This is a genomic window from Alcaligenes sp. GW821-FHT11D07, from assembly GCF_058808495.1.
In genome coordinates, this window is record NZ_JBXART010000002.1 from 1 (window position 1) to 115,343 (window position 115,343).

General features: G+C 57.4%; 104 protein-coding genes (1 of these 104 running past the window's edge). 47 read left to right on the forward strand and 57 right to left on the reverse strand.

Going from position 1 to position 115,343, the window contains the following annotated elements:
• Positions 1–1,064: 1,064 nt before the first annotated feature.
• Entirely contained in the window at positions 1,065–1,835 is a 771-nt protein-coding gene (locus AC1RSM_RS08605; RefSeq protein ID WP_492931526.1) for a Crp/Fnr family transcriptional regulator, read from the forward strand.
• Here the strand turns inward: AC1RSM_RS08605 and AC1RSM_RS08610 are convergent.
• Both AC1RSM_RS08610 and AC1RSM_RS08615 read right to left on the reverse strand, forming a co-directional pair.
• Positions 1,774–3,141 carry a hypothetical protein gene (locus AC1RSM_RS08610; RefSeq protein WP_492931528.1) on the reverse strand — a complete coding sequence of 456 codons (1,368 nt, stop codon included), beginning with the start codon at positions 3,139–3,141 and terminating at the stop codon, positions 1,774–1,776. The genes AC1RSM_RS08605 and AC1RSM_RS08610 overlap by 62 nt on opposite strands.
• Positions 3,142–3,145: 4 nt before the next feature.
• On the reverse strand, positions 3,146–3,367 hold the full coding sequence (locus tag AC1RSM_RS08615; protein WP_492931530.1) for a DUF2249 domain-containing protein: 222 nt from the start codon (positions 3,365–3,367) through the stop codon (positions 3,146–3,148).
• Positions 3,368–3,616: 249 nt separating this feature from the next.
• On the opposite strand from AC1RSM_RS08615, the gene ubiU reads away from it, so the two are divergent.
• The 3 genes from ubiU to ubiT are packed head-to-tail and all read left to right on the forward strand — an operon-like array spanning position 3,617 to position 6,055.
• Entirely contained in the window at positions 3,617–4,612 is a 996-nt protein-coding gene (ubiU, locus tag AC1RSM_RS08620; protein WP_492932964.1) for a ubiquinone anaerobic biosynthesis protein UbiU, read from the forward strand.
• Between the two features lie 18 nt (positions 4,613–4,630).
• Positions 4,631–5,533, forward strand: coding sequence for a ubiquinone anaerobic biosynthesis protein UbiV (ubiV, locus tag AC1RSM_RS08625; protein ID WP_492931532.1), 903 nt, complete (start codon positions 4,631–4,633; stop codon positions 5,531–5,533).
• 15 nt (positions 5,534–5,548) lie between these two features.
• Positions 5,549–6,055 (forward strand): ubiquinone anaerobic biosynthesis accessory factor UbiT, encoded by a 507-nt coding sequence (gene ubiT, locus AC1RSM_RS08630; protein ID WP_492931533.1) that lies wholly within the window; start codon positions 5,549–5,551, stop codon positions 6,053–6,055.
• A 10-nt stretch (positions 6,056–6,065) separates the two neighbouring features.
• Here ubiT and AC1RSM_RS08635 read toward each other — a convergent pair whose 3' ends face one another.
• From AC1RSM_RS08635 to AC1RSM_RS08675, 9 genes are all read right to left on the reverse strand, one after another.
• Complete coding sequence (locus AC1RSM_RS08635; RefSeq protein ID WP_492931535.1) at positions 6,066–6,818, reverse strand: anaerobic ribonucleoside-triphosphate reductase activating protein; 753 nt, start codon at positions 6,816–6,818, stop codon at positions 6,066–6,068.
• Between the two features lie 5 nt (positions 6,819–6,823).
• The gene (gene nrdD / locus AC1RSM_RS08640; protein WP_492931537.1) at positions 6,824–7,006 is read right to left on the reverse strand and encodes an anaerobic ribonucleoside-triphosphate reductase; all 183 of its coding nucleotides are present in this window, start codon (positions 7,004–7,006) and stop codon (positions 6,824–6,826) included.
• 149 nt (positions 7,007–7,155) lie between these two features.
• Positions 7,156–8,979, reverse strand: coding sequence for a ribonucleoside triphosphate reductase (locus tag AC1RSM_RS08645; RefSeq protein WP_492931539.1), 1,824 nt, complete (start codon positions 8,977–8,979; stop codon positions 7,156–7,158).
• A 294-nt stretch (positions 8,980–9,273) separates the two neighbouring features.
• Positions 9,274–9,729, reverse strand: a complete 456-nt coding sequence (locus tag AC1RSM_RS08650) for an HIT family protein (protein ID WP_492931541.1) — start codon at positions 9,727–9,729, stop codon at positions 9,274–9,276.
• Positions 9,726–10,526 (reverse strand): indole-3-glycerol phosphate synthase TrpC, encoded by an 801-nt coding sequence (gene trpC / locus AC1RSM_RS08655; RefSeq protein ID WP_492931543.1) that lies wholly within the window; start codon positions 10,524–10,526, stop codon positions 9,726–9,728. The genes AC1RSM_RS08650 and trpC overlap by 4 nt, the downstream gene beginning before the upstream one ends.
• The gene (trpD, locus tag AC1RSM_RS08660) at positions 10,523–11,557 is read right to left on the reverse strand and encodes an anthranilate phosphoribosyltransferase (protein WP_492931545.1); all 1,035 of its coding nucleotides are present in this window, start codon (positions 11,555–11,557) and stop codon (positions 10,523–10,525) included. The genes trpC and trpD overlap by 4 nt, the downstream gene beginning before the upstream one ends.
• 3 nt (positions 11,558–11,560) lie before the next feature.
• On the reverse strand, positions 11,561–12,124 hold the full coding sequence (locus tag AC1RSM_RS08665) for an anthranilate synthase component II (RefSeq protein WP_492931547.1): 564 nt from the start codon (positions 12,122–12,124) through the stop codon (positions 11,561–11,563).
• 38 nt (positions 12,125–12,162) lie between these two features.
• On the reverse strand, positions 12,163–13,683 hold the full coding sequence (trpE, locus tag AC1RSM_RS08670; RefSeq protein WP_492931549.1) for an anthranilate synthase component I: 1,521 nt from the start codon (positions 13,681–13,683) through the stop codon (positions 12,163–12,165).
• A 215-nt stretch (positions 13,684–13,898) separates the two neighbouring features.
• Positions 13,899–14,579: a phosphoglycolate phosphatase gene (locus AC1RSM_RS08675; protein WP_492931551.1), complete on the reverse strand. Its 681-nt coding sequence runs from the start codon at positions 14,577–14,579 to the stop codon at positions 13,899–13,901.
• 210 nt (positions 14,580–14,789) lie between these two features.
• Here AC1RSM_RS08675 and AC1RSM_RS08680 point away from each other — a divergent pair, with 210 nt between their 5' ends.
• The gene (locus AC1RSM_RS08680; protein ID WP_492931553.1) at positions 14,790–16,592 is read left to right on the forward strand and encodes a GGDEF domain-containing protein; all 1,803 of its coding nucleotides are present in this window, start codon (positions 14,790–14,792) and stop codon (positions 16,590–16,592) included.
• 56 nt (positions 16,593–16,648) lie between these two features.
• Here AC1RSM_RS08680 and rpe read toward each other — a convergent pair whose 3' ends face one another.
• The gene (gene rpe / locus AC1RSM_RS08685; protein WP_492931555.1) at positions 16,649–17,344 is read right to left on the reverse strand and encodes a ribulose-phosphate 3-epimerase; all 696 of its coding nucleotides are present in this window, start codon (positions 17,342–17,344) and stop codon (positions 16,649–16,651) included.
• 117 nt (positions 17,345–17,461) lie between these two features.
• Here rpe and apaG point away from each other — a divergent pair, with 117 nt between their 5' ends.
• The 7 genes from apaG (at position 17,462) to AC1RSM_RS08720 (ending at position 26,429) form a co-directional block, all read left to right on the forward strand.
• Positions 17,462–17,836: a Co2+/Mg2+ efflux protein ApaG gene (gene apaG, locus AC1RSM_RS08690; protein ID WP_492931557.1), complete on the forward strand. Its 375-nt coding sequence runs from the start codon at positions 17,462–17,464 to the stop codon at positions 17,834–17,836.
• Positions 17,837–17,851: 15 nt separating this feature from the next.
• Positions 17,852–19,147, forward strand: a complete 1,296-nt coding sequence (gene mltA / locus AC1RSM_RS08695; protein ID WP_492931559.1) for a murein transglycosylase A — start codon at positions 17,852–17,854, stop codon at positions 19,145–19,147.
• Complete coding sequence (locus AC1RSM_RS08700) at positions 19,144–20,337, forward strand: FAD-dependent monooxygenase (RefSeq protein ID WP_492931561.1); 1,194 nt, start codon at positions 19,144–19,146, stop codon at positions 20,335–20,337. Before mltA ends, AC1RSM_RS08700 begins: the two co-directional genes overlap by 4 nt.
• Before the next feature lie 39 nt (positions 20,338–20,376).
• Positions 20,377–21,105: a DsbC family protein gene (locus tag AC1RSM_RS08705; RefSeq protein ID WP_492931563.1), complete on the forward strand. Its 729-nt coding sequence runs from the start codon at positions 20,377–20,379 to the stop codon at positions 21,103–21,105.
• A 312-nt stretch (positions 21,106–21,417) separates the two neighbouring features.
• On the forward strand, positions 21,418–23,034 hold the full coding sequence (locus AC1RSM_RS08710; protein WP_492931565.1) for an EAL domain-containing protein: 1,617 nt from the start codon (positions 21,418–21,420) through the stop codon (positions 23,032–23,034).
• Positions 23,035–23,200: 166 nt separating this feature from the next.
• Complete coding sequence (locus tag AC1RSM_RS08715) at positions 23,201–24,745, forward strand: methyl-accepting chemotaxis protein (RefSeq protein WP_492931567.1); 1,545 nt, start codon at positions 23,201–23,203, stop codon at positions 24,743–24,745.
• Positions 24,746–24,854: 109 nt separating this feature from the next.
• Positions 24,855–26,429: an alpha/beta hydrolase gene (locus AC1RSM_RS08720; protein ID WP_492931569.1), complete on the forward strand. Its 1,575-nt coding sequence runs from the start codon at positions 24,855–24,857 to the stop codon at positions 26,427–26,429.
• 351 nt (positions 26,430–26,780) lie between these two features.
• Here AC1RSM_RS08720 and AC1RSM_RS08725 read toward each other — a convergent pair whose 3' ends face one another.
• The 25 genes from AC1RSM_RS08725 to AC1RSM_RS08845 all read right to left on the reverse strand — a co-directional run bounded on the left by AC1RSM_RS08725 (position 26,781) and on the right by AC1RSM_RS08845 (position 53,518).
• Positions 26,781–27,569: a 2,3-dihydro-2,3-dihydroxybenzoate dehydrogenase gene (locus AC1RSM_RS08725; RefSeq protein ID WP_492931571.1), complete on the reverse strand. Its 789-nt coding sequence runs from the start codon at positions 27,567–27,569 to the stop codon at positions 26,781–26,783.
• A gap of 13 nt (positions 27,570–27,582) precedes the next feature.
• The gene (locus AC1RSM_RS08730; protein ID WP_492931573.1) at positions 27,583–28,221 is read right to left on the reverse strand and encodes an isochorismatase family protein; all 639 of its coding nucleotides are present in this window, start codon (positions 28,219–28,221) and stop codon (positions 27,583–27,585) included.
• A gap of 13 nt (positions 28,222–28,234) precedes the next feature.
• Positions 28,235–29,440 (reverse strand): isochorismate synthase, encoded by a 1,206-nt coding sequence (locus AC1RSM_RS08735; protein ID WP_492931575.1) that lies wholly within the window; start codon positions 29,438–29,440, stop codon positions 28,235–28,237.
• 67 nt (positions 29,441–29,507) lie between these two features.
• Positions 29,508–30,905: a YncE family protein gene (locus AC1RSM_RS08740; RefSeq protein WP_492931577.1), complete on the reverse strand. Its 1,398-nt coding sequence runs from the start codon at positions 30,903–30,905 to the stop codon at positions 29,508–29,510.
• 97 nt (positions 30,906–31,002) lie between these two features.
• Entirely contained in the window at positions 31,003–32,253 is a 1,251-nt protein-coding gene (gene entS / locus AC1RSM_RS08745; RefSeq protein WP_492931579.1) for an enterobactin transporter EntS, read from the reverse strand.
• Positions 32,254–32,256: 3 nt separating this feature from the next.
• Entirely contained in the window at positions 32,257–36,180 is a 3,924-nt protein-coding gene (locus AC1RSM_RS08750; RefSeq protein WP_492931581.1) for an amino acid adenylation domain-containing protein, read from the reverse strand.
• 22 nt (positions 36,181–36,202) lie between these two features.
• On the reverse strand, positions 36,203–36,448 hold the full coding sequence (locus AC1RSM_RS08755; protein WP_042488626.1) for a phosphopantetheine-binding protein: 246 nt from the start codon (positions 36,446–36,448) through the stop codon (positions 36,203–36,205).
• A gap of 2 nt (positions 36,449–36,450) precedes the next feature.
• Positions 36,451–38,091, reverse strand: a complete 1,641-nt coding sequence (locus AC1RSM_RS08760) for a (2,3-dihydroxybenzoyl)adenylate synthase (RefSeq protein ID WP_492931583.1) — start codon at positions 38,089–38,091, stop codon at positions 36,451–36,453.
• 41 nt (positions 38,092–38,132) lie between these two features.
• Positions 38,133–38,819: a 4'-phosphopantetheinyl transferase family protein gene (locus AC1RSM_RS08765; RefSeq protein WP_492931585.1), complete on the reverse strand. Its 687-nt coding sequence runs from the start codon at positions 38,817–38,819 to the stop codon at positions 38,133–38,135.
• Between the two features lies 1 nt (position 38,820).
• Positions 38,821–39,537, reverse strand: coding sequence for an ABC transporter ATP-binding protein (locus tag AC1RSM_RS08770; protein WP_492931587.1), 717 nt, complete (start codon positions 39,535–39,537; stop codon positions 38,821–38,823).
• The gene (locus tag AC1RSM_RS08775) at positions 39,534–40,292 is read right to left on the reverse strand and encodes an ABC transporter ATP-binding protein (RefSeq protein ID WP_492931589.1); all 759 of its coding nucleotides are present in this window, start codon (positions 40,290–40,292) and stop codon (positions 39,534–39,536) included. Before AC1RSM_RS08775 ends, AC1RSM_RS08770 begins: the two co-directional genes overlap by 4 nt.
• Entirely contained in the window at positions 40,289–41,227 is a 939-nt protein-coding gene (locus AC1RSM_RS08780; RefSeq protein WP_492931591.1) for a branched-chain amino acid ABC transporter permease, read from the reverse strand. The genes AC1RSM_RS08775 and AC1RSM_RS08780 overlap by 4 nt, the downstream gene beginning before the upstream one ends.
• On the reverse strand, positions 41,228–42,109 hold the full coding sequence (locus AC1RSM_RS08785) for a branched-chain amino acid ABC transporter permease (protein WP_492931593.1): 882 nt from the start codon (positions 42,107–42,109) through the stop codon (positions 41,228–41,230). It abuts the gene before it with no gap.
• Positions 42,106–43,308 (reverse strand): ABC transporter substrate-binding protein, encoded by a 1,203-nt coding sequence (locus tag AC1RSM_RS08790; RefSeq protein WP_492931595.1) that lies wholly within the window; start codon positions 43,306–43,308, stop codon positions 42,106–42,108. The genes AC1RSM_RS08785 and AC1RSM_RS08790 overlap by 4 nt, the downstream gene beginning before the upstream one ends.
• A gap of 239 nt (positions 43,309–43,547) precedes the next feature.
• On the reverse strand, positions 43,548–44,009 hold the full coding sequence (locus AC1RSM_RS08795) for a MarR family winged helix-turn-helix transcriptional regulator (RefSeq protein ID WP_492931597.1): 462 nt from the start codon (positions 44,007–44,009) through the stop codon (positions 43,548–43,550).
• A gap of 135 nt (positions 44,010–44,144) precedes the next feature.
• A complete protein-coding gene (locus AC1RSM_RS08800; protein ID WP_492931599.1) occupies positions 44,145–44,957 on the reverse strand; it encodes an ABC transporter permease in 813 nt (270 codons plus the stop codon).
• 4 nt (positions 44,958–44,961) lie between these two features.
• The gene (locus AC1RSM_RS08805) at positions 44,962–45,747 is read right to left on the reverse strand and encodes an ABC transporter permease (RefSeq protein ID WP_492931601.1); all 786 of its coding nucleotides are present in this window, start codon (positions 45,745–45,747) and stop codon (positions 44,962–44,964) included.
• Positions 45,744–46,508 (reverse strand): ABC transporter ATP-binding protein, encoded by a 765-nt coding sequence (locus AC1RSM_RS08810; RefSeq protein ID WP_492931603.1) that lies wholly within the window; start codon positions 46,506–46,508, stop codon positions 45,744–45,746. The genes AC1RSM_RS08805 and AC1RSM_RS08810 overlap by 4 nt, the downstream gene beginning before the upstream one ends.
• Positions 46,505–47,479, reverse strand: coding sequence for an ABC transporter substrate-binding protein (locus tag AC1RSM_RS08815; protein WP_492931605.1), 975 nt, complete (start codon positions 47,477–47,479; stop codon positions 46,505–46,507). The genes AC1RSM_RS08810 and AC1RSM_RS08815 overlap by 4 nt, the downstream gene beginning before the upstream one ends.
• Positions 47,476–48,492 (reverse strand): 3-hydroxybutyryl-CoA dehydrogenase, encoded by a 1,017-nt coding sequence (locus AC1RSM_RS08820; protein ID WP_492931607.1) that lies wholly within the window; start codon positions 48,490–48,492, stop codon positions 47,476–47,478. The genes AC1RSM_RS08815 and AC1RSM_RS08820 overlap by 4 nt, the downstream gene beginning before the upstream one ends.
• A complete protein-coding gene (locus AC1RSM_RS08825; protein WP_492931609.1) occupies positions 48,492–49,574 on the reverse strand; it encodes an NAD/NADP octopine/nopaline dehydrogenase family protein in 1,083 nt (360 codons plus the stop codon). The genes AC1RSM_RS08820 and AC1RSM_RS08825 overlap by 1 nt, the downstream gene beginning before the upstream one ends.
• A 163-nt stretch (positions 49,575–49,737) precedes the next feature.
• On the reverse strand, positions 49,738–50,517 hold the full coding sequence (locus AC1RSM_RS08830) for an alpha/beta hydrolase (RefSeq protein ID WP_492931611.1): 780 nt from the start codon (positions 50,515–50,517) through the stop codon (positions 49,738–49,740).
• Positions 50,518–50,523: 6 nt separating this feature from the next.
• On the reverse strand, positions 50,524–51,663 hold the full coding sequence (locus AC1RSM_RS08835; RefSeq protein ID WP_492931613.1) for an ABC transporter substrate-binding protein: 1,140 nt from the start codon (positions 51,661–51,663) through the stop codon (positions 50,524–50,526).
• Positions 51,664–51,676: 13 nt separating this feature from the next.
• On the reverse strand, positions 51,677–52,462 hold the full coding sequence (locus AC1RSM_RS08840; protein ID WP_492931615.1) for an ABC transporter ATP-binding protein: 786 nt from the start codon (positions 52,460–52,462) through the stop codon (positions 51,677–51,679).
• A 3-nt stretch (positions 52,463–52,465) separates the two neighbouring features.
• Positions 52,466–53,518, reverse strand: coding sequence for a FecCD family ABC transporter permease (locus tag AC1RSM_RS08845; protein WP_492931617.1), 1,053 nt, complete (start codon positions 53,516–53,518; stop codon positions 52,466–52,468).
• An 83-nt stretch (positions 53,519–53,601) separates the two neighbouring features.
• Here AC1RSM_RS08845 and AC1RSM_RS08850 point away from each other — a divergent pair, with 83 nt between their 5' ends.
• The 3 genes from AC1RSM_RS08850 (at position 53,602) to AC1RSM_RS08860 (ending at position 59,172) form a co-directional block, all read left to right on the forward strand.
• Positions 53,602–54,351: an alpha/beta hydrolase gene (locus AC1RSM_RS08850; protein ID WP_492931619.1), complete on the forward strand. Its 750-nt coding sequence runs from the start codon at positions 53,602–53,604 to the stop codon at positions 54,349–54,351.
• A 255-nt stretch (positions 54,352–54,606) separates the two neighbouring features.
• Positions 54,607–57,804 carry a helicase-related protein gene (locus tag AC1RSM_RS08855; RefSeq protein WP_492931621.1) on the forward strand — a complete coding sequence of 1,066 codons (3,198 nt, stop codon included), beginning with the start codon at positions 54,607–54,609 and terminating at the stop codon, positions 57,802–57,804.
• A gap of 186 nt (positions 57,805–57,990) precedes the next feature.
• Complete coding sequence (locus AC1RSM_RS08860; RefSeq protein WP_492931623.1) at positions 57,991–59,172, forward strand: multidrug effflux MFS transporter; 1,182 nt, start codon at positions 57,991–57,993, stop codon at positions 59,170–59,172.
• Between the two features lie 10 nt (positions 59,173–59,182).
• Here the strand turns inward: AC1RSM_RS08860 and AC1RSM_RS08865 are convergent, their stop codons facing one another.
• Complete coding sequence (locus tag AC1RSM_RS08865) at positions 59,183–59,770, reverse strand: DMT family transporter (protein ID WP_492931625.1); 588 nt, start codon at positions 59,768–59,770, stop codon at positions 59,183–59,185.
• Positions 59,771–59,859: 89 nt separating this feature from the next.
• Here AC1RSM_RS08865 and AC1RSM_RS08870 point away from each other — a divergent pair, with 89 nt between their 5' ends.
• Together AC1RSM_RS08870 and AC1RSM_RS08875 are read left to right on the forward strand one after the other, a co-directional pair.
• Entirely contained in the window at positions 59,860–60,762 is a 903-nt protein-coding gene (locus AC1RSM_RS08870; RefSeq protein WP_492931627.1) for a LysR family transcriptional regulator, read from the forward strand.
• A 163-nt stretch (positions 60,763–60,925) separates the two neighbouring features.
• On the forward strand, positions 60,926–61,900 hold the full coding sequence (locus tag AC1RSM_RS08875; RefSeq protein ID WP_492931629.1) for a FecR family protein: 975 nt from the start codon (positions 60,926–60,928) through the stop codon (positions 61,898–61,900).
• 49 nt (positions 61,901–61,949) lie between these two features.
• Here the strand turns inward: AC1RSM_RS08875 and AC1RSM_RS08880 are convergent, their stop codons facing one another.
• From AC1RSM_RS08880 to AC1RSM_RS08890, 3 genes are all read right to left on the reverse strand, one after another.
• Entirely contained in the window at positions 61,950–63,509 is a 1,560-nt protein-coding gene (locus tag AC1RSM_RS08880) for a TerC family protein (protein ID WP_492931631.1), read from the reverse strand.
• 70 nt (positions 63,510–63,579) lie between these two features.
• Entirely contained in the window at positions 63,580–63,927 is a 348-nt protein-coding gene (locus AC1RSM_RS08885) for a hypothetical protein (RefSeq protein WP_492931633.1), read from the reverse strand.
• Positions 63,928–64,072: 145 nt separating this feature from the next.
• Positions 64,073–64,936 (reverse strand): pirin family protein, encoded by an 864-nt coding sequence (locus AC1RSM_RS08890; RefSeq protein ID WP_492931635.1) that lies wholly within the window; start codon positions 64,934–64,936, stop codon positions 64,073–64,075.
• Between the two features lie 192 nt (positions 64,937–65,128).
• On the opposite strand from AC1RSM_RS08890, the gene AC1RSM_RS08895 reads away from it, so the two are divergent.
• The 4 genes from AC1RSM_RS08895 to AC1RSM_RS08910 are packed head-to-tail and all read left to right on the forward strand — an operon-like array spanning position 65,129 to position 69,641.
• On the forward strand, positions 65,129–65,872 hold the full coding sequence (locus AC1RSM_RS08895) for a sterol desaturase family protein (RefSeq protein ID WP_492931637.1): 744 nt from the start codon (positions 65,129–65,131) through the stop codon (positions 65,870–65,872).
• Complete coding sequence (locus AC1RSM_RS08900) at positions 65,869–66,783, forward strand: fatty acid desaturase (protein WP_492931639.1); 915 nt, start codon at positions 65,869–65,871, stop codon at positions 66,781–66,783. The genes AC1RSM_RS08895 and AC1RSM_RS08900 overlap by 4 nt, the downstream gene beginning before the upstream one ends.
• A gap of 14 nt (positions 66,784–66,797) precedes the next feature.
• Complete coding sequence (locus AC1RSM_RS08905) at positions 66,798–68,708, forward strand: iron-containing redox enzyme family protein (protein WP_492931641.1); 1,911 nt, start codon at positions 66,798–66,800, stop codon at positions 68,706–68,708.
• A gap of 3 nt (positions 68,709–68,711) precedes the next feature.
• On the forward strand, positions 68,712–69,641 hold the full coding sequence (locus AC1RSM_RS08910; protein ID WP_492931643.1) for a DUF6999 family protein: 930 nt from the start codon (positions 68,712–68,714) through the stop codon (positions 69,639–69,641).
• A gap of 62 nt (positions 69,642–69,703) precedes the next feature.
• Here AC1RSM_RS08910 and AC1RSM_RS08915 read toward each other — a convergent pair whose 3' ends face one another.
• The gene (locus AC1RSM_RS08915) at positions 69,704–69,997 is read right to left on the reverse strand and encodes a DUF1330 domain-containing protein (protein WP_492931645.1); all 294 of its coding nucleotides are present in this window, start codon (positions 69,995–69,997) and stop codon (positions 69,704–69,706) included.
• Between the two features lie 21 nt (positions 69,998–70,018).
• Positions 70,019–70,861, reverse strand: a complete 843-nt coding sequence (locus tag AC1RSM_RS08920) for a branched-chain amino acid aminotransferase (RefSeq protein ID WP_492931647.1) — start codon at positions 70,859–70,861, stop codon at positions 70,019–70,021.
• A gap of 108 nt (positions 70,862–70,969) precedes the next feature.
• On the opposite strand from AC1RSM_RS08920, the gene AC1RSM_RS08925 reads away from it, so the two are divergent.
• The gene (locus AC1RSM_RS08925) at positions 70,970–71,890 is read left to right on the forward strand and encodes a LysR family transcriptional regulator (protein WP_492931649.1); all 921 of its coding nucleotides are present in this window, start codon (positions 70,970–70,972) and stop codon (positions 71,888–71,890) included.
• On the opposite strand, the gene AC1RSM_RS08930 is transcribed toward AC1RSM_RS08925, so the two are convergent.
• A complete protein-coding gene (locus AC1RSM_RS08930) occupies positions 71,887–72,987 on the reverse strand; it encodes a DUF418 domain-containing protein (RefSeq protein WP_492931651.1) in 1,101 nt (366 codons plus the stop codon). The two genes, AC1RSM_RS08925 and AC1RSM_RS08930, sit on opposite strands and share 4 nt — an antisense overlap.
• Before the next feature lie 79 nt (positions 72,988–73,066).
• Here AC1RSM_RS08930 and AC1RSM_RS08935 point away from each other — a divergent pair, with 79 nt between their 5' ends.
• From AC1RSM_RS08935 to AC1RSM_RS08960, 6 genes are all read left to right on the forward strand, one after another.
• Positions 73,067–73,636, forward strand: a complete 570-nt coding sequence (locus tag AC1RSM_RS08935) for a TetR/AcrR family transcriptional regulator (RefSeq protein ID WP_492931653.1) — start codon at positions 73,067–73,069, stop codon at positions 73,634–73,636.
• Between the two features lie 34 nt (positions 73,637–73,670).
• Positions 73,671–75,455, forward strand: coding sequence for an ABC transporter ATP-binding protein (locus AC1RSM_RS08940; protein ID WP_492931655.1), 1,785 nt, complete (start codon positions 73,671–73,673; stop codon positions 75,453–75,455).
• Positions 75,456–75,505: 50 nt separating this feature from the next.
• Positions 75,506–76,138, forward strand: coding sequence for a GrpB family protein (locus AC1RSM_RS08945; protein ID WP_492931657.1), 633 nt, complete (start codon positions 75,506–75,508; stop codon positions 76,136–76,138).
• A gap of 66 nt (positions 76,139–76,204) precedes the next feature.
• Positions 76,205–76,639, forward strand: a complete 435-nt coding sequence (locus AC1RSM_RS08950) for an acetyltransferase (protein WP_492931659.1) — start codon at positions 76,205–76,207, stop codon at positions 76,637–76,639.
• A gap of 79 nt (positions 76,640–76,718) precedes the next feature.
• A complete protein-coding gene (locus tag AC1RSM_RS08955; RefSeq protein ID WP_492931661.1) occupies positions 76,719–77,489 on the forward strand; it encodes an APH(3')-II family aminoglycoside O-phosphotransferase in 771 nt (256 codons plus the stop codon).
• Between the two features lie 125 nt (positions 77,490–77,614).
• Positions 77,615–78,364, forward strand: a complete 750-nt coding sequence (locus AC1RSM_RS08960) for a GNAT family N-acetyltransferase (RefSeq protein ID WP_492931663.1) — start codon at positions 77,615–77,617, stop codon at positions 78,362–78,364.
• A 54-nt stretch (positions 78,365–78,418) separates the two neighbouring features.
• Here the strand turns inward: AC1RSM_RS08960 and AC1RSM_RS08965 are convergent, their stop codons facing one another.
• The 9 genes from AC1RSM_RS08965 to AC1RSM_RS09005 form a co-directional block, all read right to left on the reverse strand.
• The gene (locus tag AC1RSM_RS08965) at positions 78,419–79,189 is read right to left on the reverse strand and encodes a 2-keto-4-pentenoate hydratase (RefSeq protein WP_492931665.1); all 771 of its coding nucleotides are present in this window, start codon (positions 79,187–79,189) and stop codon (positions 78,419–78,421) included.
• Positions 79,190–79,195: 6 nt separating this feature from the next.
• Positions 79,196–79,861, reverse strand: a complete 666-nt coding sequence (locus AC1RSM_RS08970) for an aspartate/glutamate racemase family protein (RefSeq protein WP_492931667.1) — start codon at positions 79,859–79,861, stop codon at positions 79,196–79,198.
• Positions 79,862–79,868: 7 nt separating this feature from the next.
• Complete coding sequence (locus AC1RSM_RS08975) at positions 79,869–80,507, reverse strand: flavin reductase family protein (protein ID WP_492931669.1); 639 nt, start codon at positions 80,505–80,507, stop codon at positions 79,869–79,871.
• 1 nt (position 80,508) lies between these two features.
• Complete coding sequence (gene ertE, locus AC1RSM_RS08980; RefSeq protein WP_492931671.1) at positions 80,509–81,771, reverse strand: N-carbamyl-l-glutamate amidohydrolase ErtE; 1,263 nt, start codon at positions 81,769–81,771, stop codon at positions 80,509–80,511.
• Entirely contained in the window at positions 81,768–83,135 is a 1,368-nt protein-coding gene (gene ertD / locus AC1RSM_RS08985) for a hydantoin-5-propionate amidohydrolase (RefSeq protein ID WP_492931673.1), read from the reverse strand. Before ertD ends, ertE begins: the two co-directional genes overlap by 4 nt.
• Positions 83,136–83,253: 118 nt before the next feature.
• Entirely contained in the window at positions 83,254–84,762 is a 1,509-nt protein-coding gene (locus tag AC1RSM_RS08990; RefSeq protein ID WP_492931675.1) for an amidohydrolase family protein, read from the reverse strand.
• A 2-nt stretch (positions 84,763–84,764) separates the two neighbouring features.
• Positions 84,765–85,583, reverse strand: coding sequence for an ABC transporter permease (locus AC1RSM_RS08995; RefSeq protein WP_492931677.1), 819 nt, complete (start codon positions 85,581–85,583; stop codon positions 84,765–84,767).
• Entirely contained in the window at positions 85,583–86,344 is a 762-nt protein-coding gene (locus AC1RSM_RS09000; RefSeq protein WP_492931679.1) for an ABC transporter ATP-binding protein, read from the reverse strand. The genes AC1RSM_RS08995 and AC1RSM_RS09000 overlap by 1 nt, the downstream gene beginning before the upstream one ends.
• 66 nt (positions 86,345–86,410) lie before the next feature.
• A complete protein-coding gene (locus tag AC1RSM_RS09005) occupies positions 86,411–87,424 on the reverse strand; it encodes an ABC transporter substrate-binding protein (RefSeq protein ID WP_492931681.1) in 1,014 nt (337 codons plus the stop codon).
• Between the two features lie 150 nt (positions 87,425–87,574).
• On the opposite strand from AC1RSM_RS09005, the gene AC1RSM_RS09010 reads away from it, so the two are divergent.
• The 19 genes from AC1RSM_RS09010 to AC1RSM_RS09100 all read left to right on the forward strand — a co-directional run bounded on the left by AC1RSM_RS09010 (position 87,575) and on the right by AC1RSM_RS09100 (position 107,040).
• Entirely contained in the window at positions 87,575–88,483 is a 909-nt protein-coding gene (locus AC1RSM_RS09010; protein WP_492931683.1) for a LysR family transcriptional regulator, read from the forward strand.
• A gap of 175 nt (positions 88,484–88,658) precedes the next feature.
• Positions 88,659–89,597 (forward strand): substrate-binding periplasmic protein, encoded by a 939-nt coding sequence (locus AC1RSM_RS09015; protein WP_492931685.1) that lies wholly within the window; start codon positions 88,659–88,661, stop codon positions 89,595–89,597.
• Between the two features lie 88 nt (positions 89,598–89,685).
• Positions 89,686–90,417 (forward strand): amino acid ABC transporter ATP-binding protein, encoded by a 732-nt coding sequence (locus AC1RSM_RS09020; RefSeq protein ID WP_492931687.1) that lies wholly within the window; start codon positions 89,686–89,688, stop codon positions 90,415–90,417.
• Between the two features lie 7 nt (positions 90,418–90,424).
• Entirely contained in the window at positions 90,425–91,096 is a 672-nt protein-coding gene (locus tag AC1RSM_RS09025; RefSeq protein ID WP_492931689.1) for an amino acid ABC transporter permease, read from the forward strand.
• Positions 91,097–91,108: 12 nt separating this feature from the next.
• On the forward strand, positions 91,109–91,777 hold the full coding sequence (locus tag AC1RSM_RS09030) for an amino acid ABC transporter permease (protein ID WP_492931691.1): 669 nt from the start codon (positions 91,109–91,111) through the stop codon (positions 91,775–91,777).
• Between the two features lie 15 nt (positions 91,778–91,792).
• On the forward strand, positions 91,793–92,698 hold the full coding sequence (locus AC1RSM_RS09035; RefSeq protein ID WP_492931693.1) for a dihydrodipicolinate synthase family protein: 906 nt from the start codon (positions 91,793–91,795) through the stop codon (positions 92,696–92,698).
• 156 nt (positions 92,699–92,854) lie between these two features.
• Positions 92,855–93,412: a methylated-DNA--[protein]-cysteine S-methyltransferase gene (locus tag AC1RSM_RS09040; RefSeq protein WP_492931695.1), complete on the forward strand. Its 558-nt coding sequence runs from the start codon at positions 92,855–92,857 to the stop codon at positions 93,410–93,412.
• A gap of 125 nt (positions 93,413–93,537) precedes the next feature.
• The gene (locus AC1RSM_RS09045) at positions 93,538–95,028 is read left to right on the forward strand and encodes an aldehyde dehydrogenase family protein (protein WP_492931697.1); all 1,491 of its coding nucleotides are present in this window, start codon (positions 93,538–93,540) and stop codon (positions 95,026–95,028) included.
• A 63-nt stretch (positions 95,029–95,091) separates the two neighbouring features.
• Positions 95,092–95,964: a transporter gene (locus tag AC1RSM_RS09050; RefSeq protein ID WP_492931699.1), complete on the forward strand. Its 873-nt coding sequence runs from the start codon at positions 95,092–95,094 to the stop codon at positions 95,962–95,964.
• A 31-nt stretch (positions 95,965–95,995) separates the two neighbouring features.
• Positions 95,996–97,168 (forward strand): amine dehydrogenase large subunit, encoded by a 1,173-nt coding sequence (locus tag AC1RSM_RS09055; protein ID WP_492931701.1) that lies wholly within the window; start codon positions 95,996–95,998, stop codon positions 97,166–97,168.
• Between the two features lies 1 nt (position 97,169).
• On the forward strand, positions 97,170–97,712 hold the full coding sequence (locus AC1RSM_RS09060; RefSeq protein ID WP_492931703.1) for a MauE/DoxX family redox-associated membrane protein: 543 nt from the start codon (positions 97,170–97,172) through the stop codon (positions 97,710–97,712).
• Between the two features lie 9 nt (positions 97,713–97,721).
• Positions 97,722–98,363, forward strand: coding sequence for a methylamine dehydrogenase accessory protein MauD (gene mauD, locus AC1RSM_RS09065; protein ID WP_492931705.1), 642 nt, complete (start codon positions 97,722–97,724; stop codon positions 98,361–98,363).
• The gene (locus AC1RSM_RS09070) at positions 98,347–98,892 is read left to right on the forward strand and encodes a methylamine dehydrogenase light chain (RefSeq protein WP_492931707.1); all 546 of its coding nucleotides are present in this window, start codon (positions 98,347–98,349) and stop codon (positions 98,890–98,892) included. Before mauD ends, AC1RSM_RS09070 begins: the two co-directional genes overlap by 17 nt.
• A gap of 87 nt (positions 98,893–98,979) precedes the next feature.
• The gene (locus AC1RSM_RS09075; RefSeq protein ID WP_492931709.1) at positions 98,980–99,480 is read left to right on the forward strand and encodes a cytochrome C; all 501 of its coding nucleotides are present in this window, start codon (positions 98,980–98,982) and stop codon (positions 99,478–99,480) included.
• A gap of 116 nt (positions 99,481–99,596) precedes the next feature.
• Entirely contained in the window at positions 99,597–100,547 is a 951-nt protein-coding gene (locus AC1RSM_RS09080) for an AraC-like ligand-binding domain-containing protein (RefSeq protein ID WP_492931711.1), read from the forward strand.
• Between the two features lie 113 nt (positions 100,548–100,660).
• A complete protein-coding gene (locus tag AC1RSM_RS09085) occupies positions 100,661–101,464 on the forward strand; it encodes a hypothetical protein (protein ID WP_492931713.1) in 804 nt (267 codons plus the stop codon).
• Positions 101,465–101,495: 31 nt separating this feature from the next.
• Complete coding sequence (gene hemE / locus AC1RSM_RS09090) at positions 101,496–102,572, forward strand: uroporphyrinogen decarboxylase (RefSeq protein ID WP_492931715.1); 1,077 nt, start codon at positions 101,496–101,498, stop codon at positions 102,570–102,572.
• A gap of 285 nt (positions 102,573–102,857) precedes the next feature.
• The gene (locus AC1RSM_RS09095) at positions 102,858–104,951 is read left to right on the forward strand and encodes a primosomal protein N' (protein ID WP_492931717.1); all 2,094 of its coding nucleotides are present in this window, start codon (positions 102,858–102,860) and stop codon (positions 104,949–104,951) included.
• Between the two features lie 13 nt (positions 104,952–104,964).
• Positions 104,965–107,040, forward strand: a complete 2,076-nt coding sequence (locus AC1RSM_RS09100; protein ID WP_492931719.1) for a UvrD-helicase domain-containing protein — start codon at positions 104,965–104,967, stop codon at positions 107,038–107,040.
• Between the two features lie 298 nt (positions 107,041–107,338).
• Here the strand turns inward: AC1RSM_RS09100 and AC1RSM_RS09105 are convergent, their stop codons facing one another.
• The 4 genes from AC1RSM_RS09105 to AC1RSM_RS09120 form a co-directional block, all read right to left on the reverse strand.
• Positions 107,339–107,575, reverse strand: a complete 237-nt coding sequence (locus tag AC1RSM_RS09105; protein WP_492931721.1) for a hypothetical protein — start codon at positions 107,573–107,575, stop codon at positions 107,339–107,341.
• 833 nt (positions 107,576–108,408) lie between these two features.
• Positions 108,409–109,881 carry a glutamate synthase subunit beta gene (locus AC1RSM_RS09110; protein WP_492931723.1) on the reverse strand — a complete coding sequence of 491 codons (1,473 nt, stop codon included), beginning with the start codon at positions 109,879–109,881 and terminating at the stop codon, positions 108,409–108,411.
• 32 nt (positions 109,882–109,913) lie between these two features.
• Positions 109,914–114,647, reverse strand: a complete 4,734-nt coding sequence (locus tag AC1RSM_RS09115; RefSeq protein ID WP_492931725.1) for a glutamate synthase-related protein — start codon at positions 114,645–114,647, stop codon at positions 109,914–109,916.
• A gap of 220 nt (positions 114,648–114,867) precedes the next feature.
• On the reverse strand, positions 114,868–115,343 hold the 3' portion of the coding sequence (locus AC1RSM_RS09120) for an enoyl-CoA hydratase/isomerase family protein (RefSeq protein ID WP_492931727.1). 268 nt of this gene lie beyond the right edge of the window; only the last 476 of its 744 coding nucleotides appear in the window; the start codon falls outside the window, past its right edge; it ends in the stop codon at positions 114,868–114,870.

Below are 115,343 nucleotides of genomic sequence, written 5' to 3' on the forward strand. Positions count from 1 at the left end.
TTGCGCCGATGATAGTGGACGGACGTCTGTGAAAGTAGGTCATCGTCAAGCTCTTATTCCTCAAAACCCCCGCAAGCACTGCTTGTGGGGGTTTTGTTTTGGGCGCTCGAAATAGACATCGGCGACCAACGGTGGCATACCTGCCACGGTCATACAGTTAAAGCTCGAATCAAGGCGTGGCAAGAGCTCGCCGGCTTGTACGGCTAACGCTGCCCATCATTGTCTCTCCGCACCCTAGAGCTCCATTTACACTGCTTTGCTAGCTTACCCGCCTGTGCGCCTGGCGCTGCACATGAGATCGTTTTTCCCCGTCATAGTGCACCATCCGCACCTCCCAGCTAGCTCCTGTGCGCTTGGCGCTGCGCATGAGACCGTTTTTTTTCGCGTTATAGAGCACCATCTTGACCTCCCAGCTAGTGAGCCGCTGGCTCACCGGCTTGCGCGCCTAACGCTGCTCATGACCGCCTCTCCGCGTAATAGCGCACACCAGCACATCACAGCTTGCATCGTGTTTTATTCCCCCAAGCAGCTTTCGATCTAGCCTGCTTCCTGCTTTCACACAGCTTTAGTTAGCCCCCGGCAATAAATACGGAAAAAAGTGCTGACTGATCCCGTTTATTTTATTGCCGGCAGATTCTCTGAGTATTCACTGTCAATCATCTGGAAGCGGAGCAAGGCAAAGCAAGACAAAGTTAGGCAAAGTAAAGTTAGTCCGGGTTGGAAACAGGAATAGACTTCCATGCCTCAGTAAAAGCAGGAAGAAACTCATAAAAAACCTCCCGAAAAACCTATCGAAGAGCTAGCTCCGCTGTACGAAACCACCCATCATTTTCCTACTCTCAAAAATTTATCCCTTCACCTAAGGTGGTCAAATTTGACTGCTTCTTGCTTGGATCTGCTGTTAAATCATGCTGAACTAGGACTTCCGACTAAGTCCTTGTCTTGATTGTTCACTGCCTCAAGATCTGTTTGACTTGCGTCAATCAGGCGCCGAGCTAGTGTGAGCCGGAAGGTAGGGAGTGTGTCAGTCTAGCTAGGGTTTCATTTGGTTCTAGGGAATAAAGATGGTCGCTCAAGATACTGCTCATCAGGCAAGCAATGAGGGTTCAGCGGATACAAGGTTAGCCGTAGCTGAGGGGCCTGGACGTTGGAAACGCATACAGGCGCAGCTGGCGCATCTGCCAATATTCAAGGAGTTGCCACCGGAGCAGCTGGAGCCCATTGCCAAAGGGACGCAGGAGGTCCACGCCTTGCGGGGGACGACTCTGTTTCGGAGTGGCGACCCGTGCCTAGGCTTTCACATGCTGGTCTACGGCCGGGTGAAACTGGTTTTTGTATCCTCATCTGGGGCAGAGCGTGTGGTGCGTCTGGTTGGTCCAGGCGAAGGCTTCGGTGAAGCGCTCATGTTTATGGGGCGCAACTATATTGTGACGGCCCAGACTTTGGTGGATTCACTGCTCCTGCATATTGGTCGGGATACTTTGATGGAGCAATTAGGCAAGGGGAGTGACGTAGCGCGTCTGATGCTGGCGGGTTTGAGCGAGCGGCTCTACAGACTGATGGGCGAGCTGGAAGCCTACACCCTGCAAAATGGGGTACAGCGATTGGTGAGCTATTTGCTACACGAGTGGCCCGGAGAAGAAGGGGCGACGTTCAGAATAGATGTCGGCAAGTCGGTAATTGCTTCGCGCTTGAATCTGACCCCGGAGCATCTGTCTCGCACCTTGCGCGACTTAATTGACCGGGGCCTGATTCGAGTCCAGCGCCGCAATTTTACGATCCTGGACAGTGCTGCTTTGCGACAATACGGTGCTTTGCCTGATATGCGCGCATAGCACGCAGGCTTTGGTGGTAGCGGTGCCATGCCGTCCATAGCGCCCAGGACAGGGTGATAAAGGACAAAAGCAGCATAGGGGCAGCTACCTGGGCAAATACCTCAATACCCAGACCGGCGCCCGTCCAAATGATGGTGCTCAGGCTATGCAAAGCCCAATGAGCACGCGCAATAGAGGCAGGAATGTAGTGAGCTGTTTTAGGGATCAGCCGCAGAAGCGCACGGGTGTGTTCGGGATTGTCGGCATCTACACTGACCTGCTCTTGTGCTTCGCGCCACAGCAGGAATGGCACGATGGTATAGAGCATTCCGCAAACTACAGATCCCAAGGCACCCATGATAAGCAGGACACCCAAGGCCAGATCCCCATTGGTGCCCGCGGGAGAGTTCGCCCAAAAGTTCAGCGCGACACCGACCAGCAGGCTGCTTAATGAGCTGTACCAGAATAAGGTGCTGGCACCAGCTGTCGGACGTTTGCGTTTCCAGATTCGTGTCCAACTGACTATGGCCCACAAGGCGTAGGCCAAGAAAATCAGATAGGTGACTAGGTCACGGACGGGTAGCCAAGGACCGGGCAGTGGCGCCAAAGCCCATTGAGCAATTAGAAAAGCCGCGACGACCCACGGTAGCCAGCGCACTAAAGGGGCGGGATACAGCTCGGTAACTTGAAAAATGGGTACTAGCTGGAAAGACATGGCCATCAGCAGTAAGCCTGCCCAAGCGGCCAAACCCATCATCATGTGCAGGCTCAGCAGATTGGGTATGGTTTGTCCGCTTGCGAGAGCGATTAGCATGGCTAGCCCCGTCGAGACGGTAAACAGCAGGCCTAGCAAGGCCAGACGAATCGGAGCCACTATCTCTTTGGCTCCGCGAAATACCTGTCGGCGGGAACGCCAGAGGGCTGCTGTTGCGCTCAGTAAGTAGGCACCTAGAGAGACTCCCAGAAAAGGGGCAGCCCATTGATAGGCCCAACTTTGCCAGCTTATAAATCCAGTGATCAGCAAGAGTGTGCCGGCACTGAACAATCCCCAAAATAGGAGTGCTCGTGTCCGGGATACCTGAATGGGGACATTACAGGCGACCGCCAGAATATGAGCCAGTGCGCCCAGCATGGCGCTGCCTATGATGCCTAAAGTCCAGGCATGGGTCAGAGCGAGAGTGCTTGGATGCCAGCGGGAGTTAAATAGCTCCGGTCCGCTGTAGATGGCCAGGATGGCAGCCAAGAGTCCAAAGAAAGGCACGTTTGCGAACAAGGGCAGGGTCAGGGACAAGGAAGGCGACTGATCCAGCGATAAAGCGCGTTGCATAGACTTAATTCCTGCGGATGGTGAGCTTGAAGCCGTTCTCTTGCATGGTGCCGTGATAGATAAAGCCGCTGCGCCGCAAGATTTCATACAAAGGAAAGGGCTCCCTGTCCAGCAGCATCAGCAAGCTTTGCTCCGGACCCAGCTCAGCCAATATTTCCAGGCAGTGTTCCAAAGGCTCGGGCGCGGGCAAGCCGCGCGCGTCCAGGGTGATCTCAGTGTGTGTCATCAAGGGCTCCGGCATGAAGGGCTTGGCAGGCATTGTGGACCATTGTGCGGGCCTGTGGCACAAGCAAAGTGGGACTTGTTTGCCGCCGGTCAGGAGGTGGGAAGAATTTGATATGCGTTAAGGCCCCTTAATTTCAGAGCAGGCATAGTGGTGGTCTTATCGAGCCAGGATCAGCCCTGGCCAGATTTCTGATCGGGGAGTGTCATGAATACAGCGTCCACGGCGTTTGCCGCGCCTGAGAACCCGCAGATGGAATTGGTCTGTCCGGCGGGTAGCTTGCCTGCTTTGAAGGCGGCCATTGATAACGGTGCAGATAGCGTTTATCTGGGTTTTCGGGATGCCACCAATGCCCGGAACTTTGCCGGGCTTAATTTTGATGCCCGTGCCATCGCCCAAGGAATTGATTACGCACACGAGCGTGGCCGCAAGGTGCTGCTGGCGCTTAATACCTATCCTCAGCCCAGTGCCTGGCAGCAATGGCGCGACGCGGTAGATCGGGCGGCACAGGCCAAGGTCGATGCCGTCATTATGGCGGACCCTGGCTTGATGGCTTATGCCAGCCAGCACCATCCGGATTTGCGTCTGCATTTGTCGGTGCAAGGCTCCGCCACGAATCCAGAAGCCATCAAGTACTACCACGAGCATTTTGGAATCCAGCGTGTGGTGCTGCCCCGTGTGTTGTCGATGACGCAAGTTGAACAGGTCTGCGAACAAGTCCCGGTGCAAGTGGAAGTATTTGGCTTTGGCAGCTTATGCGTGATGGTTGAAGGACGCTGCGCTCTGTCTTCCTATGCAACGGGTGAATCACCTAATACTCACGGCGTTTGCTCACCTGCGGCCCATGTGCGCTGGGAACAAACCGATCAGGGTCTGGATTCGCGCCTGAACGGGGTGTTGATTGACCGCTATCAGGACGGAGAGAACGCTGCTTACCCCACCTTGTGCAAAGGGCGTTTTGATGTGGCGGGTGAAAACTACTATGCACTGGAAGAGCCAACCAGTCTGAACACCTTGTCGCTCTTGCCGCAGCTACTGGCCGCCGGGGTCAGCGCCATCAAGATTGAAGGCCGTCAACGCAGCCCCGCTTATGTAGCGCAGGTGACTCAAGTCTGGCGTCAGGCCATCGATCTGGCTCAGTCTACGCAAGCCCGCTACTCAGTGCATCCGGCCTGGATGGGGGCTTTGAATAAATTGGCCGAAGGGCAGCAACATACGCTGGGTGCCTATTCTCGGCCCTGGAAGTAAAGCATGGGAGATTCGAACATGAAACTATCTTTAGGCCCCTTGCAGTACTACTGGTCGCGCGTTGCTACTTTGCAGTTTTATGAATCCTGCTGCGCTTGGCCTGTGGATGTGGTCTACCTGGGCGAAACAGTGTGTTCCAGACGGCATGAATTACGGCTGGAAGACTGGCTGGATATTGCCCAGATGCTGGCCGAGGCTGGCAAAGTACCTGTGCTGTCCAGTCAGGTGTTGCTGGAGTCGGGACGGGATGTGAATACGCTGCGCAAAGTCACTGAACAGCACGACTATCTGGTCGAAGCCAACGATATGGGGGCAGTACGTTTGATGCAGGGCCGGGACTTTGTCGCCGGCCCTTTTTTGAATATTTATAACGGGCCAGTGCTGGACCTGATTGCTTCTCAAGGCGCAGTACGCTGGGTGATGCCTTTGGAGATGGGCCGAACGGGTTTGATGCAGTTGCAGCAGGACAGACCAGCAGGTTTGGAAACAGAGGTTTTTGCATTTGGGCGTTTGCCTTTGGCTTTCTCGGCCCGTTGCTTTGCCGCGCGTAATCGTAACTTGCCTAAAGATAACTGCCAGTATGTGTGTATGGACTACCCCGATGGTTTGCTGCTAGAGACTCGTGAAGGACAAGGATTTTTAACGATCAATGGCATACAGACGCAATCAGCTTGGGTCTACACCTTGTTGGAGCAAGTGCAGGATTTGCGTGAGCTTGGGGTGGACATGCTGCGTTTAAGCCCTCAGTCACAGAATATGGAAGGGGTCGTCAGCCTGTTTCATGATGTGGCCCAGGGGCGTATTCAGGCAAGAGATGCGCAAGAGGATTTGGTGGGCTTATTGCCCGCCAAGGCTTGCAATGGATTTTGGCATGGGCGCCCCGGCCTGGAGTGGGTAGCGCCAGTTTCTGAGCGTTTTTAAGGGATGGATGTAGCTGTGAATGAAACAACAATGCAAGGCTCTTTCCCCCGCTTGCCCACCGCCGTGGCGGGCGTATTGAGTCGCTTGCCGCCCTGGCCCGGATCTCGTCTGTTTTGCACAGGTTTGAATGTGTTGATGCGTCCGCATCTGCCCGCGGATATTGCTGAACGCCTGGAAGGTCGAGCTTTACGCATACAGGTAGCCGACGCAGGTTTGGCCTTTGATTACACCTGGCGTCAGGGGGCTTTTTATCCGCTGAGCGCAAACACAGAAAATCCGGACTTGATCCTTAAAGCCGATGTCTGGGCTTTCTATCAGCTGTTGCAGCGCAAGGAGGACCCGGACACCTTGTTCTTTAACCGGCGTTTGTCTATTGAAGGGGATACGGAGCTGGGTTTAATGGTGAAGAACACACTGGACTCGCTTGATCCTGATCTTTTGCATCCGCGCGCGGTGATCAAGCAGGGGCAGGCAGCTTTACAAAATGTGCTGCGCCGCCCGCTTCGTTCTTCTGCATCCTGAGGGCACTGCTTCAGGAGCGACGTACCTCGAAATGTGGGAATAGCTCTTGAAGATTCTGCAGGACATCTTCACCTGGGTAGGCTTGCAAAGCCTGCCCATTTTTTTTGAGTAGATCATCGTCGCAGCCTTGGCTACGGAAAATTTGCACGGCGTAGCGCTGCACCCCCAATTGATGGAGATGCTGCCCCAAGGCTTGAACGGAGGAGGGGCTGTGCAACTGCGGGTGTATCGTGCTGCGGCATTCAAACAGGACGCCTTCATTCAGCAGCAATTGCAAGCTGCGCAAGGCTGGGGCTCCGCTATTGGGGCGTTGAGTGATGGCATCGTAGTGCTCGAATTCAGCCTTGATGTCCAGACCTATCCAATCGACCCAAGGCAGAATCTCCAATAGTCTGGCCGGATGAGTGCCGGCCGTATGCAAACCTATCTTGAAACCCAAGCTGCGCACGGCTCGTATCGCTGCTCCCAGTTCAGGGTCCAGTGTCGGTTCACCACCGCTAAATACCACGGCATCCAGCAGGCCTACGCGCCTATTCAAAAAATCCAGCAGGCTGTCCCAAGCAATGGCGCTGTCTGGCGTGCGCTCTTGCAGATGCGGGTTATGGCAGTAGCCACAGCGCCAAGGGCAACCTTGGACAAAAATGACGGCGGCCAATTGTCCGGGGTAGTCTGTTGCCGAAAAGGGCGTACAGCCCCCCACCTTGAGGGCAAGGCTGCGTGATGGCCGGACGGCTGGATAAAGATGGCGCGTGGCGTGACTCATGATGTTTACGTGTTTTGTGCAGAGGTATCTAGGGAGGCACCTGCTTCAGTAAAGTAACGTCGCTCATGAAATTCGCCTTGCTTGCCTATATTGAATGACGACAGGGGGCGGTGATAGCCCATGACGCGGGTCCAGATTTCGCAGGGCTGGCGTTCGGAATCGTGCAGAGTGATGGGGGTCTGGTTCATGAAAACTCCTTAGATAAAAGCTTGTTTCTACAGGGTGCAAAAAGGGTGGGACGCCAAGGGGCGGGGTTCAAATGACGGCTATGCGCTGATAGGCTGCAGTGCTGCTAGAAGCGGTGGGTGTTGGTGTGCCAGCGTGAAAACCGCAGGGTTTAGTGGATGGGGGCTTGCGCTGGGTCGGAAGCCGATGCCTGTCGTTGGGAGCTGGCGTGGGCGTGATTTTGCAGCGTATCCTGTGATTCTTTTTGTGCTTGGGCCGCCTTCTTGCGTGCCAGTAGTTCACTATCACAATGCGGACAAAACTCATGTTTGCCGGACAAATAGCCATGCTGGGGGCAGATGGAAAACGTAGGTGTGACAGTGATGTAGGGCAAGGAGAAGCGATTCAAGGCCCGTTGAACCAAGTTGCGGCAGGCATCGGTGCTGGATAAGGCTTCCGTCATGTACAGATGCAGCACGGTACCGCCGGTGTATTTGCCTTGCAGCTCGTCCTGGCGTTCCAGGGCTTCAAAGGGATCTTCCGTAAAACCGACGGGCAGTTGCGAGGAGTTGGTGTAATAAGGCATCTGATCGGTGCCCGCCTGCAAAATGTCAGGCCAGCGCGCGCGATCCTCTTTGGCAAAGCGATAGGTGGTGCCTTCGGCCGGCGTTGCTTCCAAGTTGTACAGGTGGCCAGTGTTTTCTTGAAATTCCACCATGCGTTCACGGATATGATCGAGTAGACGCAGGGCAAAGTGGTGCCCCCACGGTGTACATAGATTGTGTTTGTCATTGGTGAAGTTGCGGATCATCTCGTTGATACCGTTTACCCCCAGCGTGGAAAAGTGATTACGCAAGGTGCCCAGGTAGCGGCGTGTGTAGGGAAACAAGCCCTGATCCATCAGTTGCTGAATGACGGTGCGCTTGATTTCAAGGCTTTCGCGGCCCATTTCTAGCAATTCATCCAGTCGAGTGAACAAGCCTGCCTCATCACCTTGGTACAGGTAGCCCAAGCGAGCACAGTTCAAGGTGACAACGCCCAATGAGCCGGTTTGCTCGGCGGAGCCAAACAGACCATTGCCCCGCTTTAACAATTCTCGCAGATCCAGCTGCAGGCGGCAGCACATGGAGCGGATCATATTGGGTTCCAGTTCAGAATTAATGAAGTTCTGGAAATAGGGCAGGCCGTACTTGGCTGTCATGGCAAACAGCCGCTCGGCATTGGGGCTGTGCCAGTCAAAGTCGCGGGTGATGTTGTAGGTGGGGATGGGGAAGGTGAAGGCGCGTCCGCGAGCGTCCCCTTCGCTCATGACCTCGATATAGGCCTGGTTGATCATGTCCATTTCGGTCTGCAGATCACCGTAGCAAAAGGGCATTTCCTCGCCACCGATTAGCGGAACTTGCTGGCGCAGATCATCGGGGCAGACCCAATCAAAGGTCAGGTTGGTAAAGGGCGTTTGTGTGCCCCAACGCGACGGCACATTCAGGTTGTAGATGAGCTCCTGCATGGATTGACGCACTTGCTTGTAGCTCAGCGCGTCTTTGCGCACGAAGGGCGCCATATAGGTGTCAAAGGAGCTGAAGGCTTGGGCTCCGGCCCATTCGTTTTGCAGGGTGCCCAGGAAATTGACGACTTGCCCAACTGCACTGCTCAGATGCCGGGGCGGTCCGGATTCTATTTTTCCGGGGACGCCGTTCAGGCCTTCGTTTAAAAAGGTCCGTAAAGACCAACCTGCGCAATAACCAGAGAGCATGTCCAGATCGTGGATGTGCAGATCCGCTTGACGGTGTGCTTGGCCGATTGCTTCAGGGTAGATATGGCTGAGCCAATAGTTGGCAATCATTTTTCCAGAGCTATTCAGGATCAACCCACCGAGCGAATAGCCCTGGTTGGCGTTGGCCTGAACGCGCCAGTCCTGGCGGTCTAAATACTCGGTGATAGACCGGATAATGTCGAGCTGCGCAGCGGGGCGCTGTGTGGTTTCCTGGGTAGCCATATTCTGCTTAAAAACCTATATATAGTGATTTTTAGGATTCATGACACTATATATGGTGGTTTTTGGCTGGGCTAGACGATTGTGGACCAGGCTTGATCTAGGTTAATTTCTAGAACAGACGAGCTCGCGGTGGGCGATGTTCACTTGCTGTCTGATGCCGCTAAGGGGGGGCGAGGTGTGGCAATGCCTGTCATACCCTTCTTTTGATCCAGCAATTAGGGGGTGCAATGCGGGCGAAGAAAACAAAACTGCCGGCATTGCGCCGGCAGTTCTTGGGTATTCAGTCAGCCTGGTTTAACTAAAGCGCGCTTGGAGTGCGACTTTCAAGTTGTGTTGATACTCAGCAACCTGCTCCAGCAGATGTTCTTCGTGGGACGACCAGCTTTGCTTTTGCTCAGCATTGCGTTCGGGTGCGGGTGACCAGGCAGAGTCCGGGAAATAGGGATCATCACGCCAGCGGGGGATGATGTGCCAGTGCAGGTGGGGGACTTGGTTACCAAACTGGGCCAGATTAATTTTGGCTGTCCCCAGCAGTGTGCGCTGGGTTTGTTCGACCACGTACACCGCTGCCATAATTGCTTGCCGCTGTTCCTCGGGCAGGTCCGTCATCTCAGCGACATGCTCTTGCCAGATCACGCGGGTATAGCCGGGAAATGGGCTGTCCGTGACGGCAAGTACCAGAATGCCAGCGCCCGACCAGAGCAGTTGGTCGGGCTTTAACGCACATAAGGGGCATGTGCCTAGGCTCATGCGGGTTGGCCAAAGAAGAGGTTTTGCAGGGCAACGCCAGGATCGGGCTCACGCATGAAAGCTTCGCCGACCAGGAAGGCTTGAACCTGATTCTCACGCATCAAAGCGACATCTTCCAGAGTGTGAATGCCACTTTCGGTGACCACACGTTTTTCGCTGGGGATGAAAGGCAGCAGATCCAAGGTGTTCTGGGTGCTGGTTTCAAAGGTGCGCAGGTTGCGGTTATTGATGCCCAGCAGGCTGGTCTTCATTTGCAAGGCAATATCCAGCTCGGCACGGTCATGCACTTCAACCAGTACATCCATGCCCAGCTCATGGGCCATGGTTTCGTATTCCATTAATTGGTCTTTATCCAGAGCCGCCACGATCAGAAGAATGCAGTCCGCACCCATGGCCCGGGCGTGGATGATCTGGTAAGGATCAATGATGAAGTCCTTGCGCAGCACGGGCAGGGCGCAAACAGCGCGTGCCTGACGCAGGTGGTCGTAAGAACCCTGAAAATACTGGATATCGGTCAGGACTGACAGGCAAGCCGCACCGTGGGCAGCGTAGCTGGAGGCAATTTCTGTAGGGTTGAAGTCGGCACGGATCACGCCCTTGGACGGAGATGCCTTTTTGACTTCCGCAATAATGGCAGGCTTGCCTTGCGCAATTTTGTCTTCGATGGCGCTGGCAAAGCCGCGCAGGTCGTTCCGGTTCTTCGCTTCGCGCAGCAAATCAGATTCGCTACGCAGTTGGCGGGCGGTGACGACTTCAGCTCTTTTGGTGTCGAGGATTTTGGCCAGAATGTCGTTCATGGGTTTAACTTCCTTGTATAAGCGCGGAATTGTTCGAGTTTTTCTCGGGCGGCGCCGTTGGCTATGGCCTCAAAGGCCATGCGCAGACCTTGCTCTATGGAATCAGCGTGATTGGCGGCGTAGATGGCCAGCCCGGCGTTGAGGCCCACGATATCACGAGCCGTACCCTCTTGGTTATTGAGGGCTTCCATAATCATCAAGGCGGATTCTTCGCGGCTGGTGACGCGGATGCTGCGGTTGGAGGTCATGGCCATGCCAAAATCTTCCGGGTGAATCTCGTATTCACGTACCTGGCCGTCTTTCAGCTCACCCACCAGCGTGGCGGCGCCCAGAGAGGCCTCATCCATACCGTCTTTGCCGTGCACAATCAGAACGTGCTTGGCACCCAGTCTTTGCATGACTCGAACCTGAATCCCCACCAAGTCGGCATGGAACACGCCCATCAGCTGGTTTGTGGCACCCGCTGGGTTCGTCAGGGGGCCCAGAATATTGAAAATGGTACGCACACCCAGTTCTTTGCGGACTGCGGCGACGTTTTTCATCGCACCGTGGTGGGCGGGGGCGAACATAAAGCCGATATTGGTTTCAGCAATGCTTTGCGCCACTTGCTCCGGAGAGAAAGCCAGACTGACGCCTAGTGCTTCCAGCACATCCGCACTGCCTGACGATGAAGAGGCACTGCGGTTGCCGTGTTTGGCCACTTTCACCCCTACCGAGGCGGCCACGAACATGGCGGCGGTGGAAATATTGAAGGTATTGGAGCCATCCCCGCCTGTGCCACACATATCCAGCAACTCGTCTGGGTTCGGGGTAATAACTGGCGTGGCAAATTCGCGCATGACTTGGGCGGCAGCGGAAATCTCACCCACGCTTTCTTTTTTCACGCGCAGACCCATCAGCAGGGCTGCGGCAATTTGTGGCGACATTTCACCACGCATCAGCATGCGCATCAGGTGCAGCATTTCGTCGTGGAAGATTTCCCGGTGTTCGATACAGCGCACCAGTGCTTCGGTAGGAGTGATGGTGTTCATGATTTACAGGTCCAGAAAGTTCTTCAGCAGGGCGTGACCGTGCTCGCTCAGTACGGATTCAGGGTGAAATTGCACGCCGTAAATAGGCAGTTCGCGGTGCCGGATACCCATGATTTCGCCATCTTCGGTTTGTGCCGTCACGTGCAGGCAGGCGGGCAGACTGTCGCGCTCGATCGCCAGAGAGTGGTAGCGGGTGACGTTAAAGGGCGAAGGCAGGTCGGTGAATAAGTCTGTGCCCTGGTGGCTAATGGGGGAAACTTTCCCATGCATGATTTGCTGCGCACGGATGATGCGTGCACCAAAGGCATGCCCGATTGCCTGGTGGCCCAGGCAGACTCCCAGAATCGGCAGCTTTCCTGCAAAGTGCTGGATCAGTGCGACTGACAGGCCCGCATCCACAGGGGATTTAGGGCCGGGCGAGATGCACAGGTGGCTGGGGTTCAGGGCTTCGATCTCTTCAAGGGTGACTTGATCGTTGCGTCGTACCACCACTTCCTGGCCCAATTCTCCGAAGTACTGGACCAGGTTATAGGTGAAGGAGTCATAGTTATCGAGCATGAACAGCATGGGAATACTCCGGCAAAAAAAAGGTGGCTGTGGGGCGATTAAATGGGCTCGTCCAGACCGAATTGCACTTGTTCAGCAGCGCGGATAACCGCACGGGCTTTGGCTTCGGTCTCTTGCCATTCTTTTTCGGGATCGGAGTCGGCGACAATGCCGGCAGCCGCTTGTACATACAGCATGCCGTCCTTGATGACACCGGTGCGGATGGCAATGGCCAGATCCATTTCACCTGAGTAGCTCAGGTATCCGGCGGCACCACCGTAAACGCCACGGCGCACGGGCTCCAGCTCATCAATAATTTCCATGGCGCGCACCTTGGGGGCACCCGTCAAAGTGCCAGCCGGGAAGGAGGCACGCAGCACGTCCATCTGGCTCATGCCGTCTTGCAGCTCGCCGCAGACGTTGGAGACCAGGTGCTGAACGTGGGAGTAACGCTCGATGGTCATGGTGTCGGTCACTTCCACCGTGCCGGTCTTGGCGATACGACCAATGTCGTTGCGGGCCAAGTCAATCAGCATCAGGTGTTCAGCGCGTTCCTTGGGGTCGGATTTCAGCTCGGCGGCCAAAGCAGCATCGGCCTCGGGGGTGGCGCCGCGCTTGCGGGTACCGGCCAGGGGGCGAATGGTGACGCGTTCCTGATTGCGGCCTTCGTGACGGTGCTCTTCCTGACGAACCAGAATTTCTGGCGATGCACCGACCACCTGGAAGTCTTCAAAGTTCCAGAAGTACATGTAGGGCGAGGGGTTCAGCGAACGCAGGGCGCGGTACAGGGACAGCGGCGAATCGCGGAAGGGCTTGGTGATGACTTGGCCAACCTGGACTTGCATCAGATCGCCAGCGGCAATGTATTCCTTGGCGCGGGTGACGGCTTTCAGGTAGTCCTCTTTGTCGAAGTCACGTTCGCATTCGGTCTGCATGCTGGCGTAGGCGTAAGGAATCACCACCGGCGAGCGCAGTTTTTCGCGCAATTCTTTCAGGCGACGCTTGGCTTGTACGTAGGCTTCAGGCTGGGCTGGGTCGGCGTACACCAGCAAGTAGGTGCGACCGGCCAGATTATCCACAATTACCAGTTCGTCCACTTGCAGCAGCATGATGTCAGGCACGCCTTCCTCCTGATCGGACGGGAAGGGCTTGCGGTTCAGACCCAGGGACGGTTCGATGTGGCGTACGGTGTCGTAGCCAAAGTAGCCGGCCAGGCCACCCGCAAAACGGGGCAGACCGGGGCGCAGGGCCACTTTGAAGCGAGCCTGGAACTGTTCGATGAACTCCAGCGGGTCGCCTTCTACCGTTTCGACGGTCTTGCCATCGTGCAGCACTTCTGTGTGGCGGCCGTAGCTGCGAATCACGGTACGGGCTGGCAAGCCAATAAAGGAGTAGCGACCGAACTGCTCGCCGCCCACAACCGATTCCATCAGGCAGCTGTAGCGGCCGCCCTCAGGGCCGTTGTGTGCCAGTTTCAGATAAATGGACAGGGGCGTATCCAGATCGGCGTACGTTTCCGCGATCAGGGGGATTCGGTTAAAGCCTTCTGCTGCTAGGGCATTGAATTCTATTTCTGTCATTTGGATCTCGAGGGTCAGTGGGTACGACGAGCCGGACAGAAACAAAAAAAAGCCCGGTCGTTGTGATTACCGGGCTTATTTCCTGGAGGCGATCCGCTGTTTACTACTTTGCAGGGACGCCAGACTTCAAGGTTATATCTACCCGATACACGAACGCCACCAGCGCCAATAAGCGCCGTAGATAGTGGATGCGTGAGTGCGAGTAGACATGAATTTTATGACGTAAATATGGTGTTGCGTTTGTTGCGCAGCCACATGGCTGCGTCGGCAATAGAGGCAACTATACCATCGGAATCCAGGCTTTGCACATCCAAGCCCTCGTTATATCCATATGGGACTAGCAGGACGGGTATCCCGGCAGCCCGTGCTGCTTGGGCGTCATTGACTGAGTCGCCCACCACCAAAGTTTGGGCCGGATCGATCTGCATCTGCTCGCAAGCATGGAGAAATGGCATGGGATCGGGCTTTTTACGCGGGCAGGTATCGCCACCCACAATCAGCTCGAAATAATGGGCCAGCCCGGTTTTTTCCAGCAGGGGACGGGCGAATTGTTCTGGCTTGTTGGTGACGACCGCCAGACGCACTCCCTGGCTTTGAAAATCATCCAATCCTTCTAGTACACCTGGATACAGGCGGCTGTGCCGCCCATTGCACAAATGGTAATGGTAATAAAATGATTCCAAGGCCTGGGACTGGTTCTCAGGCGGATTTGGCAGATCGGTCAGTGCACGCTTCACCAGGTTTTCCGAGCCTTTACCAACGAAGGTGGCAATAGTCTCTACTGGGAGTTCGGGTAAACCCAGGTCTACACGCATGGAGTTACATGCGGAGGCCAAATCGGGAATGGTATCGAGCAGTGTGCCGTCCAAATCAAACAGTACAGAGAAAATATTCATCTTTTTGTAGCGAACTTGTGACAAAATATTGTCAAATTCCTGTTAATGTCGAGCAGAAAAAGGTTTCGGGATGTCGGGTTTTAATCTCGTTTGATTCATCATGATAAAGCTCCTTACTGCACACGGGCTTATCGATTTAGTGAGCAAACCGTATTTTGGTACAAGATTGGCTTTCGATTGTCCGTTCAGAAAGGCCCTAGGAGCGGAAGTATGATGCTCGATACATTTCATCAGATTCTCGTAGAAAAACAAGTTACGCCCGTCTTTCAGCCCATTGTTGATTTGAAGTCGGGCTTTATTCTGGGTTACGAGGGCTTGATACGGGGGCCGAAGGACACCAGTTTTTATTCGCCATTAGCCTTGTTTGATGCTGCTCGGCAGTGCGGGCGCTTATGGGATTTGGAAGAGCTGTGTTGTCACACCCTGATCAACAGTTTTAATCGCCAGGGCTTGCTGGGCAAACTATTTTTGAATTCCAGCCCGGATGTGGTGATGCGCATGTTGCCATCGGCCCGCATTGAGCCTCGTACAGGGATGCCGCAGCTGGAAGGCATTGATTGGAGCCGGGTCGTTGTTGAACTGACCGAGTCGGAACGCACGGACAGTTATGACTATTTAAATCAGGCCATTGAGCTTTACCGGCAGGAAGGTTTGCAGTTTGCCATTGATGATTTGGGTGAAGGCTATGCCTCCCTGCGTTTATGGTCGGAATTGCGCCCCGAATACGTCAAGATCGACAAATACTTTGTGCGGGACATTGATAGCGATGTGCTCAAGCAGCAGTTGGTGCGATCCATTTGCGATATAGCCAGCCATGCTCACTCCATCGTCATTGCCGAAGGCATCGAGACTAGTGCTGAATTACGCACCTTACGTTACTTGGGGGTAGCTTGCGGCCAAGGTTATTTGCTGTGTCGCCCACAGCCCAATCCCCCGCCTCAGTTAGAACCGGTACAAGCTGCTCTGTTTGGCCCTTTGAACCAGCGGGCGCAGCGTCAGGTGCAAGGTCGCGATGCCATGAGTGTGCGGCGACTGCTGCGTGCAGCGCCAGCAGTCCCGGACCACACCCCTACTAATCGTGTTTATGAGCTGTTTCAAAGCCATCCGGATTTGAGTGCAGTGGCCTTGTTGCGAGATGGCAGGCCCACGGGGATTTTGCGCCGCAGCCAGCTGTATGACCAATTGGCCCGCCCGTATCACCGCGAGTTGTATGGCAATAAACCTTGTTCTTTGTTCATTGAAACCCCGCCGCTGATCGTGGACTGCGACACCAGTTTGCTGGAGTTGGGAACGCTGATGACTCAAGGAGCCGGAGATGCCTTGAGCGATGGCTTCATCATTACGGGGGCGGGCGAGTATTTGGGCCTGGGCTCCAGCGTGGAGCTGATGCGGGAGATCACGCAGATTCAGATCATGACGGCTCGCTACGCCAACCCCTTAACGCAGTTGCCGGGCAATGTGCCTATTGATGAGCATATTGATAGCTTGCTGCGCAATCGCCAGAACTTTGCGGTGTGCTACGCCGATCTGGACCATTTCAAGCCTTACAACGATTTATACGGCTATCGCAAAGGGGATGAGTTGTTGCGCACGATGGCCGAGCTCTTTACGCGTCATGCTGTGGCACGTATGGATTTTGTGGGCCATGTGGGCGGGGATGATTTCATTTTGGTGTTCACCAGCTCCGATTGGGCCGAGCGTTGCCAAGGGATTCTGGACGAACTGACGACGGAACTAGAGGCCTTGTACTTGCAAGAGCATCGGCAAGCAGGTGGGTATCTGGCTGAGAACCGTCAAGGAGTGCAGGTGTTTCACCCGCTAGTGAGCCTGTCCTTGGGGGTAGTCACCGTTGATGAGCCCGAATTGTATTCGGGCTCTTTAATTGCAGAGCTGGCCAGTTCTGCCAAGGCGCAGGCCAAGCGGGTTCAGGGCAATGCGCTGTTTGTAGAGCGACGACGCCCTGACAATCCGGTGCGACAAGAAAACTTCAGTTGCAATACGGTCTTGCAGTAATCCTGCCAGAAGGCAGGTTTGCTGCAAGCGTAGATCTTAGGGATGGCTGTTGAGGCTTAGGCTTTTTCGGCCAGCGCAATCTCTTTGCGCATTTCGCTGATGACTTGAGCGTAATCGGGCTGACCAAAAATGGCCGAGCCAGCCACAAAAGTGTCTGCGCCGGCCGCGCGAATGGCGCCAATATTGTCGATTTTCACGCCGCCGTCGATTTGCAGCACAATGGGTTGGCCGCCTTGCTCCGTCCAGGCGTCAATACGGGCACGTGCCTGACGCAGCTTGTCCAATGCGCTGGGGATGAATTTCTGGCCACCAAAGCCGGGGTTCACCGACATCAGCAAAACCAGGTCCAGCTTGTCCATCAAGTGATCCATCCAGTTCAAGGGGGTGGCCGGGTTAAATACCAGGCCGGCCTTACAGCCGTGGTCGCGGATCAGCGACAGGGTGCGGTCCACATGGCGTGAGGCTTCAGGGTGAAAGCTGATGTAGTTGGCACCGGCTTTGGCAAACTCGGGGATCAGGGCATCGACAGGTTCCACCATCAGGTGCACGTCGATGGGAGCCGTCGTGTGGGGGCGCAGCGCCGCACAGATCATGGGACCGAAGGTCAGATTGGGTACAAAGTGGTTGTCCATGACATCGCAGTGGACCCAATCGGCGCCCGCAGCGATAACATTGCGGACTTCTTCGCCCAGACGAGCGAAATCGGCCGATAAAATACTGGGAGCGATACGTGTGGAGCTGGCTTGGGACATAATAGGTGCCGTAAAGATTAGACATCACGAAAATCGTGACCATATGTCATCATTATAGTTTCAAGCGGGATCGCGTGCAGCGGCCCGTATTTGTACAGCCGTAACCTGGAATCCATTATGAAGCCTGACGATATTGAGGTGCGCATCACGCCCCAGTACCTGCCTGAGCAATCTGAACCCGACAGCAATCAGTATGTTTTTGCCTATACCGTTCGGATTACCAACAATGGACAGCAGACGGCGCAAATTATCAGTCGTCACTGGATCATTACTGACGACAATCAGCAGGTTCAAGAAGTCCGAGGCCTGGGAGTAGTCGGGCAACAGCCGGTGCTGGCCCCGGGCGAGACCTTTGAATACACCAGTGGTTGTCCCTTGAGTACCCCGTTTGGCACGATGCGGGGAAGCTATCAATGTGTTGGTGAAAATGGCGTGCCCTTTGAAGTCGCCATTCAGGAATTCATCCTGTCCTCTCCCCGTACCTTGCACTAAGGCCAAAACCCAGCCATGAAGATAATCTATTGCGTGCCAGCCGTACTGCTGGCATTAAGTGCCTGTTCCACTACCCCTGTGGATCAGGGCTCTTCGTCAACGGCTCCGGGTGCGGCAGACAGCGGGACAGACATTGCCCTGCAACCCTTGCGTGTGCCGTCTTTGTCGGCCCTGCCGGAAACCCCGGCACGTGCGCTGGCCGGCCGCTATCAGGCGGTGAACTGGTCTACGCTGCCGGGCTGGCAGGCGGACTCCATGGATCATGTCTGGAAAGGCTTTATTAATAACTGCAAGGGCTTGATGCGCCCGGTCAGTGGCTCTCTGGCCATGCCGGCCCGTGCCAATCCACGTGCCTGGCAACCTGTGTGCCAAGCTGCTGCGGCAGCAGGTCTGAACGCCGAGACCAAAGATACGGCAACAGTACGCAATTTCTTGCAGCAGCACTTGCAGCCCTGGCGCTTGTTGACGGGTGACGGCAATGTGGCTCAGAACACAGTCACGGGCTATTACGAGCCCTTGCTCAAGGCCTCGCGTACCCGCAGCGCAGGCTACCAGTGGCCACTTTTTGCGGCTCCGGATGATTTGCTGACGATTGATCTGGGCAGTCTTTACCCGGAGCTGGCTGGCAAGCGCATTCGTGGCAAGCAGCAGGGCAAACGGGTTGTGCCTTACGACACCCGTGAACAAATTATGGCCAAGCCCGAGCGCCAGCCGCCCGTGATTGTCTATGCAGAAGATCCGGTTGAAGGCTTCTTCTTGCAGATTCAAGGTTCAGGCCGCGCGATTTTGCCGGACGGCAGCGCAGTGCGTCTGGCCTATGCCGACCATAATGGTCGCCCTTACGCCTCCGTTGGCCAATGGCTGGCCAAGCAGGGGGAGATGCCTTTGGCTCAAACGTCCATGCAAAACATCAAGGCCTGGGCGCAGCGCAATCCGCATCGCGTACAGGAAATGATGAATGTGAATACGGCGATGGTGTTCTTCCGCGAAGAGGCCATTGTGGATCAGGATCTGGGCCCTAAAGGGGCTTACGGAATTCCCCTGATTGGCCTGCGCGCCGCAGCTATTGACCCCACCTACGTGCCGTTAGGCACGCCAGTGTATTTGGCGACAACGCAGCCTGCTACCAATCAGCCTTTGCAGCGTTTGGTGTTCGCTCAGGATACAGGTGCGGCCATCAAGGGTGCGGCTCGCACGGACTTGTACTGGGGCACGGGTGATCAAGCTGGTGCACAGGCCGGTCGCATGAAGCAGCAAGGTCAAATGTGGCTCTTGTGGCCACGTCAGGCAGGAGCACCGAGCGCACGATGAAGAACGAACGTATTGTGGTGTGCGGCGGGGCATTGGCCGGCATGGCCAGTGCCTTGGGTTTGCGCAAGGCCGGGTTTGATGTCTCCATCCTGTCTCCCGCCTACAAGCCAATGGAATTGGCGCCGGGGCAGTATCACCCCCGTGTCTATGCTGTTTCTGTAGCCAGCCAGCGCTTTCTGGCTCAGCTGGGAGTCTGGAACCTGATGTCTGCGCAGCGTATTGCGCCGGTACAGGCTATGGAAGTACATGGTGACGGTGGTGGTTGCCTGAATCTGCACGCCTGGCAGGATGCTCAGGATTATCTGGCTTGGATTGTAGAGTCGGGGCAGATGGAACAGGCGCTCTACCAGGCTTTGCAAGTGTTCGGTGTGCCTTGGATTGAAGATCGCTTCGAGCGTTTGGAAGGCAATACCATCGTCACGGCAGGGCAAAAACGGATCAGTGCTGATTTGTTTGTGGGGGCGGATGGAGCTCGCTCCGGCCTGCGCACGGCGACGGGTATCGAGCACCACGCCCGTGAGTACGGTGATGCCGGTCTGGTTGCTCACTTCAATGTAGAGCGCGCGCATCAGCAAGTGGCCTTGCAGTGGTTTACAGGTGATTCGATTCTGGCGTTGTTGCCTATGCCGGATGTCGATGGCAAGCCGCAAGTGTCTATGGTTTGGTCTGTGCCCCAGGCACAAGCGGACAAGGTACTGGCGATGGCTGCTGATGAACAAGCGCTCTATCTGCAAAACAGCTTGTTTTCCTTGTCCAATGGTCGTTTGGGCCAGCTCACTTTGCGCAGTACGGTCCATGGTTTTCCCCTGACCTTCGAGCGCAGTGGTTTGGTGGCACCAGGAGTGGCCTTGGTGGGAGATGCGGCGCATCGTGTCCATCCCTTGGCAGGACAGGGTTTGAATCTGGGCTTGGGTGATATCGAAGCCTTGATCAAAGTCTTGTCAGAGCGCGGGCCCCATTATTCCGTGGGTGATATGCGCGTACTCAATCGCTACAAGCGGGCTCGTGCCGAGCCGATTGCCGCCATGCGCGCGGCCACAGATGGCTTGTATCGCCTGTTTTCCGCACCGGGCGCGCCCGTATCCATGCTGCGCAACGCGGGCATGCAGGTGGTGGATCGCCTGCCTTGGGTCAAACGTCGTCTGATTGCACACGCTGCCGGAGTGAATCCGGGTTCTCTCTTGTTTTAATGACAGCAGGGCCTTGTTGATTAGCAAAGGAAATAAGTTATGAAGTTGCACCTTCGTTCAATGTGGGCTCTGGCGATTTTGTCGCTGTGCAGCCTGGCTCAAGCCGCCAGCCCCAAGGTAGAGGCTCGTTTCGAACCAACACGCCAGGCTTTTGAGGCCGCTTTCCCCGGTGTGCAAGTGGATGGGATTCGTGCCACGCCTTTTGCCAATCTGCTGGAAGTGGAAGTAGGCGGCACCTTGCTTTATACCGATCCCCAAGCCAGTTTTGTGATGCAGGGTTCTTTGCTGGACAGTAAAAGCCGGGTGGATCTGACTGAGCAGCGCATGCAGGAGCTAAGCCGTATTTCTCTGGACGACTTGCCACTGGATAAGGCGATTAAGTTGGTGAAAGGCGACGGCAGCCGCCGGATGGTGGTTTTTGAAGATCCCAACTGCGGTTATTGCAAACGTCTTCATACAACTTTGCAGGAAGTAGACAATGTTACGGTTTATAGCCTGATGTTTCCCATCCTGGGCCCGGACAGCCGCCGTAAGGCCGAGGATATCTGGTGTGCCGATAATCCAGCCAAGACCTTGAGCGACTGGATGGGGGGCGGCACCCGTCCCGAGAAAGCGTCGTGTGAACATCCTTTGGATCAATTATTGGCGATAGGCCAGAAATTGCGTGTTCAAGGGACCCCTGCGATTTACTTTGCGGATGGTAGTCGCGCTGATGGTTGGCTGCCTGCCGCCCAGCTGCAATCGCGTCTGGAAGCGGCCGCCCAGTAAGTATTTGAGCCCCACTTGATGTAGGACAACCCGCCCTTGAGCGGGTTTTTTCACGCCTTAGCGTTATAAAATCTATAATTATTTATGGGGTGCAATTTTAAAAGAATTCAGGCTGGAAAATAAATCCAAGATCGTTCTGAGAGTAAGGTGGGTGTTATTTTGAAGACAAAAAATTTCAAACGCCACATTTGACCATTCTTTACTTTGTGCTCTGTATTGTTGAAGTGATAATTCTAACTATTGATAAAAATAGTATTGTCGGCCGGCGCTGAGGCCATCGTGAGTCTGACAATAGTTAAATAGTAGGCGCTTATGGAACATGCTCGTGGCGTGTTGGTTGTGCTGGAAGAAGGCGAGGGCCTGCAGTACTGGCAGGAACAGTTGCGGATTTTCGGTACCAAGACCGTCGTTATACGGTCCTTGGATACAGTGGCCGAAGCGCGGCTAAGCCAGTCGGACTTGTTATTGTTTCCAGTCGAGGTGGGTTACATCCCCCTGATGGTAGCCAAACTGCGTAATGATTTTGGCTCGCTGGGTATTGTTGCGATGCAGTCTGGCTTGACGGCCAGCGCACGGGTACAGCTGTTGCTGACCGGTGCCGATGCCTGCCTGTCTTTGGATATTCAGGTGCCTGAACTGGTGGCCTGGTGTCATGCCGTGCGCCGTCGAAATGTGTATGCAACAGTTGATACCAACTACGCAGACAGCGAGGAGCAAGAACCAGGTGGCCAGCAAGAATGGATCTTGCGTGATAAAGGCTGGACTCTGCTTGCCCCCAACGGGGTGGGCCTGGAGCTGACCCATAGCGAACGTCAATTGATGGATGCCTTCATTCGGCATGCGGATGCGCGTTTCAGCCGTGAAGATTTGATGCGCGACAAGGGGCTGGCCGCCACTGACAGTCGTGCTGTTGACTCACTGATTAGCCGTTTGCGCCGCAAGGCAAGTCAGGCGGGTGTTGCGCTGCCTATCAAGTCCGTCCATGGCTGGGGTTATACCTTTACGGGCAAGCTGATTGCTCAGCATGAGCCCCAGGACAGCGAAATCATGGAGTTCTACGCCGTCCGTGAAGAGCCTGAGCCGGAGCAGCCCACACCGCTGGAACTGCTGCGCGTATTGGAAACGCTGGATGTGTTCGATCCGCAGGCAAGTGACGCCCTGTCCTTCTCCTACCAGTTGCGGGTAGCCACCAGCACGGGTCAATACAGCGGGGTCGATGCTCAGGTGTTCTGGACTGCGCCTACCGGTCTGCGCCTGTCCTCGGATCTGGTGCTGCGCCATATCTCGGATTCCACTCGCCGTCAGGCCTTGTGCGAATGGATGTTACGCACCTTGATGGCCGATGTGCGCCGCTGGTGGCAGGAATACTCCCTGCGCGCCAGCCATATCGGCCTGAAATTGCCGGTCGATATGGTCTTGCTCATGCACAAGCGCTTTCCTGTATTGCTGCGTCAATTTGATTTGCAGACCTGCTGCGTGGAGCTGGATGTATATAGCGACGATGAGCTGGAAGAGACGCCAGAACTGATTGAAGCCTTGCAGTCTTTGAAGGATCAGGAAATCCAGGTCTGGCTGACCAGTACCGATATTGAAAACAATAATTTGAATCGCCTGCGTGGCTGGCCAATTGCCGGCGTCAAATTAGAAGCCGAGGTTATCCAGCGCGCGTGTCATGACGCGACTTTCAAGTCTTTGCTGGAGACCGCTTGTCACCTGTTAAGTGAACAGGGCTTCGAACTGGTTATCAAAGGAGTGGATAACCTGGAACAGCGCGATTTGGCACTGAATCTGGAACTGGGACATTACCAGGGCCGTTTGACCTCCGAACTAATGTCCGAAGACGGCTTTTTGCTGACCTTGGCCAGCAGTGAGCCTTCTTTTGGAACCGGAAGTGATGCTGCTCGACGTCTGAGCAGTAGTTATTTGTAAGCCGCCTTAGCATCCAATCGATTCGATATGTAACTTTAGTTAAGTATTTCGAAGTTAACGCCGTTACCCAGCTTGTTCGATGGGCCTTCCTGCAGGCCGACCGTGTTTTCACGGTCGGTTTTTGCATATCTAGGGTCTGTCTTTTCAGCGATGGTCGGGGAATATCATGCGTTTGGGCTTAAAACAGAAGTTGTGGTTGCCGTTAATTTTGTGTTTGATGGCATTGGTGGTGGTCTTTTCGTTTGTTAACTATCAGTTGTATCAGGCGCAGATGGAAGAGCGCCGAACGAGTTTGCAGCATGTCGTGAATATTGCCGCAAGCATTACGCAGGATTATCAGCAGTTGGTGAGTAAAGGCGTGCTGAGTCAGGAAGAAGGCCAAAAGCAGGCCTTGCAACGTATTAGCAGTATCCGTTTTGGACAGGAGGGCTATGTATCCGTCCTGTCGACCAATGTTATTTCCATCATGAACCCTAGCCGCCCGGAATTGGATGGCAAGGACGTAAGCGCGGTGGTCGATAGCAATGGTGTCCATCCCTTTGCTGAAATGAGCCGTATCGGCCGCAATGGGGGGGAAGGTTTTCTTGAGTATCACTGGCCCAAACTGAGCGACAAGAGCAATGCGCCCAAGCTGGCGTATGGCAAAGGCATACCGGAGTGGGACTGGGTGCTGACTTCTGGCGTCTATATCGACAATATTCACGCCCGCTTCTTCAGCAACCTGCTCAGCTCCTCGCTGGTGTTTTTGCTGATTATTGTGGTGGTCGTGAGCGTCACGGTGGTTCTGGCTCGCCAGATCTTTACCGAGCTGGGTGCAGAGCCTAAAGTCTTGCATGACACGGCGCAAGCCATTGCGGACGGTGATTTGCGGGTCGCCCATTCCTTGCGTTCGATTCCAGAAGACAGTGTGATGGCCTCGATCGAGCAAATGCGCTTGAAATTGAGCGAAGTCTTGCGCACCTTGCAGCACAGCAGTGGTGTGATTTCGGATGATGCCTCGCAGTTGTCGGCAGGGAATCTAGAGCTGTCCAGCCGCACTACTCAACAGGCTGCGGCCCTGCAGGAGACGGCTTCGGCCATGGAAGAGATGACAGGCACGGTACGCATGAGCGAAGAGAACGCCATGCGGGCCGAGGAAGTCTCCAGCCAGGTGCAGAAAACCGCCCAGCACGGCGGGCAGATGGTCAGTGAACTGGTGGACCGCATGGGTGCCATTCGTGACACCAGTGGCAAAGTGGCTGATATCACCACGGTGATTAACTCCATCGCATTCCAGACCAATATTCTGGCTTTGAACGCAGCGGTGGAAGCAGCACGCGCCGGTGAGCAAGGCCGCGGCTTTGCGGTGGTGGCAGGCGAAGTGCGTGCCTTGGCACAGCGCACCACAGCCTCTGCACAGGAAATTGCTCAATTGGTGGAAGCCTCTTCCAGCAGTACGCGCGAAGGCGTGCAGTTGATGGGGCAAGTAGGCCAGGTGATTGATGAGATGGTCACGGGCAGTTCGCAAGTGATGACGATTGTTCACGAGATTGCTGCCTCGACCCGAGAGCAGACCATTGGTATTGAGCAGATCAACGTCGCCGTGGGCCAGCTGGATTCGGCTACTCAGCAAAACGCCGAGATGGTTGGTCAGGTTGCCCACACCTCCAGCGAGTTGCAGGAGCAGGTGCAGGAGCTGGATCGTTTGATTCAGGCTTTCCGTTTGGTCTGATAAAAGGCCGCGGCAGGCACCAGCCAAGGGGTGCGTGGATTATTTTTGATCGTATACTTCCTTTTGGTCCTGGGCTTGTCCTGCGGCAAACCGGTATTTAGGAGGATGTATGTTGCGCGCACCTGTTGTAGCAGTATTGATGGTGGGAATGGTGGGGTCGTCCTGGGCGGCGACACTGCCTTCGGCTCAAGGTCAGGTTCAGGCGCACGAACATCATGAACGAATACTGAGCTTGCAGCAGAACGATTTGGTGCAGGGCAGTTGGAAACACAGTGGTGATGTGGAACTGGCCTTGTTCGGACCCGACGGCAAAGCAATTCGCAGTTGGGCCGATGCGCCGGACCGTGGTGGCGTATTTGGTTTTATCGCTGGCATGGCGGGCGAGTACCGTTTGCGGGTGTTGGGCCAGGGCCAGTATGACTGGCAGATCAAATCGGTAACGGCGCCACAAGCGGCGCCCCAGGCCGAGCCTTTGCAAGGCGATGTCATCCGTCAGTGGAACATGCGCTTGCGCGCTGGCGAGCCTTCTACAGGCTTTTGGGACTATGTGCAGCGTGTGGGCTCCCCCTTGGTGGAACGCTACAGCGCGACACAAGACCGCGTCACTTTTGTCTGGCGCGGTGCCAAGCAAGAGGTCCGCATGCATGGTGGCCCATTCAAGTACAGCGATCGCATGCAGCGTCTTGGTGAGTCCGATATTTGGTACATCACCTACGACCTGCCGCGAGACTCCCGTTTTACGTATCGGATTGCACCGGATGTGCCTTATATGGGGCCGGGTCTGGCGCGTGAAGTCCTGCGCGCCGCTTTGCAGCGCGATCCTCATAATGCCCAGTCCTTACCTGAAAACAGCACTGATCTGTTTGACGGGGATTCGGTTGTGCGCCTGTCCCAAGCACCGGCCGAGGCAGTGGCTCTGGAGCCGCAACAACAAGGTCAGGGGCAGTGGCGTACGGAGCGTCTTGCCAGCGATGCCTTAGGGGTTGAGCGGCAAATTCAGATTTATCAGCCAGCAGGGACACGCGCTCAGGAAATTGATCACACCGTGATTTTGTTTGATGGCCGTGATTACCGCGACGAGGCCCGTGCGCCTGCCATGCTGGATACCTTGATTGCTCAAGGGCGGGTTCCTGCTGCCTGGTTAGTGCTTGTGGACAATCCCGGCATGAAGGAGCGGGCGGCTGAGCTGCCCCCGAACGAAGCGTATATCCAGTTTCTGGAAAAGGATTTGATGCCTTGGTTACATGCTCAAGGTGTTCAGTCTGCAGCAGACAAGACGGTGATTGGCGGTTCCAGTTATGGTGGTTTGGCGGCCATGCACGCGGCCTGGCGTTTGCCGAATTTGTTTGGCAATGTGCTTAGCCTGTCGGGTTCGTACTGGTGGTCTCCTAAGGGAGAGCGTGGGCAGTGGTTGACCCGTCAGATGGCCGACTCTCCCGCTGTACCAGTGAAGGTCTACATGAGTGCCGGGGTGTTTGAGTCCTCCGGTTCCAGTCAGGATGTCAGCCTGGTACAGGCGAATCGCCATCTGGATGATGTCTTGAGGGCGCGTGGCTACGATGTGAGCTATGTGGAAAGTGCTACGGCCCATGATTTTATTGCCTGGCGCGATGCCTTGGCCTTGGGATTGGAGCATCTGTTCGGGGTAGAACCTGAGAAGGCTCCGGTAGAAGAGAAGAAGTAAGGCTAGAGCTAATTTAGAGCTCTGGGCTAGGGGCGCGATTCGGACCGGGGCAGACTCAGGCTGGGCTGACTGTTTGCTGGTGTTGCACACCAGTTCCCTTGGCATAAGATTGCTACGGGCGGGGCCTGAACTCGTGGAGTACCTTGTCCACTGGACAAGGTACAAGCGCTCCACTCAAACAGCAGGCCCCTTGCATCCCTACGCAATCTCATGCCCGCGGCAAACAATCTGATCCGCCCTGCCTGAGTCTGCCCCGGTCCGAATAGCGTGGTGCCAATTCTCTAAGTGTCTTAATACTGGCTAATAAAAAAGGACGGAATATCCGTCCTTTTTTTTACCCAGCCGTTTTATTTAGCCTTGGTCCAGCGTTGCACCGCCGTCTACGCGCAGGTCGGACAGGGTGATGTGGCTGGCGCGGTCCGAAAGCAGGAACAGCACGGCCTCAGCAATTTCTTCCGGCGTGGCGATTTTCTGCAAGGGAATGCCCAGACGGTAGTTTTCGCCGGAGCCCTCAATCACGGTTTCGCGGGAGCTACCTTGCTTCCACATGGCTTGTTGCATGGGGGTGTCGGTGGAACCGGGGGAGATGATGTTCACCCGGATGCCGTAAGGAGCCAGCTCCAGGCCCAAACAGCGGCTCAGTTGGGTGACCGCTGCCTTGGAGGCCGCGTAGGCGCCCATGGCAATACGTGGAGTAGCTGCGGAATTGGAACTGACGTTGACAATGGCACCTTGCTTGCGCTCGATCATGCCTTTGGCCACGTTACGACAGACGTTGAAAACACCGGTCGTGTTGATGGCAAAAGTGCGATCCCATTGCTCGTTGCTGAGCTCTGTGATGCGGCCCATCTGCAGGACGCCTGCCACACAGGCCAAGCGCTGGATTGGTCCCAGCTTGGCTTGGCCTTGTTCAAGAGCCTTGTCCACCGCATCGGATTGGCTGATGTCCACGACATGGCAGGACACGCGTTCGCTGTGTTCGGACTGGCTCAGTGCTTCCAGGCCCTGAGCATCCAGGTCCAGGGCGATGACGCGAGCGCCACGGGCCAGCAGCATCTGGGTCACGGCAGCGCCAATGCCACGGGCAGCGCCCGTGACAGCGACACATTGACCCGCAAAATCTTGGCTTAAATCAGTCATGGGAGCTTCCTGTTCAGGCCGTCAGGCTGTCCTGGATCTCGGCGCAGGTCAGGCTGACGCCGCAGCGTTGCGAGACGTGGCGGATGGCCAGTTGGTGTTCTTCCAGCGAGAAGTCAGCGACGCCGTCAATGGCCAGGAAGGGCTGTACATCTTGCATAAAGGCTTCCAACGCCGTGGTCATGCAGCCGATGTGGGCATAGACGCCGGTAATGATCAGTTGATCGCGGCCCAGATTGCGCAGTTGCTCGCGCAGGTCCGAGCGTTGGAAGGCGCTGTAACGCCACTTGGTCAGCATGATGTCATTGTCGGCAGGAGCCAGTTCAGGGATCACGGCTTGTTGCTCGTGAAATTCGCTGGCTGTCAGGCCGGGGCCCCAGAAGTCGTTCAGCAGGGCGCGGTCTTCGTCCGGCTGCTCGGTAGGCTGGGCGGTGTAAAACACGGGAATACCCAGCTTCTGGCAGGTCGCGCGCAGGGCGGCGATGCGTTCAATCAGCATGGGAATGGGGGCCTGGCTCATATCGTACTTTTGCAGAAAGTAGGCCTGCATGTCATGGATCAGCAAGGCGGCACGATTTGCCTGAGGACGCCAATTGACGCGGTTGGCTACGGGGGTTTGGGGCAACTCGTAGCTGGGCAGCGCGTGAATTGTCATAAGTCGGTCTCCGTTAAAGTGTTATGTTTTGCGCCAGACCCAATGAGTTGATCAGGGTCATGAGTTTATTGCCGGTTTCCTGGCGTTCCGAGGCCGGGACGGAACCGTCCACAATGCCTGCGCCAGCCGATAAGGTCAGGCCTTGCTGGGTGTAGTGACCGCAGCGAATTGCCACGGCCCATTCACCATTCCCTTCGTGATCGCTCCAGCCTATGGCGCCGGCAAAGTAGCCACGCTCGAACACTTCCGTTGCCTCAATGGCCTGCATGGCCGCTTGAGTAGGCAGTCCGCACACCGCAGGGGTGGGGTGCATGGCCAGAGCCAGTTCCAAAGAGGTGACAGAAGGATCGCGCAAGCGTCCGCTGATGCGGGTGGACAGGTGCCACAGATTGGCGGTGCTGGTCAGGCTGGGGCCATCAGGCACTTCCATGTCGTCGCAGAACTGGGACAGGATGCGCACAACATCTTCGATCACGTAAGCGTGTTCGCGCAGGTCTTTGCTCGATGCCATCAAGCCTTCGGCACTGGCCTGGTCGCGTTGCGGATCGGCAAAGCGGGGGGCGGTGCCTGCCAGCGGATTTACGGTTACCAGATCGCCTTGGCGGCGCACCAGCAGTTCGGGGCTGGCACCAAAAAACAGGTCTGGATCGTCCTCTTTGCCGCCGGGCAAGGGCAGGGCATAGGTGTAGCCCGCTGGATTGCTGTGGAGCATATTGCTCAACACAGTCTGACGGTCCAGCGCTTCGTTTAGCGTGATGGTTACGGTACGCGCCATCACGGTCTTGGAAATATTCTGTTCGCGCATGGCCGCCAAAATGCCAGTCACGCTTTCTTCATAGCCCTGGCCATCGGGCAGCAGGGTCTGGGTGGCAATGGTATTGCGGGATGTGGCCAATGGGGGCCGCTGTACCGGGCGCAACAGGACAGGATCGCGTCGGTAGTCCTTAGGAACGCGCAAATAGGCCTGGCGTGCCGGGTTAAAGGGGATGACCCCCAGCAGCAGGGGAGCTTCCAGACCTTGTTGGGCCGCGTGTGCCAGCAAGGTTTGGGCATCGGCCAGCAATTGTCCTTGAGCATTCGAGGTATGCCGCTCCAGTGCCGTGCCGTGTGCCATCAAACTGATGGTGGGAGAGGCAAATACGCTGCTGTCGGCCTGATAGCGCTTTAACCATTCTTCAATGGTGCTATGGCGGACTTGGTCGTCGATACGGCTATTCATAGGAGTCCTTTGTGGGGCAAGGGTCAGCCAGTGACACCCCGGCCTGAACCGGGGTGTGCCGGGCTAATTACTTCAGGTGAAGACGCGTGATGCGGTCAGCGCTTGGGTCGTCCTTACCTTTGGACTTGTTGACCAGGTAAGCATTGCCTTCGCCGTCCAGGGAAACGTGGTTAGCAAAGCTGCCACCGTCCAGGTTGGCAACGATTTCGCCTTTACCGTTAACGGCCGTCACAGTGCCTGCACCGCGGGAAGCTACGTAAGCCAGGGAAGTCTTGGGATCGAAGACCACGTTCAGTGCGCCGGCACCAATCTTGACGTCGTGTTGTACGGAGCCGTCTTTGGCATTCATGATCAGCAGGTTGTCGCTGCCTTGGGCAACCACGTAAACCTGATCATTCTTGCTGTCCACGGAAACACCGGCCAGACCACGAGCACCGGGGACGGGGAAAACGGTCTGGGCGTTGCCGTTTTTCAGATCCACAATGATCAGCTCATTGGTGCTGGCGCTGACGGTGTACAGACGGTCTTTCTCAGCGTCCAGGATCAGGCTCATGCTGCCTGGTTTGTTGCGAGTCTTGCTTTGCAGTTCGATCGAGTCCAGCTGGCTCAGTTTTTTGGTGTCGAACACGGCCAGGGTGTCAGCGCCGGGCGAGGACACGTAAGCACGGTCGGTTCGTTCGTCTACCACCACATCGCGGGGGTGGCTGACCACGCCGTCTTCAAACTGTTTAACCAGTTTCAGGTCTTTCTGGCTGTAGACCGCAATGGAGCTGCTGCGGGTGTTGGTAACCCAGACATTGCCTTGCTTGTCGTCCACGTCCACGCCGTACACGGCTTGAACCTGACCATCGTCACGGCCTTTTTGGGCGGCAGGAGTCACGCTGGCTTCAATAGCCAATGTTTTAGGGTTGACCTTGATCAGCTGGGATTCTTTCACGGGTGGGCGACCCACGGCCGAGGTCACGAACAAAGCCTTGTTCTTGGGGCTGTAGGCACTTTGGTACAGGCCTGGCACCAGACGCTGGGATTGCACTTCAAACTTGTCCTGGCCGCTCAGCTCAACTTTAGGGGAGACCTTCAGGTTGAAGATGGTGGCAGTCGAAGGCTTGCTAACTTGCACAACAACCGGGTGCAGGCCAGTGGCGGCTTCGGCAGGAATGGCGATGGTGGTGCTCAGGTTGCCTTCTTTGTCGGCGACCAGTGCGCTAGGGGTCAGTGTGTGACCGTTTTGCAGCAGGATCACTTCCTGACCGGGGGTAAAGCCACGGCCTGCCAGTTGGGCTTCAGCACCGGCATACACCACACCAGCAGCATTCAGGGAACCACGGAAGTCGGCATCAGGTTGGTCAAAGGCGGGCGCTGCAAAGGCATTGGCCAGGGACAAGGACAGGACGGCGGCGCTCAGGCCGGCCTTGCGCAACAAAGCAGCAGGGGTACGGCGAATGCAATTGACATTGATTAGCATCTTTTAATCCTAAATAAAGGTTCGGTCGACAAGACGGTCCATGTAGGAGATCTTTCTACAGGCATGCAGCAGGCGTGGGTAGAACAAAAGAGAGGTATCAGGCATTGGGCGGGCCGTCCTGTTTGGTGGCCGAGCGCAGGCCTTGGTTAAGAATGCCAAAACCACCGGCGACCGCAGCGCAGGCTAGTCCGCCAACCGCCACTGCCACGGCAGGGCCGAGCAGGCGGGACAGATAACCCATTTGCATATTGCCCAGAGCTTGGCCCAGGGAGTATTGCGTCATCCACAGGCTGGAGACGCGGCCCAGCAGGTAGTCGGGGGTGTGGTGTTGAACCAGCGCCATGCGCATGATCTTGGAAATAGTATCCGCCGCACCCATGATGGCCAGGCAGATCAAGGCCCACAGCAGGGATGCTTGCAGGGACAGGGCAGCAACGGCCAGACCCCAGATCAATACCGCGATCACGATAGCTGCGCCGGGGCGGGCGACCTGGCGGCACCAGCCGCTGGACAGAGCTGCCAGCGTGGCACCGACAGCGGGAGCAGCGTACAGATAGCCGGTTGCTGTAGCGCCCATGTTCAGGATGGTGTCGCCCCATTCAGGCATCAGGGCCAGCGGCGTGGCAAGAATCAAGGCAGCCAGATCAATCAGGAGCAGGGCGCGCAGCAAAGGGTGGCTCGCAACGAATTGCAGGCCGTCACGCAAGGATTGAAAAGCATTTTTCTGGGGCTGCTTGCCAGCCTGCGGGGGCAAGGGCGGCAAAGCGCGCAACAGCAAAGGGGTGACGATCACGCCGCACAGCACGATCACGTAGCAGAAAATCAGGCCGGGCCCGGAGATCAAGACGCCAGCCAGCGCAGGGCCGATAATGCCGCCCAATTGCATGGCCAGACCGGACAAAGCCGCTGCTGCTGCCAGCTTGTTGCGACCAACCAGCGCGGGAGTGGCCGACATCATGGCTGGCACACTGATTCCGCCTGCCGCGCCACCAATGGCGGCAGCGACGTAAATCAGCCAGACCTGAGGGTTCGGCAGCAACGTATTGAGCAGAAACAGCACGACGCTGATGATGTAGACGCTGCGCGACCAGACCATCAGGCTGCGCCTGTCCATGCGGTCAGACAAGACCCCGCCCACAATTAGCGCCAGCACCATAGGGGTGGCCATGGACACGTTCAAAAAGGCAACGGCCACGCTGGATTTGGTCAGCTCATACAGCTGCACGCTGGCCGCTACCATCAGCATGCCGGTGACCAGCACAGTGGCGGCGCGAGCGAAGTAGGCAAAGCGAAATGCCCGGCTTTCGATCAGCGGTGAGATATCCAAAAAGAAACGGCTTACAGACATGGCTTACACATCAAGTTCAGGTTGGGCTTGTGCCTGTTCGGCACCCGCCATTGCCGAGTCCATCAGCGGGGCCATAACGGCCACGGCTTCAGTACCGGTTAAGTGAGCGTGCAGCGATGCAATATCGTGAATCTGCAACTGCCCGGCATAGGGCTGCCACAAATCAGGATGCAATTGAGTACCTGCATGATCCAGTGCGGCTCGGAAGTACAAAACAGGCCCGTCATACGCGTGATGCTCGTACAGGCGCACCAGACGGTTATTGTTTTCCACCACCTGGAAGACAGCGTCCAGACGGGAATCAGGCAGCTCGGCCAAGGGGTGTCCGCTGCGCTTTAGAAAGTCCACCACGCCATGACGGGTCAGTGAAACATCCGGCAGGCTATCGGGGTCGTGCCCGGCAATGTGCAGCAGCGCTTTGTAGATGGCATTGGGTTCAGGAGCGGGCTCATTGCGCCACGCATCACTGGGGTAAGCGTCCAGCAGGGACAGCAGGCCCACCAACTGACCGCGACGACGCAGCTCGACAGCCATTGCCTGGGCAATAATGCCGCCTACTGACCAGCCGGCCAAATGGTAAGGGCCATGAGGCTGTACTTGCTCGATGCGGTCCACATAGACCTTGGCCATCGCATCCAGGCTGCCATCCTGTCCCAAGGAGGGATCTGACAGCACACTGGCTTGCAAACCATATACGGCGCGGCCAGGGGGCAGATGACGCGCCAAAGCGCCATAGCACCAGGACAGGCCACCGGCTGGGTGAATCACAAACAGAGCAGGCTGATCGCTTTGAGCCGGGCGCAGCGTAATGATGGGACCGAAGCCATCAGCAGCGGTGCTGCCCGCTTGATCCAGGTGGCGCGCTAAACGGGCAATAGTGGGGTATTCAAAAATAGTGCCAATCGACACGGCCTGTCCGCGTGCTTCGCGCAGCAGCAAGGCCAGCTTGGCCGCCAACAGCGAATGTCCGCCTAAAGCGAAGAAGTCATCATCAGCGTAAAACGCGTCCGTGCTTTCCAGCACCGTGGCAAAGGCCGCCGCAATTTGCTGTTGCGTGGCCCCTTCCAGCGGCAGACCGGCCGAGCGTGCCTGCAAGGCAGGAACGGGCAAGGCCTTGCGGTCCAGCTTGCCATTGGCCGTGACGGGCAATTCGTCCAGGCTGATCCAGGCGCTGGGCACCATATAGGACGGCAGGTGCTCGCCCACATAGGTGGCCAGGGTATTGGCATCGCACTGGCTGTATGCCTGTGGCACCCAGTAGGCCACAATCGCCATTTGACCGGGTACATCTTCACGGGCAATCACGGCGACATGGGCCACATCGGGATGACGAGCCAGCAGGGCCTCAATTTCACCCAATTCGATACGTTGGCCGCGCAGCTTGATCTGGTGATCGGAGCGGCCCAGGAAAATTACCGCGCCATCCTCGCGCCAGCGAGCAACGTCGCCGGTGGCGTACATGCGATCGCCATGCAAGGCGTAGGGATCGGGCACGAAACGCTCGGCGGTCAGATCCGGGCGGCCCCAATAGCCTTGGGCTAATTGGCGGCCAGCCAGATACAGATGCCCTGCGACGCCCGGAGGCACTGGCTGCAGTTGTTCGTCCAGAATGTACAAGGCGGTGTTCCACACAGGGAAACCGATGGGTACGGGCTGGGAGGTGTCGTCACGGGAAGCGGGCCAATAGGACACGTCCACGGCAGCTTCGGTTGGACCATACAGATTGTGCAGTTCTGCCGTCAGCAGGCTGTGGAAGCGGTCGCGTGTAGCGGCTGACAGCTCTTCACCACTGCAAAAGACCAGTCGTGGTCTCAGTCCGCGAGCAGCCGGCTCGTCCAGGAAGGCAGCCAGCATGGAGGGCACAAAGTGCAGCACCGTGATCCGGCTATCGCGCATCAGGGCTGCGATGTGAGCAGGGTCCCGATGCGCTTGTGGCGGGGCGACGACCAGCGTGGCACCCGACAGGAAAGGCAGGAAAAACTCCCAGACCGACACATCAAAGGTAGCCGGGGTTTTTTGCAGAATGCGGTCACCGGCCCCTATGCCGTAATGCGTTTGCATCCACACCAAACGGTTGACGATAGCGTCGTGATTCACCAGCACGCCTTTGGGGGTGCCGGTCGAGCCGGAGGTGTAGATCAGGTAGGACGGGTCATGCGGGCCAGCCGGAGTCCAGGCGTCTGCGGTGCAGGCTTGTTCCGGTTTTGGCACCAGCAGTGTGGCGTTCAGGGTGCAATCAGGCTGAGCGACCAGCAAACGGGGTTGGGCCGCCTGCAAAATCGTGTTCAACCGATCAGCGGGTTGTTCCAGATCCAACGGCAGGTAAGCTGCGCCAGCGCGATGAATGGCCAGCAGCGACAGCACCAGTTCCAGTGAACGGGGCAGGGCAACTGCCACAATATCGCCGGTCTGCACGCCTGCTTGGCGCAGCTGTGCGGCCAGGTTGGCCGTTTGCGCATCAATCTGGGCGTAACTCAGAACCTGGCCTTCAAACTCCAGGCCATCTTGCTCGGGGTTGGCCTGTAGTTGGGCCTGAATCAGCGCCCACAATGTGGTTTCGGGTACAGGATGAGCGGTTTGGTTAACCGTTTCAATCCAGTGATGATGTTCGGCTTCGGTCAGCGTCGGTACGGCAGACAGGCTTTCCGCTTGCAGGGCGCGCAGCAGGAAGTGTTCCAGACGCACTAAATGGGTCTGAATTTGCTGTTCCTGGTACAGACGCGGATTGGCCTCCACTTCCAGACGCAGGCCACTGGCATCGGGCTGGGCGCGGAAGGTGAAGTTCAGATCTTCTACCGGGCCAGCGCATAAAACAGTCTGGCTGGCAGACAGGCCAGCTTGTTCGTAGGGCGCGTCAAAGGGCAGCACGTTGATGATGGGGCCATGCAAACGGCGCATGCCACCAAGCAAACCCAGGTCACGACGCAACTGCTCACTGCGGTAGCGGCCATGGCGGCGAGCTTGGCGCAGTGCTTTGGAAACCTGAATCAGGTATTGATTCAGCGGCTGGGACTCATCAATGTGCAAACGCAGCGGAGCCACGTTCATGACAGTGGACACGATGCGGGCACTGATATGGCCCAAACGTCCCATCCAAGGCACGCCCACCGTGCATTCGTCCTGACGCGTATGGCGGCGCACATAGGCCGCGGTAAGCGCAGTCAGAATGTCCGGCCAGCTGATGTCCGTGCTTTGAGCCAAGGCTTGCAGGCGCTGCGTCAGTTCGGTCTTGACGGCGCTGCGAGCCAGCAGGAAATGATGATCGCTCAGGGCCTGGGTTTCGCTCAGGCTTTGAGCCGGTTCTGCATCGCTTAGCGTGTCCAGCCAGAACTGTCGGTCTTTCTGACGGCGCTCGCTGTCCCGATAGCTTTGGTCGTCATCCTGTAGAAGGGTGAACGAATCCAAAGCATGTCCGTGATCCTCGCGGCCACTGAGCAAGGCTTTGTAGAGCTTGACCACCCGCGTTTCGATCAGCGCCATGCCGTAGCCGTCTGCCGCCAGGTGATGAATGCGCTGATACCACAGGTGATGCTGAGGCCCCAGGACGAACAGGATGTGGCGTGCCAAAGGCGCAACCGTAGGGTCCAGCGGTGTGCGCAGGTCGGCCATCAACAGCGTTTGCGCCTGTTCCGCTCCGTCTGCCTGGGCAGACAGGTCAATGATTTCCAGCTGGACAGGCTCTTGCGGACGCAGATACTGGGCAGGGCCCTCTGGGGTATCCACCATGCGCAAGGTCAAGGCGTCCGCCTCGGTCAAGGTCAGGTTGATCGCCTGCGCAAACAGCGCTGTGTCCAGCGCGGAATGGATATGCGTGCAGTGCCCGGTATTGAAAATCGGGTTGAGCGGGTCCAAACGCTGGGCGTACCACAGACCTTCTTGAGCTTCGGTCAAAGGGCGCAATGGCAGTTCGGAAGAGGAGCTAAACATAAGCGTGCTGCAGTAATAAAGATCAACGGCCGTTTTGCTGGGCTCGCTCGATCAGCGACCACCATTGGCCCAGTGTGACCACCGATGCCATTTCGGAAAACTCGATAGGTGCGCCAGCTTCGCGCCAGCGGGTGGCCAAGGTCATGACGCGCATGGAATCCAGGCCCAGGTCGATCAGGTTGTCGTCGTCCAGAATGTCCTGGGGGTCTTCATGCAGCATGGCGGCAATGTCTTGTCGCATGCGTTCTAAGGTAAGCGCAGTACTCATGATTATTCTTGCGTAGTGTTCTCTAATTGCTCGCGCAACTGGGCGCGCAGTTCTTTACGGCTGATCTTAAGTGCTGCCGTTTCCATGAAACGGTCCACAAAAACGATCTGATCAGGCACTTTAAAGTCGGCCAGACCGCGGCTGCGTATCCATTTCTTCAGTTCGATGGCGCGTGGCTTGTCATCTTTTGGGATGATGAACGCGCAGCTGCGCTCGCCCAGAAACTCGTCCGGCACTGATACTACGGCAGCATCAAAGACTTGCGGGTGAGCCAGCAAATGGTCTTCGATTTCTTCAGCGGAAATTTTCTCGCCAGCGCGGTTGATATGGTCAGTGGCGCGGCCTTGGACCATCAAGTAGCCTTCAGGCGTCATGCGCACCACATCGCCCGTGCGGTAAAAGCCGTCTTCGGTAAAGGAGCGGGCATTGGCCGAGGGGTTGTTGTGATAGGCGCGGATGGTGTAGGGGCCACGTGTCAGCAGGTAGCCGGTTTCGCCTGGGGCGACCGGATCACCGTTATCGTCCACGATCAGGGTTTCATCATCCGGGCTGATAGGGCGGCCCTGGGTATTGATGATGGTGTCTTCCGGATCGTCCAGACGAGTGTAGTTGACCAGACCTTCGGCCATGCCAAATACCTGCTGCAAGGTGACGCCCAGAGTGGGGCGCACGCGCTTGGCGGCTTCAGAGTTCAGCTTGGCACCACCGACCTGAATCACTTTCAGGGTGTCCAGCTTGGCGCTGGTCTTGGTAGCAGCGTCCATCCACAACATCAGCAAAGGCGGAACCAGACTGGTGTCGGTTACGCCTTCGCGTTCAATCAATTCAAAGCACACGTCCGGGCTGGGAGCAGGGCTGAGCACCACTTTCGCACCGGAATACAGCGCACCCAGAAAACCGGGCGAACTCATGGGGAAGTTGTGGGCAATGGGCAAAGCGCCCAGGAACACACTGTTCTCGTCCAGACCGGCAATCTTGGCGCTTTCGCGCAAGGTGTAGATGTAGTCATCGTGCGTGCGCGGGATCAGCTTGGACAAGCCAGTACTGCCGCCCGAAATCTGCAGGAAAGCCACTTCGGAAGGTTGCGCGGCCGACACGGGGACATCCACATTGGCCGCACTGCTTTGCAACTGCTCCAGGGACGTAAATTCTTGTGCTTCGCCTACGAGGTAAACCTGCTCCACCTGCGGGCAGCGTTCACGCAATTCACGTACCAAAGGCAGGTAGTCAAAACCTGCATGCGTATCGACGCCGATATAGGCGCGCGCCTGGGCGCTATTGGCAAAGTGTTCAACTTCCGTGATGCGGTGCGCGGGCAAGACATACACAGGCAAAAGGCCGGCACGGAACAGGCCAAAAATCACGCTGACAAATTCAGGGATATTAGGCAGATGCACCAGGACGCGGTCACCCTTGCGCAGACCGGCTTGCAACAAGCCCGCCGCGATCTGGCTGGCGTACTGATCCAGTGCGCCATAGGTCCAGCGTTGTTTGCCACCGACCACGGCTTCACGCTCTGGATGGCTTTGCGCGCGCGTGCGCAACAAGGCACCAAAGGTTTCCCCACGCCAGTGTCCAGCGTCGCGATATCGCTGAGCAAAAGCGTCAGGCCAAATTTGTTCTACAGGAATAGATTTCATCATGGTAATGAGAACTATTACATAAATAAGTAGGCTTGTCAGATTTACTCGTGGTAGGTCAGCTTGGCGTCAGGCAGTTGAATACTGTCCAAGAAGCTGACATTCCAGGGAGCAAAGGAGGTGTTCAGACAGACCGCGGCTGCATAGCGTGCTGCAGGCTGATTGCTGTGCACCACCAAACCTTGCAAGATGGGATGGGGGGATTGTACGGTGCATCCGTGATCTGGGTGACCGTCCAAGGATAATTCTTGAGGCTGAATATGAAAACCCGTGCCCGCATGCTTGAGCGCCGCCTCTTTGGCGCACCATAACGCATAGAAGTCCGTATCGCTCTGTAGCCAGCCGCGTTCGGATGGCACGCTGCAATGTTCTACCAGGCCGCGCTTGACCGGCAGGCGCATGGCTTCAATGTCCACACCAATGGTTTGATCGGCAATGCCCACCAGGACACGTTCACCACTATGGGACAGGCTAAAGTGCAGATCTGCATCGTCCATGTCCAGCACCGGCTTGCCTCGGTCAAGATTCTTGATCGGGACAGTTTTGGGCCTGCAGCCTAGCAAGGGTGCCAGAAAGTGGCGCAGGGCACCATGAGCCAGCAGGCTCAAATGCTGGTCGGACTGGCGCTTGCGGCGGGCAATCACCGCCAGTGTGCTGTCGGGAATTCGCTCTTGTAACCAGAGCTCCAGACCCGGTGGCAGGGGAAGGGACAGACTGTACAAATACAGCATGTCAAAGCCCCAGATGGCGTTGCAATAAAGGTGCGTCCTCACGCAGCTCGTCGGCAGGGCCATCAAACACCAGTTGTCCGTTACCCAGCAGCAAGGCGCGATCAGCCAGCTCCAGAGCCAAGCTTAAATTTTGCTCGGCCAGCAAAACGGTGATGCCTTGCTCGGTCAGGGTTTGCAACTGGGGCAGCAAGGTATCTTGAATGGTCATGGGGGCCAAGCCTTCACTGGGTTCGTCCAGCACAATAATGGACGATTGCGTCAGCAAGGCACGGGCCAGCGCCAGCAATTGGCGCTCGCCACCGCTCAAGGCCGAGCAGGAGGATTGGCGGCGCTCGTACAGACGCGGCATTGCTTCGTAAATCCGTTCCAGCGTCCAGCGATCCTCAGGGCGAGGGCGGCGGGCGAGCCCTGCCAGTCGCAGGCTTTCTTGTACGGTCAGCGTTGGGAAACGGCCGCGGCCTTGTGGCACCAGTGCCATGCCAAGCAGGGCGATGCGGTAGGTGGCCATGCCTTCGATATCCTGGCCGTGTACTTCGACCTGGCCTTGCCACTTGGGGCCCATATTGAACAGGCAATGCAGCAAGCTGGTTTTACCGGCACCATTGCGGCCCAGCAGGGCGACGCTTTGTCCGGCCGGAATATCCAGCGAGATGTCTTGCAAAATATTGGCCCGATCATAGCGGGCGTTGAGACCGGAAATGCTTAGTGCGTTTTTCATGCCGTCTCCAAAGCCAGTTCGCCTAAATAAGCTTGTCGCGCACCAGCGTGCTGGCGCACGGCATTGGGTGTGTCACAAGTTAGCAAGACGCCGGATGACAACACAGCAATACGATCGCACTCTTGAAAAACAATATCAATATCGTGGCTGATCAGCAGGACCGCGCATTGGCCGCGCATGGCATGTACCAGCGCCATTACCTCGCGCGATTCGGACTCGGACAGGCCCGCCGTGGGCTCATCCAGAAGGAGCACACGCGGCTGCTGAGCCAAGGCAATCAGCAGATCCAAAATACGTTGCTCGCCATAGGAGAGCGAACCGGCTAGCAGATGGCCGCGACCGGCCAGGGCGCTGTGCTCCAGCAAATCTTGAGCCGCTTGTTGGCTGGCTGCGCGAGCAGCCTTGCGTCCCCACCAGTGGTAGGCGCAATCTTTTTTGATGCGCACGGCCAGTGCCAGATTTTGCAGCAGCGTCAGTTCGGGGAAGATCCGGCTGGTCTGAAAGCTGCGCACCATGCCTTGTTTGGCACGTTCAATGGGGCCCAGACTGCGCAGGTCTTTTCCTTCCAGAAATACCTGTCCGCTGGAGGGCGTGGCCAAACCGCTAATGATATTGAATAGCGTGGTTTTGCCCGCTCCGTTGGGGCCGATCAGGCCCAGCGTTTCCCCGGCGTACAGTTCCAGGCTGACATCGCTCAGGATATCCAGGCCACCTACATGCAGGGCCAGTTCACGGGTGCTGAGTAAAACGCTCATGCAGACCTCTTGCGTCGATCAGCCAGGCCGTTGGGCATGAACAGAACGGTCAGCACAAAGATCAAACCCACCAGCAGTTGCCAGCGATCGGTGTAGGAGCTCAGGTAGGTCTGCGCAAACAAGTAGAAGGCGGCGCCAATGAACGCTCCGCGCCAGGTACGGATGCCACCGATCACACCCATGATGATGAGGGTGGCCGAAAAGCTCCAGTGCACTTGCTGCGGGCTGACGTATTGATTGGCAAAGGGGTACAGGCCACCGGCGGCACCTGCCACGGCACCGGCAATCATGAAGGTATAAAGACGGATGCGCCAGGCTTGATAGCCTAGGGCAGCCATGCGCAAGGGCTGGTCGCGCAGACCCGTCAAGGCCAGCCCGATAGGTGCGCGGCTAAACGAGCGCAGCAGCAGCCAGCACAGTACCGCCAGGACCAGCGCCAGAATCATCAAGGTGTAGGGGGCGCTCAGGGGCAGATCACCCAGGCTCAAGCGTGGAAAGCCGCGCAGTCCGTCCGCGCCACCCGTGACATCACGCCAGCGAAAGGCCACTTCCCAGACAAGCTGGCCAGCGACCAGCGTTGCCACCATGAAAAACAGTTCGGAACTGCGCAGGCTGATCAGAGCCATCAACATGGATAGCAAGGTACCGGCCACAATGCCGACCAGCAGCATCAGCGGCAGGGAGGCCCCCCAATACTGGCTGCTGATAGCAGTGGCATAGGCTGCAAAGCCAAAAACTGCCCCGTGGCCCAAAGAGACCAGACCGCCATAACCAATCAACAGGTTGATGCTGAGAACCGCGCAACCGATGAGCAGGGCTTCGGTACCGAAGCGCCACAAAAACGAGTCGCCCCAGAAATAGCTACTGAGCAGGACCAGGCAAGCCAGAGCGGGCCAAAGTCCAGTGCGTAGCAGGCAGGTGTTGAGCTTGTTCATTTAAACCTGACGCGTAGCAGATTTGCTCAGGCCATTGGGCCAGCAAAGCAGTAAGGCCAGCATGACAGCCAAGGTGGCCGCATTGGCAAAAGCCGGGACCCAGACGCGAGCAAAGGTGGTCACAAAACCCAGAATCAGCGCGCACAGCAAGGTGCCGCGCACCGAGTTCAAACCACCGATGACCACAACCAGCAGGGCCAGCAGCAATATTTCTTCATCCAGACCGGGGTAGACCGACAGCATGCCTGCACCCAGCGCGCCACCCAGACCGGCCAGACCAGCGGCCAGCGCCATGCCCACGGCAAACAGGCGGCGCGAATTCAGCCCCAGGGTTTCAACAATCTGGGCATCTTGCACGCAAGCGCGAATTGCCGCGCCCCACAAGGTGCGGTCCAGCAAGAGCCAGAACAGCAAAGCCAGCGTCAGACCGGTGACGATCAGGAACAGACGGTAGGTGGGGAAGGGCAAGCCCATAATCCACACCCCGCCGCGCAGCACTTGCGGCAGCATGGGCGAGAGCGTGTCGGCACTAAAGCCCCAACGCATCAAGTCCGCCAAAATCACGGACAGGCCGTAGGTCAGCAGCACCTGCATCAAGTGGGTGCGTTGGTAAAACTGGCGAAAGGGAAAGCGGTCCAGCAAGAAACCCATCAGGCCGCACAGGGCAAAGGCGGCGGGAAAGGCCAGCCACCAGGGGGCGCCGGACGCCAGCCACTGCACGCTGATATAGCCGCCCAGCAGGAAAAAGGAGCCGTGCGTCAGGTTGATGAAGTTCATCAGGCTGAGCACTAAAGACAGCCCTAGCCCTGCCAACATCAGCAAGGCTGAGAAGGACAGGGCATTGAGGATTTGAAGCAGGAAATAAGACAAGGTGTGGCTCAAGAACGCGGGCCGGGGTCCTGGATACGCTTGTAGGTATGTACCACGGTGTTAAAGGGGCGGCCTTGTTCGTTTTTCTCAACCCGGTTCACGTAGATATCCAGAATGGACTGGTTATTGCGCGGGTCAAATTCCATGGGGCCAAAGGCAGTGTTGATAGGCTGGTCCAGCAGGGCTTGCTTGAAAGCCGCCTTATTGGACAGCTCGCCTTTGACGGCGTCCAGGCCTGCTTTAATGACTTGGCCGGTAACATAACCGGACGTGCTGGCCTCGCCGGGCAAACGGCCACGGCTGGCTTGGTACGCAGCCACAAAGTCCTGGGCAGCAGCAGCGCCGGGTGATTGATGGAAGGTGCTGACACCACCCAAGGCGGCGTCGCCTACCGTGGCAACCACGTCTTCCTGGTCGAACAGGGCACCGGGGCCTACGATCTGGATCTTGCCGTGCAACTGGTAGTCCTGCATTTGCTGGTGGAAACGCACGGCGTCGGCACCGGCCAGGAAGGTGTACACAAACTTAGGGTTGCTAGCGGCCAGATTCATCAAAATGGGTGCGAAGTCTGGAGTGCCCAGGGGTGTCCAGATGCGCTCGCCCAGTGAGCCGCCTTGTTCCTGATAAGTATTGGCGAAGTCGTCAATGTATTCGCGGCCTGCGGTGTAATCCGAGCCCAAGGTGATGCCACCGGACTTTTCGATGTGTTCGTAGGTCCACAACGCGCCGGTATGGCCCAACATCCAGCTAGTTTTGGTGGGGCGGAATACATAAGGGCTGGCTGCTTCTCGGGCCAGGCCGTTGGCGGCGGCATTGGAAATAAAGGTAGGCAGCTGCGCATCGTGCACGATGTCACGAATGGCCAGGGCGATATTGGCGCTGATTACGCCGCCCAAAATATCGATCTTGTCGCGCTCGATCAGTTTGCGCACTTTACGAATGGCTTCATCCGGTTTGCCGTGGTCGTCCTCAACCAGCAACTGAACCTTGCGACCGCCCATCTCGTAATTGCACTGTTGCAGCATCAGTTCCAGCCCGGCGCGCATGCTCTCGCCCAGCGAGGCAAAAGGGCCAGACAAGGAAGTGAGCAAGGCAATTTTCAGGGGGCCGTCCTGGGCGCGAAGCAGGCGGGGTACGCCAAAAAGCAAAGGGCTGGCCGCAGCGGCCAGCAAGAGCTGGCGACGTCCAGCACGGGAGGGGGAGAGAGTCACGAGATCTTATTTCCGTATGAGAGCCAGGCGTACCTGGCAAGACATCTCAGGCAGGCGGCTGCGCTACTAAATGTTAATCATTATCATTTTAGGAGCTTTCGGCTGGTAAATAAAGGCTCATCACCACCCACTGGTCATTTTAGGGGGTGACTATCAGGGGCAAGCGCCCAGTGGGCGCGGCCAGATGCCCGCCTGAAAGCGACTGTGTGGATGGTTTCGGAGCGGTATCTGAGCCGGTATCAGCAGGCCTCACCGTTGCTATTGGCGCGAATGCGGTTCAAGAACTGGCGCAGCAGATCCAGCTCCTGTGCAGAAAAACCTTGAATGGCTCGGTGATGAATCTCCAGGGCGGCGGGTAAAACGCGCTGAAAATGCTGGCGGCCTTGTTCGTGCAGGTGAATCAGCACGCGGCGCTGGTCCAGAGGGTCAGCCTGACGTGACAGATGTCCGGCGTTCTCCATCACGACCAAAGCGCGGGACAGGGTGGTTTGATCCACATCGGTATATTGAGCCAGGGTGCTGACGCCCAGACCATCGGTCTCGTTCAGAAAAGCCAGCACACGCCAGTGCAGCAAAGTCAGTTCGTGGCTGCGCAGCAAGGTTTGAAAGTCAGCATTTAAGGCCGAAGTGCTGCGGTTGAGCAGATAGGGAATAAACGTATCGTGCCCGGAGTAGGCGTCGGTCAGTGGACGGCTGGCCATAGTAAAGCGGCTTCCTTGATGCAAAAAAAACAGGCTACTCGTTCAGAAAGATTGAGATAGCCTGCGAAATCCCGGTCATCGCTGCAAGTTGGCCGGGCAAGTGGCTGTTCAGGGCCTTAACACGTAAAAAAGGCCTTAGTTCGTATGATCCACTTTGCGTTGCAAAGCGGCAATCGTCAGGTTCAATGCAAAACCCAGCAAACAGATCCAGACCAGGGGCACAAACATGTCGATGGTGCGGTAGCTGCGTGCAGCGGCAGTCAACATATGGCCCAGGCCGTCGGTGGAGGCAATCATCTCGGCCAGAAACACCACCACGCAGGCGATCACTCCCGCGACTCGCACCCCGGCCAGAACGGTAGGGCTGATTGCGGGCAAAATGATTTTCCACAGGCAGGCACTGCGCGATGTTCCAGCGGCGCGTGCCGACCAGATCAGCTTGCGGTCCACCGTTTGCGCGGCGACCCAGCTGGCCATCAGCACAGGGAAAATCGCGTCGGAGACGACCAATGCAATTTTCGATGAGCTTTCAAAACCCATGATCAGGATTAACGCCGGGTACAGCGCGATCTTGGGGATAGGGGCCAGCAGGCGGATCAGAGCATCCAACAGAAAGGAGCTCCAGCGTGTCAGTTGTGCAACGAGCGCCAAGGTGACACCAGCCACACAGGCGATTAACAAACCGCTGATCAGTCGGTACACCGTAATGCCCAGGTTCTGCCAGAAGTCGGCCTGGCCTGCCAGTTCCAGTACCCGCAAAAGGATGGACGACGGGGCTGGCAGCAGTTGCGGGCTGACCCAGCCTGAACGTGTGCACAGTTCCCAGATAATCAGCATGATGGCCGGACTGATGCATAAAGACAGGCCGGACAGATCCCGGCGTTTGGCCGGGCGGGTTTGAGTAGAGCGCATAGCGTGTCCCGGTGAGGCTAGGGTTTTAGTGGTCATAGCGTCATCCTTTGTCCATCAGGCTTTGGGTCGAATCATGCCAGTGGGTGCAACGCTTGCGCACGAACTCAAAGAGCGCATCACAGGCAATGCCCAACACGGCCAGCAGCATGATGACGGCATACACCGTGGAGTACTGCGCCATATCCATAGAGGTGAACAGCAAATTGCCTATGCCTTCCTGGCGGGCAATCATCTCGGAGGACACCATCACAATCAAAGCCATGACCACGCCTACGCGACAACCAATCATCACTTCTGGCAAGGAGGCAGGCAGCACAATCTTGACCAGCCGGCCCACGGGCCCCATTCCCATGGATTGAGCCACCCAGATCAGCTTGGGCTCAATGCGGGTTGCACCGTGATAGCTGTGATAGAGCAGGGGCAAGGACACGCCCAGCGCAATCACCAGGATTTTGGAGAAATCCCCCAGGCCAAACCACAACATCAAAATGGGCATCAGTGCCGCTTTGGGCATGGGGTAGGCCATGGCGACCAAAGGGTAGAAGGCGGTATAGACCAGACGGCTGCGGCCCATGGCCAGACCCAATGGCACAGCCACCAGCAGGGCCAGGGCATAACCGGCAAACATGCGGCCTACCGATTGCAGAATCGCTGACCAGGCCATGGGATCACTGATCAGGGCGGGCAGCTCGCTCATGGCGGCCAGTGGACTGGGGAAGGAATCCAGGTCAATCCAGCGGGCCAGCCCGCCCCACGCCAACAACACCAGGATGGCCGCCATGACCAGCGAGGCCCAGCGATTTTCATACCAGTGCTGAGGGGTCATGGGTGGGCCTCCGCCATCAGGGACTGCTCCAGGCGAATAATTGTTTCCTGGTAGACCGGATTGCGCAGCAGTTCACTGCGAACCCGAGGGCGCGGCAGGTCTATGTCCACAATCTCTTTGATCCGGCCCGGAGAGCCTGTCATGACAATGACGGTATCGGACAAAAACACCGCTTCGTCTACGCCATGCGTTACAAACACCACCGTATTGCGCAACTGCTCCCACAGGCTGAGCAGTTCGGTTTGCAGGGTGACGCGGGTGTGTGCGTCCAGCGCCCCGAAGGGCTCGTCCATCAGCAGAATATCCGGCTCGTAGGCCAGGGTGCGAGCAATGGCGGCGCGCTGACGCATGCCGCCGGACAGTTCACGCGGGTAAAAAGAGGCGTAGGGCCCCAGCTTGACCTTGTCCAGCCATTCGCTGGCGCGCTGTTCTGCCTGATCACGCGCCATGCCTTGTTCACGCATGCCGTAGGCGACGTTTCCCAGGACGGTTTTCCAGGGAAACAAGGCGTATTCCTGAAAGACCGGACCCCGGTCGGGGCCCGGGCCGGTAATGGGTTTGCCTTTGACGCGGATCTCCCCGCTGGAGCAGGATTCAAAGCCGCCCAACATATACAGCAAGGTGCTTTTGCCGCAGCCGCTGGGCCCCAGGATGGACACAAACCGCCCTGCCGGAATGCTCAGGGCGATGTCCTGCAAGGCCGTATGGCTGCGGCCCTGCCGGGTGTTAAAGGTTTTACCGACACCATCCAGTTCTATCATCGTGCTTCCTCCCGCAGGTCAGCCCGATAAAAGTCCTGCACGTTCAAGGCTTGCTTTAAGAAACCGGCCTTGTGATAGCGGTCGTACGTACCCTGGATGGACTCCAGATTGGGCTGCATATCCGGTACGCGGGCAAAGTCCTTGTCGGTAAACAGGTACTGGGACAGCAGATCTTTGGGCGCACGGGTGATCTGGGCGGTGACATCCACGGCCAGCTCAGGCTCTTTGCTGAGCATGCTCATGGCGTTTTTCAGATCCTGCACGTAGGCACGCACCACATCCGGATTCGCGTCGCTATAGGATTTGCTGCAGGCCTCAAAAATCTGCACCGAAGGGCTGGCCACTTCCGACAGGGAGAACAGCTTGCGCAGGCCGCCTTTTTTCTCGTTCAGCAGCGCAAAGGGTTGGGCCATGGGGCCTGCATCAATGCGGCCGCTGCGAATGGCATCAGCGGCAGGCGGGAAGCCGGTTTCAACGATTTTTACGTCTTTTTCCGGGTCAATCCCGTTTTGGCGCAGCCACAGCAGCATGTCAAAGTACACGCCTGCCCCATACGCGTTGGTGCCAATGACCTTGCCTTTCAGATCGGCCGCCGTTTTGATGGGGCTGTCTTCTTTCACGGCCCAATAGACGGAGAAGTGATCATCGTCCGAGTGCACGTGTTGGGCCACGATATAGGCTTCCAGACCACTTTCAATCGCCCCGTTAGCCAGCGACATGGGCGCCATGGTGGAACAGTCCAGCACGCCGGCGCGCATGGCTTGAACCATGGGGGAGGTGCCCTGGAACTGGGTCCATTGGATTTGATATTTCTTGCCCAATTGCGGGAACAGCTCGGGGCGCTTGGCCATCAGATATTTGGCTTCCTCACCCGGAATGGTCCAGCCTACTCGCAAGGTGGGGACTTCCTGAGCTTGGCTCAGACCGTGACAGCTCATCAGGGCAAACAGCAACGCAGCGGTTTTTTTCATTCCTGTGTCTCCTTGGCAAGGTGGTCGGCGCGGGCAGGGGCCAGGCCGATGTGATCGAGCATTCCCAGCACGCGGGCCAGCACATCGCGGCGATACGCCTGTTGCTGGTCGGCCGGGTATTCATGAAAGCCCTGTCCGCTGCGCAGACCATTGCGGCCGCTTTCCATATAGCGGCTGATGATGTCGGGCACGGCATAGCGTGCCGGGTCCAGGTTCTGCGAGAGGTACTGGCCGGCGTGGTACAGAATGTCGTTGCCACCGTAGTCGATGAACTCCAGCACACCAATGCTGGCAAAGCGAAAGCCCAGCCCATAGCGGGTGGCTTTATCGATATCAGCTGCGCTGGCTACGCCTTCTTCCACCATGCGTGCGGCTTCGTTCATGATCAAAGTTTGCAGGCGCGGCACGATAAAGCCGGGGTGGCAGCCGCATACCACAGGCACTTTGCCAATCGATTCCAGATTGCTTTGCAGGCGGCTCAAGGTCTGTTCGCTGGTGCCGGGATGGGCGCTGATTTCCACCAGGGGGATCAGGAAAGCGGGATTAAGCCAGTGCGCGTTCAGAAAACGCTCGGGGTGGCTCAGCATAGGGGCCAGGTCGGAGGCCAGCATGGTGGAGGTGGTAGAGGCAATCAGGGCATCGGGCTGGGCCAGTTCGCCAATGCGTCCCAAGGCGTCGGTCTTGGCTTCCAGGGTTTCGGGCACACCCTCGTAAATCAGGTCTGCCTGTCCCAATACCTGAGCGGCTTCGCTCAAGGGAGCGACGCCGATGCAGCCCAGGTGGGTATCGATTTGCTCGACAGAGAACATGCCCAGGTCGGCCAATTGTTCTAGGGTGGCACGCAGCTCCTGGCGGATCTCGGCTTCCAGGCGGGCGCTATCGGCCGGCTCGCGGGGTTTGAAGTCCAGTAAGGTCACGGTTTGACCGCGCAGCGCATAGGCCAGGGCAATGCCCCGGCCCATGCGACCTGCGCCCACCGCAACGATACGTTTGATCGGGGCGGGCGTGCTCATCAGGCTCTCCCGGCGTGCAGCATCTCTTGCAGTTGCTCGCGGTTCAGCTTGTCCAGACCCAGGCTGGCCAGTGTGCGTTGGCCTTGACGCAGATCCTCACCCACGATGGCACCGGCAATCGCCAGCAAGCCTTTGGTGACCGGGGCATCGACACCGGCCCAATCCGCCACGGAGGCAAAAAAGGCCAGACCCAGCATGGTGTCTTCACGCATGTAGCGGTGTTCGTGCAGGTCAATCTTCTCGCGCCAGTCGCCGCTTTTCACCAGTTTGGAGTGCGAGGAGCGATCGCCATACATCCACTGGTCGTTTTCGTAGTGATCAGACAAGGGGAAATGGGGGGCGCCATAGCCCAGGGCTTCGCGGATGCGCATGCGCTCCTCATCCAGCTGGGTGGTCACGGCGCGTACCGAAGGCTGAGTGCCTTCATTGTGGATATCCCAGGCCGGGAAGTGTTCCAGCGGGCCTGCATTCATCATGATCAAAGGTGGGTGGATGATGGGGCCTGCATTCATCAAGGCACCGGAAAGGGCATCTTCGCAGCGCTCCACGCTAGGGAACACCTTGCTGATCACATCCAGAGCGTGATCGGTATTGCGGGCCGGGTAAACGCCGGTAGGCAGGCGGGTGGCGCGGGTGGTGATGTTGATGACGGTATCGCCATGTTTGCGGGCCAGCCAAGGCAAAGTGCCCGTTTCGGCCCAGCTGACATCTGCCTTGTTGCCGGTGCTGCGCACGATCTCGCTCATGATGAAAGAGCCGAAAGTGCCGGGCGGCAGAAAAACCACTTGGCCGTCAGTCAAATGGGGAGCCATGACGCGGGCAATGTCTTCCTGAGCAATGGCAGGCGATGGAATCAGTACCAGGTCGGCCCCGGCGATGGCTTGTCCAATGTCCGAGCAGACCTGGGCAATCGGGATTTCACGTTCGCCCGCTTCATCTTTCAGGGTCATGACCGGACGGTCCAGCAAGGGCTGAAGCGCAGCAGTATCACGACGCCACAAACGGACCTCGTGACCCTGTTCGCTCAAATCTGCCGCTGCCGCGTAACAACCGTGCCCGCCACCTAATACCGCTACTTTCATGTTGTCTCCAATCTCTTTTTTTGATTTCTATGCACTTGCATATAAATACAGACTAAAAGAAGTTGAGGTCTAAAACAAGAGGATGAAAGGGGGGAGTTACCCTAGGACGGGCACACTTTCAGAGCAGAATAAAGGGAGTGGGAAGCAGAGCTAGGAAATACCCTTAAGCCGCGCCGCTGGCCAGTTCCAGGGCGCGCAAGGTCGCTTGGGCCAGCACATGGCCGTGCCCGGCGCCAGGCAAAATATGCAATTCTGCCTGCATGCCTTGGGCTCGTAGTTGCGCTTGAAGTTTTTGCATGGTGGGCAAGGTGGGCACACCATTTTTGCGACCCTCGGGACCGGCTGCTTGAGCGCTAAGCGGATACCAGGCCTCGGAGGCCCCGGCCAGAATATCGACCTGAACCGGCTTGCCCAAATTGTCCAGCAAGTTCCAGATCAAAGGGTCATGCCACCAAAGCGAAGGGCTGGCACACAGGTAGTGCTGGATAGGCAGGCTTTGCTGGCTGAGTGCGTACAAGACGAACAAGCCCGCGTAGGAGTGGCCATACAGGCTGAGGCGGGAATGAGCCAGGGAGGGCTGGATTTGCTGCGTCAGGGCCAGGGCCATACGCACTTGTTCGATCATGGCGGGGGCGCCGCCTGCCTGCCATTGCGGCACGCGTGGGTCTTCCCACACGGTGCCTTGCGGGCTGGGCGGAGTGTAATCCAGCGCCCGGTATCGGGTGATTTGGTCGCGTTCGCCCTGATAACCCAAGGCCAAAATGGCGCAGTGTTCTAAAGCGGGATGGCCGCTTTCTTCCAGCAAGGGCAAGGTCCACTGCCCATCGAGCAGGCACAGCAAAGGCAGGGGGCCCTGCGAGGGCTCCCTGTCTGGCAGGCGCAGCAGTACGTGATGGGGATGTCCGCCCGCCGGGGGCAGATCCAGAGGAATCAGGCGAGCCATACGGGTTTAGGGCGTGGGCTGGTCTTTCAGATCAATCATGTAGGTGCCTTCCATGGGCACTGTCAGGAAACGCTGATTCACCTCTTCCAAGGTATTCAGGGCAGAAACGCCCTGGAAGCGGTCGGGGTGAATCCAGGTTGCCAAGGCTTCAATGAAGATCATGTGCAAGGGCGAGTCGTTAAAAGCATGCCAGATGCCGTGGCTATTGCCGCTACGTACAGCAGGCAGGGCCTGCAGACGGTTGCCGTCAATAATGGCTTGCAGGCTTTCACGGGCTTGTTCCGGCGTCACGCCTGTACCAATGCGCAGGCCACCGGAGGTGGCGCGTTTGCCCGCGCCTGTGCCAGTGGCTACATAAACCACAGGGGCACGGGAATGGATGTATTCAAAGTTCAGTTTGCCCGTGGAGCTTTTGAGCACGTCAGCCCCGATATTGTGGCCGCCTGCGTAGCTGATCATGTCATTGAACGTACCGGCACCGGGGGAGTTGCAGCAGTCCGTGCTGCCTGCATGGGCGTGTACGAATACCGGGGGATGATCGGTTTTGGGCAAATCAGCCAGTCGTTTGGCCACATCCTGCATGTGTTCTTCGTAAAACTGGATGAATTCGTCGGTGCGCTCTTTCTCACCCACGGCATACCCCAATGCACGCAGGCTGGGCACGGTGTTTTCAAGCGGGTTCACAAAGAAGTCGATAACGATGACGGGCACTTTGGCTGCCGTCAGGCGCTGGATCAGGGCCGAATCACGGGTGTCCTGGCCGGGAGTCAGGCCCGCAAAGGCGGCGGTCAGCACGACTAGATCGGGGCGCAAGGCCAGGGCTTGTTCTACCGAAAAGGTGTCAGCGGTATGACGTCCCACAACGGGGATCTTGGCCAGTTGCGGATAGTGCTTCAGGTAGGTTTCGTATTCGTTGGAAAAGGAGGTCTTGAACTCGTCGGACCAGCCAGCAATCAGGTTGGCAGGCTCGGGGTGCACCAAAGCCAGCACGGGAAAGTGCCGGGCCTGAGTCAGCACGATGCGCTTGGCCGGGGCGGGCAGGGTGACGGTGCGACCCATGGCATCGGTAACTTCAATGGGCTGGGCCTGCACGCCCAAAGGCAAGAGCAGAGACAGCGACAGCAGCAGGTGGCGCAGGATGTTCATGGGTTCTCCAGGGTCACAGCACAGGCTCTTGCAGCCCGTCGATAATAATTTGCAAGGTGCCTTGCGAGCAGCTTTCCACACGGGCTCGCACACCATACGCTTGCGCCAGCGAGGTGGGGGTAATCACCTTGTCAGGTTCCCCTTGAGCCAGCAGCCCACCGCCTTCAATCATCAAGGCATAGTCGCTATGGCGCAGCGCCACATTCAGGTCATGCAAGACGATCAGGGTGATCAGATTATTGTCGTGGGTTTCCTGGGCCAGCAAGTCCATGACGTGGAATTGATAGTTCAAGTCCAGGGCTGACAAGGGTTCGTCCAGCAACAGCAGGGTGGGCTTGCGGATCAAGGCTTGCGCCAGCCCCACCAATTGCTTCTGGCCGCCCGAGAGCTGGTCCAGATAGTGCATGGACAGATGCGCAATGCCCAGGCGCTGCAAGATGTGCATGATGTGATCGTGGTCCACATCGCGAGCATGGCCACCGGGTGCCGAGGCGTTGGCCGCCACCAGCACGGATTCAAACACGCGCAGGTGCACCGAAGCGGGCAGGGACTGGGGCAGATACACCACTTTTTGGGCGCGCTGCTCAAAACTCACACCGCTAAGCTCCTGGCCGTCCAGCAAAATCTTGCCGGTGGTGGGCTTGAGCAGTCCCGCCAGGGACTTGAGCAAGGTGGATTTGCCGCTGCCGTTCGGGCCCAGCAAGGCCACCAACTGACCAGGCTGCAAAGGCTCTATGGTCAGCTTGGACAGAATTTCGCGTTTACCGTAGGACAGGCTGAGATCGTGGACTTCAAGCATGGTTCACTTTATTTGGCGTCGCAGCACAACGCCCAGGAAAAAGGGCACACCCACCAGCGAGGTGACGATGCCAACCGGGATGATGATGCCGGGCACAATGTTTTTCGAGGCAATGGAGGCCAGCGACAGAATCACCCCGCCCACCAGCGCGCTGCCGGGCAAGTAGAAACGGTGGTCTTCACCAAACATGCGGCGGGCAATATGCGGTGCGATCAGGCCTACGAAACCGATGGTGCCCACAAAGGACACGGCCAGTGCGGCCAGCAAGCTGATACGCAGCAAGGACACCAGACGCAAGCGCGATACGTTGATACCGAAGCTGGTGGCCCGGTCTTCGCCCAGGCGCAGTGCAGTGAGCTTCCAGGTATCGCGCAGCGACAGCGGCAAGATCAGGGCAAATACGGCCAGCATGATCCCCACCTTGCCCCAGGAGGAGCGCGACAAGCTGCCCATGGTCCAGAACACCAGGCCTTGCAGGGCCTCGGCGCTGGCAACGAACTGAACCAGCGATACCAGAGCGTTAAACGAGAACACCAGTGCAATGCCAAACAGCACCAGATTGGCGGTACTCATTGCCCCCCAGCGGGCCACGGCGTCCAGCAGCAAGGCGGACATCAAGGCAAAAACAAAGGCGTTGGCAGCAATGGTCCAGGCTTGCGGGACACCGGGAATGGATAAGTCCAGCACAATGGCCAGGGACGCGCCAAAGGCCGCCGCCGAGGATATCCCCAGCGTGAAGGGGCTGGCCAGCGGGTTATTCAAAATGGTCTGCATTTCCGCGCCGGACAGACCCAGCGCCAGGCCAATGGCCATGGCCATCAGGGCATAGGGCAGGCGGATTTCCCAGACGATGACGCGCGTGGTCGGGTCGGACTGTTCCGGGTTGAACAGGGCGTGGCTCAGTTCTGACAAACTCAGGCCTGACGGTCCCAACATGAAGTCGGCCACAATGGAGGCCAAAATCACAAGAACCAGTGCACCTACCAGGAGCCAGCGACGTCTAAGGATGTGTTGATAGTCAGCCAATGCGGGGGCTGAAACAGCAGATGTGGACATTAAGTCTCTGAATGATAACCGTTTACATAGAAAGAAAGTATAGTTCATCGGCTGGTCTTTGGTACTCTTGGCGCGATTCTTTTATGCAGCTTGAACATTTGGATTTTCTTTCCCCTTTGGGCCGACAGTATCGTCTGTCTTTGGCTTGGCCGCAGCTTTCTGCCCCGCATGAGGGCTGGCCATTGCTGTGTGTGCTTGATCTACCGCAATTTGATGCGGTGCTGGCGGCCTGTGAGGATCAGCCCTGTGCCGTGCTGGGCATAGGGTATCCGGGGCAAGTCTGGCGCGATCAGGACTTTACGCCTGCCCTGAACGGCGAGGCTGGCCACGCCGAAGATTTCCTGACTTTGCTGCAAGAGGTGTTCCTGCCCTGGGCCTATGCACAGACGCCCTTGAATGCCCGGCGCCGTTTGCTCTGTGGACACTCTTTGGGCGGCTTGTTGGCACTGCAGCTTTTGTATCAGCAGCCCGAGTCCTTTGATGCCTTGGTGGTGTCCAGCCCCTCGGTGTGGTGGGGAGACGGGTATCTGAAGCGCTTGCTGACCCAGCCCCTGCCTGAAGCGGCATTGCGTATCTCGGTGCAGTTTTCTGTGGGCGAGTACGAGCAAAGTCTGGGACCTGCTGAGCAAGACATGCCTGAAGATAAACGTGAGCTGCGACGCTTGCGTCTGCAGGAGCGCCGCATGGTGGATGGCACCCGTGAACTGGCGCAGGCTTTGGCCGCACAACAAGGCGGCGAGCCACGTTTTCGGATTGTGTCCGGCTGTAATCACGCCCAGTCTGGCTTGACCGCCTTGCCCCAAGGCTGTCTGGACTGGCTGCGTCAACAATAAGTGCGCTCGGGGGCAGCCTGCGACAAGATGGCGGGCGGTTAGGCCAGGTTTACCGAAGATCGGCGCGAGCCTCTTTTTAGTTCAGTCCTACGCTTCCGAGCCTTTCAATGTGGTCCAAATGCAGAGGCTCCCAGAGGTCTGTGCTGATCTTCTGAATGCCGCTTAGCCAGACCCGTATAATGCTGCTCATGCTTGCTTGAACCGGCTTTTCTGCCCTTCTTGTCTCTTTCTCCCGTATTTTCAGGTCCCCGCCCTATGGCTGCGCGTCGCGCCCCGTCTGTTTCTGATTCCTCCGTCCCCTCTCAAGCGGGTTTATTGCTCCGTCCCCAATGGCTGGACTATCCGCGTCTGGAAGGTGTTGCTCGTCAGGTTGCCAAGAAAGCGCGTTTTCAAGACCGGGCTGGAATACGGCGCTTGTGGTTGAAAGCCTGGCGCTTGCCGCAAGAGGCGGCTTTTTTCAATCAAATCATTAGCGCCGAGCTGGGTTTGAAGGATGCCGACCAGCTTCTGAAGGCTCAGAATGTGCCGGAAGTAGTGATCAACACCCTGCGCTTGCTCTATGACATGAGCCAGGAGCAGCTGGACGCAGAGACCTATGCCGCCTTGCGCGAGCAATTGATCGAGCAACGTGGGCAGTTGGCCGGGGCGATTGCGTCGCAATCTTTGCCTTTGAGCGAAAACTGGCCCGAAGACCAGCGTGGCCCCCAGTTGCAAGCCTTGGTTCAGGCGTGGCAATCCTTGCCGCTGGCGCAGACTTATTTGTGGCAATTGCAGGCCGAACAGCGTGACCGCGAACAAAGGGCGCAGCGTTGGGAGCAAGCGCAAAAAGAACGTGAACAAGCGCGTCAAAAAGAACAAACCGACAAACAGCGCAAGTTCGATCAAGCCCAGGAGCGTTTGACGGCCTGGCTGCAAGAGCAGGGCTGCAGCCCGCAGCACATTTCGCTGGAAGCATTTGAAGGCTTGCAAGCGGGTGAGCCTGCCCATTGGTTTATGACTGTGTATGGTCGCAACGCCAGTGCTGCTGTTCTGGCGCAAGAATTCAAGCTGGATGCCGAGCAGCAAGAGCTCTTGCTGCAAGCTCAGGCACAACGCCAGGAGCGAGTGCGCGAGCAGCGTCAGCAGCGCTGGGCTTGGGAGCAGGAATGTATAGGCTCTGAAGAAACCATGGCGTTGCTGGGCATTACCCGCCATGAATATGAGCAATGGTTGGCGGATCGACGTTTGCCCAGTAGCAAGCTGGAATTGCGCGGCGGCACCAATGCCAGCCGTGATCGCGTGGTGCATCATCCGGATTTATTGGCTGCGATTGATCAAGAGCAGATTGAACAATGGCGTGAGCAGCATGCCAGTGGTCTGAACACGCGTGAGCGATCTCAGTATCAGCGCGCAGCAGACCGGGCCCGCACGCAGTGGCGTCAGCAACAAGTGCTGAAGCAGATTCAAAAACAAGAAGAATGTGAATACGAGATAGACCCGGAAGACCCGCAGCGCTTGTGGTGGCATAAGGATTTGTGGCTGGCCGTGAATGTGCCGGTCGCTGGCGAGCGTCAGCATTGGCGTGCCAATGTGCGCATGCAGGCAGCCGTGCCTTTGCCGCGTACGGGCTCGGAACTGGATCGCTTGCCCGCACGGGTTGCGGTGCTGTTCAACGTAGCCGCCCAGAATCGTTTGTCCCAACGTCTGGAAGATGCGCTGGATGCTTTCTTGCAGACTCAACGCCCCTTGATCGATGGCTCGTCCTTTCTGGAACTGGCCAAGGCGCTGCGCATGGCGCTGGAAGAGGGCATAGAACAAAAAGAAATCGAGGCGGGTGATTTTGAGTCTCGCCTGCTTAGTGGGCCGGTACGCCGCATTCTGGAAACGGTTGAACAGCAGCGTGCACAGGATTTGCTGCGCCTGGGCGACTTTCCGCAAATGTTCAGCCTGGCTCGCGGCATACGTCGTCATCTGGTGTTCCGTTTGGGGCCGACCAACTCAGGCAAGACACACGAAGCCCTGGAAGCCTTGATGGAAGCGCGTTCAGGCGTGTATCTGGCCCCTTTGCGCTTGCTGGCCATGGAAGTGCGCGACCGCCTGATGAATGCCGGCATTCCCTGCAATCTGGTCACCGGCGAGGAACGCGTCATGGTGCCCGGTGCGCAGCATACCGCCTGCACGGTCGAGATGATGGACCCCACCATGGAAGTGCGGGTGGCGGTGCTGGACGAAATCCAGATGCTGCAAGACGAGCAACGGGGCTGGGCCTGGACGGCGGCTCTGGTTGGTGTGCCTGCCCGTACCTTGTTTGTGTGTGGCGATGCCTCGGTGCTGCGCCCTTGCGAGCGCTTGCTGCGCTCCATGGAAGAAACCATGGAGCTGGAATTTACCGAGCGCAAAACGCCTCTGGAAGTCATGCCCTACCCGGTGGAGCCGCCGCGCGCCACCGGCAAGCAACAGCGCGACCCGCCATGGCGTGGACGTAAAGATCGTCAGCGTGAAGCGCAGGGAGTGGCCAAAGGTGATGCCGTAGTGGCCTTTACCCGCAAAGACGTGTTGACCTTGAGCGCTCGTTATCGTGCTCAGGGCTGGAAAGTAGCCACCATTTACGGTGCCTTGGCACCCGAGGTGCGACGCACAGAATCCGAGCGTTTTTCCCAGGGTGAGGCCGACATCTTGGTGGCTACGGACGCCATCGGCATGGGTTTGAACCTGCCGATTCGCCGCGTGCTGTTTTCCACCGTGCATAAATTTGATGGTCGTTCCATGCGTGCCCTGAACTCTACCGAGGTGCGCCAGATTGGTGGACGGGCTGGCCGCTATGGCTTGTACCCCAAAGGCTATGTGGGTGCGATGGACAAGCAGGATCTGAACCATGTGCGCACTCAGCTGCAAGGGGAGACGGCCAGTGTGGATTTGCGCCTGCCTATTGCCCCCAGTCCGGATCACATCCAGGCTTTGGCGTCGCTCTTGGACAACAACAATATCGGTGCGGTGTTGCAGTACTTTGCGCAGAAAGTGGCCTCCGACAGCCCCTTGTTCCAAACCGCAGGGTTAAAAGACGCGATTGAGCTGGGCTTTTGTGTGGACCGCCTGGCTCCTCGTCTGGAATTGCGCGAAAAGTTCACCTTTGCCTGCGCCCCCGTGTCTGTGGATAAAGACACAGAGCTGGATTACTTCAAGCGCTGCCTGTCGGCCTATGTGGCGCAGCGGCCTATGGCTTTGCCACCGGCACCGTCCTGGTTGAAGTCCGCCAGCCCGTCGCGCCTGGAAGATGCAGAACTGCTCAGCAAACAGATCAGCCTGTACGCCTGGTTCAGCATGAAGTTCCCGCAAGTGTTTGATCAAGGCCCGTGGCTGCCGGAGCTGCGCTCCGAGGTCAGCCGCTTTATTGAACGCAGCCTCTTGCATCAAAGCGGTTTTGCGCAGACCAGCCGCGAAGCTTTTGGGACACCTTCTCCAGGGCGGCGCTAACCCCGTCAGGGCAAGTAGAATCAGCAGAGAACCGGGCCTGAATACCGTGGCCCGGTCTCGACCCTGGCTATATCGCTTGATACACTAGTGCCCGTATATAACTGATCCGTACGGTCAGATTCAGGGGTACCATGCCCCTTTTCTTGCGCTGTTTTCTGGCGCCCTCCCTGTTTTCCAAAGCAATTTATGAATTACCGCAAGCTGACCTTGGTGTTGGCGGCGCTGGCCATGCTGGGGCCCTTTGCCACAGATGCCTATCTGCCGTCATTTCACCGCATTGGTGACGAATTTTCCGTTGACCAGTCAATGGTTCAACAGACTTTAAGTCTGTACTTGTTTGGCTTTGCCTTCATGAGCCTGTTTTGGGGCACGCTGTCTGACAGCTTCGGACGTCGTCCCGTCATCCTTGCCTCGCTGATCCTGTTTTTGATTGGCTCCATCGGTTCAGCCTTGGCTCCCAGTTTTTCCTGGCTCTTGTTTTTCCGCATGCTGCAAGGCTGTTCGGCCGGAGCGGGGCGCGTTGTGGGGCAGGCACTGGCTCGGGACTGTGTGCAAGGCGTGGCCGCTCAACGGCTGTTCGCGCATATCACCATGGTGTTCAGTCTGGCACCGGCCATTGCGCCGGTCGTGGGCGGATATTTGAGTAGTCACGCTGGCTGGCGTTCGGTGTTCTGGATGCTGACACTGCTTAGTATTGCTCTGATTGCGCTCTGTTGGCGGCAGTTGCCCGAGACCTTGCCGGTGGCCTCGCGCCAGCCCATGAAGCCCATGGTGATTCTGGCCAACTACGGCCGCGCGCTGCGTAATGGCCGCTTCGTGCTGGCGATTTCTGCCGTGGCCTGTGCGTTTTCGGGTTTCGCTTTGTATATCTCGTCGGCGGCCAGCTTTGTCATTGGCGTGTTGGGCCTGACGGAAACGGCCTTTGCGTGGCTGTTCCTGCCCTTTATTGGCGGTTTGCTGGGTGGTTCCATCGTGAATGCCCGCTTTGCCGAGAAGCTGGCCCCCGCCCGCATGATTCGGCTGGGCTTGACCATCATGTTGACCGGGGCGGCGATCAACACCTTGTACAACCTGCTGTTTCAGGCCCAAGTGCCTTGGGCGGTCATGCCTATCTTTGTCTACGCCTTTGGCATGTCGATGGCTTTGCCTGGTATGACGGTGGTGACATTGGGCACCTTCCCGACCATGCGCGGGCTGGCCTCCTCAGTTCAAAGTGCCTGGCAGATGCTTTTGTTTGCCACTGTGTCGGGAGTCGTGGCGCCGCTGCTGTTTGATAGCGGCTTGCTGCTGGCTTTGGGCATGTTGTGCGCCGCTTCCTTATCAGCCGGTTTCTGGTGGTGCTGCCAGTACCGCTGCCCAGCTCCTTAAAGCTAAGTCCTCAAGAACGTGTGCTGGCTTGATCCTTTGGGCTGGCACTCGTGCTGGGATCGCTGTTTTGGGCCATGTGTCGGGGGCTCTGATCCGCAGTGGCGTGCTTGTCTGTGGCCTCAGTGTCTGCAACTGGCCCCGAAGGCGTGAACCACTGCACCAGACCCATACCCATCAAAATCAGCAAGACACCTGCGATGCGCCCCATATGTACCGGGCGCGGGGTCAGTCCCATCAGGCCATAGTGGTCAATCAGCATGGAGCTGAGCATTTGGCCCGCCACCACACAAACGATAAAACTGGCTGCTCCCATACGCGGAGTCAGAATCAGGGCAGCACTGATATAAATCACCCCTCCTATACCGCCGGTCCATACCCACCAGGGTGCGTTCGCCAGTTGCGCAGTCAGGGGAGCCGGTGCGCGCATCAACCATAAGGTCGGTACGACCAGTGCCGCACTGATGCACAGTGAAACCAGAGTCGCCCACAGCGGATGGCCCAGGACCTTACCTAGAACGGCATTGCTGGCCGCCTGAAAAGGCACGGCAGATCCGGCAACAAGCGCTATCAACATACTGAATAAAGCGGTACTGGGCATTAGTGGCACTCCTTAAGAATCAATGCTCTATAGTGCACTATTCGTTATTCTTATTGAAATTAATAGTATGCACACTCAATATTCGTTATATGGATGAACTTCGACGCATCGATTTGAACCTGCTGCTGAGCCTGCATGCTTTGCTGACTGAGCAACATGTGACGCGTGCCGCGCGTCGGCTGCATAAAAGCCAGCCAGCGGTCAGCCATGCCTTGGCGCATTTACGGGAAATATTTAACGATCCCTTATTGATTCGGCGCGGTTCACGGCTGGAACCGACGGCCTTGGCCCTGCAATTGCAGCGGCCTTTGGAACACGCCTTGCTGCAACTGAATGGCTTGCTGGATGCCGGTGGCTTTGACCCGGCCAGCGAGCAGCGGGAATTCCGTGTCGCCATGTCCGATTACGGTGCGCACATCGTCCTGCCGCGCTTGATGCGCATATTGCGTCGGGATGCGCCTGGTATTCGTCTGGCGGTCAGTCAGGCCAGCCGGGAAGCGATGTTGATGCAGCTGGAAGATGGCGAAATTGATTTAGCTCTGGGGGTGTTTTCTGAAATCCATCCCGGCCTGCAGGCGCAGACCTTATTTGAAGAGCATCTAATTTGCATTGCCGACGCGGCCAGTGTGGGGGAAGCGGGCAGCCTGACGCTGGATGATTGGTTGCAGCGGCCCCACGTTTTGGTCTCCATGCGCCCCGGAGGGGAAAGCGAAGTGGATAATGTGCTCAGCCGCCAGGGGCTGCGACGTCAGATCATGCTGTCACTGCCCCATTGGAGTGCGGCGGCCCAGGTACTGACGGGCACAGATTTGGTCTTGACGGTATCCAGCCGTATTGCCGGGCCTTTGCGTGACAGCGCCAAGCTGGTGTTTTTCCAGCCGCCCCTACCTATCCCCACCGTACTTTTTCAACAGGTTTGGCATAGCCGTCGGCATGCCGACCCGGCCCACGTCTGGCTGCGCCAGCAATTAATGCGCAGTTGTGAGGATTAGCCGCTGATGCTTATTACAGGCAGTAGCTTGACGATAGGGCCTGGAGTTTCCGACAATTTACGTTTGCCGTTGAATTCTCTCTTTGTAGCGTTTAAACGAAGGAATAAAACGATTTGAGCTGCCCTAAGCAGCCCGTGTGTAGTGCTTTATAGATTGATTGTTGATGAACCCTGCTAATGCCTTGAATTTGGATGAAGACACCTTGCACAAGGAGGCACGAGCCTGGGTCAGCCGCCTGAAAACGTCCTCGCTGACCTCTCGTCAGGCCCGGGAACTGCGCCGCTGGTGTGGTCGCAGCTCGTCCCACGCATCCGCTTTCGCGCAAGCGCGTGAAATGTGGGATGCCATGCCCCAAAACCGTGAAGATTGGCTGCGCGAAGCCAAGTTGACCCGGCCACGCGGCCACCAGCCCCTGCGGCGCGCCCTGCTGGGCGGCCTGTTGCTGGGCGGCGGCCTTTATCTGGTGGTCAAGCCGCCGCTGCAGTTGTGGCCTTCGCTGGCGGATTTGCGTGCCGACTATCGCACCGGCGCGGGTGAACAACGACGTGTGCAATTGCTGGATCAGGTGTGGCTGGACATGAATACCCGCAGCCGCCTGAATGTCAGCGACGACCCGCATGTGGGCCGTGTGGTGGCCTTGCTGGACGGGGAAATTGAAGTGCGCCAGTCCGAGCGCTCTGCCAAGGTGTGCACCGTATTTGCTGGCGGGGGGGCGATTCAGACCTTTAATGGTCGCACCAACATCCGCTATCTGGACGGGAAAACCGAGGTGACCTGTCTGTCCGGTAGTGCTCAAGTGGATTTTGCCGGGCAAGGGTACAGGCTGGGGGCGGGTGAGCAACTGGTGTATGGACGCCATGCCATCAGTTCAGTGCAGACGGTATCGGCCGATAATTTGCCTAGCTGGCGTCAAGGCAATCTGGTGTTTCATGAACAGCCGCTAGCGCAGGTTCTGGCCGAGCTGAATCGTTACTGGGCTGGCCATTTGATTTTGAGAGATGCCACATTGGGGCATCTATTGGTGAACTTTGCCGTCAACCTGGATCGCTTGCCTGAAGCGCTGGATACCTTGCAGGAGCTGTACGGACTGAGCATCATGCGATTCCCCGGCGGGATTGTGTTGCTAAGCCGCGCTTAAGCTGAGTGCGAAGGGCTGAACTTCAGACCTTCGCACCCTTTATCCTGCTTTACTCCTGAGTCTCTTGTGGCTCATTCAAGCGGCTGACATGCACGGTAGCAATGCGGCGCTGGCTGACTTCCGTGACTTTGAAGCGCAGGCCATCGGCCTCCACCACGGTGCCAATCGTTGGCAAAGAGTCCAGACGTTCCAGCAAAAAGCCCGCCACGGAATTAAAGCTGCTGTCCTTCAAGAGCAGGTCGTCCGCTTCCACGGCCTGGGCCAGCAGCAATAAGTCGATACCGCCGTCCACTTGCCACAGATTGGGGCCAATTTGCTGAATAGCGGGTTGTTCGTCCTCGTCGGGGAACTCGCCAGCAATGGCTTCCAAAATGTCGATGGGGGTCAGCAAGCCTTCAATCGCCCCATATTCGTCAGTAACCAGGACAAACTGCCCGTTGGACTGCTTCAACATGGCAATGGCGCTGAGCACATCCGTGTGTTCATGCACGATGATGGGCTCGCGCAAGTCTGGCCACAGTTTCACTTGCGGGTAATCGTCCAGATCGGCCAGCAAGTCTTTGGCACGGGCCACACCCACCACCTGATCCAAGTCGCCCTGACACACGGGCAAGAAGCTGTGCGGGGTAGAGCGCAATTGCTGGCGCAAGGTGTCGGTGGAGTCTTCGATATTGAGCCAGGTAATTTCTTGACGGGGCGTCATCAAAGAGCGGATAGGGCGCTCGGCCAGGCTAAGCACCCCGCTGACCATATTGCGCTCCTCGGTACGGAAAGCCTGTTCGTCCAGTTCTGGCTGGCCGTCATTTTGGCTGTCGTCCTTGTCTTCACCTTTACGGTTGCCCAGCATGCGCAGCACGGCCTCTGCCGTGCGGTCACGCAAGGGCCGGCGCGACTCGGAGCGCAGCAGGCTGCGGCGAGCGATCTGGTTGAAGAACTCAATCAGGATGGAAAAACCAATGGCGGCGTACAGATAGCCTTTGGGGATCTTGAAGCCCAGGCCTTCGGCGGTCAGCGTCAGACCAATCATCAGCAAGAAGCTCAAACACAGCACAACCACGGTGGGGTGGTTGTTCACAAAGCTGGTCAGTGGTTTGGAAGCCCAGATCATCAAGGCAATCGAGATGATGACGGCAGCCATCATGACGGGCAGCTCTTCCACCATACCCACGGCAGTGATCACTGCATCCAGCGAGAACACGGCGTCCAGCACCACAATTTGCGCAACGACGACACCAAAGCTGGCGTAGGCCTTGTTGGCGCTGGAGTGGTGGCCGCTACCTTCCAGGCGTTCGTGCAATTCGCTGGTGGCTTTGAACAGCAAAAACAAACCACCCAGAAGCAGAATCAGATCGCGGCCGGAAAAACTGAGTGGTCCTATTGAAAACAGCGGGGCGGTCAGGGTAACCAGCCAGGAGACCACGCTTAGCAAGCCCAGACGCATAATGAGCGCCAGCGACAGGCCAATCAAACGGGCGCGGTCGCGCTGATGGGGCGGCAGCTTGTCCGCCAGGATGGCGATGAAGATCAGGTTGTCGATGCCGAGAACAATCTCCAGCACCACAAGAGTTAATAAACCGACCCAGATGCCGGGATCGAGTAGCCATTCCATGATGTTGTCCTGTTAGACAGAATAATTAGTGCAAAAAAGCGGGAGCAGGGCGCCGGGGCGCGTCAGAGGATCAGACGCGCGGCGGGCGGTGCTCCGGAGCAAACTCGCAGCAAATAGCAGGCAAGGAATAAGGCGGGCAAGCCGCAGGCCAGGCATGCAGCCAGAAAGACTGTACCGGGCAGGGCAAAGGCGTATCCGCGTGATCAGCGTACAGTTGCATCGGCGTTTGCGCCAAAACGGCGCGAAGCTGCTGCAAAGGATGAGGTCCGGGGGTAAGGCTGCGCTCAACAGGCTCCGCACTGGATTCGTGCTGGACGAACAATGCGTTTTGACCACCCTGCACGGTTGCGTGGTAGTGGGAGCTATAAGCCTGCAGAGGGAGGATAAGAAGTAAGACGACGACGAACCAACGTCTCATGGTGTCTTCAAGGGAGTCGATGACGGCTCAGTATATCGTAAGCGGGCTGGCTCAAGGCAAGCGCGCCATCAAGAGGGGGCCGCAAGGCTGGCGGCTGTCACAAGCTGCGCCGTGGTGGCGCTGCTCTCGGGTACGAAGGTCCACATCAGACCACATAGCCAAAACGCCCCTCATCAAAGTCCGTAATGGCCTGGGTGATGTCTTGTTGTGTATTCATCACAAACGGGCCGTAGCCCACCACGGGTTCCAGGATGGGCTCACCACTGAATAAGAGCAGATGGCTGTCGCTTGCAGCCTGAAGCTCAATCTCCTGCCCTTCTTGCCCCAGTACGACTACCTGTGCCGGGCGGGCCTGGATTTGCTGATTGATTTGGGCTTGGCCTTGCAAAAGCAGCAGGCTGGTGTTCCAACCCTGGGGCACTTCCAGGCTCAGTTCGTGCCCAGCCGTCAGGTGGATGTCCCACACAAGCAGGGGGCTGTGGCTGCGCAGTGCACCTTGCTGATCTTGATACGGTCCGGCAATCACCCGCAGCTGGCCGGCTTGGTTTGCCAGGGAGACGGTCGGTACGTCGGCACAGGGCAGGTACTGGTGTTGCGGTGGCAAAGTTTTCGCGTGGGCGGGTAGATTGACCCACAACTGCACCATGTGCCAGAGGCCGCCTTGCCGGGCGAACTGCTCTGAATGGCAGGCTTGATACATCAGGCCCGATCCTGCCCCTAGCCACTGCACATCACCCGGAGCCAGAAAACTGCTGTTGCCGCTGGAGTCGCGGTGCTCCATCTGGCCTTCATAGACAAGGGTGAGCACATCAAAGCCGCGCAAGGGGGAGGCACAGGCTTTGCTGCGCCGGGACTGTGGCGGGTAAGACGTGGGGGCGGCGTAGTTCAGCCGCAAAAAGGGACTGTGCTGGTCTGCATGGTCCTGATAGCTGAATAAAGCGCGCGCAGCCAGCCCGTCATCGCCTCCCAGGGACGGACAAGGATTCAAAATGCTGGCGACCTTCTTCATGGCTCAGGCTCCGGAAAAAAAATGCATACCCCACAGGATAGGTGCGAAACCGGGCCCTGATTAGCCCCCCTTATTGCAAAACTGTATTGCTATTGCGAACGAGACAGCATCTGAGCAATTAGTAACCAAATTAACAAACGTAATCTTCTTACCCGCGCTAGCATTAGCGCACTTTGTTACCTAGAGAGTGGAATGGGGCAGGCTTTCCAAGCCTTAAGCGTCTGGCAAGTCATGGGCGTGGGCTTATTGTTTTTCGGCGGCATTTACTTGCTGTTTGCAGTGGCCACATTGGCGCTGACACATTGGCTTTTTCCTGCCTTGGGCTGGGGACGCCCTTTGGATACGCGTCCCTTGCGTCCTGGCCAACTGCGCCGGGAGCTACTGCAATCGGGTTCGGCCATTCTGATTTTTGGCCTGGGCATGGTCTTTCCCTGGGGCTTGCTGCAATTGGGCTGGGCGCGCTTGACGCCTGACGCCAGTGCGACCCGCATTGCCCTGGAAATTCTGGCACTGGTGATCTGGAACGATGTGCATTTCTGGGTGAATCACCGTCTTCTGCACACGCCCTGGCTGCGCCGCTACCACGTCCCGCATCATTCCTCGGTGGTGGTTACTCCGTTTTCCACCTACAGCTTTCATCCGATTGAGTCGCTGATGCTGGGCAATGTCATCTTGCTGCCCATGGTGGTGCATGACTTCAGCTTCTGGTCCTTATTGTCCGTGCCCTTGTTCAGCCTGTTCTTTAACAGCATCGGCCACTCCAATTACGATTTTTTCCCCACCGTTTCCAGCCGCAACTGGCTGGCGGCCAGCCGTCGCCATCAACGCCACCATTCCCGCTACAACGGTAATTACGGCTTTCAGTTCAGTTTCATGGATCGTCTGTTTGGTACTAGCTTGCCAGACCAGCCCGCCCCCAAGGAGGCGCGGGGATGAGCTCCGGCTGGCGTTTGCGTAACCGGCGTGATTGGCAGAGCTTGTTGTACCTGATTGCCTACCCTGTCTTGGTGATCGCCTTGTGGCGGGGTGGCTTTTCCTGGATTTTGTACGGCCTGCTTTTGTTTCTGACGCTAGGCGTGGGGGTGATCAGTCACAACCACCTTCATCTGCGCATGTGGCATGGCCGTCTGGCCAATCGCCTGACGGATTTTTGGCTGACCTTGCTGCAAGGGCATCCCGCTTGTGTGTTCTGGCCTGCTCATGGCCGCAACCATCATCGCTACAAGCACGGGGAAAAAGACATCGCCCGCACTTACCGCTTTTGGCGTGGCGATACTAACGACACGCTGGGCTGGTTGATGCACCCCTTTGAGGCTGCTCCTGCGCTTTATCCTTATATTTTTACGTGGCTGGGACGTTTGCGCCGTTTTTGGCCGGGCGTCTGGACTTACTGCATGGCGCAATATGGCCTTTGGCTAAGTAGCTGGGCATTGGCGTTGGCCCTGGACCCGGTCAAAGGCCTACTGTATGTGATTGTGCCGCAGCTGCACGGTTTGCACTGGTTGCTGACCACCAATTATCTGCAGCACGCTCATGCTGATGGTCGGCCTCAGGCTCGCCAGGGCGAGCAACTGGCCTATGCCCGTAATTTCGAAGGGCTGGTCAATCCTTTGCTCTTTAATATCGGCCTGCATGTGGCCCACCATGAACATTCGCGTGCGCATTGGTCCGAGTTGACCCACTTGCACAAGAACGAATACCGAGCCCGTACCCCCGATGCCTTGAACGAGGGGGGCTTGGTGCCTTATATGCTGCGTGTCTTTGTGCTGGGCCTGTTTGTGCCCCGTTACCGCAGTCAATCTTTGAACGCCGTGGGCCAAACGGAGCGTCGGCGTGATTCCGTGTAATCAGGAGTATTTCTATGCCCGTGGCCTTTGATCAGGTCGTTATCCATCAGGCCCAGTGGTTCATGCCCGGCGAGCCGGTCGATAACACTGCGATGGACAACTTTATTGCCCCTTTGAACCGTATCTCGGGGCGCATCAAACAGCGCATTCTGGCTGAAAACGGCATTCAGCAGCGTTATTACGCCATTGCTGAAGATGGCAGCACCCGCTGGAGCAACACGGCAATGGCCGCCAATGCGGTGCGCGCGTGTTTGGAGCAGGCGGGACTGAGCATGGGCGATATTGGCCTGCTGGCCAGTGGGTCCTCCGGTGGCGATTTGCTGATGCCTGGTTTTGCCAATGGCATTCAGGGTGAATTGGGCGCTCCTCCGCTGGAAGTACATTCCGTGCACGGGATTTGCGCGGCAGGCGTGACAGCCTTGCAAGCGGTTGCCCAAGGGATTGAGCTGGGTGCCCATCGTCATGGCATGGCCGTGGCCAGTGAAATGCCGTCGCGGCTGTTCCGCCGTTCGCGCTTTGCCTCGCAAGGCTATCAGGCTGATTTTGACTCCCACTTCCTGCGCTGGATGCTGTCTGACGGCGCGGGTGCTGCGTTGCTCAGCCATAAAGATCAGGTCTTGCCTACGACGCAGCCCGGTGTCCGTCTGCGCTTGCGCTGGATTCATCAAAAATCCTTCTCGGGTGACTATCCGGTTTGCATGCAGCTAGGCTCGACGCGGGACTCCACCCGCAGCCATCTGGATTACGACTCCTGGGCGGCCGCTGAGGAAGCGGGGGCTTTGTCCTTGCGTCAGGACATTCGCCTGCTGCCCCATCTGTTTGATATTGGCATCCACGAATACGTGAAGCTGGTGCGTGACGGCTGGGTAGACCCCGAGCGCATCAGCCATTTCCTGTGCCACTACTCGTCCGAAAAATTTATCCCCGTGGTGGCGGATCTGCTGGAGCAAGCCGGTTTGTCGATTCCAGCCGAGCGTTGGTACAGCAATCTGCGCTGGCGCGGCAACACGGGCGCTGCTTCCATTTTGATCATGCTGGCTGAGTTCATGCGTGATCGGACCTTGACGCCCGGCGAACAAATCCTGTGCTACGTGCCTGAGTCGGGCCGCTTCATGACGGCATATATGTTGCTGGAAGTAGAAGCCTGCGACGCTCCGGCCGCTGCCGTGTCGTACCCTTCTGCCACGCAGTCCGCACCGGTGTCGGTGGACCAGGTAGATATTGCTCCACCGCATGATCCGGCCAATGCACCGCAAGGCTTGCGCGATCTGCTGACACGCCTGGCACCCATCTGGCACGATTACCGCTCGCAAGTCTGGCGCACACCTTTGCTGCGCAGTCTGCATGACGGGTCCATGCGCCTGCAGGATTACCAAAAATGGATGGCAGACTGGATTCCGCAAGTGCGCGAAGGGGCGAAATGGATGCGGGAAGCGTGCGACTCCTTGTCGCCCACCTACGCTCCGCTGGCGGAACTTATTCGCATGCATGCCGGTGAAGAACAGGACGACTTTAAAATCCTGTTCGAGGATTATCAGCAAGCGGGCGGGACGGCGACAGAGATCGAACAATTGCAGCGCAACCCCGGTGGTCAGGCGTTAAATGCCTATTTGCACAGTCTGGCTGCTAGCCAGGACCCCATCGGTTTGCTGGGCGCGATTTATATTATCGAAGGCACGGGCCAACGCATCGTGCCGGCCTTGTTGCCTTTGCTGAAGTCCTCGCTGTCGCTGGAACCTAATATGTATCGCTTCCTGCACTATCACGGCATGAACGACGAGCATCATCTGGCACGTTGGCTGGTGGCGGTCGAGCTGGCTTTGGATTGCGATGAAACGGGCCGTGCCGAGCAGATCATTATCGAAACCGCACGCCGTACGGCTGCTTTGTACCTGATGCAGTTTCAATACGCGAAAGAGTTTTAAGTCATGGACCACACCCCGGATTTTTTAAGCAAACCGCATGACCCGCAGGACCCCAATCCCTGGCGGGCCTTGTACCTGGATCGCAGCACCCCCTTGCCGGACGAGGTCAAGCAGGCGTGGCTGGCCGATTCCAGTTCCTCTTCGCGCCAGTATCTGTTGCCCTTTTTGCGGCCGCTGGCACGCTTGATGATCGTGGTGATTCAGATCGTCAAAACCTTTTTGCCGCGTAAATGGTCGCACTCCGGGCTTTTGCATCGCATTCTGGTGTGGGGGTTGAAGCGCTTTGTTTCGCCCGAAGCAAACTGGCTGATTCTGCGCCACTTCCATCTGGGATCACAGGTGCTGGCCTTTATTGCGGCCAACTCGCCCACCAAAGTGCCGACCACGCCCTTGACCCCCATGAACATTGACGAATTGCGCGATCACACGTTTGTGAAGCACGATTTGAACCTGTTCAATTTTGTGATCCGTTTGAACCAGACCCTGCGGGACAATAATCAGGAAATCGGCCCGCCGGAGCGAGTGGATTTTTCCATGATCCAGCCCGTGCCTCTGGCCTTGGATGATATGCCGCAAGGCGCGCTGAACAAGATGGACCTGCAAAGTGCCATCGAACTGTTCACGCCCCTGTATCAGTTGCTGCTGACCGATAACGACTTCTGGCGTGCGGCTAACTCCCTGCAGCTGGATGAGACCATCGGTATTTATGCCGCCAAGATTTTGCAGGCCCCCGAGCATTTGATCCTGGTGAACAACGGTCACCCACTGGTGCCCATGTCCACGCTACGCGCCGGTTACCGTTTGGTGCTGCATGGCTTGTCTACGGAAATGCTGCATAGCTTGCTCAATCAAATGAAGCAGGCGCAGGCGGAACAGGAAAGCGGGCAGGAGCACCGTCCTGTGCAGGATGCCCCTGCAGCCACAGAGGCTTGATACAGAAAACGGCTCGTAAATGAGCCGTTTTTTTCTATCTATCAGGCAAACCCACGCAGGAATTAGCCGTCAAACCCCGGCACGATGATGAACTCCGCCTGCGAGGCCGGTTCACGGATGGCTTTGGCCGCTTGATACTGGGCCGATTCATAAAAGGCCTGGGCTTGCGCGACATCAGGAAACTCCACCACCACCGTTCTGCGGGCGTCAGTCGGGCCTTCCAGGGTGATGGGCGCCTGACTGCGCGCCAGAAACCGTCCCCCGTGGGCGGTAATAATCGCAGGGCTTAATGCGGTGTATTGGGCGTAAGTTTCCGGATCATGAACCTGTACGCGAGCAATTAAGTAGGCCGGCATGGTGGGAGATTTTCCTTGGAATCAGTTGCGCTGGGTGTAAGCCATGTAGAGCTCGTGGGCGCGGGTTTCAACCGGGCCACGTGCATAGTGGCGATCGTCAATGCGATTGCAGTGCAAGACCTTGCCGTAGTTGCCGGTGCTAAATACTTCGTCTGCATCCAACACGTCTTGCGGCGTGAGGCTGGCTTCACGTACTTCAATGCCGTCGTCACGTAGCAGTTGCATGACGCGCTGACGGGTAATGCCATTCAGGAAGGTGCCGTTCAGCTCGGGGGTCAGCACCACGCCGTCACGCACAATCCACAGGTTAGCAACCGCAAATTCGGCAATTTTGCCTTTGGAGTCCAGCACGATGGCGTTATCAAAGCCGCGTGCGCTGGAATCACGCAAGATGCGTTGGGTGTTGGGGTACAGGCAGGAGGCTTTGGCATCCGTGGGGGCCATGGACGGGTCAGGGCGCAAAAACTCGCTGAAGGTGGCACTAAAGCCACTGTCGTCCGGCATTGGGGATTCAAAAATATGAATCGCCAACTGGCTTGTAGATGGATCAGGCTGGATGAAGCCGCCGGGTGCGAAATACAGCAGCTTGATGTAGTAGTCCGTGGTGTGGGACAGCTGTTTCAGGCCCTCTAACACCAGATCTACGGTCTGCTGAGGCGTCTTTACTGGCTCCATTCCCAAAGTGACGGCTGAACGGTTCAAGCGCTCGCAGTGCAGATCCAGATCCGGGGTGTGGCCCTGGATGGAGCGTGCGCCGTCAAAGACGGTGGTGGCCATCCAGAACGCGTGGTCGGTAGCGCCAATCAGAGGCGCGCTGGTGCTATGCCATTGGCCGTTAGACCAGGTGATTTCATTTTTACTCATGGGGCCTCCCTCCAAATCTGATTGTGTCGTAGTGGCACTTTAGTGTGCCGTTGTACTATTTCCAATACACATAATAGAGAGCAAAAACCGACTTGAGGTGGTGTCAGCGTGCTATCTGATATTTACAAAACATATAACTGGACGCTGGCGGAATTGCACGCTTTTTGTCTGATCTGCGAATGCCAGAACTTGAGCCAAGCGGCTTTGCGTCTTGGCGTCAGCCAGTCTGCCATCTCCCTGATGGTGCAGCGCTGGCGGCAGGCTTTGGGCGATCCCTTGTTTGTACGGGCACGCTACGGGGTGGCTCCTACGCAGATTGCCATAGCGCTACGAGAGAAACTGCAGCCCTTGCTGGAGGAGGTCGGCATAGCGCTGACACAGACCCAGGGTTTCAATCCGGCTCAGTCCACGCGGGTGTTTAAGGTCCACATGACCGATATTGGCCAACTGGTATTTTTGCCTGGGCTGAACAATTTTGTTGCCAAGCACGCACCGGGCATTCGTCTGGTCGTTAAAAACCTGGGTTGGGAAGCGCTGGAAAGTGGTTTGAGTTCGGGCGAGATTGAACTGGCTATTGGCTCTTTGCCCATGATTAAAGGGCGGGTGCATTCACGAATTTTTCGTCGTGAACGCTATGTGACCGCCATGCGTAAAGGCCACCCCCTGGCTAAAAACGAGCTGAATTTGGAGACCTTCGTAGCCGCCGACCATCTGGCCATTGATGCCACTAGTAGCGGTCATTCACTGGTGGAAAATGCCCTACGCGCGCTGGATATGCGTCGCAATATAAGCCTGACCATTCCGCATTACTTGGCGGCAGAACAGATTCTGGTGAACAGCAATTATTTGCTGACCGTGCCCAATGTGGCGGTCTTGTCATTCCAGAACCCGGCGGCATTGTGCATTGTGCCCACGCCCCTGGCCCTGCCCAGCTTTGATGTACGGGTACATTGGCACGAGCGCAGCCGGCAGGACGAAGGCGTGCGGTGGCTGCGCACGGTTATCTCGGATTTGTTCGGGCAGCGTTAGCGGCTTGCACCGTAAGTGATGCGCCTTAATACGGCCTCCAGCGGGCCGCGTCCCCAGCGCTGGGCCAGCAAGCCGGTCAAGGCCATGGCAAGCAAGGCTAGGCCGATGGCCATGGGCAGCAAGGCGGCATTGCCAAAGGCGTCAAACCAGCCCAGACCGTAGCTGCTAAATATCACGCCGGCCAGAATGCCTTGGCTGACATAAGCACTGAGCGAGTTGCGGCCTGCTTCGATCAGCAGTGTGGGCAGGCGTATCCATTCTGCGCAGCGCAGCAGCAGGTACAGATACACTGCCGAAAGCAAAGGCGCGCCTACGGCCACACTCATGAGGCCAATCACACCCAGCAGGTTGTCTTCCTCCGATGTTGCAGCGCTCAAGACGTTCAAAGGCAGGGCAAGCAGCAAAATCCAGGGCAAGGCCTTGCCCAGTTTCTTAAGGCCCGGACTGCCTGGCTCGAAGAAATTGCTTTTGGCGGCAGCCAGTCCCATCAGCATGGCACCGAAGGCCAAAGGGGCTTGGTACAGAATCAGAAAGCCAAAGGTCTCAGGCCATTGCTCCAGGCGGGCAAACGTGGCGTGGGAAAAAGCACCGCCCAAGGAGTAGGTAGAGCTCAATTGCTCGTAGCTCGACTGCATGCTCACAATCACGGCAAGACTTAAGAACTCGACAAACACCATGCCCAGCGCGATTTTCATCAGGCTGGCGGGTGTGCGATTGCGCAGCGGCCAGATCAGCAATCCCAGCACGGCGTAGAGCAACAAAATATCGCCCGTGAACACCAGGGTGGCGTGTAGGCAGCCCAATAAAGCCAAACCACTTAGGCGACGAAAGTAGCGCGTACTGAGCGCGACACCTGCGCGTGCGGCGGAGCGAGCCTGAATCTCTATGCCCCAGCCAAAAATCAGCGAAAACAAGAGGAAGAATTTGCCCTGAAACAGGAATTCGATCAGGAAGGCGGCGGCCTGGTCGTAGTAGGGGGAGTCCGCCGTGGGCACATCGTTGCTCATTGCCAAAAAAGGCAGATTAACCACGCAAATACCAATCAAAGCGGCGGTTCGCACCAGGTCGATAGAGGAGTTTCTGAGAGTCGTAGACATAGATGTTTATTGATTGAGCGCATGTTCAATGCCATAATGTTGAGCGCTTGCTCAATGTTCGTCAAGAGGAGATAAAGGGATGAGTGAAAAAGAAGACAGTGCAACCCGCATCCGACAGGCCGCTGTCGAGATTTTGTTGGAAGTGGGTGTTCGTGCCGCCACCACGCGCATGGTGACCGAACGGGCAGGCGTAGGCCGCGGTCTTTTGAACCACTATTTCCGTTGGTCCGAATTACGGGCCCAGGCCTGGGGCGAGATTTTTGATCAGTTGGTGGGGCAGGAAGACGGGCAGGAGCAGGAGCCCGCTGCCTTCATGGAAAACTACCTGTGCTCCGCCTTTGATCAGAGCAGTCGCATTTATTGGTTCTTGTGGATGGATGCCACAGATCTGGCCAGAACCGATGCGGCACTGGCCGTTGTGATCTCTCGGGTACAGAACAGGATGCTGGAGCAATTGGCTTCCTACCTGCGCCGTGGTGCCGAACAAGGCTTGTGGCAAGCCCCCGATCCTAGTGGCACAGCGCTGCGTTTATCCGCCCTGTATGACGGTCTGGCCAATATGTTGCTGACCGAAGCAATCGACCTGACGGCAGAGCAAGCCGAGCAGCATTTGCGACATTTATTTTTGATGGAAACCCGGCTGATTTAGCTAAACGCTTTTTCGCCAAACCCTGAGTGCTTTGATGATAGAAAAAGACACGGATATCGATTACGCAACCCTGTCATCCCGCCACACCTCGGTGGGCCGGATTCTGGGCTTGTTCAAACCCTGGCGCTCCCGCTTGCTGCTGGTGGGCTTGTTGATTGCCTTTGGTGCCGTGATTGGGGTGGTGTCTCCTTTTTTGCTGCGCGAAATTATAGACACGGCCTTGCCAGAACAAGACTTTGGCCTGCTGCTCTGGCTGGTGCTGGGCTTGCTGGGGATCAGCGCAATTTCCGCTGGCATCAATGTGCTGCAAACCGTTTTGTCCGCCAAGATCGGGCAGGCGATCATGCACGATTTGCGTGTCAGTCTCTATGGCCATTTGCAGAGCTTGTCTCTGGGTTTTTTCATCCGCACGCGGACCGGGGAAATCCAGTCCCGTATTGCTAACGATATTGGTGGTTTGCAAGCCGTAGTCAGTAATACAGCTACGGATCTGGCACGCAATTTCAGCGTGGTGGCCACGACAGCAATAGCCATGATGCTGCTGGATTGGCGACTGGCCCTGTTTTCTTTTGCGGTCTTGCCACCATCCATTTGGCTGAGCAATAAAGTGGGCGAACTGCGCGAGCGCCTGACGCACGATCAACAAGCAGGCCATGCGGATATGTCGGCCACAGTGCAGGAAACCTTGTCTGCACCGGGTATTATTTTGTCGCGTACGTTGGCCCAGAGCGGTTTTTTAACCCGGCGATTCGCGCAGGTGTCCTCGCAAGTGGCTCGTCTGGAGGTGCGCGCCCAGACGGCAGGTGAATGGCAATGGTCCTTGATCTATTTATTGCTGGGGGCCTTGCCTGCGTTGACCTTATTGCTGGGTGGCTGGTTGATTGGACAAGGCTTGACCGTCACGATCGGCACCCTGGTGGCCTTGATTGCCCTGCAGGAGCAACTGATGTGGCCGCTGGAAGATTTGCTGCAAAGCGGCGTGCGCTTGCGCACTACCCGCGCCCTGTTCACGCGAATCTTTGAGTATATGGATACCCCGGCTGAATTGACCGAGCCTGCGCAGCCCAAACCCTTTCCTGACGCCGGCCCGCGAGGGCACGTCAAGCTGGACGCGGTCAGCTATCGCTATCAGTCAGAGACGCCAACGCTGTCCGATATTTGCATGGATATTCCGCCGGGCAGTCATGTCGCCATCGTGGGGCCTACGGGGGCTGGCAAGACAACGCTGGGCTATTTGTTGGCGCGTCTGGCCGACCCTGAGCAGGGCAGCATCACAATTGACGGCATCGATTTGCGCCAGATGAGTTTCGAGCAATTGGCCAGCGTTCTGGGGGTGGTGAATCAAGAACCCTTTTTGCTTAATGCCAGTATTGCCGAGAACCTGCGTTTTGCCCGTCCTGAAGCTAGCCACGAGGACTTGTTGGAAGCAGCCAAAACGGCCCAGATACATGATTTCATCATGACTTTGCCGCAGGGGTATGAAACCACTGTGGGCGAGCGCGGTTATCGTTTTTCGGGAGGTGAGAAGCAACGTCTGGCCTTGGCGCGTACTATTTTGCGTAACCCGCCTGTGCTTTTGTTGGACGAAGCGACCAGCGCCTTGGATAACGCCACGGAAAACGCCATGTCTGCCGCCCTGGAAAAGATGGCGGCCAGCCGTACCGTTATTTCAATTGCACATAGGCTCTCCACCATACGTCATGCCGATCGCATTTTTGTGTTGAAAGCAGGCAAGTTGGTGGAGCAGGGCACGCATCAGGAATTGGCAGAGCAGGGAGGCGTGTACGCCGAACTACTCAAGGCAGGACAGACTCCGTGAGTTGGGTAGGATTTAGGCTAGTAGAGCAATCAGTTTCAGGCAGAGCGATGATGAGTGAAGATAAAAACACCGTACCTGCATCGGCATTCAGCAAAATCACCTTCTTTGAGGAAGGTGATCCCAATGAAAACCCCTGGGTGGCCGGTGCGCCTAAAGCGGAAGTGATCACGGTCCAGGCTTATGACGCGGCCTGGCCAGTGCTGTACCAGCGCTTGAGCCAGGAGATTCGGGATGCCTTGGGCAATAGGGCCTTGATGATTGCGCATGTGGGCTCGACCGCGGTATTGGGTCTGCCCGCCAAGCCGGTCATTGATATTGATGTGCTGGTGGCAGATCCGGAGCAAGAGCAGGACTATGTGCCAGCCCTGAATGCCTTGGGTTATGAACTGAGCATTCGTGAACGATCCTGGTATCAGCACCGCATGCTGCGCCAGGAAGAACCGCGCGTGAACCTGCATGTGTTCGGCCCTGATTGCCCTGAGCATATGCGCCATATTCTGTTCCGGGACTGGTTAAGCACGCACCCGGATGATTTGCAGCGCTATGCGCAGGCCAAGATGCAGGCCACGCAAGCAGTGGGCACCGTGCAGGACTACAACCAAAGAAAGCAGGCTGTGGTGCGCGATATTTACCGCAAGATCTTCGAGTCGCAAGGCTTGCTTCCTGCGTCGTCAGACGCATAGCGCCACGCAGCAAGAGCTTGGTGTTACTTGGCCTGAAAGGGCCGGCCTTAGAAAGAGAGACTGAGAATGAACATTCGCTATTCACGTCCCGAGGACGGGCAACGTGTCATCGAAATCTGGCGCAAGGCCGTCGATGCCACGCACGACTTTTTATCCGCTCAGGACCGTCAGGAAATTGATGAGATGGTCTGCGGTTTTCTGCCGCAGGCCACCTTGTGCTTGGCGGTGGACGATCAGGACTATCCACTGGCCTTCATGTTGATTGACGATGGCCATATGCAAGCCCTGTTTGTTGATCCGGACAGCCGTGGTACGGGGGTGGGCAAAGCATTGGTGCTGCACGGCCTGAGCCTGCACCCGGCCATGAGCACGGATGTGAACGAACAGAATGAACAGGCCATAGGCTTTTACGAAAAAATGGGCTTCAAGCGTATTGGTCGCTCGCCCGTGGACGATCAAGGCAAGCCTTACCCCCTGATTCATCTTCAATATCAGGCCTGATGTGCCGTGCTGTCTGATGCCCCCCGTTTGATGCGCTGCCCCCATTTTTAGCGACTGTTTTTAGCAAGGTTTTTTGAGTATGAGTTTTCCAGCTGCTTGGCAAACCCGATTGGCTGCCGCCACGGTACAAGCTCAAACCATAGGGGAGTCCGGGGCGAATGTCTGGCGTCTGGACTGGCCGGATGGCACCTGCCAGTTTGTGAAGGCAGAGGACGATCTGCCCTTGGCCGAACTGCCTGATGAAATCGAACGTTTGCGCTGGTTGCACGCGCAAGGCCTGCCTTGTGCGCAAGTGCTGGATACTTTGCGGGCAGAGGGGCGCCATTGGCTGTTGATGAGTGCTGTTGCCGGGCGCGATCTGGCCTGCACAGAAGGCTTGTCTCCACAGCAAACCGTGGAGCTCTTGGCATTTTCCTTGCAAAGTTTGCACCGCTTGCCGCTTGAATCCTGCCCCTTCGATCATCGTCTTGAACACCGCTTGGCTGATGCCGCTGCGCGCGCACAAGCTGGTCTGATTGACGAAGAAGATTTTGACGATGAGCGTCAGGGCACGCCCGTGCAAAGTCTGTTGGATGAGCTGTACGCCAGCCGCCCGGTTCAGGAAGATCTGGTCGTCACCCATGGCGACGCCTGCCTGCCCAACTTCATGGTGTATGAAGGGCAGTTCAGCGGTTTTATTGACTGTGGACGCTTGGGCGTGGCGGATCGTTTTCAGGACTTGGCGCTGACGGCGCGCAGTATAGAACGCAATCTGGGCAAGGAATGGCTGGCGCCTTTCTTTGCCCTATACGGCGTGGAGATGGATGCCGAGCGCATCGCTTTCTTTTGCCTTTTGGATGAGTTTTTTTAAACTCGGCTGGTCTGTGTAGACGGGCAAGTGTGTCAACCCCATCCGCTTGCTTCTCCTCGCATCAACGATCAGCCAGCCCACCTGCGGTGTCTGGCTGATTGGCTACGTATTTTTGAGTGAGTTCAATGATGGTTATTTCCGCTTCTTCCGAACAAAACGTGTTTTCTCCCAAGGTCAGCCACTATTGGCAGACCCGCTTTGCACGCGGCATTCCCTACAGCAGCAGCGCAGATCTGGTGCTGCGTGTTGATGACAGCCTGGATGAGGGCGAAGCAGGCATGGTCTTGCAGCGTCCCGGCCAGCCAGTGTGGGCCTTGATCTCTCCTGCAATGGCAAAAGCCATAGGCCCGGACCCCTTGGTTTCTCTGGAGGATTTGCAGGCCGCGGTGCAAGAGGCTGGCGGGCATTTCCACGGTGCGGATGCGCTGTTTTATTTCCCTTTGGCGGTTCAGGCGGGCTTGAGCGCCGCCCCGGCAGACGGGCCTGTGCGGCAATTAAATGCCGACGATGCCGCTATATTTGAAGCCTTCTGCGAGCAAGCCAGCGAAGAGGACCGAGACGCCAGTTATGTCGAGCTGGATCACTGGCTGGTTTTTGGTGCTTTCGATGGCGAAGAACTGGCCTGCGCGGCCAGCATGTATGCCTGGGATGAAGACGAGTTTGGCATGGCCGATTTGGGTGTTTTGACCCGAGCCGACAAGCGTGGCCGGGGCTACGCGCGTGCGACGGTCCAGGCCATGAGCCATTGCGCCTTGCAGCAAGGCTGGGAGCCACAATATCGCTTCCAGGGTGACAATCTGGCCTCGGCCAGCGTGGCTCGTGGGGCAGGTCTGGAACTGTACGGCTATTGGGATGTGATTCTGCCACCCGCTTAAAGTGGAACGCTGTCAGGCAATACCAGCGCCATTTTGGGCGCTGGCACTGGGATCTTAGCTACACATAAAGTCCAGCTCGCCCAGGCCTGCAATGGCGGCGTGAATGCGATCACCCGCCGCGGCCTGCAGCATAGGCAGGCAGGTGCCGGTAATGATGACTTGCCCTTGCTGTAAACCACCACAGTGGTGGCTACCTTGATTGGCCAGCCAGAGCAGCAGGCGCATGACATCACCGGCAGGATTTTGATTGGGCCCTTGCAAAGGGGCTTGCTGCCCTACGTGCAGATGAACCCAATCGGGCTGGAGCAGGCGTATGTCCTTAGCAGCGACCCCTTTTGCCTGATGAATCAGTGCGCCGTGGCTGGCCAGATCGGCCAGGGTGGATAGTCGGCCGACTGCTTCACGGTGGGCAAAACGGGATTCCACAATTTCCACCGCGACGCACACTTCTTTGACCGCTGCCCACACTTGCTCTGGTGTATACGGGCTTGGGCCAGGTGGCAGGTCCTGGCCCATGATCAGGCCGATCTCCACCTCTATGCCACGCAGAGACAGGTTCTGCGTAACAGGAGCATCGGGGCTGGCGTAGCGGAAACGCTGGGGCAGGGGGGCGCAGGTAGGCGGGGCCATGCTATTGGCCGCACCTACTTTCCAGCCGCCTATGGGGCCTAAGGCTTCCATTTGCAGGGTCTGGACAGCATAGGCTTGATCAAAGGACAGGGGGCGCAGCGCATCGGGCCAATCCTCAATGGCTTGGTTTTCCTGACGCGCCTGCAGCAGACGTTGTGCCGTTGCCAGTGCGCTGGTGTGCAAAGGGGCGTTCATCAAGCCCTACCAGCCTAATAAGCAGCGGCCCAGGGCAACTGCCACGGTTGCCTGAGTCGGCTCCACCACGGCAATGCCCAGATTCTGCTCCAGAGCCTCGCGCTGACTGGCCATACCGGCACACCCCATCACCACGACATCGGCCCCATATTCATCGCGCAGACGGGTGCCTACCTCTGTCAGACGTTGCAGGGTTTTTGCCTCGTCCGCCAGTGCGGAGACTTCCATATTGATGGCCAGATCAGCCGCCAAACGATCGCTTACGCCCATGGCGCCAAAGTAGCGCAGGTGACGCGGAATGGAAGCCTGCAAGATGGACAGCACACCAAAGCGTTGGCCCAGAGACAGGGCCGTCAGCACCCCCGTTTCGGCAATGCCCAGCACAGGTACGTCTACGGCTTCGCGCAGGGTATACAGGCCGGGATCACTAAAGCAGGCGACGACATAGGCGCTGGCCTGATCTTTCACGCTCAGGGCCTGGGCGCGCAGATGCGGGATCAAAGTATCGATGTCGGTTTGGCTCTGCACCCCGGCAGGCCCTTCGGGCAGACGCAGGCAAGAGATGGCCGGGCCATCAGCCAGACGCAAAGGCTGGACGGCACGGTCCAGACCGTCCGTTACGATCTGGCTGGAATTAGGGTTCAGAACGTAGATGTGGGGGCGACGATTCATGATGTTTTTATGGTTGGGTGGGTTGTGGCCCGGTTTGGTGGCTGAATTTTTCTGATTGAAAACGGCCTTGCAAGCCTACGTACCAGTCGGAGCCGTGCAGGCGTCCGATAGGGTCATAGGCGTCTATATCAATACGCCCTTCAGGCGTGAGGATGGCGTCGTCACAATGCAGATGCAGGATTTCGCCAATGACGATATGGCGTAGCGGGCCCATGTCCAATGCAGTGTGCAAACGGCATTCAAACTGCACCGGGCTTTGCGCAATGCGTGGTGGTCGCACTTGACGGCTGGGGGCCAGATCCAGCCCAGCATGCAGGTGTTCGGCCTGGCCGGTGGGGTAGGAAATCCCGCAGATATTCATGGCCTGCGCCATCTTGGCGCTGATCAGGTTCACCACAAATTGACGTGTGGCCAGAATATTGCGGGTGGTGTCTTTCAGGCCATCGGCCGAGTTTGCGTCGTTTTCTAGACCCAGGGCGATAACGGGCGGCTCGGACCCCATGACATTGAAAAAACTGAAGGGGGCCGTGTTCACGCGTCCTTGCTGGTCGCAACTGGTGACCAGGGCAATAGGGCGCGGTAACACGGTGTTGACCAACAAGCGGTAGCGTTCGCGTTCGCTTAACTGATCACAAGGCCAGTCCATCTCAGTTCTCCAGAGCCTGGTCCAGCATGACAATGGTTTGGTACAGAACCCGTGTTCCATCCAGCAACTGCTCGGAACTAATGGATTCTTCAGGGCAATGGCTGCGGCCATTCAGGCAGGGAATGAAGATCATGCCCATGGGTCCGCTGGGGGCCATATAGACGGCATCGTGACCGGCGCCGCTGGGCATGACCATGCTTTGATAGCCCAGTGAACTGGCGGCCTGCTCAATGATGTTCATCACTTCGGGCGTGCAGTCCGTGGGCTTGGCCAGGCTGACTTGCGCTGCTTCCAGACCTAGGCCCATGGCGTCGATGTGCGGGCGTAACTCCGCCAGCAGTTCCTCGGTAAAGGATTGCATCAGCTCCTGACGATCGCTACGGACTTCCACCATCATTTCCACGCGTCCGGGTACGGCATTGGAGGCGTTGGGGGTCAGGTTCAGGTTGCCGATGGTGGCGACCAGATAGTCCGGCCCACCCAAGGCGCGGCGTGCCTTGCGGTCCACCTCGCTGATAATCAGGCTGGCACCGACCAGGGCGTCACGGCGTATATCCATAGGCGTGGTGCCCGCATGGTCCGGGCGACCCGTGATGATGATGCGATGGCGGCAAATACCCACAATATTGCTGACCACGCCAATGGGCAGATTACGCGATTCCAGCACCGGCCCTTGTTCGATATGCAGCTCAACAAAGGCGGCGGTATCGCCCGGTGCGCGGCGGGCCTGGGCCAGTTCCTGGGGGCGGCCACCGACGCGGGCAATGCCTTGTGCCAGTGTCTCGCCCTGCGGATTGCGTTCGGCCAGCATGGCGTCGGACAGCACGCCGCCCATAGCGCGGCTGCCTACGCAGGACACACCATAGTCGCTAGGTTCTTCGGACAGAAAATCCACCACCTCAAAAGGATGGTCCAACTGGATGTTCTGCTCGTTCAGGCAGCGGGCCACTTCCAGGCCAGCCAGTACGCCGATGATGCCGTCATAGCGGCCACCGTACATCACGGTGTCGCAGTGCGAACCGGTTGTAATCGGCGCCAGGCCGGGCTTGCGCCCCTCGCGGCGTCCGATCAGGTTTCCGGCGGCATCCATGCGCACGCTCAGGCCAGCCTCTTCAAACTGTTGGATCAGCCACTGACGCGACTGCAAGAACAGATCGGAAAAGGCGCGGCGCGTCCAGGGCAGGTCGGGCAGTGTGAATGCCGCCAGATCCTGGGTGCTGCGCCATAGGCGCTCCTGATTTAACAAGGGCATGGCCAGGCTCATGACAGCTCGCCTGCCTTGTGAGGACGGATAAACTGACCGTCGCCTGCGGCATTCCGTACTGTCTTGCCGTCCCAGGCCAGTTGGCCGCGCACGTAAGTGGCTTCCACGCGAACTTGGAATTCGCGGTCTTCAAACGAGCTCCAGGTGACGGCGGACAGGCTGTTGGACGGATCAAAACGGTAAGTTTCTGGTTTCACGATCACGATGTCCGCGTCGGCACCCACATTCAGCGAACCCTTGCGGTGTTCCAGCAGGAAATGCTTTGCCGGACCCCAGCACAATTGCTTGACGACCATGGTGGGGGAAATACCGTGTTCGGCGCAGCCTGTCCAGAAGGCGGGCAGCAGCGTTTCCAGACCGGGACCGCCCGAGGAGTTCTGGAACACATTGTCAAACTGCTTGCGCTCCAGGCCCCAGCTCACGTGGTCGGAGGACACAAAAGTACATTCGTCGTTGGCGATATGGGTCCAGAGCAGATCCATTTCAGCCTTGGGGCGAATGGGCGGGTAGTGCTTGGTCTTGGCGCCAAAACGACGGGTGTGTTCTTCGTGGTTCAGCATCAGGTATTGCACGCAGGTCTCGATGGACGCTTGGTGGCCTGCCTGACGGTACATATTGCAGATCTCGAAACCGCGAGACAGGGACACGTGCACGGCGTGAGCACGGGCGCCGGTCTGAGCACCGATTTCGTAAATGGCGCTGGTGGCCAGGTTTTCGATCAATGGGGTGTGGGCGCGCAAGAAGGCGTCCCAGCCCGTATCACCGGCTTCAACCATGCGCTTGATGTTCTTGCGGGTCAGCTCCTGGTCCTGGTTGTGCACACCGCAGGCCAGGCCCGATGGGGCGATCAGGCGGAAGGCTTCCATCAGGATGTCTTCTTCCACACGGGGAAAACGGTTGGGGCTGGCTTCAAAGGTGGAGAATTTGAAACCGCACACGCCGCCTTCAATCAGGCCAGCGGCGGCTTCCAGGCCGTGCTGATCATTCAGCGTGCCATAGCAGGCTACGTCCACGTGGCAATCGCTTTCAATGCGGGCAATCTTGTCTTCCAGCTGCGGGCGGGAAGCAACGGGTTCGGGGTCGTCGTAAGGCATTTCCACCATGGTGGTCACGCCACCGGCAGCGGCTGCACGAGAGGCCCAGCCCAGTCCTTCCTGGTTGGCTTGACTGCCGGAGTGAACCTGGCCGTCCAGCACGCCGGGCATCACCCACATACCACGCGCATCCACATGCTCACGGGCAGAAGGAGCAGCGCCAACGCCACGGGCCGCTACTCGGCCTTCACGCACGGCAAGCCAGCCGTCAGTGATGATGCGGTCACGCTCAACAATATTTCCCCGTACTACCAGATCGAAGTCACTCATTATTTTCCTCCTTGGATAGCTCGGACTCGCGCATCTCGCGTGCCCGCAATGTTGTTTCTATGATTGAAGCAAATCTAATCATGAATGTCGTATGCCTATTTATCGGTAAAACATAACGTCATGTTAAGTCTTGCTTAGGGTGCGCCCAGCGCTGCACGTGGTAACGATCGTGTCCCAGGCACAGGCAGAACGAACCCACGGCTTTAGCCAGTTTTTCGGTGATGTGGCGCTTGTCGAAGGTGTTGCGTGCAATGCGTTCCTGGGCCTGCTCAACTTGCTGGCGCAGGCGCGGCATATTCACTTGAGTTAACTGGCGATCGCGTACGGCAAAGCGGCCATCAACCATCACATGGCGCAGTGCCAGTCCGTCTTCCAGATGCACCAGTTGATTCACGGTGTTGTTATGCGGAATCCAGTTGATATGAGCCAGGTCCAGGAACACGATGTCCGCTTTGCGGCCCGGTTCAAGACGGCCCAGTTGCGAGCCCATGCCCAGGCATTGGGCGCTGCCTTCCGTTGCTGCTGCCAGGGCTTGTGTGGTTGTTACCCAGCGCTCGGTATCAGGGCCGCGCACCTTGGACGAAAAAGAGGCCAGGCGCATGGCTTCATACATATTCTGGTTGTCCCCGCTATTGGAGCCATCCGTGCCCAGACCCACGGTAATGCCGCGTTCCAGCATGGAGTTCACATCGGCAATGCCATTGCCCAAACGCATATTGCTGCCTGGGTTGTGGGCTACCATTGCGCCGCGTTCGGCCAGGATGTCCAGGTCGCGTTCGTCCAGCCAAATGGCGTGTGCCAGCGTAAAACGGGGGGAGATCAGGCCCAGCTTGTCCAGGTGCTGAACAATGGTGGTCCCATAACGCTTCATGCCGGTCAGGGCTTGCACATAGGATTCGCCTACGTGGCTGTGCAGGCCAATATCACGCTCTGCACTGATCTTGGCGCAGGTTTTCAGAAACTCATCCGAGCACAGCATGGGAATGGTGGGAGCCAGCGCCACGCGGATGCGGTCTGAGTTGCGTTGTTGATCCAGAAAATCAGTCAGCCCGGACAGGGTGGCTTCATAAGGCTGAGGGGCCAGTTGAGCCACAAACTTTTGCAGCTCGTCGGGCAGGGCCTCAATCAGACCGGGTACGGATTGGTAAAAAGACAGGTCCGCCATCATGGGAGCCACTGTGGCCCGCATGCCTGCATCCACATAGGCCTGGGCGACCGCGTTCATGCCCTCGGCAGTGGGCACCGGAACTTCGGAATACAGGTCATAACTGGCGGTACAGCCTTTCAGCAGCATTTCGGCGGCGTTTAGCTGAGTGCTCAGGTATTTGTCTTCCAGGTGGCGATCGCCATTGATCCAGGGGCCAGCCGTCAACAGCAGTTCCAGCGACCAGCGATCCCCCATGGCTTTGGCATAGGTGCCGTGGCCGTGGGTATGCGCATTGATCAGGCCTGGGTGCAGCAACTGGTCATCCGCCTGGACTACGAGGGCATCTGCCGGGGCTGGCATGCCGTGTGGCCCCATGGCGATGATTTCGCCGTCCTTGATCAGAATGTCCAAGGGCTCTGTTCTAGCCTGGGCGTGGGCCAGTACCAAGCCTCCACGAATGACGGTATAGGGGGAGGTCATATTCAGCTCCGATTGTCTTTGATGGCCCAAGGGAACAGAATGCGTTCAGCCGCCGAAATGACTTGGAAGAACACAATGCCCAGGACCGACAAAATAGCCATCGCACCAAAGGCAACCGGCGTTTTGAAAAAGGCGGTGGACGTCGTGATCAAGTAACCCAGACCTTGATCTGCCGCCACAAACTCACCCACTACAGCACCTACTACGGACAAGGTGATGGCCACTTTCAGGCCGGAGAAAATAAAGGGCACGGCAAAGGGCAGACGAATGCGGAAGAACTCTTGCAGACGGGTGGCGCGACAGGCACGCACCAGTTCAATCAGTTCGGGCGGAGCGGCCAAAAGGCCGGAGGTCATGGAAATAACCAGCGGGAAAAACGCCACCAGAAAGGTCACCACCACGCGGGGCAGTTCGGTAGGGCCAAAAATAATGACCAGAATCGGAGCCAGGGCCACCTTGGGGATGGATTGGGTCAGAATCAGCAGCGGGTAAATGGCCTGTTCGAAAAAGCGCGAATAGGTAATCAGCACAGCCAGCGGGAAGCTGACCGCAATGGACAGCAAAAAGCCCAACATAATGGTGCGCGTGGACACCAGGGTGTGCATCAGCATGGCCTCTTTCATTTGCATGGAATCGGCCCAGATGCGCGAGGGAGCCGGCACCAGGTATTCAGGGATATCAAACAGGCGGCTGGCCAGTTCCCACAGGATGACGACGGCAATCAGGGTGATGGCCGGGACGGTAATCTCGTTGAAGTCGCGCAGACGCAGGCGTCGCTTGCGGATGGGGGCGGCGACCAGGGTTTGGGTTTGCTCGCTCATCAAGCCACCTCGTGTTGGAAAATAAGTTCACGGACGGCAGCGGCACAGCGTGTGAATTCAGGCGTGCCCACCAGGGAGAAGTCGCGCTCGCGTGGCAGGTTCACATCCAGAATTTCAGTGATCTGGCCGGGGCGCGGGGACATGACCACAATGCGGTGGCCCAGCATGACGGCCTCGGAAATGGAGTGCGTCACAAAGACAATGGTTTTGGGGTCTTCGTACCAAAGACGCAGCAGTTCCAGCGTCATGGTTTCGCGAGTCAGGGCGTCCAGGGCGCCAAACGGCTCGTCCATCAGGACCACTTTGGGGTTGTGTACCAGGGCGCGGCAAATGGCCACGCGTTGCTGCATGCCGCCGGAGAGCTGCTTGGGGTGGTGGTGCAGGAAGTTGCCCAGGCCAGCGGTGGTCAGCAGACGCTTGGCGCGGTTGCGGGCCTGATCGTCCAGGCGGCCCATGATGCTCGATGGCAGCAGGGTGTTGTCCAGAATATTGGCCCAGGGCACCAGTGTGGGAGCCTGGAACACAATGCCGGTGTCCTGGCGGGGGTGCGCCACCACTTCATCATCAATGCTGACGCTGCCCGTTGTTGGAATCAGCAAGCCCGCAATCAGGCGCAGCAGGGTGGACTTCCCGCAGCCTGAAGCACCGACGATGGCAATGATTTCGTTGTCCCGGATATCCAGGTTGATTTGCTTTAGCGCCTGAGTTTCGCGGTCGGTGTTGCGACCGTAGATCAGGTTGACATCTTTAATGCGTATCACAATGCGCTCCTAGGCGCGCGCCGACCCGCCTGGGCCAGCCAGCACGCGCTCGAAAATCAGCTCAGCTCAGGGCTTGGCGGTGCCGTTGGCCTTGACGATAAATTGCGTGTCGTAGGCTTGGTGGTAGTCCCAGGCCGGGTCCAGACTTTGGGCTTCGGCAACGGCTTCGTACGTGGTTTTCATGCGGCCTTCCTCCAGGCTGCCCAGCCCGTGTTGGGCGCTGAAGTCGGTGTAGATGTAGCCCAGCACAGCATTCAGATTGCCCATGCAGTCATCCATATCGATTTCAGGATTGGCTTTGACATGCGCCTGGCAGGCGGTGTCCGGATCTTTGCGGGCGGCGTCCCAGGCCTGAATGGTGGCGTTCAGAAAGTTCTGCACCATTTCAGGGCGTTCGTTCAGCGTTTTTTCAGTGGCAAAGATGGATAGGGCGTAGATGTTGAAGCCCTGGTCGCTAAAGGGCAGTACCACGATTTCCTTGCCAAAACGCTTGGCCTGCTTGTTCTGGTAGTAGTAGTTGGTGGCCAGGAAAGGGGCGGCATCAACCTTGCCATTAATGAGCAAGGGGGCCATGGAGGAGCCGTCTACCGTGACCCACTGGATTTTGTCGGGATCGGTATTGGCTTTGCGGGCCACCATGGGGAAGTAGAGCTTGTGGCTGTTACCGGGCGAGACGGCAATCTTCTTGCCTTCCAGGCCGGAAAAGTCGGTAATGCCGGAGTCTTTGCGGACAAAAAGAGAATGGGCCGAATGCGAGAAGGTCGAGGCAATGGCCTTGACGGGGGTTTGGCTATTCTGGCGCGAGGTCAGGATGGCGGAAATATCGGCCAGACCGATATCGGCGGCACCACCGGCCACTTTCAGAACCGTATCGCCCGAACCGGTACCGCGGGTGATTTTCAGGTCTATGCCGTGTTTCTCGTAAATTCCGTTGGCAATGCCCGAGTAGTAGGGCGCGTAGTCGCCTGTGGGGATGAAGTCCAGCATTAATTGAACTTTGTCGGCAGCGTGGGCGGTGGGCGCAGCGGCGGCCAGCCCCAAGCCCAACACCGCCAGGGTGCGTGCAAGCAGGGTTTGCATGATTTTGTCTCCGTGTCGTAGTTATGAAGCCGCTCTGTAAGTCCGTTGTGCACAGGGCTCAACGGGATGGCAGCTTGAAAAAATTGAAACATAGGCAAATCAAAATGTCTTATGCTTATTTGTGCTCGAAACATAAGGCTAAGTTAAGGGATGCTGCTCAATCTTCGTCAAATCGAGGTCTTTCGTGCCATCATGCTGACCGGTTCCATCAGCAAGGCGGCACAGTTGCTGAACGTGTCTCAACCGGCCATCAGCCGCCTCTTGTCCTATACCGAATCACGCATTGGCCTAGTGCTGTTTGAGCGCATCAAGGGTCGCCTGTACCCCACGCCTGAAGCGCGTCGGCTCTACCAGGAAGTGGAGCAAGTCCATAACAGCGTGCAGCGCGTCAATGAGGTGGCGACCGACTTGATTGAAAAGCGCCAGGGCAGTTTGCACATTGCCGTCAGCCCCAGCTTGGGGCAGACCTTGATTCCCATGGCGGTGACTCGGTTTCGCAAGGCTTTTCCGGATGTGAAAGTCTATGTGCGCACCCTGATTTCCAGTGATCTGGTGCAGGCGCTGGTGACGCAACAGGCCGAAGTGGGGGTGGCCATTGTGCCGCTGACCCATCCCAGCCTGCATGCCCAATCCATCTACGAAAACCATCTGGTGGCGGTGTTGCCAGCCAGTCATCCCTTGGCCGACAAGCAAGAGCTGGATGCCACTGATCTGGAGGGGCTGGACCTGATTGGTTATGGCAATGACACACCTTACGGTCAGATGGTGCAGCAATTATTTGGTAACCGCCCCGGCGTGCCACAACTGGCGGTTGAAGTCCGCCTGACCCATATTGCCTGTGCCATGGTGCAAGCCGGTGCAGGCATTGCCATTGTGGATGAACTGGCCGTGGCCGGACGGGTCTGGCCCGATGTGGTGGTACGCCCAATTAACCCCCGTACTACTATGCCCCTGCACATGTTGCATTCCAACGTGGTGCCCGTTTCTCAACTGGCCCACGATTTTATGGAAGTCCTGGTGACGACATCGTCTAGGGGTATGCGAGCAGGCTGGGCTTAGGACTCTTTGGACGAAAAGCTGCTTTGCCCTGGCTGGCGCTAAATGCAGGCCGGGTGCACAGGTCTTGAATTAACACTATGTTATGTGGAGTTAATAAAAAAGCATATGACATCAAGGTTTTGCCACCCCTAGAATTGAAGCACTACAAACAGAAAATGGATGGCAAGGAGACCTTATGCAAGGCGTACACACAATCGCCGCGTTGGACGCGGCCGTATCACGCACAAACACCGCTTCCCGCTTGGGACGCGTCAGCCACAAAGCGGCTTGGATGCTGGCTGCACTGGCCGCTGGCCTGGCCTTGAGCCTGCCGGCTCATGCAGATAATCCCAATCAGGGCAAGAAATTCAAAGTTGCGGCTGACGTGGGCCTGGTGCCCTTTTTCATGCGTGGCACCGACGGTAAAACGGACGGTTTTTCCAACGATCTGACCCAGGAAGTGGCCCAGCGCATGGGGTATGACGGGGCAGAAGTGATCGACACCCCGTTTTCCGCTATTTTTGCGGGCCTGTTTTCCAGCCGCTATGACATGGTGGCTGCCCCCACCAACACCACGCGGGAACGTGCCCAGCAAATGCTGTTCGCCGAGCCCTATATGGCTGGTGGCTTGAGCTTTCTGGCCAAAAAAGGCGCAACAGTCAATTCGCTGGAAGACTTGAAGGACAAGACTATTGCCGTCAATAACGGCAGTTTCTCGGACCGCTGGTTGCAGGATAACCAGGAAAAATACGGCTACAAGATCCAGCGCTTTAACAAGAACACCGATGCGGTGCAGGCCGTTGCCATTGGTCGTGCCTTTGCCAATATGTCCGAGACTCCGCTGGCGCGCTACATCGCCACCCAAACACCCACTCTGGCCCCGGTCTATGACATGACCACCGAGGCCAACTATGCCTTTGCCTTCCGCCAGGATGACGTGGCCTTGCGCAATAAGGTCGATGAAGTACTGGAGTGCATGAAGCAAGACGGCTCCTTGTCCAAGTTGCACGTGAAGTGGTTTGGTACCGAGCCTAATGCGGGCACTGCCATGACGGTGGTTTTCCCCGGCTACGGCGTACCTGACTTCCCCGGCTACGAGCCTACCGAGCACACTCCCGACTGCTCCCGTCCCTGATAGCGTCCTGACGCTGTTTTCCTAGCTATATGGCCCTGTATGGGCCGGTCCCCGCCTGCCCCCGTGGCAGGCGCGTCAAGGAGCGACCATGAATGAAATCGTCCGCATCCAGGGCTTGCGCAAATCGTTTGGGCAGGCCGAAATTCTTAAAGGCATAGATCTGAGCGTCAACACCGGCGAAGTTGTGGTGATGATTGGCGGCTCGGGCTCGGGGAAAAGTACCTGCCTGCGTTGTATCAATCGTCTGGAAACCCCTACCAGCGGCTCTATTGTGGTGGCCGGCAGTGATGTGACCTGTCCGCGCACCGACCTGAATCAGGTCCGGCAAAACATAGGCATGGTGTTTCAAGGCATTCACCTGTACCCGCACATGACGGCGCTGGGCAATGTGATGCTGGCGCTGCGCAAAGTCAAAAAAGTGTCCAAGGCTCAGGCCCAGGAGCAGGCCCGCCATCACTTGGAACAAGTGGGGCTGGCCGAGCGTATGGAGCACTATCCCAGCCAGTTGTCCGGCGGTCAGCAACAGCGAGTAGGCATTGCCCGTGCTCTGGCGCTGGAACCCAAAGTCATGCTGTTTGATGAGCCTACCTCGGGTCTGGACCCGGAGCTGGTGGGTGAAGTGCTGAATGTCATGAAACGTACCCGCGATGCGGGCATGACGATGGTGATTGTTACCCATGAAATGCAGTTCGCCCGCGAAGTGGGTGATCGCATCGTGTTCATGGACCAGGGCGTGATTCTGGACCAGGGCAGTCCCGATGAAATTCTGAGCAAGTCGCCTCACAAGCGTATTCAGGATTTTCTGAGCCGCATGCACTGAGGCCCCTATGGAGAAGATCCTTTACTACTTCTTTAACTGGACGCTGATCAGCCCTCATTTGCCCGAGATCATGCAGGGCTTTTGGGTGACCTTGCAAATGGCGGTGATGACCGTGGTTCTGGGCACGGTCCTGGGGCTGGCATTGGCTGTGCTGCGTTGTTATGGCTGGCGTCCCGTCAATATCCTGATGACGCTGTATGTGGACGTGTTTCGCGCGATCCCGCAGTTGGTCATTATTGTGCTGGTCTTTTTTGCCCTGCCGTCGGTGGGCATTGTGATCGAGCCTGTCCCGGCCACGGTGCTGGCTTTAAGCCTGGTGCTGTCAGCCTTTGCTGAAGAAATCTTCTGGTCCGGTATTGCCTCTGTGCCTACCGGCCAGTGGGAAGCAGGCCGCTCCACAGGCATGAGCTTTAGCCAGACGCTGTTTGCCATCATTTTGCCGCAGGCGGTACGGCTGGCCATTCCACCGCTGACCAATCGGGCCATTGGCATTACCAAAGGCACAACTTTGGGCTCGGTGATTGCGGTGCCGGAGCTGCTGAATGTCTCCAGCAATATCCAATCCAATATTGCTAATCCCACCGCGTTTACCGCGGGAGCCATTTTGTTCTGCCTGATTTTCTTCCCCTTCGTTTACCTGACGCGGGTGCTCGAACGGCGCTACGCGATCAAGTCGTAGGAGGGACACGCTATGGAACTGATCAATACTTTTTTGAATCCGGAAGTGATTTCCGCCGCCTGGCCGCTGCTGATGCAAGGTCTGTGGCTGACGGTAAAACTGTCCGTGATCATTGTGCCCTTGGCCGCTTTGCTGGGTCTGGTGATTGCCTGCCTGCACTACCAGCGTCATCGCTGGCTGAACCGCCTGATCTTGCTGTACGTGGATTTTTTCCGCGCCTTCCCGCCCTTGGTGCTGCTGATCTTTATTTATTACGGCCTGCCGTTTTTGGGCCTGCCCTTAAATGAGTTCTCAGCCACCGTGCTGGCGCTGGTGCTCAACAGCAGCGGCTACTTTGCGGAGATTTTCCGTGCCGGTCTGGAGTCCGTGTCGCCTGGCCAAAACGAGGCGGCTCGCTCTACCGGTTTGAACGCCCGTCAGGCCATGACGTATGTAGTCGTGCCCCAGGGTGTGCGCAATGTGATCCCTGATCTGGCCAGCAATACGCTGGAAGCCATCAAGCAAACCTCGATCGCGTCGGCTGTTGCTTTGCCCGAGTTGCTGCGTTCGGCCCAGATTGTGCAGGGTGAAACCTATAGCCAAACCCCGCTGGTGGCCGCTGCCCTGATTTATTTCATTCTTTTGTGGCCCTTGGTGCGTGCTATTTCGCGCATGCAAAAGCCGTTTGTCATTCCTCGTTGAGCCGATTACATAGCTATGAAAAATAAAGGTGTCTTTTCCATTTGCCCCACCCCGTTCAAACCCGGTGGCGAGCTGGATTTGCAAAGCCTGGTCAGCCTGGTGAATTTCCAGCTGGAGGCCGGCATTCACGGCCTGGCCATTTTGGGAGTGATGGGGGAGCTGCATAAGCTCAGTACCTTCGAGCGACGCCGTGTCATTGAAACGGTAGTGGCGGCGGTGCGCGGTGCCGTGCCCGTGTGGGTAGGCGTGCGTGCGCTGGGTACGGCCGCGGCGGTAGAGCAGGCCCGCAGCGCCGAGGATCTGGGTGCCGATGCTATTTTCGTCGCCCCGCTGGCGGGTGCGGATGACGATATGCAAGTGTCCTATTACCGGCAGATTGTTCAGGCCATCCGCTTGCCGGTGGTGATTCATGACTTCCCGGAGTTGTTTGCTGCCCGTATCAGCCCCAGCTTGGCCGTCCGGCTGCAAGGGGAGGCCGGGGTGGCGATTCTGAATTCTGAAGACCCCCCTGTGGGTCAGAAAATTACCGCCGTGCGCGGCTTGGCGGGCGACACCCTGCCTATCCTGAGTGGCCTGGGCGGCATGCATTTTCTGGAGGAACTTCAGCGCGGTGCCGATGGCGTGGTAACGGGGTTTTCCTTCCCGGAGATTTTGCTGAAGGTCTACGCCTTGCATCGTCAGGGCGAGCAAGAAGAAGCTGCTCGTGTGTTTGATCATTATTGTTCGCTGATTCGCTACGAATTCCAGCCACTGGTGGCCCTGGCCCTGCGCAAATATTCCTATATGCGCCGTGGCATCATCGCTTGTGATGCCACTCGCGATCCGGCCACGCCGCTGGATCACATCAGCTGCGACGAGTTCGAGGCCGTGGTGCGTCGTGTGGGCCTGGATTTGTCTGTGAAAGGCGTACAAGCCGTTTAGAACCTTGCTGTACTTGAGTAACTGCTGCACTTGTTGGATTTGCAGGGTAAACAGAGCCAGGAGTCCCCGGCGCTGTTTACCCTGTTTTTTATCTCTTTTGAGCAGAGCTGTCGGGCGCAGTATGATCAAACATTCTGCCCTTGGAATGGGATTGCCATGTTTGCCTACGTCGGGCTGCGTACTGCCTGCTTTGACACGCCTTTAGGGCTGATGCGTTTGCTGGTCGATGCTCAAGGTGCCTTGCTGCGCCTGGACTTTGAAGAAGACACCGTGCATGGACTGACTCCCGAACAGTTGGCCGGTCTGGTGCCAGAACCTGCTTTGGCAGCCCCCGTGCAAGCACAGCTGGATGACTACTTTTCCGGTCGCCTGCAGCAGTTTGATTTGCCGTTCAGCTTGCAGGGCACCGAGTTTCAGCGTCAGGTCTGGCAAGCACTGCAAACCATTCCCTACGGCCAGACCTGGACCTATGGGCAGATGGCCGAGCATTTGGGCCGTCCTAAGGCCGTGCGGGCCGTGGGCCAGGCTTGCGGCTTAAACCCCATCAGCATTATCGTGCCCTGCCATCGCGTGCAGGGGGCCAATGGCATGCTCACCGGCTTTAGCTCCGGCCTGCATCGCAAAGCCAGCTTGCTGGACTTTGAACGACGTGTGCATTTGACCGGTCATGGCGACATTCAGGCCAGCCTGCCCGCGCAACTGGATTTGTTCTAACGCAGCTCAGCGCGCACTCCGTACCCAAATCAACAAGCCCCCGTGCACAGAATCACAAGTCCGGCCTAGTCCTCGTCCCTATACTGGATTCGTTAAGAATCAACTATTCCGTGTGGAGACAGACTATGGGGCAGGACGTACAACCCGAGCGCAACGCGATTCGCGAACACATGATTATTGACGGCAAGCCCGTCACTGAATCTCAGGGACCCACCATCCCCGTGTATGACCCCGCAACGGGACAAGTAATTGCACATCAGCCGGAAGCGGGTGCTCAAGGCGTAGACCTTGCCGTGCGTGCGGCACGCCAGGCTTTGGAACACGGTGAATGGGCACAGATGCTGCCCGCCCAGCGCGAGCGCCTCTTGCTGCGTTTGGCTGATCTGGTCGAATCCCATGCGGATGAGCTGGCTCGCCTGGAAACACTGAACAACGGCAAGCTGCTGTTTTTCTCCTACGGTCTGGAAGTGGCTGCCAGCGCACAGTGGCTGCGCTACATGGCTGGCTGGGCAACCAAGATGAATGGTGAATTGCTGTCACCTTCCATCGGCTTTCCTCCCGGCGTGAAATACCACGCTTACACCCGTCAGGAACCTGTCGGTGTCGTAGGCGCCATCGTGCCCTGGAACTTCCCGCTGCTGATGGCCGTCTGGAAGATTGCACCAGCCATGGCTGCTGGTTGCACCGTGGTGTTGAAACCTGCTGAAGAAACACCGTTGACCGCCATTCGCCTGGCTGAACTGGCACTGGAAGCAGGCTTTCCCGCGGGTGTGATCAACGTGATTACCGGCCGTGGCGAAAGCACAGGTGCTGCTCTGACTGCCCATCCTGGCGTCAACAAGATCTCCTTTACCGGCTCCACTGAAGTGGGCAAGTTGATTGGCCATCAAGCCGTCAACGACATGAAGCGCATGTCGCTGGAATTGGGCGGCAAGTCCCCTGTGGTCATCATGGATGACTGCGATGTGGACATGGCTATTCAGGGCGCAGCCAATGCCATCTTCTTTAACCAGGGCCAGGTATGTACCGCCGGTTCGCGCCTGTTCGTGCAAAAAGGGATTTACGAGCGTGTGGTGCAAGGGGTTGCTGACCTGGCTTCCTCCATGACGCTGGGCTCCGGCTTTGAGCAGTCCACTCAGATTGCTCCGTTGATTTCCGCCCGTCATCAGCAGCGTGTACAGAACTACATCGATGTGGGTCGCCAGCAAGGCGGCCGCATGTTGGCAGGCGAGGGCGCCCGTCCCGAGCAGGGCTACTTTGTACGCCCCACCGTTTTTGCTGATGTGGCACCCGATGCCCGCATCATGCGTGAAGAGATCTTTGGCCCTGTTGTGGTGGCGACTCCATTTGAAACTGAGGCGCAAGCACTGGCAATGGCCAACGATACAGACTTTGGCTTGGGTGCCAGCGTCTGGAGTCAGGATCTGGCCCGCGTCCAGCGTTTGACTGCTGGCATCAAGGCCGGAACCGTGTGGGTCAACACCCACAACATGCTGGACCCCAGCATGCCCTTTGGTGGCTACAAGCAGTCCGGCCTGGGTCGGGAGCACGGGCGCGCTGCGGTAGAGGCCTATCTGGAGACCAAATCGGTCTGCATGGCCTACCCGGCAGCCTAGCAAGGCTTGAAGGCGCGAACACAATAACGATACCGTTCGCGCCTCTTTGAGGAGACAACAATAATGTATGCAATATTGCAGCGGACCGCTCTGGCCTTGGCCTTGAGCGGCGTCAGTGCCGGGGCAGCCTTTGCAGGTGACCCCAGTGCTCGGGACTGGATACCTGCTCCGGTAGGGACCAATATCTTGGCCGTTTACATGATGGGCCTGAAGTCGCATGGTTTTTATGATCAGGGTTCACGCGTGGGTGAAAGCCCAAAACTCAATGTGCAAGGCATGATTTATCGCCAGATGCACTTTCGGGAATTGGCCGGCAAAACGGTGCAGTACGAACTGATCGTGCCGGGCTTTCGCAATACGCTGGATATCCCCGGTGCAGACCGCGACCGCATGACAGGCGTGGGTGATGTCACTGCCGGTGCTGCCGTCTGGTTGCACAATGACCCCGAAAACCGTTTCTGGTTTGCCTGGGAGCCCTTTATTACGGCACCCACAGGCCGCTACCACGGCTCGCAAGCGGATGTGTCCTCTGGCAAGAATCGCTGGAGCACGATCCAGGACTTTGCCATTGTGAAAGGCTTTGGCGAGTCCTCTTTTGTGGAAGGCGTGGCGGAGTTCGAGTTCTTTGGCAATAACAAGAACTACTACGGCCAGACCCTGAAAAAAGACACGGCCATTCGCCTGATGGCGCTGGTCTCAACCAATCTGACTGAAAAAACCTATGTGGGTCTGCGCTACCGCTATGAAACCGGCGGGCGTGAAAAAGTGGCCGGTGAAACCGTCGTCACTCGGGCGCGCAACCATCAGTTGGCGGCCGAGATCACGCATCAGCTGACCGATGCCCACCAAGTGCAATTGCAGTACATCCATGATTTGAAAGTCGAGAATGGCCCGCGCATGCGCGGCCTGCAATTCCGTTATGCCTATGCGTTCTGACAGCGTGGACGCCCATGAGGAGAGCCATCCAATGAAGTCTAAATTTAAATTATCAACCGCCGCCGCTTTGCTGGGGCTGATGGTAGTGGCCGGTGGAGCCCAGGCCCAGGACAAGCCGCGCGAAGTCCTGACTGGTGGTCACAGCGTTTCTGCCCCCCAGGAAAACCGCATCTATGTCATGGACTCCGTGTTCATGCACCTGACTGAAAGCCGTGTGCATGTGTATGACTACACCAACGGCAAATTCCTGGGCATGGTGCCCACGGCGTTTAACGGCCATGTGCAGTTGTCCAATGACGGCAAGAAAATCTACACCATGACCACCTATCACGAGCGCATTACCCGCGGTAAGCGCTCCGACGTGGTGGAAGTATGGGATGCCGACAAGCTGACTTTCGACAAAGAAATTTCCCTGCCACCCAAGCGCGTGCAAGGTCTGAACTATGACGGCCTGTTCCGTCAGACCACAGACGGCAAGTTCATCGTGCTGCAAAACGCTTCGCCTGCGACCTCTATCGGTATCGTGGACGTGGCCAAGGGCGATTACGTGGAAGATGTCACCGCAGCGGCTGGTTGCTGGAGCGTGATCCCTCAGCCCAATCGCCCGCGCAGCTTCATGACCATTTGTGGTGACGGCGGCTTGCTGACCATCAATCTGGGCGAGGACGGCAAGGTAGCCAGCCAGTCGCGCAGCAAACAGATGTTCTCGGTCAAGGACGACCCCATTTTCATCGCCCCGGCTCTGGATAAGGACAAGGCTCATTTTGTGTCCTACTACTCCAACGTCTACAGCGCGGATTTCAGCGGTGACGAGGTCAAGGTTGAAGGCCCCTGGTCTTTGTTGACCGAAGAGGACAAGGCTCAAAACTGGGTGCCGGGTGGCTACAACCTGGTGGGCCTGCATCGCGCCAGTGGTCGCATGTATGTCTTCATGCACCCGGATGGCAAAGAGGGCACACACAAGTTCCCCGCTGCCGAGATCTGGGTCATGGATACCAAGACCAAAAAACGCGTAGCGCGTATTCCTGGACGTGATGCCTTGTCCATGACCATTGATCAGGATCGCAATCTGATGCTGACTCTGGATGGTGGCAACGTGAACGTCTATGACATCAGCCAGACTGAACCCAAGCTCCTGCGCACGATTGAAGGCGCTGCCGAGGCTTCCTTGCAAGTTCAGTTCCACCCGGTAGGGGGGGTCTGATATGGACCCGGTCCTGACCTATGCCAGCCTGGCTTGCTTGGCCGTGCTGATGGGACTGGGGGCGCTGGATAAATTGCGTCACTTCAGCCTGTTTGAGGCAGCCGTTGGGGGATATCGACTGTTGCCGGAAGTATTGCTGCGTCCATTCAGCGTGCTGTTCGTGGCGGCCGAGGCGCTGAGCACGCCTTTGTTGCTGTGGCCAGCCAGTCGTTCGCTGGGTGCTGCCTTGGCCTTGTGTGTCTTGCTGGTAGCAAGCAGCGGCATTGTGATCAACCTGTTGCGTGGCCGCCGTGATGTCGATTGCGGTTGCTCCGGACTGGGTGAGTCATCGGGCGGTTTGTCCTGGTGGCTGGTCGCTCGCAATGCCTTGCTGGCGGCCTTGGCTGTTGCCAGCGGTGACTGGGCAGTCAACAGCGCCCGTGAACTGGTCTGGATGGATGGCTTGACCTTTTTTGGCGCCACCCTGGCCTTGCTGGGCCTGTACTACGCTGCCAACCAGCTGATCGAATCCCATCTGAAATTCCAGAAAATGCAGAATTCTTAGGAGACCTAAATGACCGCTTTAATGATTTCCAACGTCATTTTATGGGTAATCGTACTGGCCCTGGTGCTGGTTGTACTTGCCCTGTCGCGCCAGATTGGCGTGTTGTATGAACGGGTCGCCCCCATGGGTGCCCTGACTATGGATAAAGGCCCGCAGGTGGGGGATGCTGCGCCTGTGCTGCAATTGCAGGACCTGCGCGGTCGTGCTGTTTCGGTCGGTGTGGCTGGCCCACGCAGCCAACTGATTTTCTTCATGTCGCCTACGTGCCCGGTGTGCAAGAAGTTGCTGCCTATTCTGAAGTCCATCCAGGGCTCGGAAGGTCAGTGGGTGGATATCTTGCTGGCCAGCGATGGCGAGATGCCCGAGCATCTGGCTTTCTACCAGAAAGCACAGCTGGATGCCTTCCCTTACGTCTTGTCCACGCAGTTGGGCATGGGCTTTCAGATCAGCAAACTGCCTTACGCCGTGCTGATCGACGAAAGTGGTGTAGTGCGCGCCAAGGGCCTGGTCAATTCGCGTGAGCAGCTGGAAAGCCTGTTCAACGCCAAAGATCTGGGCGTAGCGTCGGCGCAGGAATATTTGGCCGGTGACTCGGGCATGAAGCAAGTGCAGGTATCACGAAAGGAGAACGTCAATGCGTTGGCTGGATAAATTTGGGGAGAGTCTCTCCCGTTCTGTCGCCCACAAGACTTCGCGTCGCAGCGTGCTGCGCTCGGTGGGCAAACTCATGGTTGGCTCGGCCTTTGTGCTGCCCGTATTGCCAGTGGCCCGTGCGGCTGGCGGTGGTGGCAGCAGTGGTGCAGATCACCTTAGCTTGAACCCGGATCTGGCCAATGAAGACGAGGTCAACTCCTGCGACTACTGGCGTCATTGCGCAGTGGACGGGTTCCTGTGTTCTTGCTGCGGTGGCACGACCACAACCTGCCCCCCCGGCTCGACCCCCTCGCCCATCTCGTGGATTGGTACTTGCCACAACCCGCATGACGGCAAAGACTACTTGATCAGCTACCACGATTGCTGCGGTAAAACGGCTTGCGGTCGTTGCCAGTGCAACACGCAAACCCGCGAGCGTCCAGGCTACGAGTTCTTCCTGCACAATGACGTGAACTGGTGCATGGCCAACGAGAACAGCACCTTCCACTGCACAACGTCCGTGCTGGTTGGCTTGGCTAAAAACTAAAAAACCTGACGGGCCTGTGCGCAGGCCCCAAGGTTGAGATATGCCGGGCGGCTGGGACAGCGCCCGGTGTCAGAAGGAGGCATCACTGTGTGGACATCTTTGCGCCTGGCCTGTTTGGGCGCCGTACTCCTGGCGTTTACGCCTTGGGCCCATGCCCAAGAAGAGATGGCCGGAACGGGCGATTACCTGCAAAGTTCTCAGGCTTTTAAAGACTATATGCTGCAATGCGCAGGCTGCCATCGCTACGATGGTCACGGTCTGACGCACCGCGGTATTCCAGACTTCAACCAGTCCATTGGCTTGTTTACACGCTTGCCAGCGGGGCGCGATTATATGATCCGTGTGCCCGGAGCCTCGCAGTCGCAGTTGGACAATGCTGATCTGGCTCGGGTGCTGAACTGGATTGTGGCAAAATTTAGTCCCGAAGAAATGACCGCGGATTACCGGCCCTTTACATCGGCAGAAGTCGGGGCGTCACGACGCCACCGTTTTGACGATGTGCTCAAGGCGCGTACCGAATTAACTGCCCAGATGAACAGCCTGGGTCTGGAGCCTGCTCCTTATCTGTATGGTTCGATGGAGCGCTGATACAGCGGGTTAACGACCGTAGACGCTTGAATTTTTTAGGGCTATAAGAAAGGAGGCATGTTCTGCCTCCCACCCCCATCAATAGCGTTGGCCGCAAAGGCCCCTAGGCGATGTCTATGTTATTGCGCACTCCTACCGCTTCTTTCAAGAGCCTGGCTGCTTGGCAGGAAGTGGTGTGCGCGTATTTTGTGCCCTTGGAAGTCCAGCCCGAGTCGCGCCGGGGTTTTTCCAACCGGGCCGCAACAGACCGCATGGGCTCGGTGGATGTCATGGAATTGTGTACCAGCGCGCAGCGGGTGCGACGCACCCAGGCACTGGCCAGCAAGTCCGAACAAGCTCTGTATAAAGTCACGTTGCAAATCAGCGGCAGCAGCCAGATCGAGCAGAATAATCGCACCGGCATCTTGCAGGCTGGCGAGTGGGGCATTTATGACACCACCCGTCCTTACGAAGTTGCTGTTCAGGATCAATCCCATTTTCTGGTGTTGCAGTTTGAAGAAGAGCGCTTGTTGCCTTGGCTACCTTGGCTAAGCGATGCCGTTGCGCGGTCTTTTTCGGCAACAGCTGGGCCCGCACGTATTGCGATGGACATGCTGCGCCTTGGTTTGCAAGAGCGCGGGCATTTATCGCCCTCGGCCCTGAGCGAATTATCCCAGACCGTCATCCGCATGATGGCCTTGAGCTTGGCCGATGGCCGGCCGGTTCCCACCGAATCCGCGCTGGATGAAGTGCGGCGTGGTCAATTGCTGCAGATTCAGCAATATGTGCAGGATCACGTCGGCGATACCGGCTTGAATGCCCAGTCTTTGGCCCTGCAGTTTCGGATCTCACGCCGTTATCTTTACAAGCTCTTTGAGCTGTGTGGACAAGCACCGGCTGACTACATCATGGCTGCTCGATTGGAGCGTGCCTGTCAGTTATTGGTGGACGGCAAACCCGGCCGCCAGATCAGCGAACTGGCCTGGCAAATGGGTTTTTCCGATGCCGCTGTCTTCAGTCACGCCTTCCGGCGACGCTACGGCGTATCGCCCAGCGAATGGCGTCGCAGCCGCATTTGCGGCGATTAAGTACAGGTACGTAGACGCAATCCCGACTGTTGGCAAACAGGCGGGATTTCTATTCTAGAAGCTCTCGATTGGGGTGGCCGATGTGGCTCACCCGGCTTCTCAAGGATAGTCTCATGCGTCTACACCTCGATTGCGCCCTGCTGCATCCTCAGCCCAACTGGGCCCAGAATTTATTGGCCATCATCCCGCCTTGCGAACGTTTGCAGCTGCAAGCCTTGCAAGCGCCTCCGGCACCCCAGCCCGATCAGGACTATTTGTTTTTGCGCCGCTCGGCGGCCTTGCTGCTGCGTTTTGATGCCTGTCTGATTCCTGTCGAGGCGGCCACCTTGATTCAAGTGCGCCGTGCCCTGTCTGCCGCTCAAGGGCATTTGCCTGTTCCCGTGTTTGGTTTGGTGCGCGCCGCCATCAAGGCTGCTGCCCTGACCGATCTGCTGGAACTGGGAATGGCCGATTACGTGCGCGAGCCTTTATGTCTGGATGATTTGCGCGCCCGCATCAATCGACAGCGTTTGCAATCGTCTTCCCACGCTTTGAATGAACCGGGCTTGCCGGGTCGGATACACTATAGGGTGCAGGAAAACCAGGATCTGGTCCTGCACCCCGGCCCAACGGAGCAGCACCTGTCGCAAACTATCTTGCAACAGGAAGGGACGACGCTGGAAGCCTATGCTGCGGCGGTAGCTTCGCGCTACGCAAGCAGCCAGGAATCCTTCAAAGTTGCCAAGGGACGGATCGTGGCCCGCTTTGAGCAGGCCTATATCCATGCCGCCCTTGATCGCCATAGCGGCAATATCGCCATGGCGGCCCGCTCCGCGCAAAAGCACCGGCGTGCTTTCTGGGCACTGATGCGCAAACACCATATCGATGCAGCACGCTTTCGATCCGCATCAAACCCAGACGACGAACACGATGGTTAAAATTAACAGGCATTTTTCAATAGGGATTGCCGTGTCTTTACCTCAATTAAAAAACGATGTTTTCCTGCGCGCGCTACTGCGTGAGCCTGTGCCTTACACCCCCATCTGGCTGATGCGCCAGGCCGGGCGCTACCTGCCTGAATACAATGCTACCCGTGCCCAGGCCGGTTCTTTCATGCAGCTGGCTCAAAATCCCGAATTTGCATGTGAAGTGACCTTGCAGCCTTTGCGTCGTTTCGATCTGGATGCCGCCATTTTGTTCTCGGACATCCTGACCGTACCGCACGCAATGGGCCTGGGTTTGGACTTCGTTGCCGGTGAAGGTCCGCGTTTCGCCCGCCCTGTGCGTACCGAAGCGGATGTCATGGCTCTGGAAGCCCCAGACATGTCCAAATTGCAGTACGTGTTTGATGCCGTATCGCTGATTCGCAAGGAACTGGACGGCAAAGTGCCGCTGATCGGTTTTGCAGGCAGCCCCTGGACCATTGCCTGCTACATGGTGGAAGGCCAAGGCTCGGACGATTACCGTCTGGTCAAAAGCCTGATGTATCAGCGTCCTGACCTGATGCACCGCATGCTGGAAATCAACGCTCAAACCACACGTGATTACCTGAATGCCCAGATTCGTGCTGGCGCTCAGGCTGTGATGCTGTTCGATAGCTGGGGCGGTGTTTTGTCCGACTCCCTGTTCCAGGAATTCTCCCTGGCGTACACCCGCCAAGTGGTGGATGGTCTGATCCGCGAACACGACGGCCAGCGTATCCCTGTCATTGTCTTTACCAAGGGCGGTGGCATGTGGCTGGAAGATATTGCCGCTTGTGGCGCGGATGCCATGGGTGTGGACTGGACCGTGAATCTGTCGCGTGCCCGTACCCGCATTCAGGACAAGCTGGCTTTGCAAGGCAACCTGGACCCCATGACCATGTTCGGTGGCGAAGAAGCCATTCGTCGTGAAGCGCGTCGCGTTATCGATGACTTCGGTCCGGTAGGCCAGGGCGGTCATGTGTTCAACTTCGGCCATGGTATTTCGCGTTTCACCGATCCGGAAGCCGTAGGCATTCTGGTCGACGAAGTGCATTCCTACAGCCGTCGTCACCACAGCGTTTGATTGTGTTTGCGCACAAGCTCACAGGGCTTGTGCGCAAAGTTATGCACACTGATAGCACGGGATTTGAAGCCTTTATATTTAAGGTTTGATTTCAATACCCGGTTTTAATTGCTTGATATCTTTGCGTTTTATTGTTATTTCAGAGATATTCAAAATTAAATTGTATCCATGCTTGCTTCTTTGTGTTTTTTGTTCATGTCATTTTCCCCAAAGTTATCCACAGCTCTCTAAGGCCTTGACTTATCAGGCTTTCAGCCCTGCCAGCCCCTTTTTGAAACACCATCCATGACCGCCACCCCTGACGCTATTTCTGCATCGGCAAGCACTGGACCTTTTTGGTTGCATGTGGCTTTGGACGTTCCCTTGGACGGTGTGTTTGATTATCAGCACACCGAACCCGTCCTGATCGGTCAGCGTGTCCTGGTGCATTTTGGGCGGCGGCAAATGATAGGTGTGGTGGTGGCGTTGCCCGAACAGCCGTCCTATCCGCCGGAACAGGTCAAAGCTATTGATCAGGTCCTGGATGACCTGCCGCCTTTCCCGCCGGATTGGCTGCGCATGGCACGCTTTGCTTCCACCTACTATCACCGTCCCTTGGGCGAGGTCATGATGCCCGCGCTGCCGGGGCCGCTGCGCAAGCCGTCGGCTTATCTGGGCAAGCGTTCAGCCGGTGGACCGGTGCTGCGCATGGCCAAGCGCAAGGAAAAAAAGGTAGATCCCGTAGACAGCGATGTCCTGCCGGTATTGAACGCCGAACAGCAGGCGGCGGTAGATGGCATTGTGGCGGCCAAACCTGGCAGTTGCTTGCTGCTGCATGGGGTGACGGGCAGCGGTAAAACCGAAGTCTATATGCGGGTGCTGGAACAGGTGTTGGCTGCAGGTCGCCAAGTCTTGTTCATGGTGCCGGAAATCAATCTGACCCCTCAGTTCGAGCAGGTGTTGCGCGCTCGCTTGGCCCGAGTCTTGCCGGGTGATGTGCTGGCCGTGCTGCACAGTGGCTTGTCCGAGGGCGACCGCCTGCGTGCGTGGTTACGCGTCAATAGTGGGCAGGCCCGCATTCTGTTGGGAACGCGTCTGTCTATCTTCACGCCCATGCCAGATTTAGGCCTGATTATTGTGGACGAGGAGCATGACAGCTCGTACAAGCAGCAAGATGGCCTGCGTTACTCGGCGCGGGATTTGGCTGTCTGGCGCGGGCACGATCTAAAAGTGCCGGTGGTCCTGGGATCGGCCACGCCTTCGCTGGAAAGCTGGAATCATGCCCGTCAAGGTCGGTATGGTTTATTGAGCCTGCCCAAGCGGGCTCGAGAAGTATCCATGCCGCGTGTACGTTTGGTCGACACGCGCCATTTGCGCCTGGAGTCGGGGTTTTCGCCCCAGTTGCTGGAAGCTCTGCAAGCCTGTCTGGACAGGGGAGAGCAGTCGCTGGTCTTTATCAACCGGCGCGGTTATGCCCCGGTACTGCATTGCGCTTCTTGTGGCTGGTTATCGCAATGTCCACGCTGTACGGTCTATACCGTCCTGCACCGGCAAAATGGTTTTAAACATAATCTGCAGTGTCACCACTGTGGGTATCAAGCGCCTGTGCCTCGCGCTTGTCCGGATTGCGGGGACCAGGATTTGCAGCCCATGGGCCGTGGCACGCAGCGCATTGAAGAATTCCTGGGTGAACAGTTCCCTAATGCGCGCTTGGTGCGCATTGATGCGGACAGTACGCGCTTAAAGGGCAGTGCTCAGCAGCTGTTTGAGCAAGTGCATGCTGGCGAAGTGGACATTATGGTGGGCACGCAAATGGTCGCCAAAGGCCATGACTTCACGCGCTTGAGCCTAGTAGGTGTGCTGAATGCGGACGCGACCTTGTTCGCCCACGACTTTCGGGCGCCGGAGCGCTTGTTTGCTCAATTGATGCAGGTGGCTGGCCGGGCAGGCCGCCACACTGAAGGGGCGGATGTCATCATCCAGACGGGCTATCCCGATCAAGCGGTCTATCAAAGCCTGATCAAGCACGATTACATCGGCTTTGCTCAAAGCGCCTTGAACGAGCGCGAGTCGGTTGGTTTGCCGCCCTTTGCCTACCAAGTGCTGTTGTCGGCTGAGGCACCGCAATTGGCGGATGCCATTCGTTTGCTGACTCAAGCGCGGCGTTTGCCCGAAGAATATCCGAACGAGTTTCCGGGTGCGGACCAGGTTTTCCTGTACGATCCCGTACCTTTGCGCGTTTTGCGGGTTGCCAAGGTCGAGCGTGCCCAGTTGTTGCTGGAAAGCGTCCATCGGCCCGCCTTGCAGGCGTTTGTACGCTATTGGGGCCCGCGTGTGGCTCAATTGGCCAAGCAGGAAAAAGTTCGTATTACGATCGAAGTCGATCCACTTGAAATTTAGGCTTGTTAAGGCCATGTCCACCTCCATCACCACTCCTGGTCATACCGTTCCTACCGACCTGAACGCCATGCAGCGTCAGGCGGTGTTGTACATGGACGGCCCCTGTTTGGTGCTGGCCGGAGCGGGCAGTGGCAAAACACGGGTGATTACGCAAAAAATTGCGTATCTGCTGCGCGAGTGTGGCTATACCGGCAGGCAAGTGGTTGCGCTGACTTTTACCAATAAGGCCGCTCGTGAAATGAACGAGCGTATTCGCGCCTTGGTAGATCCCAAGCTGCTGCGTGGTTTGACGGTCAGTACCTTCCACTCCCTGGGGCTGCGTATTCTGCGCGAAGAAGCCCAGCATGTGAATTTGAAACCGCGCTTTTCCATTCTGGACTCCAACGACGCTTTGGCGATTATTCAGGAGTTGCTGGTCACGACGGATAAAGGTCGTTTGAAGTCTGTTCAACAGGAAATTTCCCTGTGGAAAAACGCGCTTATGGGGCCTGACGACGCGGAGCGTGCTGCGAACTCGCCTAGCCAGATCGAGGCTGCCCGTATCTATCGCGATTACGCGGCAACTTTGATTGCCTATCAGTCGGTGGACTTTGATGATCTGATTCGTCTGCCAGCCCAACTGATGGAAAGCAATCAGGAAGTGCGCGAGCGCTGGCAGCATCGCATGCAGTACTTGCTGGTGGATGAGTATCAGGACACTAATCTGTGCCAGTACCGTCTGGTGCGCTCCTTGACCGGGCAGCGCAGCATGTTCACCGTTGTGGGGGATGACGATCAGGCGATCTATGCCTGGCGTGGCGCAACGGTCGAGAACCTGGCGCAGTTACCCAGCGACTATCCCAATCTGAAAGTAGTGAAGCTGGAGCAGAATTACCGCTCCGTGCAACGGATCTTGCACGCCGCCAATAATGTGATTGGGAATAATCCGGTGGTGTTTGGCAAGAAGCTTTGGTCTGACCTGGGCTACGGAGAGCCCATCCAGATCAGCGTCGCGGATGATGAGCAGAACGAAGCGGAGTCGGTGGCCATGCGTTTGTCTGCCGAGCGTTTCGAGCGCAAGGCTGAATGGCGTGACTTTGCAATCTTGTATCGCGGCAATCATCAGGCCCGAATTTTCGAGCAGGCGCTACGAAATCTGCGCATTCCTTATACGATCTCGGGCGGACAAAGCTTCTTCGACAAGGCCGAGATTCGCGACATTTTGTCCTACCTGCGTGTAGTGGCTAACGATGATGATGATCCTGCTTTCATTCGAGCCGCCACCACGCCGCGTCGCGGGATTGGTCAGGCTACCTTGCAGGTCTTGGGGCAGTTCGCCGCCGAGCAAAAATTGTCCCTGTACGCTGCGGTGTCACAGATCGCCTTGACGGATCGTTTGCCGGAACGTCAGCTGGAGCCTTTGAGTGTCTTTGCCCAGTTCATTTCGCGTATTCAGCAAAGGGCGGACCGGGTGGAAAGCGATGCGCCCGAGCATGAGACTTCGGTCAGCGAGCTGCTGGACGAACTGCTGCGAGCCATTGATTACGAGCGCTATCTATACGATATGTTTGATGAACGCCCTGCGCAGACGCGCTGGGAAAACGTCGTGGAATTGATTAGCTGGCTGAAGTCCAAAGCCGCCGATGATCAGCTTAGTCTGAATGATCTGGTGCAGCGAGTCGCCTTGATCACCATGCTGGAGCGTGGCGAGGACGACGACCCGGATGCGGTCAAGCTATCCACGTTGCATGCTTCCAAGGGTTTGGAATATCCGCATGTATTTCTAGTGGGAGTAGAGGAGGGGTTGCTGCCACACATAGGACGTGATGACGAGGATATCGACCCGGCTAAAGAGGCTGATATTCTGGCCCAGCGTATTCAGGAAGAGCGTCGCCTGATGTATGTGGGAATCACTCGGGCTCAGCGCAGCCTGCGGCTAAGCTGGTGCAAGAAGCGCCGTCGCGCTCGCGAGAGTCTGGTGCGTGAGCGTTCCCGCTTTATTGACGAGATGAAGATTGAAGAGCCTGGCGTTCAAGAGGACCCGGAGCAGGCGGCCTTAAGTCCCAAGCAGCGTCTGGATATGCTCAAGAACTTACTGAATAAATCTTAAAAAATCTTGAGAAGGGGTTGGCTTAGGCTCCCGGCCTTTATCTATCCTCAGTTGGCTAAATAATGTGTCTAGCACTGGCGGCTATTTCTTTGTTGAGCGCTAAACTTGAATGAACCAGGAACAGGGAATCGCTTGCAAACCCTTTAGTGAAGCAAGGACGCCGTCCTGCGCATTAATGCGCGTAGTGGCTCGCAGCCGTGTTAGTCATCGTACAAAAAACAAAAGCCTGCTAAATCAGCAGGCTTTTCAACATCAAGCGGTGTTTTGCTTGAGCGTTACGACGGTGATGCGTGGCTTATTACCAGTAGCTGGCCGACATCCGGGAATCACGGTTGCGGGCTTCGTTCAAGGCACGGGTCAGTTCGACCATGTACTTGAACACCACGTTTGCGGCTTTGGAAACTTGTTTGGCCGCTGCTTTGGTCAGTGCAGTTAAAGACACGGATTCACCATTTTCCAGGGCATGCTGCATTACCCCACGCTCAACAGCATCACTCCAATGAATGTAGTGCGAGTAAGTGGTCATGGTAGACATTTGCTTTCCCTTTAAGGTGAAGGTCTAAGTTAACGAATCCTCATTATAGGGTTTTCCCTAGTCAAAACACAAGGGTAAACCCTAGGGTTTGGGGTGTTCTGTCTCTTTTAGGGGAAAACCCTTGGTTATTAGGAAATATTCCCAAGAATCAGAAGCTTATGGAATGGGGTTTAGGCCGGTTTTGGTGTTTTTTTGGGGTGGGGGCTGAGTGTTGGTGGCGGAGCGGTTGGCTCTGGTTTGGACAGGCTGCGGACAGAGGGCGGAGTGGCTTTTAGAGGGTGGTTTTGAGCCGAGGAATGCTTGGAGAGTGGTGGGGCGAGTTGGAGCTGGGCGGCAGTGGGACAGCCCTTGTTGAGTGCTCGGGGGGAGGGAGCGGAGACTTGCCGGTGCTATGCACCGGTACCCTTGTCTACTCATGGCGTAGGGCGCACCTTGAACTCGTTCGGTGCTTTGTCCCCCGGACAAAGCACAAGCGTCGAACTCGAACAGCAAGGTGCTTGTATCCCTACTCCATGAGCAGCCTGCGGCAAGCCCCCTGACTGCTCCTTCCCCCCGAGCACTCAACAAGGGCTTCAAAATGAGCCTGCTTAACTGCTTAACTGCTTAACTGCTTAACTGCTTAACTGCTCAATAGCTCAACGGCTCGACAGCTCAATGCCCCCAACCCCCAACCCCGGACCCTCAGCTCAGGGTTCATGGCAGCCGCCACGTGCGTCTCCTCTTATTGCTCACGCCAATAAAAACGGCCTCTTCTGCTTGAGTAGCGACATGTACATGAAGTCGCTAGTTCAGTTTGAAGAGGCCGTTCAGCAAAGCCTGGGTGAAGAGGTGGCTTATCTAGGTAAGGTCGAACTTCCCATCAGGAACTCGTCTACGGAGCGTGCGCATTGGCGGCCTTCGCGGATGGCCCAGACGATCAGGGACTGGCCGCGGCGCATGTCGCCTGCTGCAAAGACTTTGCTGCGGCTGGTTTGGTAGTCCTCTGTGTTGGCAGCGACGTTGCCCCGGTTGTCGGCTTTGACCGAGAAGGCTTCCAGGACTTGTTGCACGGGGGCGGTGAAGCCCATGGCCAGCAGGACCAAGTCGGCGGGGAAGCTCATTTCGGAGCCGGGAATGGGCGTCATGCTCATGCGGCCTGTTTCCGGATCGCTTTTCCATTCCACTCGCACGGCGCGCAGTTCTTTGACGTGTCCGTTTTTCCCCTCCAGCTCTACGGTATTGATGGCCCAGTCACGCTCGCATCCTTCGTCGTGGGAGGACGATGTGCGCAGTTTCAAAGGCCAGTAGGGCCAGGTCAGCTCGGTATTTTCCTGTTCGGGAGGGCGGGGCATCAGTTCAAACTGGGTGACTGATTTGGCGCCTTGACGCGTGCTGGTGCCCACGCAGTCGGAACCGGTGTCGCCACCGCCGATGACCACAACATGCTTGCCTTGGGCGCTGATAGCCGGTGTGCTGCGTGATCCGGCTACTTGCTGGTTCTGGATACGCAGAAAGTCCATGGCCGGATGGACGCCCTGTAGCTGGCTGCCAGGGGCATCCAGCAAGCGTGGGGTTTCTGATCCGCCCGCCAGCACGATAGCGTCGAACTGTTGTTCCAGTTCGGCGGGTGATATCACGCTCAGCCCAGGCTCTTGGGCGGCCTGATCGCTTGCCTGACCGATGTAGGTGGAGGGGCAGAACTGCACGCCCTCTGCCTGCATCTGGGCGATGCGGCGATCCAGCAGGTGTTTGTCTAGCTTGAAGTCAGGGATGCCGTAGCGCATCAAGCCACCGATGCGATCGCTCTTTTCGTACACGGTTATGTCGTGGCCGACTCGCGCCAGTTGCTGTGCGCAGGCCAGCCCTGCCGGGCCGGAGCCGATGACCGCAATACGCTTGCCGGTCTTATGGGTGGGGACTTGGGGAACGACCCAGCCCTGTTCCCAACCCTTGTCGATAATGGCGTGCTCGATGGATTTGATGCCCACTGGCGCACGGTCTATGTTCAAGGTACAGGCCGCCTCGCAGGGGGCCGGGCAGATGCGTCCGGTAATTTCCGGAAAGTTGTTGGTGGAGTGCAGCACGTCCAGTGCTTGCTTCCACTGCTGGCGGTACACCAGATCATTCCAGTCCGGAATGATGTTGTTGACGGGGCATCCGTTGTGGCAGAACGGGATGCCGCAATCCATGCAGCGGGCCGCTTGCTGGCCCGCCTGCTCGTCATTCAATACCTGGACAAACTCTTTCCAGTGTTTGACCCGCTTTAAAGGAGCTTCTACCGCCTCTTGCAGACGTTGAAACTCTAGAAATCCAGTCGTCTTTCCCATGATGTATGTTTCCTGATGGTGATGGGAAGGGTTCAGGCCGAAGCCGAACGGCGGGTTTTACTGCTTTTGGGGGCGGCTTTGCCGGTTTGCGGGCCTTGCCACAGCTCAGCCAGTGCCCGGCGGTATTCACGCGGGATGACTTTAACGAACTGTGCACGGCTGCTGTCCCAGTCTTTCAATAGCTCGCGTGCCTGGAAGCTGCCGGTGGCCTTGAAGTGCTCTTGAAGCAGATGCTGCAAGATGGCGTCGTCGGTTTGCCGCTCGCCTTGCGCGCTGCGGCTGTGCCATTGGGCCATGCTGCTGTTCATCTCTTGTTCGGCCTTGCTCAGCACAGGCTCCAGGTCCACCATGCCGGGATTGCAGCGCAGTTGCAGACGTCGCTGCGGGTCCCAGACGTAGGCCACGCCACCGGACATGCCAGCGGCAAAGTTTCGGCCTACTTCTCCCAGCACAACCACCGTCCCGCCCGTCATGTATTCGCAACCGTGATCGCCTACGCCTTCCACGACAGCGCTGGCACCCGAGTTACGCACAGCAAAGCGTTCACCGGCCACGCCATTAAAGAAGGCGGCACCGGCCAGAGCACCGTAAAGCACGGTGTTGCCCACGATGATGTGGTCTGGGCCGTAGCCTCGGAAGTCGTTGGGCGAGCGCACGATGATGCGTCCACCTGACAAGCCTTTACCTACGTAATCATTGGCCTCGCCCACCAGATCCAGGGTGATGCCCTGCGCCAGGAAGGCCCCAAAACTTTGGCCGGCTGTGCCTTTGCACTGAATATGCAGGCTGTCGTCCGGCAGGCCTTGATGGCCGTATTTCTTGGTGAATACGCCCGACAGCATGGCACCCACGCTGCGGTTGCGATTGCGCACCGGAGTGATGAAGGAGAGCGGCGTGCCTTGATTCAAGGTGATGGCGCTGCGCTCGATCAGTTGGCGGTCCAGGGTGTGATCCAGGTCGTGATCTTGCGTTGCGATCTGGCGTGGGGACTCTTCGTTCTCCACCTTGTGCAGCAGGCGCGAGAAGTCCAGCCCATTGGCTTTCCAGTGCTCGATGCCAGCACGCATGTCCAGCCAGTCGCTGCGTCCAATCAGATCATCAAAATGACGTACACCCAGCTTGGCCATCAGTTCGCGCACTTCTTCAGCCACAAAGAAGAAGTAATTCACTACATGCTCAGGCTTGCCTTTGAATTTGCTGCGCAGGACCGGGTCTTGTGTGGCAACGCCCACCGGGCAGGTGTTCAGGTGGCATTTGCGCATCATGATGCAGCCTTCCACGACCAACGGGGCGGTGGCAAAGCCAAACTCATCAGCACCCAGCAAAGCGCCGATCACCACGTCACGGCCGGTCTTCATCTGGCCATCGGCCTGCAGACGAATACGGCTGCGCAAGCGGTTCAGCAGCAGGGTTTGCTGGGTTTCTGCCAGGCCCAATTCCCACGGAGTACCAGCGTGCTTGATGGAGGACAGGGGCGAGGCACCTGTGCCGCCGTCATGGCCAGCAATCACGATGTGGTCGGCCTTGGCTTTAGCTACACCGGCAGCCACTGTACCAACACCAACTTTGGAGACCAGTTTGACGGAAATATCGGCTTGGGGATTCACGTTTTTCAGGTCGTGAATCAGTTGGGCCAGATCTTCAATGGAGTAAATGTCGTGATGCGGGGGCGGGGAAATCAAACCCACGCCGGGGACGGAGTAACGCAGCTTGGCAATGTATTCAGACACTTTATGGCCGGGCAACTGGCCGCCTTCGCCGGGTTTGGCCCCTTGTGCCATCTTGATCTGAATTTGGTCCGCGCTGCACAGGTATTGGGCCGACACACCAAAGCGTCCGGAAGCGACCTGTTTGATGCGCGAACGCAGCGAGTCTTTGTCCTGCAACTCGATGTCTGCACATACCCGATCCTGGCCCAGCACGCTGGCCAAGGTGTCACCTTTTCGTATGCCGCTATTGCCATGCTGCATTTCGTGTAGATAGCGTCGCTCGTCCTCACCGCCTTCGCCGGTATTGGACTTGCCGCCAATCCGGTTCATGGCCACGGCCAGGACGGCGTGGGCCTCGGTGGAGATGGAGCCCAGCGACATGGCACCTGTCGCAAAGCGTTTGACGATCTCGCTGGCCGGTTCTACCTCTTCCAGAGGGATAGCCTGGGCATCGTCTACACGCAGCTCAAACAGACCGCGCAGCGTCATGTGACGGCGGCTTTGATCGTTGATGAGCTGAGCGTATTCCTTGTAGGTGCTGTAGTTCTGGCTGCGGGTGGCGTGCTGCAGCTTGGCGATGGAATCGGCTGTCCACATATGGGCTTCGCCACGGACGCGCACGGCGTAATCACCACCTGCTTCCAGCTGGCCTTCCAGAACAGGATCGCTGCTGTACGCGGCGCGATGCTGCCGCAGTGCTTCTTCGGCCACGGTGAAGATATTGATGCCTTCAACAGGACAGGAGGTGCCCACAAAGTATTTGTCCACCAGCGAGCGCGACAGGCCTATGGTCTCGAAAATCTGTGCGCCGGTATAGGACATGTAGGTGGAGATGCCCATTTTGGACATGACCTTGTACAAGCCCTTGTTGATGGCCTTGATGTAGTAGCTTTCGGCCTGAGCCTCGTCGATCTGGTTGACGGGGTCTTGTGCCAGATGGTGCAGGCTTTCAAAGGCCAGCCAAGGGTGCATGGCTTCAGCGCCATACGCACCCAGCAAGGCGAAGTGGTGAACCTCGCGGGCTGAGCCGGTTTCAACCACCAGACCGGTGCGGGTGCGCAGTCCATTGCGAATCAGGTGCTGATGAATGGCGGAGGTCGCCAGCAGGGCGGGAATCGCGACGTGCTCGGCATCGCAGCGGCGGTCGGTCAGGACCAGAATGTTGTAGCCATCTCGAACGGCATCCGCAGCGCGGGCGCACAGCGCAGCCACGCTGGCCTCGATACCTTCAGGGCCCCAGGCGCTGGGGTAGATGATGTCCAGCTCCTGGCTGCGGAATTTGCCATTGCTGGCCGCTTCAATGCGGCGGATCTGGCTCATGTCAGCAGGGCTCAGAATGGGCTGGGCCACTTCCAGGCGCAAGGGCGGATTGACGTTGTTGATGTCGAGCAGGTTGGGCTTGGGGCCGATGAAGGACACCAGCGACATCACCATCTGTTCCCGAATTGGATCGATAGGCGGGTTGGTGACCTGGGCGAACAATTGCCGGAAGTAGTTGTAAAAGGGTTTGGATTTGTCGGACAGCACGGCCAGGGGCGCGTCGTTGCCCATGGAGCCGGTCGCTTCTTCCCCTTTGCTGGCCATGGGCTGCAGCACAACTTTGATGTCTTCCTGGGTCCAGCCAAAGGCTTGTTGCTGATCCAGCAGATCACGCTCTGGCAGTTGAGGACGTACACCGGGCACGCTGGGCAGGGAGTCCAGGCGCAAACGCAGGCGTTCAATCCATTGCTTGTAGGGGTGGGTGTTCGCCAGTTGAGATTTGATCTCGGCATCGTCAATGATGCGGCCTTGCTCCAGGTCGATCAGCAGCATTTTTCCCGGTTGCAGACGCCATTTTTTGACAATGCGGTGCTCGGGGATAGGCAGGGTGCCGGCTTCAGAAGCCAGCACAATCATGTCGTCGTCAGTGATGATGTAGCGGGCAGGGCGCAGGCCGTTGCGGTCCAGCAGGGCCCCGATTTGCAGGCCATCCGTAAAGGCGATGGCGGCTGGGCCATCCCAAGGCTCCATCTGAGCGGCATAGTATTCGTAGAAAGCGCGGCGGCTCTCGTCCATCTCGGCGTGCTGCTCCCAAGCCTCCGGCATCATGATCATCATGGCGTGTGGCAGTGAATAGCCCGCCATCACCAGCAGTTCCAGGCAGTTGTCGAACGTGGCGGTGTCGGACTGGCCTTCGTAGACGATGGGGTAGAGCTTTTGCAGATCCGAGCCCAATACTGCCGATTCCATTGCCCCTTCGCGGGCGCGCAGCCAGTTGAAGTTGCCTTGTACCGTGTTGATCTCGCCGTTGTGGGCGATCAGGCGGTAGGGGTGGGCCAGGGGCCAGGCGGGGAAGGTATTGGTGGAAAAGCGTTGGTGCACCAGGGCCAGGGCCGAGCAGGCGCGTGGGTCGGCCAGATCGCGGTAGTACTGGCCTACTTGATCCGCCAGCAACAGGCCTTTGTAGACGATGGTGCGCACCGAGGCCGAGGTCACAAAATATTCCTGACCGTGGGCCAGATCCATGCGGTAGATGGCGTGGCTGGCAGTTTTGCGGATGACGTACAGCTTGCGTTCCAGTGCGTCGGGCACCATGACATCCGGGCCGCGACCGATGAACAGCTGGCGAATGACAGGTTCATTGGCCTTGACGGTGGGCGACATGGGCATGGTGCTGTCCACGGGCACATCACGCCAACCCAGCATGTGCTGGCCTTCAGCACGCACAGCGCGTTCCAGCTCCTGTTCACAGGCCAGGCGGGACGCGGTTTCTTTGGGCAGAAAGACCATGGCCACGCCGTATTCACCGGGGGGCGGCAGGGTCACGCCTTGGGCGGCCATTTCTTCGCGGTAGAGCTGGTCGGGGATCTGGATCAGGATGCCTGCGCCATCGCCCATCAGGGGGTCTGCGCCTACGGCACCGCGGTGATCGAGGTTTTCCAGGATTTTGAGGCCTTGGGTGATGATGGCGTGGCTCGCCTGGCCTTTGATGTGTGCGATAAATCCAACGCCGCAGGCGTCGTGTTCGTTAGCGGGAAGGTACAAGCCTTGGGCTTGGGGGGGACAGGAGTGTGTCATGGGCGTATCCGCAAAGAACGTTGTGAAGCGGTGCATTTGTTGCAGCGCAAAAAATAAAATACAGCGATTTTTTTTTTGCACGCAAGAATTTTTTGCGGATACGAGAAAAAAAAATGGGGGCCTGATCTCGCAGGCCCCTAATCACCCCATTTGATCGGGGGGTACTGTGGCTAGATCGCTGCACATGCGGCTTTGCGCAGCGACCCGGCAAACAGTGGTCTTACTTGCCGCTGCGGTTCTGGCTCATCTGTCCCAGAATGCGCAGGGCTTCTTCACCTTCAAGAAGCTTGGCAAACAGTTTGCGTTCGCGCTCCAGCACTTCCAACAGCACCTCGCGCTGGGGTTCACGCAGCAAGCGCTTGCTGGTACGCAGGGCAATCGGCGGTTGCTCGGCCAGTAAATGGGCGCAGGCGCGGGCGGCCTCCAGGCTGTTGCCGTGGTCCGTCAGCTCGGTCAGCAGGCCGTCTGTCATGGCCTCTTCTGCGCTGAATGCCTTGGACAGTAGCAGCCACTCGTTGGCACGGCGTGGCCCCACATATTGGGCCAGCAGGTGGCTGGAAGCGCCTTCCGGGCACAAACCCAAAGCGGTAAAGGGCATGCGCAGACGCGCATCGCGGGCTGCAAACACAAAGTCTGCATGCAGCAGCAAGGTCACACCGATTCCCACCGCATGGCCTTCCACGGCCGCGATGATGG

Coding starts and splice junctions, on each gene's coding strand:
- AC1RSM_RS08605 (WP_492931526.1), top strand. CDS start 1,065: ATGGTCGCTCAAGATACTGCTCATCAGGCAAGCAATGAGGGTTCAGCG.
- AC1RSM_RS08610 (WP_492931528.1), bottom strand. CDS start 3,141: ATGCAACGCGCTTTATCGCTGGATCAGTCGCCTTCCTTGTCCCTGACC.
- AC1RSM_RS08615 (WP_492931530.1), bottom strand. CDS start 3,367: ATGACACACACTGAGATCACCCTGGACGCGCGCGGCTTGCCCGCGCCC.
- ubiU (WP_492932964.1), top strand. CDS start 3,617: ATGGAATTGGTCTGTCCGGCGGGTAGCTTGCCTGCTTTGAAGGCGGCC.
- ubiV (WP_492931532.1), top strand. CDS start 4,631: ATGAAACTATCTTTAGGCCCCTTGCAGTACTACTGGTCGCGCGTTGCT.
- AC1RSM_RS08635 (WP_492931535.1), bottom strand. CDS start 6,818: ATGAGTCACGCCACGCGCCATCTTTATCCAGCCGTCCGGCCATCACGC.
- nrdD (WP_492931537.1), bottom strand. CDS start 7,006: ATGAACCAGACCCCCATCACTCTGCACGATTCCGAACGCCAGCCCTGC.
- AC1RSM_RS08645 (WP_492931539.1), bottom strand. CDS start 8,979: ATGGCTACCCAGGAAACCACACAGCGCCCCGCTGCGCAGCTCGACATT.
- AC1RSM_RS08650 (WP_492931541.1), bottom strand. CDS start 9,729: ATGAGCCTAGGCACATGCCCCTTATGTGCGTTAAAGCCCGACCAACTG.
- trpC (WP_492931543.1), bottom strand. CDS start 10,526: ATGAACGACATTCTGGCCAAAATCCTCGACACCAAAAGAGCTGAAGTC.
- trpD (WP_492931545.1), bottom strand. CDS start 11,557: ATGAACACCATCACTCCTACCGAAGCACTGGTGCGCTGTATCGAACAC.
- AC1RSM_RS08665 (WP_492931547.1), bottom strand. CDS start 12,124: ATGCTGTTCATGCTCGATAACTATGACTCCTTCACCTATAACCTGGTC.
- trpE (WP_492931549.1), bottom strand. CDS start 13,683: ATGACAGAAATAGAATTCAATGCCCTAGCAGCAGAAGGCTTTAACCGA.
- AC1RSM_RS08675 (WP_492931551.1), bottom strand. CDS start 14,579: ATGAATATTTTCTCTGTACTGTTTGATTTGGACGGCACACTGCTCGAT.
- AC1RSM_RS08680 (WP_492931553.1), top strand. CDS start 14,790: ATGATGCTCGATACATTTCATCAGATTCTCGTAGAAAAACAAGTTACG.
- rpe (WP_492931555.1), bottom strand. CDS start 17,344: ATGTCCCAAGCCAGCTCCACACGTATCGCTCCCAGTATTTTATCGGCC.
- apaG (WP_492931557.1), top strand. CDS start 17,462: ATGAAGCCTGACGATATTGAGGTGCGCATCACGCCCCAGTACCTGCCT.
- mltA (WP_492931559.1), top strand. CDS start 17,852: ATGAAGATAATCTATTGCGTGCCAGCCGTACTGCTGGCATTAAGTGCC.
- AC1RSM_RS08700 (WP_492931561.1), top strand. CDS start 19,144: ATGAAGAACGAACGTATTGTGGTGTGCGGCGGGGCATTGGCCGGCATG.
- AC1RSM_RS08705 (WP_492931563.1), top strand. CDS start 20,377: ATGAAGTTGCACCTTCGTTCAATGTGGGCTCTGGCGATTTTGTCGCTG.
- AC1RSM_RS08710 (WP_492931565.1), top strand. CDS start 21,418: ATGGAACATGCTCGTGGCGTGTTGGTTGTGCTGGAAGAAGGCGAGGGC.
- AC1RSM_RS08715 (WP_492931567.1), top strand. CDS start 23,201: ATGCGTTTGGGCTTAAAACAGAAGTTGTGGTTGCCGTTAATTTTGTGT.
- AC1RSM_RS08720 (WP_492931569.1), top strand. CDS start 24,855: ATGTTGCGCGCACCTGTTGTAGCAGTATTGATGGTGGGAATGGTGGGG.
- AC1RSM_RS08725 (WP_492931571.1), bottom strand. CDS start 27,569: ATGACTGATTTAAGCCAAGATTTTGCGGGTCAATGTGTCGCTGTCACG.
- AC1RSM_RS08730 (WP_492931573.1), bottom strand. CDS start 28,221: ATGACAATTCACGCGCTGCCCAGCTACGAGTTGCCCCAAACCCCCGTA.
- AC1RSM_RS08735 (WP_492931575.1), bottom strand. CDS start 29,440: ATGAATAGCCGTATCGACGACCAAGTCCGCCATAGCACCATTGAAGAA.
- AC1RSM_RS08740 (WP_492931577.1), bottom strand. CDS start 30,905: ATGCTAATCAATGTCAATTGCATTCGCCGTACCCCTGCTGCTTTGTTG.
- entS (WP_492931579.1), bottom strand. CDS start 32,253: ATGTCTGTAAGCCGTTTCTTTTTGGATATCTCACCGCTGATCGAAAGC.
- AC1RSM_RS08750 (WP_492931581.1), bottom strand. CDS start 36,180: ATGTTTAGCTCCTCTTCCGAACTGCCATTGCGCCCTTTGACCGAAGCT.
- AC1RSM_RS08755 (WP_042488626.1), bottom strand. CDS start 36,448: ATGAGTACTGCGCTTACCTTAGAACGCATGCGACAAGACATTGCCGCC.
- AC1RSM_RS08760 (WP_492931583.1), bottom strand. CDS start 38,091: ATGATGAAATCTATTCCTGTAGAACAAATTTGGCCTGACGCTTTTGCT.
- AC1RSM_RS08765 (WP_492931585.1), bottom strand. CDS start 38,819: ATGCTGTATTTGTACAGTCTGTCCCTTCCCCTGCCACCGGGTCTGGAG.
- AC1RSM_RS08770 (WP_492931587.1), bottom strand. CDS start 39,537: ATGAAAAACGCACTAAGCATTTCCGGTCTCAACGCCCGCTATGATCGG.
- AC1RSM_RS08775 (WP_492931589.1), bottom strand. CDS start 40,292: ATGAGCGTTTTACTCAGCACCCGTGAACTGGCCCTGCATGTAGGTGGC.
- AC1RSM_RS08780 (WP_492931591.1), bottom strand. CDS start 41,227: ATGAACAAGCTCAACACCTGCCTGCTACGCACTGGACTTTGGCCCGCT.
- AC1RSM_RS08795 (WP_492931597.1), bottom strand. CDS start 44,009: ATGGCCAGCCGTCCACTGACCGACGCCTACTCCGGGCACGATACGTTT.
- AC1RSM_RS08800 (WP_492931599.1), bottom strand. CDS start 44,957: ATGACCACTAAAACCCTAGCCTCACCGGGACACGCTATGCGCTCTACT.
- AC1RSM_RS08805 (WP_492931601.1), bottom strand. CDS start 45,747: ATGACCCCTCAGCACTGGTATGAAAATCGCTGGGCCTCGCTGGTCATG.
- AC1RSM_RS08810 (WP_492931603.1), bottom strand. CDS start 46,508: ATGATAGAACTGGATGGTGTCGGTAAAACCTTTAACACCCGGCAGGGC.
- AC1RSM_RS08815 (WP_492931605.1), bottom strand. CDS start 47,479: ATGAAAAAAACCGCTGCGTTGCTGTTTGCCCTGATGAGCTGTCACGGT.
- AC1RSM_RS08820 (WP_492931607.1), bottom strand. CDS start 48,492: ATGAGCACGCCCGCCCCGATCAAACGTATCGTTGCGGTGGGCGCAGGT.
- AC1RSM_RS08825 (WP_492931609.1), bottom strand. CDS start 49,574: ATGAAAGTAGCGGTATTAGGTGGCGGGCACGGTTGTTACGCGGCAGCG.
- AC1RSM_RS08830 (WP_492931611.1), bottom strand. CDS start 50,517: ATGGCTCGCCTGATTCCTCTGGATCTGCCCCCGGCGGGCGGACATCCC.
- AC1RSM_RS08835 (WP_492931613.1), bottom strand. CDS start 51,663: ATGAACATCCTGCGCCACCTGCTGCTGTCGCTGTCTCTGCTCTTGCCT.
- AC1RSM_RS08840 (WP_492931615.1), bottom strand. CDS start 52,462: ATGCTTGAAGTCCACGATCTCAGCCTGTCCTACGGTAAACGCGAAATT.
- AC1RSM_RS08845 (WP_492931617.1), bottom strand. CDS start 53,518: ATGTCCACATCTGCTGTTTCAGCCCCCGCATTGGCTGACTATCAACAC.
- AC1RSM_RS08850 (WP_492931619.1), top strand. CDS start 53,602: ATGCAGCTTGAACATTTGGATTTTCTTTCCCCTTTGGGCCGACAGTAT.
- AC1RSM_RS08855 (WP_492931621.1), top strand. CDS start 54,607: ATGGCTGCGCGTCGCGCCCCGTCTGTTTCTGATTCCTCCGTCCCCTCT.
- AC1RSM_RS08860 (WP_492931623.1), top strand. CDS start 57,991: ATGAATTACCGCAAGCTGACCTTGGTGTTGGCGGCGCTGGCCATGCTG.
- AC1RSM_RS08865 (WP_492931625.1), bottom strand. CDS start 59,770: ATGCCCAGTACCGCTTTATTCAGTATGTTGATAGCGCTTGTTGCCGGA.
- AC1RSM_RS08870 (WP_492931627.1), top strand. CDS start 59,860: ATGGATGAACTTCGACGCATCGATTTGAACCTGCTGCTGAGCCTGCAT.
- AC1RSM_RS08875 (WP_492931629.1), top strand. CDS start 60,926: ATGAACCCTGCTAATGCCTTGAATTTGGATGAAGACACCTTGCACAAG.
- AC1RSM_RS08880 (WP_492931631.1), bottom strand. CDS start 63,509: ATGGAATGGCTACTCGATCCCGGCATCTGGGTCGGTTTATTAACTCTT.
- AC1RSM_RS08885 (WP_492931633.1), bottom strand. CDS start 63,927: ATGAGACGTTGGTTCGTCGTCGTCTTACTTCTTATCCTCCCTCTGCAG.
- AC1RSM_RS08890 (WP_492931635.1), bottom strand. CDS start 64,936: ATGAAGAAGGTCGCCAGCATTTTGAATCCTTGTCCGTCCCTGGGAGGC.
- AC1RSM_RS08895 (WP_492931637.1), top strand. CDS start 65,129: ATGGGGCAGGCTTTCCAAGCCTTAAGCGTCTGGCAAGTCATGGGCGTG.
- AC1RSM_RS08900 (WP_492931639.1), top strand. CDS start 65,869: ATGAGCTCCGGCTGGCGTTTGCGTAACCGGCGTGATTGGCAGAGCTTG.
- AC1RSM_RS08905 (WP_492931641.1), top strand. CDS start 66,798: ATGCCCGTGGCCTTTGATCAGGTCGTTATCCATCAGGCCCAGTGGTTC.
- AC1RSM_RS08910 (WP_492931643.1), top strand. CDS start 68,712: ATGGACCACACCCCGGATTTTTTAAGCAAACCGCATGACCCGCAGGAC.
- AC1RSM_RS08915 (WP_492931645.1), bottom strand. CDS start 69,997: ATGCCGGCCTACTTAATTGCTCGCGTACAGGTTCATGATCCGGAAACT.
- AC1RSM_RS08920 (WP_492931647.1), bottom strand. CDS start 70,861: ATGAGTAAAAATGAAATCACCTGGTCTAACGGCCAATGGCATAGCACC.
- AC1RSM_RS08930 (WP_492931651.1), bottom strand. CDS start 72,987: ATGTCTACGACTCTCAGAAACTCCTCTATCGACCTGGTGCGAACCGCC.
- AC1RSM_RS08935 (WP_492931653.1), top strand. CDS start 73,067: ATGAGTGAAAAAGAAGACAGTGCAACCCGCATCCGACAGGCCGCTGTC.
- AC1RSM_RS08940 (WP_492931655.1), top strand. CDS start 73,671: ATGATAGAAAAAGACACGGATATCGATTACGCAACCCTGTCATCCCGC.
- AC1RSM_RS08945 (WP_492931657.1), top strand. CDS start 75,506: ATGAGTGAAGATAAAAACACCGTACCTGCATCGGCATTCAGCAAAATC.
- AC1RSM_RS08950 (WP_492931659.1), top strand. CDS start 76,205: ATGAACATTCGCTATTCACGTCCCGAGGACGGGCAACGTGTCATCGAA.
- AC1RSM_RS08955 (WP_492931661.1), top strand. CDS start 76,719: ATGAGTTTTCCAGCTGCTTGGCAAACCCGATTGGCTGCCGCCACGGTA.
- AC1RSM_RS08960 (WP_492931663.1), top strand. CDS start 77,615: ATGATGGTTATTTCCGCTTCTTCCGAACAAAACGTGTTTTCTCCCAAG.
- AC1RSM_RS08965 (WP_492931665.1), bottom strand. CDS start 79,189: ATGAACGCCCCTTTGCACACCAGCGCACTGGCAACGGCACAACGTCTG.
- AC1RSM_RS08970 (WP_492931667.1), bottom strand. CDS start 79,861: ATGAATCGTCGCCCCCACATCTACGTTCTGAACCCTAATTCCAGCCAG.
- AC1RSM_RS08975 (WP_492931669.1), bottom strand. CDS start 80,507: ATGGACTGGCCTTGTGATCAGTTAAGCGAACGCGAACGCTACCGCTTG.
- ertE (WP_492931671.1), bottom strand. CDS start 81,771: ATGAGCCTGGCCATGCCCTTGTTAAATCAGGAGCGCCTATGGCGCAGC.
- ertD (WP_492931673.1), bottom strand. CDS start 83,135: ATGAGTGACTTCGATCTGGTAGTACGGGGAAATATTGTTGAGCGTGAC.
- AC1RSM_RS08990 (WP_492931675.1), bottom strand. CDS start 84,762: ATGACCTCCCCCTATACCGTCATTCGTGGAGGCTTGGTACTGGCCCAC.
- AC1RSM_RS08995 (WP_492931677.1), bottom strand. CDS start 85,583: ATGAGCGAGCAAACCCAAACCCTGGTCGCCGCCCCCATCCGCAAGCGA.
- AC1RSM_RS09005 (WP_492931681.1), bottom strand. CDS start 87,424: ATGCAAACCCTGCTTGCACGCACCCTGGCGGTGTTGGGCTTGGGGCTG.
- AC1RSM_RS09010 (WP_492931683.1), top strand. CDS start 87,575: ATGCTGCTCAATCTTCGTCAAATCGAGGTCTTTCGTGCCATCATGCTG.
- AC1RSM_RS09015 (WP_492931685.1), top strand. CDS start 88,659: ATGCAAGGCGTACACACAATCGCCGCGTTGGACGCGGCCGTATCACGC.
- AC1RSM_RS09020 (WP_492931687.1), top strand. CDS start 89,686: ATGAATGAAATCGTCCGCATCCAGGGCTTGCGCAAATCGTTTGGGCAG.
- AC1RSM_RS09025 (WP_492931689.1), top strand. CDS start 90,425: ATGGAGAAGATCCTTTACTACTTCTTTAACTGGACGCTGATCAGCCCT.
- AC1RSM_RS09030 (WP_492931691.1), top strand. CDS start 91,109: ATGGAACTGATCAATACTTTTTTGAATCCGGAAGTGATTTCCGCCGCC.
- AC1RSM_RS09035 (WP_492931693.1), top strand. CDS start 91,793: ATGAAAAATAAAGGTGTCTTTTCCATTTGCCCCACCCCGTTCAAACCC.
- AC1RSM_RS09040 (WP_492931695.1), top strand. CDS start 92,855: ATGTTTGCCTACGTCGGGCTGCGTACTGCCTGCTTTGACACGCCTTTA.
- AC1RSM_RS09045 (WP_492931697.1), top strand. CDS start 93,538: ATGGGGCAGGACGTACAACCCGAGCGCAACGCGATTCGCGAACACATG.
- AC1RSM_RS09050 (WP_492931699.1), top strand. CDS start 95,092: ATGTATGCAATATTGCAGCGGACCGCTCTGGCCTTGGCCTTGAGCGGC.
- AC1RSM_RS09055 (WP_492931701.1), top strand. CDS start 95,996: ATGAAGTCTAAATTTAAATTATCAACCGCCGCCGCTTTGCTGGGGCTG.
- AC1RSM_RS09060 (WP_492931703.1), top strand. CDS start 97,170: ATGGACCCGGTCCTGACCTATGCCAGCCTGGCTTGCTTGGCCGTGCTG.
- mauD (WP_492931705.1), top strand. CDS start 97,722: ATGACCGCTTTAATGATTTCCAACGTCATTTTATGGGTAATCGTACTG.
- AC1RSM_RS09070 (WP_492931707.1), top strand. CDS start 98,347: ATGCGTTGGCTGGATAAATTTGGGGAGAGTCTCTCCCGTTCTGTCGCC.
- AC1RSM_RS09080 (WP_492931711.1), top strand. CDS start 99,597: ATGTTATTGCGCACTCCTACCGCTTCTTTCAAGAGCCTGGCTGCTTGG.
- AC1RSM_RS09085 (WP_492931713.1), top strand. CDS start 100,661: ATGCGTCTACACCTCGATTGCGCCCTGCTGCATCCTCAGCCCAACTGG.
- AC1RSM_RS09095 (WP_492931717.1), top strand. CDS start 102,858: ATGACCGCCACCCCTGACGCTATTTCTGCATCGGCAAGCACTGGACCT.
- AC1RSM_RS09100 (WP_492931719.1), top strand. CDS start 104,965: ATGTCCACCTCCATCACCACTCCTGGTCATACCGTTCCTACCGACCTG.
- AC1RSM_RS09105 (WP_492931721.1), bottom strand. CDS start 107,575: ATGTCTACCATGACCACTTACTCGCACTACATTCATTGGAGTGATGCT.
- AC1RSM_RS09110 (WP_492931723.1), bottom strand. CDS start 109,881: ATGGGAAAGACGACTGGATTTCTAGAGTTTCAACGTCTGCAAGAGGCG.
- AC1RSM_RS09115 (WP_492931725.1), bottom strand. CDS start 114,647: ATGACACACTCCTGTCCCCCCCAAGCCCAAGGCTTGTACCTTCCCGCT.